Genomic DNA, 115,343 nt, shown 5'->3' with positions numbered 1-115,343 from the left:
CCTGGGCGCCCGAGTTCTTCGTGGACACGAACGGCAGCGTCAACGTCATCGTGTCGCTGGACACCACGTCCACCTCCGGCCAGACGTTCCGGCCGCATCTGCTGACCGCCACCAACGCGGCGCTGTCCTCGTGGACCACGCCGAAGCCGCTCGCCGGCCTGGACACCGCCAACTACATCGACACCTTCGTGGTCCGCTACGCCGGTCAGTACCACGCCTTCACCAAGCAGGAGACGACGAAGTACATCGAGTACGCGACGGCCACCAGCCTCGGCGGGCCGTACACCTTCCGCGGCACCGGCAACTGGGCGGGCTGGGGCAGCTGGCGCGAGGGGCCCGCGCTGGTCCATCTGGACAACGGCGCCTGGCGCATCTACTTCGACGGCTACGCGGACCACAAGTACTACTACAGCGACAGCCTCGACGGATTCCGGACCTGGACCCCGATCAGGGAACTGCCCGGTCTCTCCGGATTCGCCCGCCACTTCACCGTCCTGAAGGAGAGCGTGTGATGCCCGCCCCGAAGACGGGGCGCCCCCGCCTGTGGACACTCGTGGTCGCCCTGTGCGCGGCTCTGCTGGCCCCGCTGACGGTCGCGTCGCCCGCCCAGGCCGCCCCCGTGACCGTCCTCAACGGGACGCAGTACGCCACCACCTCGGGCGATCCGGTGCACGCCCATGGCGGGGGAGTCATCAAGGTCGGTGCGTACTACTACTGGTTCGGCGAGAACCGCAACGCGGACAACACCTTCCGCTATGTGTCCGCCTACCGCTCGAAGGACCTCAGGAGCTGGGAGTTCCGCGGACACGTCCTGACCCAGGCGACGGACCCCGAACTGGCGCAGGCCAACATCGAACGGCCCAAGGTCCTCTACAACCAGCGGACCAAGCAGTTCGTCATGTGGATGCACAAGGAGAACGGCACCGACTACAGCGAGGCGCGCGCCGCGGTCGCCACCTCTGCGACCGTCGACGGCGACTACACCTGGCGGGGCAGCTTCCGGCCGCTGGGTCAGCACATGTCGCGGGACATCACGCTGTTCCAGGACAACGACGGCACCGGCTACATGGTCTCGGCGGCCCGGGAGAACTACGACCTGCAGATCTACCGGCTGACCGACGACTACACGGGCGTGGCGAGCCTGGTGGCCAACCCCTGGCCCGGCGGCCACCGCGAGGCGCCCGCCCTCTTCAAGCGCGGCAACGTCTACTTCATGCTGACCTCCGGCGCCACCGGCTGGAACCCCAACCAGCAGAAGTACGCCACCGCGACCGACCTGGCGGGGCCCTGGACCGAGATGAGGGACATCGGCGACGCGACCGCGTACGGCTCCCAGACCGCGTACGTCCTGCCGGTGCAGGGCGACGGGGCGACATCCTATCTATACCTGGGCGACCGCTGGGGCAATTCCTTCGGCGGCAAGGTCAACGACTCCCGCTATGTGTGGCTGCCGCTGTCCTTCCCGACCTCCCGCACGATGACGATGGACTGGTTCCCGCAGCTGACCATCGACACCGAGGCGGGCACCGTGACCGGCTCCGGCGGGCCGTACCGCACGCTGGTGGCCCGGCACAGCGGCAAATGCGCCGACATCACCTCCGCCGCGCAGGCCGAGGGCACCGCGGCCGTGCAGTACACCTGCAACGGCGGCGGCAACCAGCTGTTCTGGTCCAAGGACGCCGGCGGCGGCTACGTCCAGCTGGTCGCCCGGCACAGCTCCCAGTGTCTGACCGTCAGTGGCGGCTCCGCCGACAACGGCGCGAAGGTCGTCCAGTCGGCCTGCGGCGCGGGGACGAACCAGCAGTGGCAGGCCACGGACACCGGCGACGGGTATGTGCGGCTGACCTCCCGGAGCAGCGGCAGGTGCCTGGACGTCGCGGACGGGTCCACCGCTGACAAGGCCGCGATCGTGCAGTGGACCTGCACGGGCGGTGCCAATCAGCAGTGGCGGCGCGGCTGAGCGGGCTGACCGGTCCAGTGCCCCGCTACCGCTGAGGCCGTTGACTTCCCGGGAAGTGCCGGCCATGGCGGCCGCCCCCGCGCCTGCCACCGCCCCGGCCGCAGCCCGCGGCCGGGCGCGGGCGCTCGCCGGCGTCCGGCCCTTCCCGCTCGGCGCCGTCACCCTGCTGCCGAGCCCCTTACATGCTCAAGCTCACCCGGCTGATCCACTTCCCCCGGACGTCCAGGCCGTGCTGTACGGGTCGGTCGTGCTCGCCGGCGCGTACGGCAACCGGCCATGTCCGCGCCGCCTACCTCGGCAGGTCCCCGTACCCCGACCCGAACCTCAAGGGCGCGATCGACGACTTCCGCGTCTACGGCAGGACGCCGACCGCGGCGGAGGTCACGGCCCTGGCACAATGACCTCGATTGACACCGAGGCCGGAACAGATACGAGAACGACACGGGAACGAGGACGACGCACATGGTCTATCTCGCCGCCGATGGCCGCTACGACTCCATGCACTACCAGCGCTGCGGCCGCAGTGGCGTGCTGCTGCCGAAGGTCTCCCTCGGCCTGTGGCACAACTTCGGCGACACCCACCCGGTCGAGACCCAGCGCGCGGTGCTGCGCCGCGCCTTCGACCTCGGAGTCACCCACATCGACCTGGCCAACAACTACGGCCCGCCGCCCGGCAGCGCCGAGTCCAACTTCGGCACGGTCTTCGCCCAGGACTTCCGCCCGTACCGCGACGAGCTGTTCATCGCGAGCAAGGCCGGATATCTGATGTGGCCGGGCCCGTACGGCGAATTCGGCTCGCGCAAGTACCTCCTCGCCAGCCTCGACCAGTCCCTGACCCGGATGGGCCTGGACTACGTCGATGTCTTCTACTCCCACCGCTTCGACCCGGACACGCCCCTCGAAGAGACCATGGGCGCGCTGGACACCGCGGTGCGGCAGGGCAAGGCGCTCTACGCGGGCCTGTCCAACTACCCGCCCGAGGCCATCGAGCGGGCCACCGCCATCCTCAAGGAACTGCGCACCCCGTACCTGATCAACCAGCACCCGTACTCCATCCTGCAGCGCGGGGTGGAGGGCGGGGTGCTGGAGGCCTCCGCGCAGGCGGGCGTCGGCGTGATCGCCTTCTCGCCGCTCGCCCAGGGACAGCTCACCGACCGCTACCTCAACGGGGTGCCCGCCGACTCCCGCATGGCGGTCGGCCACTTCCTCAGGCGCGAGGTGCTGACCGAGCAGCGGCTCACCCTGCTGCACGCCCTCAACAAGCTCGCGCAGGGCCGTGGCCAGACCCTCGCCCAGATGGCCCTGGCCTGGGTGCTGCGCGATCCGCGCGTGGTGTCCGTGCTGATCGGCGCGAGCAGCGTCGCCCAGCTGGAGCAGAACGTGGCGGTGCTCGACTCGCCCGCCTTCACCGACGCCGAACTGGCCGAGATCGACCGGCTCTCGGCCGAGAGCGGCATCGAGATCCCCTGACGGCCCCGGCCGGCGTCCTCAGCCGGCCGGCCGTCCCAGGCAGGTGGCGCCGGGCTCGCCGAGCCCGGCGGTCCACTCCTCGACCAGCTCGACCAGCGCCTCCCGCCGGTCCTCGTGCAGATAGTGGCCGCACTCCGGCCACGCCTCGACGCGGGAGTACGGGTGGGCGAGCGCGGCGCGCTCCCAGTCGGCCGCCGCCCCGCTCGAGTACACGCCCAGCACCGGGCAGCGGCGGCGCGCCAGATACGCCCGCGCCGCCGCCCGCGCCCCGAAGGCGTCCGGCGCCAGATACATTCCGTCGCGGCACCGGGCGAGCACCCGCGGGTCCATCGCCGCCATCAGCCGCTCATGGCGCGCCCGCACCTCGGGCGGGGTGTGCGGACCGAAGGCCCCGCGGACGAACCGCACCGCCCACGCGGCTCCCTCGGCGCGCAGCGCCTCCTGTTCGGCGGGCAGCCGGGCCATCTCCGCCTCGTCCGCGCCGTACGCCGGGTCCAGCACCACCACGGCCCGCACGAGGGCGGGGTGCTCGACGGCCAGCGCGGTGACGGCCTGCCCGCCCATCGAGTGGCCGACGGCGACGACGGGGCCGGTGTCCAGGCGGTGCAGCAGGGCCGCGAGATCGGCGGCGAAGTCACGCGGTCCGAAATCCCCGCCGGCGGGCGCGGGGGAGCGGCCGTGGCCGCGCAGGTCCGGGGCGAGCACCCGGTGCCGGCGGGACCACGCGGCCAGGTGCGGCGCCCACTCCCCGGCGTCGCCGCCCCAGCCGTGCACCAGCAGCAGCGGGGGAGCGCCCGTACCGCCCTGATCGCAGTGGAGCGGCACGGCGGGCGGGCGCGTGGTCATGCTCGGTTCCTTCCGGTCGTGGACTGCTGGGGCAGATCCTTCCAGAAAGCGCTTTCCCCCGCGTCGCCGGTCGCCGGTTCAGTGGCCGGTGAAGTGCGGGGCACGCTTGTCGAGGAACGCCCGCATCCCCTCGGACTGGTCCTCGGTGGCGAACAGCGCGTGGAACGTCCGCCGCTCGAACAACAGCCCCTCGCGCAACCCCACCTCCAGGGCCCGCTCCACCGCCTCCCGCGCGGCCCTGACCGCGGTCCTGCCGTACGACGCGATGGCGGCTGCCGCCTCCACCGCCTCCGCCATGAGCCGGTCGTCCGGTACGACGCGGGAGACCAGACCGCAGCGCTCGGCCTCCTCGGCGTCCATGGTCCGGCCGGTGAGGATCAGATCCATCGCCTTGGCCTTGCCCACCAGCCCGGTCAGCCGCTGGGTGCCGCCGATGCCCGGGATCACGCCCAGCTTGATCTCCGGCTGCCCGAACACCGCGGACTCGCCCGCGAGGATCAGATCGCACATCATGGCCAGTTCGCAGCCGCCGCCGAGCGCATAGCCGCGGACCGCGGCGAGCTTCGGGGTGCGCAGCGCGGCGAACCCCTCCCAGCCCGCGAAGAAATCCTCCTCGGACACCTCGGCGAAGGACTTGCCCGCCATCTCCTTGATGTCGGCGCCCGCCGCGAAGGCCCGCTCGGACCCGGTGATGACGAAGCAGCCGACGTCCGGGTCGAGGTCAAGCGGCGACAGGGCCGCGACCAGTTCGGCCATCAGCTCGCTGTTCAGCGCGTTGAGCACGCTGGGGCGGTGCAGCCGTGCGATGACCACGCGCTCATGTTGCTCGATCTTGATGAGATCCATCGTGTCTCCTCGGAGGGGCTGGATGTGGGCCACGGCGGCGGGCTACGAGTCCCAGATGGCGCCGTACGCGGGGATCCCGCGGCGCTCCAGCCCGTGGACGACTTGCCAGGTCAGCTTCTTGTTGGAGATGCAGATCACGGCCTCCGCCCCGAAGTCGGCGTACGCGGCGTAGGCCAGCTCGACCATGTCGGGCTTGCGGTGCTCGGAGGTGTCCCAGATGAGCGCGTCGGGCTGGACCGCGAGGATCTCCTCGACCAGCCGGTCGCCATAGGTCCTGCGCGGATCGCGGGTCGCCCAGACCAGGCGGGCCGGGACCTCGCGGGCCAGCAGATGGGGCAGACAGGGGCCGATGCCGCTGCCGGTGGCCACATAGACCACCTTGGTGAACAGGGTCTCGATATTGGCCACGCCCGCCGTGGTGATGCCCTTGACCCAGACATGGGAGGGCGCGTCGTCGATGAACTTCCCCGTCCAGTCCCCGGCGCGGGAGACGGTGAGCCGGAACCCCGACTCGCCGGGGGCGGGCACATTGGCGAACGAGTGCCACTCCAGCAGCGGGTTGCGGCTGATGGCCGTGGACGATCCGGCGAACGGTGTCACGCCGTGGTCGAAGCGGACCAGCGCCACATGCGAGGAGGGGCGCTCGATGGCCACCGCCACCCGGCGCAGCCGCAGCCACGGCAGGGCGACGCTGAAGGTCAGCACGGCCACGGTCCACAGCTCGGGAGCCGTCAGCAGGGCGGTCGCGGCGGAGCCGGCACCCCGCTCGTCGAGCGTGGTCAGCACGGTCTGCGCCCACAGCAGCCCGAGCGCCGCCCAGCCGCCGAAGCGGTGTGCCTTCTCGAAGTGGTCGTGGAACCGGGCCCGGAAGGGCGGCAGCGCGGTGGCCACGATGGCCATCAGCAGCCCCAGCAGCGCGTACGAGACGGCGAGCGTGGCGGCCGGAGCCCCGTGCCGGGTGAGCGAGCCGACCAGGGCCACGAACCACAGCGCGCCCGCGGTGGCGCCGCCGACGTGCAGTCCGCCGAAGTGGTAGACCTTGGCCAGGGTCCAGCGGATCCGCAGCGGCCAGCTGGTGGGCGCCGCGGTGGCGAGCCGGAACAGCAGATTGATGACGTACTGCTGGCGCACCACGATCGCCAGCAGGAAGTTCGCGAGTGCGGCGTGGGAGAGGGTGCGCGGCCCGAGCCCCCCGTCCGCGCGGCAGACGAGGAAGACCAGGTTGACCGCCCACACCAGCGCGATCAGCCGGTTGTAGTGCATCAGCCGGGGATGCTTGAGGAGCCGCCGCGGCAGCGATGCCGGCGGCGGCAGCGCCACCTTCGTCCGGGGCGCCGGAGCCATGGTGCGGGCGGGGGTCACGACGCCACCTCTCCACCGGCCCTGAGCTCCGCTGCCAGCCGCAGCAGGGCCGCCTTGTCGACCTTTCCACGGCTGGTGAGCGGCAGCGCCGCCATCGGGTGCACCGCCCGCGGCACGCAGTAGTAGGGGAGCGCGGCGGCCACGGCCCGCCGCGCCGCCTCGGGGTCCAGATGGGCGGGCGAGACGAAGGACACCAGGCCGGTGTCGTCCGGCTTCAGCGTCACCGCGCGGGCGCAGCCGGGCAGGGACTCCAGCACCGCCGACACCGAGTCCAGCTCCACGCGGAACCCGCGCACCTTCACCTGGTCATCGGTGCGGCCCAGGTGTTCCAGCTCCCCGTCGGGTGTCCAGCGGCCCAGGTCGCGGGTGCGGAACATCATCCGGCCCCCGCCCAGGAAGGGGTCGGGCACATAGCGCTCGGCGTTCAGTGCGGGGTTGTGCAGGTATCCGGCCGACACCCCGTCACCGCCGGCCCACATCTCACCCGTCTCGCCGATGGCGCAGGGCCGCAGGTCCGCGTCCAGGACGTACACGGTGTTGTTGGGGGTCGGCCGGCCGATGGTCAGGCGCAGCGCGGCGGGGTGGTGGCGCTGCATGGTGTTCACGATGGTGGTCTCGGTCGGCCCGCAGGCGTTGTAGAAGGCGCAGAAGCGGGCCCACCGGTCGGCGAGCCGGCGTGGGCACGGCTCCCCGGCCACGGCCGCCACCTTCACCCGGCGGCACTGGTCGGGGTCGATCCGGCTGAGCACGGTCGGGGTCGCGATGACCACGTCCACCCGGCTCACGGTCTCGGCGATGTCCTTGCCGCGGATGACCAGCGTGGCGCCGTGGCTCAGGCAGCCCAGGATCTCCCACGCGGCCATGTCGAACGCCACATTGAGGATCTGGCTCACCCGTGTCCCGGGGCGCATGCCGAGGCCGCCTGGTTCGGTCAGCAGGATGTTGCAGACGTTCCGGTGGGTGACGGTGACCCCGTTGGGGCGCCCGGTGGTGCCGGAGGTGAAGAGCACATAGCAGCCGTCGTCGCCCCGGACGGGCCGGGCGGGCCGGAACCCCGGCGTGTCCCGGCCGTCTGCCAAGGGCCCCCAGGGCTCCGGGAACTCCGGGGACTCCGGGTGCTCAGGGTGCTCCAGGGGCTCGGCCATCACGGTGTCGATCGCGACGAGGACATGGCCGTCGGGCACCGGGATCCGGTCCGCGAAGCCGGACGTCGTGAGGATGACACGGCTCCGGGCGGTGCGGATGACGTGGTCCAGCTGGGCGCGGGGGGTCAGCCCGGCGTCCTGGGGCACATACGCGGCTCCGGCCTTCAGCGTGGCCAGCAGCCCGACCAGCATGGGGATGGAACGCCGTACGCATAACGCGACGTTGTCGCCGGGGCGCACACCGAGCCGGGCCAGGCGCGCGGCCAGCCGGTTCGCCTGCCGGTCCAGGTCTCCGTACGTGATGGTCGCGCCGAGGTGTTCGGCCGCGACGGCCAGCGGATCGGTGGTGGCGTGCCACTCGAAGGCGTGGTGGACACCGGCCCAGGGCACGTCCGCCACCGGCCCCCTGCCGAACCGCTGGAACAGATGGCGGTCCTCCTCGGACAGCCCGCGCAGCGGATGTGCGGGCCAGGCCGGTGCCGTGGCCCGTTCGCTCGGTTCCTGGTGTGTGGTTTCCGGGTGCATGGTGTCGATTCCCTCCGCGGTGACGGGCCCCGACCGCCGGTGTGCGCGACCGTGGCGGGGCATGGGGGCACGCCGAACGGCGCGCCGAGCTGAATGTTCGGTATTTCGATCAGTGTTCGACTGTACGTGCCGAGGCGTACCAGGACTGGCGGGTGTTGGGGGAGGAGCGCGATGAGCCGCGTGTGTCGAGGAGTCGGCGCTCCGGCGCTGAGCGGTTTGCGCGGGGCGCGGCCCGGGTCACACGGACATCGTGTGGCACAGCTGCATCAGCCGTCTCTCTTGTTGAGAGCTTAAGGACCTGGCGGGTGGCTGCGGAAGACGGCTGACAGGCGCAAGTCGGCCAGGATCCCACTAGAGTCGGGTGGCGCCAAATGGTATGGCTTGTGACGTTGATGCCGACCTGGCGGCCGCGCGAGCGCGGGTGGGGACGAGGGGCGCGTCGATGACCGGGGTCGGCGCGCGTGGCCGAGACTGGTCACCGCCCGGGCAAGGGTTACGGTTGCCTCCCATGAGCGGCGAGACGGGCTTGCGGGAGCGCAAGAGGCAGCGGATGTACCGGACGATCTCCGAAACGGCGATCGCACTGTTTCTGGAGCGGGGCTTCGACCAGGTATCCGTCGCCGATGTGGCCGCCGCGGCGGAAGTGTCCAAGCCCACCTTGTTCCGGTACTTCCCGACCAAGGAGGACCTGGTGCTGCACCGCTTCGCCGACCACGAGGACGAGGCGGCCCGGGTGGTGCGTGGCCGCCCGGCGGGGCAGTCGCCGCTGGCCGCGCTGCACCAGCACTTCCTGGCGGGGCTGGAGCGGCGCGATCCGATCACCGGTCTGAACGATGAGGCGGGCGTGCTGGCGTACCAACGGCTGCTGTACGGCACGCCCAGTCTGGTGGCCCGCCTGTTCGAGTACATCAGCAGATCGGAGGAAGCGCTGACCATGGCGCTGACCACCGCGCCGCGCGAGGCCGGGGAGGACGGCGAGGATGGCGCGGGCGGCGGGCCGGGCGGCCTCACGGCGCCGGACGACCTCGCGCCACGCCTCGCGGCGGGCCAGATCAGCGCGGTCCAGCGGATCCTCGGCCAGGACAACTGGCGCCGCATCGAGGGCGGTGCGAGCGCCGACGAGGTCCACCCGAGCGCGGTGGCCGCCGCCAACCGAGCGTTCGCCATGCTGCGTACAGGGCTCGCCCCGTACGCCGGATAGGATGAGCGTTCCCAGCCGCGCACCCATGAGTCGCCGCACACGCAGCACCGAGACGCACAACACTGCAACGGAGTCGCAACCTTGGCCACCAGGCGGATCCCGGTCGTACTCGTCACTGGTTTCCTGGGCTCCGGAAAGACCACCATGCTCAACCACCTGCTGCGCGGCAGCGTGGACACCCGCATCGGCGTCATCGTCAACGACTTCGGAAGCATCAACATCGACGCCATGGCCGTCGCCGGCCAGGTCGATTCCATGATCCCGATCGAGAACGGCTGTCTGTGCTGTGCCGCGGACTCCTCCGAGATGGACGGGATGCTGGCCCGGCTCACCGACCCGTCGCTGGGCATCGACGTCATCGTGATCGAGGCGAGCGGTCTCGCCGAGCCGCAGAGCATGATCCGTACGCTGCTCTCCAGCGAGAACGAGCGCATCCTCTACGGCGGACTGGTCGAGGTCGTCGACGCCGTGGAGTTCGAGAACACCCGCGAGCGCCACCCGGAGCTCGACCGGCATGTGCGGGCCGCCGACGCGGTGGTGCTCAACAAGGCCGACCGGGTCCGGGAGCCTGAGCGCACCCGGGTGCTGGAGACACTTGCCCGTATCGCCCCGGGCATCCCCGTCGTCACCGCGGAACACGGCCGCGTCGACCCCGACTTCCTCTTCGACCGCGGCGCCGGCACGCCGAGCGAGGAACGGTTCCACCAGCTCTCCTTCGCCGAGGTGTGCGCGGACGAGCACGACTGGCACGAACACCTCCACGCCGCGTACCAGAGCGCGGAGTTCACTGCCGACCGGCCGCTGGACCCGCGCCGTTTCATGGAATTCCTCGACGGCCGGCCCGCCGGGCTCTACCGGATGAAGGGGTTCATCCACTTCGCCGCGCCCGGACACGGCCAGAAGTTCGCCCTGCACGCGGTCGGCTCCTACCTCCGCTTCCAGCCGTCGGACTGGGCGGGCGGAGCGGCGCGGACGACCCAGCTGGTGATGATCGGCGCTGGAATCGACGCCGACGCCCTCACCAAGGAGCTGGCGGACTGCGTGGCCGCCGGCCCGGACACCGTCGGCGACCACCACATGATGGGTGTCCTGCGCTACGTCCGGGACCGCACGGACCAGACGGATCAGACGGATCAGATGGACCCGGCGGACGGGGTGATCTTCGAGGAGACCGGCCCGCCCCGCGATTGACGCCTTTGGGGATGCCCCTATAAATCGCGCCGAGCGCACAACCGTCATCGCCGATCATCGGTCCTTGAAGGTGTACGCGAGGTAAACCCTGTACCAACTCGCAGGAGGATTTGTGCGTCATCGTTCCATCTCCACCGTCGTGCGCTGCGCGACGGTGGCCGCACTCCTGACCGCCCCCGCCTTACTGGAGGCCCCGGCCGCCGGCGCCGCCGAGCCGAAGGCCGCGAGCGGCTCCTCCCTCGCCGGTGTCGCACCGCGGGCGGACTTCGACAAGGACGGTTACCCGGACCTCGTCGTCGCGGCCCCGGCCGCCACGGTGAACGGCAAGACCAAGGCCGGTTACGTCGCGGTCGTCTACGGCTCGGCCGCCGGCGTGAACACCGCCCACAGGCAGGTCATCAGCCAGGCCACCGAGGGTGTCCCGGGCGACCCGGAGGCGGGCGGCTGGTTCGGCTATCACACGGTGGCCCGCGACCTGGACGGCGACGGCTACACCGACCTCGCCGTGGACGGCGCCGGTACCTCGTCCGTCACCGTCCTGTGGGGCTCGGCGAGCGGGCTGACCGGCGCCACCGAGCTGCCCGCCTCGGCCGCCACCAACGGCGCCAACCTGACCGGCGGCGACTTCAACGGTGACGGCCACGCCGACCTGGTCGCGCACAGCACGGACGACACCAACCTGCGCGTCCTGTATGGCCCGTTCACCCGCGACGGCGCCTCGGCCACCGCGAACACCCTGAACACGGACCGTACCTTCGGCCCGGTCGACCTGATCGCGGGCGACATCAACGGCGACGGCCGCGACGACCTGGTGTCCACCCACGCCTTCGAGGAGATGTCCGAGGCGAGCCTGTACTGGAAGGGCGGTGCGAACGGCCTGGGCGCGGCGCCGACCCGGATCGACCACGCCGCCGCCGGCACCATCGGCGACGTCGACAAGGACGGTTACGGCGACCTGATCATCCGTACTGTCCCCGGCAATGTGGTGGAGAACCTGCCGTACGACCACGGCACGATCAAGGTCCTCTACGGCTCCGCGGGCGGCCCTGGCGTCACCCGCACCAAGGTCATCGACCAGAACACCGCGGGCGTGCCGGGGGTGAACGAGGACGGCGACCAGTTCGGCTACTCGCTGAGCGCCGGTGACGTCAACGGCGACGGGTACGCGGATGTCGCGGTCGGCATCCCGTACGAGGACCTGGACGGCGGTGCGGACGCGGGCAGCACCGTGCAGCTCTACGGCGGCGCGGGCGGCCTGAGCGGCACCGGCGCGCAGGCGTTCACCCAGGACACCGCGGGCGTCCCGGGTGCCGCGGAGGCCGGGGACCACTTCGGCGCGGCCGTGCGGCTCGGGGACACCGACGGCGACGGCAAGGACGACCTGGCCGTCGGCGCCCCCGAGGAGGACGGCACGTACACCTCAAGCGGCGCCGCCTGGGTGCTGCGCGGCGGCACGGGCGGTTTGACCACCACCGGGGTCGTCTCCTTCGGGCCGAACGCGCTGGGCGCGCCCGAGGCCGGCGCCGAATTGGGCAGGGACTTCGCGCGGTAGCTGGGCGCCACACCGCCGCGCGGCGGCCGGGGTGCGGGCGCCGCGACAGACGCGGCGCCCGTGCCTCAGGGCGTCAGGGCGTCAGAGCCTCAGGCCGATTCCCGGATCACGAGTTCGGTGGGGAGGATCACCCCGGACGGCTTCTCGCCGCCGATCTGCGCGAGCAGCACCCGCACCATCTCGGCGGTGATCCGCTCCCACGGCTGGCGGATCGTGGTCAGGCCTGGGCTGGTGGCCAGCGCGGCGGGGGAGTCGTCGAACCCGCCCACGGCGACGTCCTGCGGCACCCGCCGCCCGGCCCGCCGCAGCGCGGCCAGCACGCCCTGGGCCATCAGGTCCGAGGCGACGAAGACGGCGTCCAGGTCCGGGGCCCGCTCCAGCAGCTCGGCCGCCGCCCGTTCGCCGCCGGCGCGGCTGTAGTCGCCCGGGACCATCAGCTCCTCGTCCGCCGTCAGGCCCGCCTGCGCGAGTTCCTCCCGGTATCCGGCGAGCCGGTCGACGCCGCCGGGGGTGTCCAGCGGGCCGGTGACGGTCGCTATGCGACGGCGGCCGCTGTCCAGCAGATGGCGCACCATGTCCCGGGCCCCGGCCCGGTCGTCGGCGGCGACGTAGGCGATTTCCGGGCTCGGCACCAGCGGTTTGCCGCAGGCCACCAGCGGCACCCCGGCCTTCCGCAGCCGCGTGGCGAGCGGGTCGCCGGAGTGGCTGGAGACCAGCAGCACCCCGTCCACATGGCCGCCGGTGAGGAAGCGCGTGATCCGCCGCCGCTCCGGCTCGTCGCTCGCGCTCATCAGCAGCAGCGTGATGTCGTGTGCGGCCAGCGCCTGGGTGCAGCCGCGCAGCAGCACACTGAAGTTGGGGTCCTCGAAGAACCGCTCCTGCGGCTCGGTGAGCAGGAAGGCCACCGAGTCCGACCGGCCGGTGATCAACGAGCGGGCGTGCCGGTTGACGACATAGCCGGTCTTGCGGATGGCGGCGTTGACCGCCTCCAGCGCCGCCGGGCTCACATAGTGCCCGCCGTTGAGGACGCGCGAGACGGTGCCGCGCGAGACCCCGGCCTCGCGCGCCACGTCATGGATGGTCGGCGGCCGTCGTCGGCCGGGGGTGCTGTTGCCGGTGCGGCTCATGCGCGTTCTTATCTCTCCAGACATCGCTTCGTCCCTCAGGACTTTACGGCCCCGGAGAGCAGATCCAGACTCCAGAACCGCTGGATGACCAGGAACAGCGCGATGAGCGGGATGATCGCCAGCAGGGCTCCGGTGATGACGAGGGTGTACAGGGCCGGGGTGGCGGAGCCCTGCCGCAGCAGGGTGAACAGCCCCAGGGTGATCGGGAACTTTTCGTCGTCGCCCAGCATGATGTACGGCAGCAGGAAGTTGTTCCAGATGGTCACGAACTGGAAGAGGAAGACGGTGACCAGGCCGGGCCGCATCATCGGCAGCGCCACCGAGCGGAAGATCCGCCACTCTCCCGCCCCGTCCATCCGTCCCGCCTCGACCATCTCGGCGGGGACGGCCGCCGACGCGTAGATCCGCGCGAGATAGATCCCGTACGGCGACAGGACGTTCGGCAGCAGCACCGACAGATAGGTGTCGGCCATGTCGGCCTTGGCCAGCAGCAGGTACTGCGGCACGGCGAGGATCACCGGGGGCATCAGCACCCCCGTCAGCAGGACGTTGAAGATGGCCTCGCGGCCGCGGAAGCGGTAGCGCGCCAGGGCATAGCCGGACAGGGCGGAGACGCCGCAGGACAGCAGCGCGCCGAGCCCCGCGTACAGCAGCGAGTTGGCCATCCACGTCCAGTACACGCCGTCGCGGTACGCCGACAGGTCGGCGATGTTGTCCGCGAATCCGGTGCCCGGCAGGAAGGTGAAGGTGGAGAAGAGCTCGTGTCCGCTCTTGGTGGAGGCGATCACCACCCAGGCGACCGGCAGCAGGCAGTAGGCGGCGCCGAGCAGCAGCACGGCGGTGGGGATCCAGGAGGCGCGGCCTCGGACGGCGGTCGTGGCGGTGCTCATCGGGCGTCTCCCTGGCCGGTGCGGGCGCCCGCGATCCTCAGGAATCCGAAGGACAGGACCAGGGTGACGACGGCGATGATCAGCGAGGTCGCGGCCGCCGCGTACACATCGCCCTCGACGAAGGCCTTCTGATGGACATCCATCAGGGGGCTCCAGGTGGTGGAGACCGAGTTGGTGAGCGGCTTGAGGGTGGTCGGCTCGCTGAACACCTGCATGGTGGCGATGATCGAGAAGAAGAAGGTGAGCACCAGGGAGGGGGTCACCATGGGGATCTTGATGCGCAGGGCGATCTGCAGCTGGGAGCATCCGTCGAGCCGCGCCGCCTCGTAGACCTCCGCGGGTATGGACCGCAGCGAGGTGTAGATCACGATCATGTTGAAGCCGGTGCCGCCCCACACCGCGATATTGGACAGGGACGCATAGAGCCCGCCGCCGTCCAGCAGCTCGGGCCGCGGCAGCCCCGCCTTGTCGAGCAGATAGTGGAACGGGCTGACATCGGGCAGGTAGAGGAACCCCCACAGCAGCGCGGCGACCACGCCGGGGATCGCGTACGGAAGGAAGATCGCCAGCCGTGCGAAGCCGCGCAGCAGGGTGTCCTTGCGGCCCCGCCGGTCGGCGTCGAGCAGCAGCGCGAACAGCAGGGCCAGGCCCAGCATCGTGGGCACGACGATCAGGCCGTATCCGAGGACGCGCCGGGCGCCGTCCAGCAGCTCCGGGTCGTGCAGCGCGTCGGTGTAGTTGGACAGGCCGGCCCACACCTCCTCGCGGGCGCCCTTGCCGAGGCCGAGCCCCTTGACGTCGATCTTGTGGAGGCTGAGGTAGAGCGCGTAGCCGATGGGCAGCGCGAACAGACCGGCGAACAGGAGGATCGCGGGAAGGAGGAAGACATAGGGGGCGCGGCGCGGACCGTGCCCCATACGGCGCAGGGTCACTCGGCGACCTCGAAGCCGTGCTTCTTCAGATCGGCGACGGTGGCCCGCTGCATGGCCGTCAGCGCGGCGCCGAAGTCGGACTTGTTCTTGGCGGCCTTGCCGAAGTTGTCGTTGAAGGACGCGTACGCGACGTTGACGTTGGGCCCCCAGGCGGCGGGCGCGATGCCCTCGGTGATCTTGGCGACCTCGGTGTAGAAGTCGGGCTGGCTGGAGAAGAAGTCGGGCGCCTTCTTCAGCGCGTCGCCATTGTGCGCGGTGGTGGCGGCCGGGTAGACGTTGCTCACCTTCACCAGCGCGGCGACCGCCTTCGGGTCGGTGTTGAGCCACTTCGCGAACTTCGCGGCGGCGTCCTTGTGCGCGCTGTCATTGGTGACGGCGGTCGAGGAGCCGCCCCAACTGCCGGTCCAGTTCGAGCCCTTGCTCCACTGGGGGAGGGGCGCCATCGCCCATGTGCCCTGGGTGTCGGGGGCCGCGGTCTTGAGGGTGCCCGGGGCCCACACCGCGCTCACCCAGGCGATCTGCTTGCCGGTGTTCAGGGCCTTGTTCCAGGCCGGGGTGTACATTGGCTGGTTGTCGATGGCCCCCTCCTTGACCAGGCCGCCCCAGAAGTCGGCGACCTTGCGGGTGGCGGCGCCGTCGATGGCCACCTTCCACTTGTCGCCCCGGGTGGTCCACCAGCTGGCGCCGGCCTGCTGGGCCAGGCCCGCGAAGAGCCCGGAGTCATTGGCGGAGAAGGTGGTGAGCGCCTTGTCCGGGGCCTTCTCCTTGAGCTTGCGGGCGGTGTCCGCGAACTCCTCCCAGGTCGTGGGGACCGTGAGGCCGTACTGCTGGAACAGGTCCTTGCGGTAGTACAGCATCATCGGCCCGGAGTCCTGGGGCAGGGCGTAGACCGCGTCCGAACCGAGGGTGACCTGGCGCCAGATGCCGGCGGCGAACTCGCCCTCGGCGTCGCCCACCTGACCGGATATGTCGGCCAGGACGTCGTTGCTGACCAGGGTGGGCAGCGCCTGGTACTCGGCCTGCACCAGGTCCGGGGCCTTGTGCGCCTTCGCGGCCGTAATGATCTTGGTGACGAGGTCGTCGCCGGACGCCTGCTTCTTGACGGTCACGTTGATGTCCGGGTGCTCCTTGTTCCAGATCGCCGCGACCTTGTCGAGGTCGGGTGCCCAGGCCCAGTAGGTCAGCTCGACCGGACCGTCCGAGTCCGCTGAGCCGTCGGACGAACCGCAGCCGGTGAGCAGGGCGGTGGCCGACAAGGCGGCCGCGACCGATACCGCGAGGACGCGGAGGTTGACGGGGCGATGGTTCACGAATGCCTCCCTGGGCGATCTGTGATCGTTCACAGTAGAGAGAACAGTAGAGAAACCCGGTTGACGCTTGTCAATGCTCGTGGCCATGCGGTTATCTGGGGGCGGCCGCTGCTCTGTGGTCTGTGCACGTTCCCAGTGATTCCCAGGAGTTGCGATGGCTGGCCTCGCCTATGGTGGCGACTACAACCCCGAGCAGTGGCCCGAATCCCTCTGGCCCGAGGACATCCGGCTGATGCGCGAGGCCGGGGTCACCATGGTCAGCGTCGGCATCTTCTCCTGGGCGCTGCTGGAACCCGAGCCCGGCCGCTACGACTTCGGCTGGCTGGACCGGCTGCTCGCCCTGCTCCACGAGGCCGGTATCGCCGCCGACCTGGGCACCCCCACCGTGGCCCCGCCCGCCTGGTTCTACCGCGCCCACCGCGAGGCCCTGCCGGTCAACCGGGAGGGCGTGCGCTACGAGTTCGGCTCACGCGGCGCCATCTGCCACAGCTCGCCCGCCTACCGCCGGGCCGCGGCCGCCATCACCGAACAGCTCGCCCGGCGCTACCACGACCACCCCGCGCTCGCCCTGTGGCATGTGCACAATGAGTACGGAGTGCCGGTCAACGCCTGCTACTGCGACACCTGCGCGAACGGCTTCCGCCACTGGCTGTGCGAGCGCTACGGCACCCTGGACGCGGTCAACGACGCCTGGGGCACCGCCTTCTGGGGCCAGCGCTACGGCGCCTTCGAGCAGATCAACCCGCCGCGCGCCACCCCCACCGTCGCCAACCCCGCCCAGCGTCTTGACTACGCCCGCTTCGCCGACGCCACCATGCGCGCCAACTTCACCGCCGAGCGCGACATCCTGCACCGGCTGTCCCCCGGCATCCCGGTCACCACCAACTTCATGACCGCGCTCAGCCAGTGCGACTCGGTCGACTACTGGGCCTGGGGCCGCGAGGTCGACCTGGTCACCAACGACCACTATCTGATCACCGACGGCCGCCGCACCCATGTCAACCTCGCCATGGCCGCCGATCTGACCCGCTCCGTCGCCGGCGGCGCGCCCTGGCTGCTGCTCGAACACTCCACCAGCGGCGTCAGCTGGCAGCCGCGCAACCCCGCCAAGCGGCCCGGGGAGATGGCCCGCAACAGCCTGGGGCATGTGGCCCGCGGCTCCGAGGGCGCCCTGTTCTTCCAGTGGCGCCAGTCACGGCACGGCGCGGAGAAGTTCCACTCGGCGATGGTGCCGCACGCCGGCACCGACAGCCGCGTATGGCGCGAGGTCGTGGCGCTCGGGGGCGACCTGGCGAAGCTGGGGGAGGTGCGGGGCAGCCGTACGGTGGCCGACGCGGCGCTGGTCTGGGACTGGCAGTCCTGGTGGGCGCAGCGGCTGGAATGGCGGCCGAGCGAGGACCTGGACGCGCGGGAACGCGCCGACAGCTTCTACGAGGTCCTCTACGACCACCACCTGACCGTCGACTTCGCCCACCCCGAGGCCGACCTGAGCCACTATCCGCTCGTGGTCGTGCCCGCCCTCTACCTCGCCACCGCACGCGCCGGGGAGAATCTGCGCGCGTACGTCGAGGGCGGCGGCACCCTCGTCGTCTCGTGTTTCTCCGGCATCGTCGACGAACACGACGCCGTTCACCCCGGCCCCTACCCCGGCGCGCTGCGCGACGTGCTCGGCCTGGTGGTCGAGGAGTTCTCCCCGCTCCCCGAGGGCGGCCGGGTGCGCCTGACCGGTCCGGGCGGGGCCGGGCTCACCGGCGACGTCTGGTCCGAGATCGTGGTGCCCCGCGGCGCCGAGACCGTATGGACCTACGCCGACGGCCTCGCCGCCGGGCACCCCGCCGTCACCCGCCACCGGCTCGGCGAGGGCACCGCCTGGTATGTCTCCACCCGGCTCGCCCCCCACGACCTGGCGACCCTGCTCGCCCCGATCTGCGCCGACGCGGGCCTCGGAGACCGCCCGGACCTGCCCCGCGACGTGGAGGTGGTGCACCGCACCGGCGAGTGCGGCAGCTACCTCTTCGTGATCAACCACGGCGACACCGACGCCAAGGTGCCCCACCCCACGCCCGGCACCGAACTGCTCACCGGCGAGCGCAGCGCCGGACACCTCGCGGTGCCCGCGGGCGCCGTCCGCGTGCTGCGCCTGGACGGCTGAACGACCACAACTCCGCTCATTGTCGAAGGGACTCGACGATGCATGACATACGGAGCACCACCCGCACCCTGCTGCGAGCCGCAGCGCTCCCCGCCCTCGGCGCGCTGCTGCTGACCGCGCTCCCCGCGCCGGCCGCACACGCCGCGAGCACCCTGGCCAACACCGGATTCGAGGCCGACGGCACCGGCACCGCCACCCCCTCCGGCTGGAGCACCTACTCCGCCACCGGCAACAACAACGCCTCCTACACCGAGGCCGGCGGCCACAGCGGCGGCTACCGGCTGTCCCACTGGTCCTCCTCGGCGTACAAGGTGCAGACCTACCAGTACCTGTCCGGCCTCGCGAACGGCACCTACACCCTCAGCGCCTGGGTGCGCTCGAGCGGCGGACAGAACGCGGCGTACCTCGCCCTGCGTGACTGCGGCGGCGCCGAGCAGCGCACCGATCTGCCGCCCACTCCGAACGGCGCGTGGATCCGCCTGGTCACCTCGGTCACGGTCACCGCCGGACAGTGCACCATCAGCCTCAACTCCGACGCCCACGCGGGGGAGTGGGCCAACCTGGACGACCTCACCTTCACCAAAGGCAGCACCGGCCTTGCGGTCAAGGGCGGCGACGTGTCCACCCTCGCCAAGAACGAGGCCTTCGGCGCCACCTACCGCTCCGCGAACGGCACCGGCGGCGACGCCCTGGCCATCCTGCGCGCCTCCGGTATGAACTACGCGCGGCTGAAGGTGTGGGTGAACCCGGCCGACGGCTACAACACCAAGGCCCGGGTGCTGACCATGGCCAAGCGCGCCAAGGCCCAGGGCATGAAGCTGCTGATCGACTTCCACTACTCCGACAGCTGGGCCGATCCCGGCAAGCAGACCAAGCCCGCCGCCTGGGCCGGGCACGACTACAGCCGGCTCAAGCAGGACGTGTACGACCACACCTACGACGTCCTCAGCTCGCTCAAGGCGCAGGGCACCACGGCCGACATGGTCCAGATCGGCAATGAGATCAACGGCGGCATGCTCTGGCCCGAGGGTTCCACCAGCAACTTCTCCCAGCTCGCCGGGTTGCTCACCTCCGGTGCCAACGCCGCCAAGGCCGTCTCCGCCGACACCAGGGTCGCGCTGCACCTGGCCAAGGGCGGGGACAACGCGGGCACGAGGTGGTGGTTCGACCAGGCGGTCGCGCAGAAGGTGCCGTTCGACGTCATCGCCCTGTCGTACTACGGCTACTGGCACGGCCCGCTGTCCGGTCTGCAGGCCAACCTGGACGATGTGGCGGCCCGCTACGGCAAGCCGGTGCTGGTCGCCGAGACCGCCTACGCCCACACCCTCGCGAACGACGACGGCCTGGCGAACAACGTCGCCACCGCCGACCAGCTCGTCGACGGCTACCCCGCCACCCCCGCCGGGCAGGCCGCCAACCTCCGCGATGTGATGAACGTCGTGGAGGCGGTCCCGGGCGGCCGGGGGCTGGGCGTCGTCTACTGGGAGCCGGCCTGGACCGCGGTCAAGGGCAGCGGCTGGGACCCCGCCGACCCAGGCTCCGGCAACGCCTGGGAGAACCAGGCCCTGTTCGACTACGGCGACAAGGCCCTGCCCGCGATGAGCTGGTTCGGCCACCGCTGACATACCGCCGACATGTTGACGGACGCTCATGTTTACCCGACGGTAGGTTCATGGCGACCACAGTGACGCACGGGATGAGGGTCCGGCTTCGCACGGGCCGCATACGACTGCTCGGGGCGGCCGCCCTGCTGCTCATGGCGGCGGTCGCCGCCCCGGGCGGCACCGCGGCCGCCGCCGAGCCGCCCTGGTCCGACGGCCCGGCCGCGGACCGGATCTCCGTGGCGGGCGGCCGGTTCACCGACGGCCACGGGCGCGAGGTCGTGCTGCGCGGATTCAATGTCTCGGGCGAGGTGAAGCTCGCGGAGAACGGCGGACTGCCCTTCGCCGACACCGCCGACGCCCGGAAGTCCGCCCAGGCCATGCGCCGCCTCACCGGCGCCAACTCCGTCCGCTTCCTGCTGTCCTGGGCCCACGCCGAGCCCGAGCCCGGCACGGTGGACGAGGAGTATCTGCGCAAGGCCACCGAGCAGATGAGGGCCTTCCTGGACGCCGGGATACGGATCTACCCCGACTTCCACCAGGACCTCTACTCCCGCCACCTGTTCGACAAGGACAGCTGGTACTCCGGCGACGGCGCGCCCGAATGGGTCGTCAAGTCCGGCGGATACCTGAAGGAGTCCTGCGGCATCTGCGTCCACTGGGGCCAGAACATCACCCAGAACCCGGCCGTCCAGGACGCCACCCGCGACTTCTGGAAGAACCGGGCCCTTGAGACCTCCGCCGGGACGGTCCGGGTCCAGGACGCCTTCCTGGCCACCGCCGAGAAGACCATGACCTACCTCGCCCGCCACCTGACCGCCGACGAGTTCGCCCGTGTCGTCGGCTTCGACCCGTACAACGAGCCGTACGCGGGGCGCTATGCCAGCGGCCAGTCCAGCCGCGCCTGGGAGAAGGACGTCCTGTGGCCGTTCTACGAGAAGTTCCGGGCGCGGATGGACGCCGCGGGCTGGGACGGCAAACCCGCCTTCGTCGAGCCCAATCTGTTCTGGAACTCCAACATCGACTTCCAGCGTCAGGAGGGCGGACTGCTCGACGCCGGCGCCATCGGCTCCCGTTATGTGTTCAACACCCACTTCTACGACCAGAAGGCCATCTCCGGTGTCTTCATGCCCGGCAAGGCCCAGGACGGCCAGTACGCCACCGACTTCGCCACCGTGCGCGACCGGGCCCAGGCGCTCGGCACCACGGCCGTCGTCAGCGAGTACGGACACCCGCTGACCGGCTTCACCTCCGACAAGGCGCCGACCGTGGTCAAGGGCCTGTACCAGGCGCTGGACTCCCGGCTCAGCGGCGCCACCTGGTGGAGCAAGGCCGCCGCCTCGGGCCCCGTGCTGTCCGCCAACCAGTGGCAGTGGGACCTGTACAACGGGCGCCACCACGAGGCGATGAACGGGAACCCCGACAAGGTACTCACCGCCGGTGACGCCTGGAACGACGAGGACCTCTCGGCCGTCCGCCTCGACGACACCGGGGCGGCCGTGCTCCGCCAGGACGCCCGGCTCCTGGACCGCCTCTACCCCAGCGCGGTGGCGGGCCGCACCCTCGCCTTCACCTTCGAGGACCGCTCGCGCGACGGCTCCACCACCCTGAGCTGGGACCGCCTCCCCAGCAGCCTGCCAGGCGTCGCCCGGCTGGTCGGCTCCGGCCGCTACGGGATGCTGGTGTGGCGCCAGAGCGGCGCCACCGAGGCCCCCACCGAACTGCACCTGCCACGCGACTTCGACCCCGCCACCACCACCGTCGTCTCCGACCTGGGCACCGTCACCGGCCCGCCCGCCTACACCGCGCACGGACACACCGCCGACCACCCCGTGGCCACCGCGGCGGAGCGCGGCGGCACCGACGCCCGGCGGCTGCTGCTGTCCGCACCGCCCGGCGCCGGAACCCTCCACTACGCACTGGTCGCCGACGGCACCTCGGCCCCCTCGGCCGAGCTGCGCGCCGCGGCACAGCGCGAGCTCAGCGCGTGGGCGCAGGCCGCCGGATTCCCGAACTGACCGCCGACCGCCGGAGCTACCAGCGGTGGTGCACCTGGGCGCGGATCCGCCGGTCGTACAGCTCGCGGACCGCGTCCAGCGTGCCCTGCTCCAGCGCGGGCAGCGCTGCCGCCGCGGCGTTCGCCCGCGCCTGCTCGGGCGAGCGCGCCCCCGGGATGACCGAGGTCACCCCGGGCTGCTGGACGACCCACCGCAGCGCGGTCTGCGCGGGCGTCGCCCCCTCGGGGGCCAGCTCCCCGAACTCCACCGCCGCCTCGACGCCCTCCGCGAAGTCCACCCCCGAGAAGGTCTCGCCCTGGTCGAACATCTCGCCGTGGCGGTTGTACGTGCGGTGGTCGTCCTCGGAGAACACCGTGTCCTTGGTGTACCGGCCGGACAGCAGACCGGACGCCAGCGGCACCCGGGCGATGATCCCCACTCCGGCCGCGGCGGCCGCGGGCAGCACCCGCTCCAGCGGCTTGAGCCGGAACGGGTTGAGGATGATCTGCACGCTCGCCGTCCCCGGGTGCTCGATCGCCGCCAGCGCCTCCTCGCAGGTCTCCACGCTCACCCCGTAGGCCGCGACACGTCCCCGGTCCACCAGCGTGTCCAGCGCCTCGAAGACGGCGGCGGAGGAGTGCACCGACGACGGCGGGCAGTGCAGCTGCACCAGGTCCAGCGTGTCCACCCCGAGGTTGGCGCGCGAACGGTCCGTCCAGGCCAGGAAGTTGTCCAGCGTGTAGTTCTCCGCGACCTGCGGCAGCCGCCGCCCCATCTTGGTCGCCACGAAGATCCGCGCGTCCGGGCGGCTGCGCAGATAGCGTCCGATGAGCTGCTCGCTGCGCCCGTCCCCGTACACATCGGCGGTGTCGAAGAAGGTCACCCCGGACTCGACGGCCGCGTCCAGCACCGCCAGCGCGTCGTCCTCGCCGACCGCGCCCCAGTCCGCGCCCAGCTGCCAGGTCCCCAGCCCGACGACGGAGACCTTCCGGCCGATCCGGGCGAACTCACGCTGCTCCATGATCCCTCTCTCTCCTGTGGTGCGGATCACCGTACCCGCAGGTGTTCGAAGGCCGGTGGCCCGCGCGCTGGAAAACTTGTCAAGTACCTACAAAAACAATATTTGACCTGCGGCGATTGCTGTCGCGGTACCTGGCAAGTAGGGTGGGGGCATGTCAGCTCTCAACGTGGAATTCAGCGATCGGGAACTTGAGGACCTCCGCCAGATCGCCAAGGAGCGCGGCACCACGATGAAGGCCCTCGTCCGGGAGGCGACGGTCGCCGACATCGCCCGCCACCGCGCGCTGCAGGAGGGCGCCGAGGTCTTCCGGCGCTTCTTCGCGGACAACGAGCAGGCGTTCGCCGACGCGTTCCCCGACGACGAACATCGCCCCCACGACCCGGGACAGGCCGCCTGACCATGGCCCCGCTACTGCATATCGACGTCCCCTGGCTGCTGCAGCGCCATGAGGAGGTCATGCCGGAACAGCCCTCCATCTCCGACTTCTCGGGACTGGTCGCCGCCGTGGCCCGGCATCGCGTCGACCCGCCGCGCCTGGGCGTCGACCCGGACCCCGCGTGGCGCGCCGCGGCGCTGCTGCACACCATCGCGCTGCTCAGGCCACTTCCGGCGAGCAACGCGCGATTCGCCAGCGCCACGGCCGTCGCCTATATGCACGCCTCGGGCGAGGGCATCGACCCGCCGTACGGCGCGCTGATCGACCTGGTCCGCGACATCCTGTCCGGCAAGGCCGATGTCTACGACGCGGCGGGCCGCATCCGCTCCTGGCGGATCTGAGCCGCCCCGGCCATGCCTTTGTGTGTCAGCCGAGGTCGAACGCGTTGGGCAGCCCCAGCCGGTAGCGGGTCTCGTCGACGCGGCGCAGCGGCTCCAGCTCCGGCGGCTGGTACAGCGTCCAGATGGCGCACCGCGGGGCGCTCGAGCCCTCCGCCTCCAGGAGCGCGTTGACGGCCCGGCGCGCCGACTCGTTGGCGCCCTCCATCGTCGCCAGGCCGAGCGCGGTGTCCAGGACCCCGATGAGGAGTTGCAGCAGCGCGTCGGGGGTGAGGGAGCCGGGGTCGAGCGGCGCGGTGAGCGTGCGGAACGGCAGCCGAAGATCCGGGGTGCCGCCGTTGCGGGCGAACAGCTCCTCGGTCGCGGCGACCAGGTTGTCCCGGCAGCCGCCGGCGTTGCCGGGAAAGGGAATCCGGCGCAGCGTGTCGGGAAGATTCCGGTAGAAACCTGGAAAAAAGCGGAATCCGTGCTCACCCGGTAAGGCCCTGCGCCCGCCGCTTCCGGTGCCGGGGACGTCCATGCTGCGGGCCTTGCCTCCGAGGGTGCGGTTGCGCTCGTACACCGTGACCGCGAACCCCCGCTCGGCCAGCTCCTGTGCGGCGCTCAGCCCCGAGACGCCGCCGCCGAGCACGGCGACGGTGCGGGCCGACCTCGGCGCGGCCGAGGCGGGGCGGGCCGTCGCGGTGCCCAGCGCGAGGGTTCCGCCGGTGGTTCCCGCCGCGGCCAGGAACTGACGTCGTGTCCTGCTGCCGTTCTCCATCGCGAGTCGCGACTCCTCCCCTTGACGCCCTCGTTAGGCATGTCCACGTCACGCTACGCGGGGGTGGTCGGAGGGGGAAGACGGCCTTCTCCCCGTCATCGGCCCGCTCGACCCGGCCGAACGGCTCAGCGGAAGACGCCGGTGTGGCCCAGGGAGTAGCGGCCGGGCTGGGGGAAGACGGCCAGCCCGTGCGGGCCGCCGCCCACCGGGATCCGGGCCAGCAGCCGGCCGTCGCGGGTGGCGATCGCGTACACCTCGGAGTTGTAGCGGCCGGAGAGCCACAACACCTTCCCGTCGGCGGAGACCCCGCCCATGTCGGGACTGCCACCGCCGGGCAGCCGCCAGCGCTCCACCAGCTTGCCGGTGGCGAACGACAGGACCGAGATGCTGCCCTCGCCGCGGTTGGTGATGTACATGCTGCGGGAGTCCCGGCTGACGTACAGGCCGTGGGCGCCCCGGCCGGTGGGCAGCAGCCGGGGGCGGGTGAAGGTGTCCCCGTTCAGCACCCACACCCCGTCGGCCACCATGTCGGCGACGTACCAGGTCCGGCCGTCCGGTGAGATCTTCACATCCTGCGGCATGGCGCCCACGAGCGGCAGCCGCTGCTGCCCGATCACCTTCATCCGCGCCGTGTCCACCTTCAGCAGTTCGCCGGAGAACTCGCAGGACACGATGAAGTAGCGGCCGTCGGGGGAGAAGTCCGCGTGGTTGACGCCGTAGCACGAGACCGGCACCGACTTCACCACGCGCATGGTGTGCGCGTCCCGGAACACCAGGGCCCGGTCAGCTGAGGCCATCACCACCGCGTGCTTGCCGTTGGGGGTGAAGTAGAGGTTGTACGGGTCGTGGACGGCCACCGGGCGGCCGGCCTTCCCGGTGGCCGGGTCGATCGGGGTAAGGCTGTTGCCGAGGTCGTTGTTGACCCACAGCGTCTTCAGGTCCCAGGAGGGCACGACGTGCTGCGGCTGGTTGCCGACCTGGAGGGTGCGGATCACCTTGTACGTCTTCGGGTCGATGACGCTGACCGTGTTGGACAGCGTGTTGGGCACGTACACCCGCGACGGGATCCCCTTGACCACCGGGGACAGCCTGCCCGGCCGGTCGCCCGCGTACAGGTCGTGCGGGTCCAGTGGCGGCGGCATCCCGGGCAGCAGCCGGGCGGCGGCCTTCGAGGCGGCGGCCGACGACGGCGCGCCGGTCGCCCGCGAAGGCTTCTCGCGCGCCGGCCGCGCCTGCTCGTGGGAGGCGGCACAGGCCGAAGCCGCGGCGCACGCCAGCAGCAGCGCCCCGGCCATCCGCAGCCGCGCGGCCCGCCGCCGGGCGGGGGAGGGACGCGCCGCGGTGAGCGGCAGGGCGCGCGGGCCGACGGCGCGCGGGGCGCTCGCCCTGCCTTCCGGGCGATACGGGCGGATCGGGCCACGGGCCACGGGATTCCTCCGGCGGTGGTGCGGGCGATGACGCGGTGGGGGGACGCGGCCGTGCCACGGGACGCGGTCCCCGCCGCCCGGTACGGCCGCGGTGGCCGCTGCCCGGACCGGCGGAGCCGAGCCTCACACTGCCACCGCCGCGGCCGGGCGGCGCGCCCCCGCACCCGACCGGGTGGCGGGCCTCCTCCGCGCGGGGGCACCGCCGGCCTCCCGGCCCTCTTCCGTCGGCCCGCGCCGCGCGGCGTAGGATCGCGCCCGGCGGCGGACAGGGCATCAAGAGACCAAGGGGGCGGCATTGCGGTTCGGACTGCTGGGCACGGGCCACTGGGCGGCCGAGACCCAGGGGGCGGCCCTCGCCGCGCACCCCGAGACGGAGTTGGCGGGCGTCTGGGGCCGTGACCCGGCCAAGGCGCGGGCGCTGGCCGAGCGGTGCGGCACCCGGGCCTACGACCGGGCCGACGAGCTGATCGCCGACGTCGAGGCGGTCGCCGTGGCCCTTCCGCCGGACATCCAGAGCGACCTGGCGCTGCGCGCCGCGCGCGCCGGGCGCCATCTGCTGCTCGACAAGCCGCTCGCCTTCACCACCGAGGACGCCGATCGCGTGGTGGACGCCGTCGAGGAGCGCGGACTGGCCTCCGTGGTGTTCTTCACCCGCCGCTTCGCCCGGCCCGTGGAGGACTTCCTCACCCGGGCCGCGGCCGACGGAGGCTGGGACGGCGGCCGGGCGACGGCCTTCGCCTCCATCTTCCGGCCCGGCAACCCCTACGGGGGCTCCCCGTGGCGGCGGGAGCGCGGCGGCCTGTGGGACGTCGGCCCGCACGCCCTGTCCGTCCTGCTGCCGGTGCTGGGCCCGGTCGCGGAGGTCACGGCGGTCGGCGGACCGCGCGGGGCGGCGCATGTGCTGCTGCGCCACCACTCGGGCGCGGTCGGCACGCTCGCGCTCACCCTGGACGCCCGGCCCGCCGCCGTCGAGCACACCTGCGACTTCTACGGCGAACAGGGCGTGGTCGCCGTCCCCGACGCGGGGATCAGCCCCGTCGAGGCGTTCACCGCGGCCACCGACCGGCTGCTGCGAGCCGCCCGCACCGGCACCGGCGACCCCTGCGACGTGCGGTTCGGCCGCGAGGTGGTGGCCATCCTGGAGGCCGCCGACGCCTCCCGCCGCATCGGCCGCACCGTCGCCCCACGCTGAGCCTGCCCCGTCCGTCGCCCCCTCACCGTCAGTCGTCGCTCAGTTCGCCGCATAGTCCGGCGACTGCTGGGGAACCGGGAGCCATGACCAAGCTCCGCCTCCCGGAGTCCGTCCGGGCTTGCCTGTTCGATCTCGACGGTGTGCTGACGCGCACCGCGGTGATTCACGCGGCGGCGTGGAAGGAGATGTTCGACGACTTCCTGCGGCGCCGCGAGGGCCCCGCCTTCCACCCCTTCGACAAGGTCGACGACTACGACGAATACGTGGACGGGCGGCCCCGCGCCGACGGGGTGCGCACCTTCCTGGCGTCCCGGGGGATCGAGCTGCCCGAGGGGACGGACCGGGACCCGCCAGGCCTGGACACGGTGCACGGCCTCGGCACCCGTAAGAACGCCCTGGTCCTGGAGAAGATCCGGGAAGAGGGGGTCGAGGCGTATCCGGGGTCGGTGCGCTTCGCCGAGGCGGTCCGCGCCGCGGGCCTGCGCACCGCGGTCGTCTCCTCGAGCGCCAACTGCCGCGATGTCCTGATCTCTGCGAAAATAGAACATCTCTTCGAGGTCCGTATTGACGGCGTGGTCGCCGCCGAGCGTGGGCTGGCGGGCAAGCCACACCCGGACACCTTCCTGGAAGCCGCCCGCGACCTGGGCGTCGCCCCCGCGGCCGCCGCGGTGTTCGAGGACGCCCTGGCGGGCATGGAGGCCGGCCGCGCCGGACGCTTCGGCCATGTCGTGGGCGTCGACCGGGTCGGCCAGGCCGACGCGCTGCGCACCCACGGCGCGGACGTCGTGGTGCGGGACCTCGCCGAGCTGCTGGAGGAGGACGCCTCGTGATCACCGATTCCTCGTACGCCGTCGACCCCTGGATGCTGCGCGAAACCGAGCTCCACCTCGATGTGCTGCCGCAGAGCGAGTCCCTCTTCGCGCTCTCCAACGGCCATGTCGGCTGGCGCGGCAATCTGGACGAAGGCGAGCCGCACGGCTGGCCCGGCTCCTACCTCAACGGCGTGCACGAGCTGCGCCCCCTGCCGTACGCCGAGGCCGGCTACGGCTACCCCGAGTCCGGCCAGACCATGATCAACGTCACCAATGGAAAGATCATCAGGCTGCTGGTGGACGACGAGCCCTTCGATCTGCGCTACGGGCGGCTGCGCTCCCACGAGCGCGCCCTCGATCTGCGCGGCGGGCTGCTGCACCGCACCTGCGAGTGGACCTCCCCCTCCGGCACCACCGTGAAGCTGCGCTCCACCCGGCTGGTCTCCCTCACCCAGCGGGCCATCGCCGCCGTCGCCTACGAGGTGGAGGCCGTGGACGCGGAGGTCAGGATCGTCGTCCAGTCCGAGCTGGTCGCCAACGAGCAGCTGCCGCACCGCGCCGGCGACCCCCGGGTCGCCGCCGCCCTGGAGTCCCCCCTGCAGCCCGAGGAGCACGCCGCCAACGACATGCGGCTGCGTCTGATCCACTGCACCGAGGCCAGCCGGCTGCGGGTCGCCTCCGCCGCCGACCACTTCATCAGCGGACCGTCACCCACCCGCACCTCGAGCGAGAGCAGCGAGGACGTCGCCCGCCTGACCATCACCTCGGTGCTCCAGCCGGGCGAGGTGCTGCGGCTGGAGAAGCTGGTCGCCTACGGCTGGTCCGGCGCCCGCTCGCTGCCCGCCGTCCGGGACCAGGTGGAGGCCGCGCTGGCCGGTGCCGCGAGCACCGGCTGGAAGGGGCTGGTGGACCAGCAGCGGGACTGGCTCGAGGACTTCTGGAGCCGCGCGGACGTCGAGGTCGAGGGCGACGCCGAGATCCAGCAGGCCGTGCGCTTCGCCCTCTTCCACGTACTGCAGGCCGGGGCCCGCGCCGAGGAGCGGGCCATCCCCGCCAAGGGCCTCACCGGGGCGGGCTACGACGGACACTCCTTCTGGGACACCGACACCTTCGTGCTGCCGCTGCTCACCTACACCTTCCCCGAGTCCGTCGCCGAGGCGCTGCGCTGGCGGCAGTCCACCCTGCCCGCCGCCCGGGAGCGGGCCCGCCAGCTCGGCCACCACGGCGCCGCCTTCCCCTGGCGCACCATCGACGGGTCCGAGTGCTCCGGGTACTGGCCGGCCGGTACGGCGGCCTTCCATGTCAACGCGGACGTGGCCGACGCCGTGGTGCGCTATGTCTCGGCCACCGGCGACGACGACTTCGAGCGCGAGAGCGCGGTGGAACTGCTGGTGGAGACGGCCCGGCTGTGGCGCTCGCTGGGCCACCACGACCACCACGGCCGCTTCCACCTCGACGGGGTGACCGGCCCCGACGAGTACAGCGCGCTCGGCGACGACAACGTCTACACCAACCTCATGGCCCAGTCGAACCTGCGCGCCGCCGCGGCCGTCGTCGAGCGCCACCCGGCCAAGGGCGCCGCGCTGGGGGTGGACGACGAGGAGGCCGCGGCCTGGCGGGACGCCGCCGAGGCCATGACGATCCCGTACAACAAGACCCTTGGCGTCCATGAGCAGTCGGCCGACTTCACCGACCACCAGATGTGGGACTTCGAGGGCACGCACCCCGATCAGTACCCGCTGATGCTCCACTTCCCCTACTTCGACCTGTACCGCAAGCAGGTCGTCAAACAGGCCGACCTGGTGCTGGCGATGTATCTGCGCGGCGATGCCTTCACCGCGGAGCAGAAGGCGCGTAACTTCGCCTACTACGAGGCCCTGACCGTCCGCGACTCCTCCCTGTCCGCCTGCGCCCAGGCCGTCATGGCCGCCGAGGTCGGCCATCTGCGCCTGGCCTACGACTACTTGGGGGAGGCGGCCCTGATGGACCTCAGGGACCTGGAGCACAACACGCGCGACGGACTGCACATCGCCTCACTGGCCGGCACCTGGATCGCGCTGGTCGCCGGATTCGGCGGTATGCGCCACGCCGACGGCACCTTCGACTTCTCGCCCAAGCTGCCGGAGAAGCTGGCCCGGCTGGCCTTCACCGTCCAGGTGCTGGGCAGGTGTCTCCGGGTGGAGATCACCGACGCCACCACCACCTACACCATGGTGCGCGGCGCCCCGATGGAGATCCGCCACTACGGGCGGCCGCTCACCGTCACCGAGAAGTCGCCGCAGACCCGCAAGGTCCCCGAGCCCACCGCCCGCCCCGAGCCGCGTCAGCCCCCCGGCCGCCGCCCCGACCGCCGCGCCTGAGGCCTGAGGGCGGCCGCCCCGAATGGGCCCTGAGGATGGGGCCCTTGCTCTTCCGGGCGGGTGGCATGGGGTGCCAGACTTCTCGGGTGCCCGACTTTGACATGCTCGTGATCGGATCCGGCCCGGGCGGCCAGAAAGCGGCCATCGCGGCGGCCAAGCTCGGCCGCCGGGTGGCCGTCGTCGACCGCCCGGACATGGTCGGCGGAGTCTCCATACACACCGGGACCGTCCCCTCCAAGACCCTGCGGGAGGCGGTGCTCTACCTCACCGGGCTGACGCAGCGCGACCTGTACGGCCAGAGCTACCGCCTCAAGGACGAGATCACCGTCGCCGATCTGACGGCCCGCACCCAGCATGTGGTCAGCCGTGAAGTCGACGTCATCCGCAGTCAGCTGGCCCGCAACCGGGTCGCGCTGTTCGCCGGCACCGGACGCTTCGTGGACGATCACACCGTCGCCGTGCGCGGCGCCGACGGCCACGAGCAGCTGCTGACCGCCGGCCATGTCGTGATCGCCACCGGAACCCGCCCCGCGCGCCCGGCGTCCGTGGAGTTCGACGAGCGGACGATCATGGACTCGGACAGCGTCCTGAACATGGAGCGGGTGCCGCGCTCCATGGTCATCGTGGGCGCTGGAGTGATCGGCATCGAATACGCCTCCATGTTCGCGGCCCTGGGCAGCAAGGTCACGGTGGTCGAGCAGCGCGAGGGCATGCTGGACTTCTGTGATGTCGAAGTGGTCGAGGCGCTGAAGTACCGGCTGCGGGACCTGGCCGTCACCTTCCGCTTCGGCGAGACGGTCGCGGCGGTCGAGCGCCACGCCCGCGGCGCCCTGACCGTGCTGGAGAGCGGGAAGAAGATCCCCGCCGACGCGGTGATGTACTCCGCCGGACGCCAGGGGCTGACCGACGACCTCGACCTCGCCAAGGCGGGCCTCACGGCCGACCGGCGGGGCCGGATCGCGGTGGACGAGCACTACCGCACGGCCGTCCCGCACATCTACGCGGTCGGCGACGTCATCGGGTTCCCCGCCCTCGCCGCCACCTCGATGGAGCAGGGCCGCAGCGCCGCCTACCACGCCTGCGACGAGCCGGTGAACCCGATCCACGACCTGCAGCCCATCGGCATCTACACCATCCCCGAGATCAGCTTCATCGGCCGCACCGAGGACCAGCTCACCGACGCGTGCGTGCCCTTCGAGGTCGGTGTCTCGCGCTACCGCGAGCTGGCCCGCGGCCAGATCGTCGGCGACTCGCACGGCATGCTGAAGCTGCTGGTGTCCCCGGGGGACCGGCGGCTGCTGGGGGTGCACTGCTTCGGCACCGGCGCGACCGAGCTGATCCACATCGGCCAGGCGGTGATGGGCTGCGGCGGCACCGTCGACTACCTGGTCGACGCGGTGTTCAACTATCCGACCTTCGCCGAGTCCTACAAGGTCGCCGCCCTGGACGCGACGAACAAGATGCGGGAGATCGACCACCTCGGCGACTGAAGCCCCTGTTGTCACTGCCGGGGCGCACACTGGAGGCATGTGCCGCAGCATCAAGACGCTCCGCCCGCCCATGACGCCCGAGCTCCACGACGAGGACATCCGGGCGGCCGCCCTGCAGTACGTCCGCAAGGTGTCCGGGTTCCGCGCGCCCGCCGCCCACAACCGCGAGGCCTTCGACCAGGCCGTGGAGGCGGTGGCCGAGGCCACCCGCAGGCTCCTCGACGGACTCGAAGTGCGCGGAGGCGGTGGTCGCGCGAGCTGAGCCCGGTCAACCGTTGACGCACCCCACCCGCCGCGCCGGTGTGATCCGGCCCGGCGGGTGGGGTGTGTGGTCCGGGCTCCCGGCTCAGCCGGCCGTCCGCTCGCAGCTGGTGCGGCCGGGCAGCCGGCGGCAGGCGATGGCCGCGAAGCCGCCGTCCGCGACGACCGGTACGGACAGGGTGTCCCCGCCGCGCACCACGCGCGACTCATGAACCAAGCCGCCCAGGCCCTCCGGGCCGTCGAGGACCAGATCGACCAGCCAGGTGCCCGGCCCCAGCCGCAGCGGCACCTCGGCGGTGCGGGCGGCGCCGGCGAAGGCGCCGCCGATGAACCACCGGCCGCCGCTCGCCCGGGCCAGCACCGCGCTCTCACCGGGCCGCCCCGCGAGCAGCCGGGTGCGGTCCCAGGCCGCCGGGAGCTGTTCGAGGAAGCCCCGCGCGAGCGGGCGCGCGTCATACGACTCGGGGGTGCCCGCGAGGTTCTGGATGCCCGACTCGTACAGCACGGACAGACCCAGTTCCCCCGCGTCCGAGGCCGCGTTCGGGCGCTGTGGGCGGTGGAAGGCGCCCGGGGTGAAGTCCATGGAGCCGATGACGTTGCGGGTGAAGGGGAGGGTGGTCAGGTGTTGCGCGGTGTTGACGCGCTTCTCCTCGCCGTTGACCCCTTCCATCGTCATCACATGCGGCCAGGTGCGCTGGATGCCCTTGGGGATCGTCGAGCCGTGGAAGTTGACCAGCAGATGGTGCGCGGCGGTGGCCGGGAGGATCTCGTCGTACCAGCGCAGCGTGTCCTGCGACTCGGAGTCCATGAAGTCGATCTTCACCCCCTTCACGCCCCACCTCTCCAGGGTGGGCAGCCACTGTTCGCGCTCCTCGGCCGTGTCCAGATCGCGGTGGTGGATCCAGACCTGGATGCCGACGCCGCGCTCCCGCGCGTAGCTCACGAGCTCGGGGATCCAGCTGTTCTTCTGCCAGTTCGGGTCGGTGACGTCCCACTGGTCCGGGTCGAAGTACCAGCCGGCGTCGACCACCACATACGGCCAGCCGCGCCGGGCCGCGTAGTCCACGTACCCCTTCTGCATCGACAGGCTCTGCCCGGCCGGGCGCCCTCCGGCCAGCCAGGTCCACAGGGCGGGCCCCGGCCGGATCCACGAGGTGTCCGCGACCCGCGAGGCGGGCGCGAGGTCATCGGTGAAGGTGGACTCCGTGACGGTCGCGAGATCGCCCACGACCAGCGCCCGCCACGGTGTGCTCAGCGCGCCGTCGGAGGCGACCCGCTCGTCCCACAGCCCGATGCGATAGGTGGGCAGGCCCGCCTCGTGCACCAGGCGGGCGGCGGAGTAGCGGCCGCTGAGGTCCGACTCGGCGATCAGGGCGTAGGTGCCCCGCGTCTTGAACAGGGCCTGTGCCATGTACTCGCCGGCCGGCGCGGTGGCGGCCGGATACTGGTTGAACAGGTTCTCGTTGTCCCGCCGGTAGGCGCCGAGCCATGCGGTCGCGTCCGTGGGCAGGGTGAAGGCGGAGGTCTCGCCGAGGACGTCCCCGCTGCCCCTCGGCAGGACATAGCGGTAGGCGACGCCGTCGTCCGAGACCCGGACCACGAGGTCGAGCCGGGCGCCCCCCTCGCCACGGAAGCGGAACCTCGCCTCGGTCATGCGTACGTGGCGGGAGCGTTGTTTGCCGACGGTGGTGCGGTAGCGCTCCTCGACCACATGGCGCTCGCGCCCCAACAGCCGCAGCCCCCGCGAGAGATCCGCACCCTCGGTGCGGATGCCGACGGGCGAGGGTTCGAGCACCGTACGGCCGCCGCGCGACACCTGGAGGGTCAGCGCGCCCGTGGTCGCGTCGAGTTGCAGTCGGGCCTGCGGGCCGGAGCGCGCCGAGGGGCCGCTCACGGTCCACGCGGAGGCCCGGGCATGTGCGGGTGCCGTGACGAACAGCGTCATCGCGAGCACGCCGCTGAGCAGAAGGGCCAGGGTGGTGCGTCTGACAGATCTCGCCATGTTTGCCTCCCGAGGCGGATACGTTACCCAGTCATCCGATAACTGGGGAGGGGGGAGGCGTGATTGAGGGAAAAGGGAGGGGTGGGTGGCGGTAAAGATCGGATCTATTATGGGATGTCGGCGTGCCGCTGCGGCGTTGGCGACCGCTCTGCAATCGTTCCCGCACCGTTCCGGCCACCGGACGCCTCTCACGTCCCGTCACATCCCCACGGCCATTGACGCGTCTGCAAACGAATGCAACTCTTCCGTGCAGCTTCAGCCAGCCCAGCAGCGGAAGAGGAATCGCATGGCCGCCACCACCACAGCCAGGCGCGTCGCCATCGTCGGCACCGGCCACCGAGCGCAGACCTTCACCGAGGCCTTCTCCCGCCGCCCGCAACTGCACGTCGCCGCCCTGTGCGACCCCAACCCGGTGCGGATCGCCCACCACAACGACCTGCTCGCCGCCGCGGGCCGCCCGGCGGCCACGGCGTACGGGGCGGAGGACTTCGAGCGGCTGCTGCGGACCGAAGACATCGACGAAGTGCTGGTCACCACCGTGGACGCGCTCCATGACCGCTACATCGTCCCGGCCCTGGAACACGGCGCGCGCGTCGTCACCGAGAAGCCCATGACGGTCGACGCCTACGCTTGCGCCCGCATCCTGGACACGGTGCGCCGCACCGGCAACAGCCTCTCCGTGGCCTTCAACTACCGCTTCAACCCGGTCCATGAGCGGGTGCGCCGGCTCCTGGCCGAGGGCGCCATCGGCGATGTGCTGTCCGTGCACTTCGAGTGGCTGCTCGACGTGCGCCACGGCGCCGACTACTTCCGCCGCTGGCACCGCGAGAAGGCCAATAGCGGCGGTCTGATGGTGCACAAGTCCAGCCACCACTTCGACCTGGTCAACTGGTGGCTCGGCGCCCGCCCCGAGCAGGTCTTCGGCTACGGGCGGCTCGCCTTCTACGGCCGGGAGGCGGGGGAGCGCACCGGCTACCGGCGGGAGTACGACCGGGCCCACGGGGCACAGGCCGCGGCCGACGACCCCTTCGCCGTCCACCTGGAGGACAACGAGGCGCTGCGCTCCCTGTATCTGCGGGCCGAGGGCGAGGACGGCTATCTGCGCGACCGCAACGTGTTCGATGACAACATCACCATCGAGGACGACATGGCCCTCCTGGTGCGCTACTCCACCGGCGCCACCATGACGTACCACCTCACCGCCTACTCCCCGTGGGAGGGCTACCGGGTGATGTTCAACGGGACGCGTGGCCGCCTCGAGCTGCAGGTCGAGGAGAGCCTGTGGCAGCCGCCCCAAGCCCGTCTCTCCTCCGCCAAGGGCGCGGTCCACGGCGACACCGCGCTCGCCAACGCGGGCGGCCACCGCATCACCGTCCACCCGCTGTGGGAGCCCCCGCACGAGGTGGCCGTCAGCGACTACGACCACGCCGGCCACGGCGGCGGCGACGCCCGCATGCTGGCCGCCCTCTACGGACCCGCCGACCTCGACGCGGCGCCCGACACGGGCGACGCGGCGGGGCTGCGGGCGAACGAGGTCGACGGGGCGCTCGCCCTGGCCGCGGGCCTTGCGGCCAACCAGTCCTTCGCCACCGGCCGCCCCGTGGACATCGCGGACGTGGTGCGGGTGTGATCCGGTAGTCGGCAGCAGGGAGGCGGCCCCGGCGAGGCCGCCTCCCACGCCTGTCCTTAGGCCGTGCGGGCCTCAGGCGGTGTGCAGCCGCAGTCCGTACACCGACAGGATCTCGTTCACCGGCTGGAACCAGGTCTCCCCGCCGCTGCTGCAGTTGCCCCAGCCGCCGGAGGTCACGCCCTGGGCCTGGTCGCCGCTGATGAACGAACCGCCCGAGTCACCGCCCTCGGCGCACACATTGGTCTTGGTCATCTGGTACACCGCGCCCTGGCTGTAGTTCACCGTCTCGTTCTTGGCCAGCACCGTGCCGCAGTGCCAGTGGGTGGTGGAGCCGGAGCGGCAGATCGAGGCGCCCACCGGGGCCTCGGCGGAGCCGCGGACCAGCGCGTCGGGCACCGTGCCCCAGCCGAGCACCACCGGGACGGTCCACCAGCCGTTGCCGACGCTGACCCACGCGTAGTCGTTGCCGGGGAAGGACGAGCCCCGGAAGTTGCCGACGTACGAGCCGTCCCAGCCGTTGACGGAGGCGCCGGCCCCGCTGCAGTGTCCGGCCGTGACGAAGCCGCCCTGCACCGAGAAGCCGATGGAGCAGCGGACGTTGCCGGTGTAGTACGGATCGCCGCCGACGGTGCCCGCGGCCAAGGTGGCCGGCGCCTGCGCGGCGGCCTTCTCGACCGTGACCGGGATCGAGCCCGCCCGCTCGGCCTGGCCCTTCGCCGTGTCGACGAACGCGCGTACGGCGGCGTCCCCCTCGAACCCGCGGCGGACGGAGACCACCACGCTGCCCGCCTTCGGGTCGACGCGCCAGCTGCTCACCCCTGCCGGGGCCGCCTTCTTCCCGGCCTTCTCGTCGAGTCTCGCCTTCACCGCGTCGAGCTCCTTCGCGGTGTGCCGGACGGTCCTGGCGGTGGCGCCGGTCGCCCGCACGGCCTCGGCCCGCTGGTCGTCGGTGACGCCGACGACCAGCTTTCCGGTATCCGCGTCGAACCACGATCCGCCGTACGCCTTGCCCGCGGCGCGCTCGGCCTTGGGTGCCAGCTTCATGGCCGCCGCCTCCTGGCGCAGCCGGGTCTTCGCCTGTCCCTCCGTCAGGCCCAGGTCGCGGCCGAGGGCGCTGACGAGCTTCGCGGAAAGCGCCGGCGAGTCGGGGCCGGGGGTCGCGGCGGCGGAGAGCGCTGTACCGGCGCCCGACAGGGAGCCGAGGACGAGTAGGGCGGACAGGCCGACACGGACGGCGGTCTTGCGTCGCATGGCAGTTCTCCTTCTGTTGCGCTGCGGAACGAGGGCAGAACAGGGGAGACCTGAGAGCGCTCTCATGGCCGATCGCGGAGGAGCCTAGAGCGGGCAGACTTGATATGTCCATACCAATGGAAGCGTGGGTGCCGCTCGACGGAACCTCTAGGGGTTCCCTCAGGTGCCGTGCGGTCCGGTCCGCCCCGCTCTGCCCGGTACGTTCGCGGCTCAGCGGCCACCGGGGACGACGAGGCCGGACTCATAGGCCAGGATGACGGCCTGGGTGCGGTTCTGGGCGCCCAGCTTGGTCAGCAGATTGCTCACATGGGTCTTGACGGTCTCCAGACTGACCGTCAGATGGCCCGCGATGTCCGGGTTGGACAGACCGGTGGCCATGAGCCTGAGGATCTCGGTCTCACGGGCGGTCAGCTGCGCGTGGCCGGCGGCCGGGCCCGCCGGGGGCAACGGGCGGGCCGCCGCCAGCCTGCGCACGGCGTCGGGGAAGAGCACCGAGTCGCCCGTGACCACCAGCCGTATGGCGTGGGCGATCGCCTGCGACGGCGTCCGCTTGAGGATGAAGCCGTCTGCGCCCGCGCGCAGCGCGTCATACACGTGTTCGTCGCTCTCGAAGGTCGTGATCACCACGACCTTCGGCGGGTCCTCCAGGGCCGACCGCAGCTGCCGGGTCGCCTCGATGCCGTCCATCCCCGGCATCCGCACATCCATCAGCACCACGTCCGGGCGGGTGGCCAGGACCAGCGGCAGCACCTCGGCGCCGTCCGCCGCCTCACCCACCACCTCCAGGTCCGGCTTGGCCGACAGCAGGGCCCGCAGTCCGGTGCGGGTCAACTCCTCGTCGTCGGCGATGAGTACGGTCACGGGTGCGGTGTTCATGGCGCCGACCTTAAGCGGTCCTGGGCAAGTCCGGGCGGCGTCCCCCCGGACTCACCCAAGACCGCTCAGCGGTATCCTGGCCAGCAGCCGCCACCGGCCGTCCGCCACCTGACCGGCGCTGACCTCGCCGCGCAGCAGCCGCACCCGTTCGGCGATCCCGGCCAGGCCCTGCCCGCGCCGCCCGGGCCGGGTGAGGCCGAGAGCGCGGCCGCCCGCCACCGGGTTGCTGAGCTCGGCCTCCAGCCAGTCGCCCGTCACCGCCACGCGCAGCGTCACCGGCGCCCGGTGGGCATGGCGCAGGGCGTTGGTCAGCCCCTCCTGGACGATGCGGTAGGCCTCGCGGGACACGGCCGCCGGCACCCGTGCCCAGTCGCCGTCGAGGTCGGCGTGCACCTCGGTGCCGGTCTGCCGCACCCGCTCCAGCAGGGCGCGCAGATCGCCGAGCGTGTGCTGCGGGGCCGTCGGGGCCTTGCCCTCCCGCAGTACGCCGAGCACATGGTCCAGGTCGTCCATCGCGCTCCGGGAGGACTCCTCGATGCTGCTGAGCGCGCGCCGGGCCGCCTCCGGCTCCCGCTCCATCAGCTCCGCCGCCACGGCGGCCTGGATGGTGGCGGCCGTGAGGGTGTGTCCGATGGAGTCGTGCAACTCCTGCGCCAGCCGGTTGCGCCCGGCCAGCAGGCGCGTCCGCTCCTCGAGCGCGGCCAGCCGCTCGGCCGGGCGGGGACCGAGCAGGGCCGGGGCCGCCCACCGCAGGACGGCGAGTGCGCCCGCGCAGACGCATGCCGCCGCCGCGAGGCAGCCGACGCCGGCGAGCGGGGCCCACCCGCCCCGCCAGCCGCCCGCCACCCGCACCGACAGGCCGAGCAGAGCGATCCGCTCGCCACCGCCGAGCCAGACCGCGGGCAGCACCGCCGCCGCCATCCCCAGCAGACCCGTCACGGCCACCACCGCCCAGCCCACCGCCATGTGCAGCCCCAGCCACGCCGGGGTGCGGACGAGGCCGGGCGCACCGGAGCCGGGGGGCCCGAGAGGGGCGGGCAGCCGGGTGCGCAGCAGCCGGTTGGCCAGGCGCACACAGCGCGCCCGCACCCCACGCGGGCGGCCGCCGACCGCGAGCAGCACCGCGAACACGGCCCCGAAACACAGCCAGCGAAGCCCCGCAGGCCACGAGCGGGCCACCGCCGCCGTCACGGTGAGGGCCACCGCCGCCGGCGGCAGGCTCCAGGCCGCGCCGGCCAGCGCGTACACCCAGCCACGCACGGCGTCCGCACAGCCGGTCGACGTCCACACAGGCGGCTTCAGCACAGGCGGTCTCCACACGGGCGGTCTCCAGACGGGCGCTCTCCACACGGGCGCAAGTATGGTGGCCACGCCACGCCACCCGCCTCCCCCCTGAGAGCCAGAGGCACCTTCCCCCGGCCGGGGGAAGCGGAAATCCCTCCCCGCCGCGAAGCGCCCGCGCACCCCGCCCCGCGACAGTGGCACCATGCTCGAACTGATCGATGTCAGCAAGGTCTACCGGGGCGGGAAACAGGCCGTCGACCACATCACGCTCCGGCTGGGCCCCGGCCTGCTGGGTCTGCTGGGCCCCAACGGCGCCGGAAAGTCCTCACTGATGCGGATGGCCGCCACCATCACCCGCCCCACCGGGGGAAGGGTCCTGTACGACGGAGCGGACGCGGTGGCGCGGCCGGACGTCCTGCGGCAGGCGCTCGGCTATCTGCCGCAGGACTTCGGCGTCTACCCCCACCTGACCGCGCGGGAGTTCCTCGCCTACCTCGCCGCGGCGAAGGGCATCTCGGCCCGCGCCGCGCGCGCCCGCATCGACGAACTGCTCGAACTCGTCAATCTCACCGAGGCGGCCGGACGGCCGCTGGGCGGATACTCCGGAGGGATGCTGCGCCGGGTGGGCATCGCGCAGACCCTGCTCGCCGACCCGCGGGTCCTGGTCGTCGACGAACCGACCGCCGGTCTCGACCCGCAGGAGCGGGTGCGGTTCCGCAACCTGCTCAGCGAACTGGCCGCCGACCGGGTGGTGATGCTGTCCACTCACATCGTCTCCGACGTCGAATCGGTGGCGTCCGACATCGCGGTGGTCGCCCACGGGCGGCTGCGTCGCCGCGGCACCCCCGAGGACCTGCTGGCCGAGGTCGCCGGGCAGGTGTGGGAGGCGGTGGTCGGCCCCGAGCAGGCCGCCGACGCGCAGGCGCGCTACCCGGTCAGCCGCGCCGTACGCACGGCCGCCGGGGTACGGCTGCGGCTGCTGGCCCCCGAGGCGCCGTACCCGGACGCGGAACCGGTGGCCCCGGATCTGGAGGACGCCTATCTCGCCGTCATCCACCAACCGGACACCCCCCTCGCCGACCCGCGGCGGGAGGCGCGGCGATGACGGCCGGCCGACTCGGCAGGCTCGCCCTCGCCGACTTCCGCGAGCGGGCGCGGCGCCCCGCCTACGCCCTGACCCTGGCGGCGGCCGTCGCCCTCGGCTATCTGGCCGTGCCGGACCCCGGCACCCGCTGGGTCATCATGCAGCTCGGCGACTACCGCGGCGTCTACAACAGCGCCTACACCGGTACGGCGACCGCGCTCGCCGGCGCGCTGTGGCTGACGCTCGGCGGCTTCTACGTCGTACGCGGCACCGTCGCCCGGGACGAAGCCACCGGCGTGGGCCGGCTCCTCGCCGCGACACCGCTGCGCGGCACCGGCTACCTCGCGGCGAAATTCCTCAGCAACGCGATGGTGCTCGGCTCCATGGCGGGGCTGCTCGCGCTCACCGCGCCGGTGATGCAGCTGGCCCGCGGCGAGAGCCACACCATCGACCCCGGCGCGCTGCTGCTGCCCTTCGCGGTGATCGCCCTGCCCCTGGTGGCGGTGACGGCCGCCGCCGCGCTGCTGTTCGACGCCACGCCCTTGCTGCGCAAGGGGCTGGGAAACGTGATCTGGTTCTTCGTATGGCTGGCCATCGCGCTCGGCGGCCAGGGGCCCGGCGCACCGCTGGGCGGCATCGGAGTGCACGGCGTCGTCGCCTCCATGCGCGCCGACATGACGGCCCGCCACCTCGATCTGTCCGGCCAGGAATTCAGCCTGGGCCTGACCTACATCGACCGGCCGCTGCGGACCTTCGTCTGGGACGGGTTCACCCCGAGCGCGGACTTCATGGCCACACGGCTGGCCCTGGTCCTGGCGGCGGCCGGGGCGGCGCTGCTCCCCGCGCTGTGGTTCGGCCGGTTCGACCCCGCCCGGGCCGGTGCGACACCGCCGCCCCGGCAGGCCCGGCCGGGCGGCACACCCCCGCCCGCGCCCACGGCGGACCCCACGGCCCCGGTGTTCACCGGACCGCCGCGCACCCCGGTGCGGCCGGGCCGCACCTTCGGGCGGCTGTCGGCGGGCGAGCTCCGCATCCTCCTTCAGGGCACCCCGCGGTGGTGGTGGGCGGTCGCGGCGGCCATCACGGTCACCGGTCTCGTGGCGCCGCTGTCGGCGGTGTCCCGGATCGTCCTGCCGGCGGCCTGGATCTGGCCGGTCCTCATCTGGTCCCGCCTGGGCACCCAGCGCCACGAGTGCGGCGTGGAGTCGCTGCTCGGCGCCTACCCGGCACGGCACCGCAGAACGCTCGCCGAATGGCTGTCCGGACTCGCGGTCACGGCACTGGCCGCCCTCGCCCCGCTGGTCCGGTTCGTCGCGGCGGCCGACTGGGCCGGGGTCGGCGCCTGGGCCGGCGGCGCGCTCTTCGTCCCGTCGCTGGCGCTGGCCCTGGGCACGCTCGGCCGCAGCCACCGGCTCTTCCAGGCCGTCTACCTCCCGCTGTGGTACACGACCGCCAACGGTCTGCCGCTGCTCGACTTCATGGGCGCGGTCCGGGCCGGCGGCCATCCGGCCGGCCCGCCCGCCCCGGCCGTCGCCGCCGTGTCCGCGCTGCTGCTCGGGGCCGTCTTCGCGGCCGGTGCGGTACGGCGCGGCAAGGGCTGAGCCGCCGTCAGGGACCGGCGCGCAGCGTGCGCACCACCGACCAGACGACCGACACCATCGGCACGGCCACGATCGCGCCGACCACCCCGGCGACGAGGCTGCCGGCGATGACCGAGATCGCGACCACCACCGGGTGCAGCCGCACGGCCCAGCTCATCACCAGCGGATGGAGCACATGGCCCTCGATCTGGCCGATGACGACGATGAGCACCAGCACGGCGGCGGCGATGACCGGGCCCCGCCCGGCCAGCGCCACCACGGTCGCCACGGCCAGCGCGATGGGCGCGCCGATCAGGGGGATGAAGGTGGCGAAGAACACCAGCACCGTCAGCGGCAGCGCCAGCGGCACCCGCAGCAGGAACAGGGCGATGCCCACCATCGTCGCGTTGGAGGCCGCCACGATGATGATGCCGCGCGTATAGCCCGCGAACGTGGACCACGCCGCCCGGGCCGCCCTGTCCCATGCCGACCGGGCGGTCTCGGGCAGCTGGGCGTGGAACCACAGCCACATCCGGTCGCCGCCGTAGATGAAGAACACCGAGCAGAACAGGGCCAGGGCCGCGCCGGTGAGCACTTCCACGGCCCGGTTGGCGCCGCTGACCGCCCGGCTGATCAGCGCCCCCCGGTGGGTCGAGACGAAGGTGCTGATCCGTTCGTGCAGCCCCTGAAGCGTGCCGCGCCTGATCCGGAACGGCGGCTGCTCCAGCCAGCGGCTGATCCGGCCCACCCCGCCGCGGAACTCGCCCACCAGCCTGCCCGCCTCCGCGGCCGCCACGCTGCCCACCAGCGCCAGCAGGCCGAGCACCACGACGATGCTGCCGATCAGCGCCACCGCCACCGCCAGCGACCGCGGGACCAGCCGCTCCAACTGGTCGGCCAGCGGCCGCAGCAGCGCGGTCACCACCAGCCCCAGGAACACCGCCACCGCGACGAGCTCGAAGCGCCCCAGCACCTTGAACGCCGTGTACACGAGCGCCCCGACCACCAGCAGCCGCCACGCGTACGCGGCCGCCACGCGCAGCCCGGGGTGCACGAGGTCGGCCCCGCCCCGCCGCGCCGCCACGCGCAGTGACGCGGCCGCGCGGGCCCGGCGGCCGGGGCGGCCGGCCCGGGCCACGCGCCTCCCGCGTCGGCCGTCCGGGGGGCGAGATGTGCTGCTCACGTGGGCGCCACCGCCTCCTGCGTCCCGGGCCCGCGCGGCCGACACGGAATGTGAATCGTCCCCGTACAGGCCGATTCAACCAGGGACGTACCGCCACGCCACGGCAATCGGCCGCGGCGTGGCGGAGCGGGCGCGCTCGGCTACCCCTCGGTCCTGCGCAGGACCAGAGTGACGAAGCCGAAGGAGTCCCGGTAGTGGCGCAGCCACCCCGAGCGGTGGTCGGCGGCCGTCTCGAGGGCCTGGGCGCTGCCGGGGTCGTCGGGGTGGTCCAGGGCCCAGGAGGCCAGCGACCCCGTCCAGGCCCATTCGTACGCGTCCAGCTCCCCGCGTGTGCTGACGTGCCCCTGGACGGGGGTCCATCCGTCGGCGGCGATCCGGTCCACGGTGGTCGCCAGGTCGTCGAACTCGCCCAGCATCTCGACGGCCTCCGGGGACGGCTCGCGCTCCCAGAACCCGTCCCCGACCAGGACCCGTCCGCCCGGGGCCAGATGGCGGCGCGCCGCCGCGAGGGTGGGCAGCAGACCGCCGAAGGCGTGGGCGGCCCCGACGCTGAGCACCAGGTCGAAGGGGTGCGGGGAGGAGAACCCGCCGGCGTCCTGGCGGTGGAGGGCGAGCCGGTCCGAGGCACCGAGGCTCTCGGCCGCCGCCCGGGCGTCCGCCAGGGCGGCCTCGGAGACGTCGACGCCCTCGGCCCGCACCCCGGGACATACGGCCAGGGCGCGCAGCAACCACTCCCCGCCGCCGCAGCCGAGGTCCAGTATCCGCTCGTCGCCCCGGGGCAGGCCCGCTTCGAGCAGCCGGCGCACCGCGTCGTCGCAGAGCGGGGCGGCTATCGGATGGTCGGCGTGGGCGAGTCTGGAGATCAATTCACGATTCACCGCGGCAGCGTGGCAGCCCCCCGCCGCGCCCGCACCTGGTTTTTCCGGCGGGCGCGGCGTTCTTCCCCGGCGGGCGCGGCGCCGGTGAGCTGCTAGCCCGGGATCATCCGGGTGCTGATCGCGATGCGGTTGTACGCGTTGATGACGACGGCGGCCCAGATGATCGCGGCCACCTGCCGCTCCTCCCACACCTCGCGCGCGGCCAGGTAGACGTCATCGGGCACATGCCCGTCCTGAACCGAGGTGACCGCCTCGGTCAGCGCGAGGGCGGCCCGCTCCCGCTCGGTGAAGAACGGCGTCTCCCGCCAGGCGCTCAGCGTGTGGAGCCGCTGATCGCTCTCGCCGCGGGCGCGGGCGTTCTTGGTGTGCAGGTCCAGACAGAAGGCGCAGCCGTTGAGCTGCGACGCGCGGACCCTGATCAGCTCCAGCAGCCCGGGTTCGATCCCCGCCTCGGAGGCGCCGCCGCCGCGTGCAGTTCGCCCATCGCCGCCGAGACCTTGGGCGTCAGCTGCTTGAGATTCATCCGGGGAGTCGGTGAGGCACCGGGGGCCATGGTCATCGGGAAGCTCCGTTCGTCTCGTCCAGTGGTTCGGCTGCCGTGTCCAGCCAGGCCTGCCAGGAGGCCGCGCGCCGGGCCGGCCCCGCGCGCAGCGGGCTGCCGAGCCATTCGGTCACCGGCCGGATGCCGTGCAGGGCGTTGACGAACCACACCTCACGGCCCTCCAGGTCCGCCACGGTGGGCCGGCGGTGCTCCACGGGCACGCCCAGCCGCGCGGCGCGCTCCTCGATCAGGGCCGACGTCACGCCCGCGAGCAGCGGCAGCTCGGGGGAGGGGCGGCACAGGACGTCCCCCTCCCACCACAGGACACTCGCCGTCGCCCCCTCGAGCACCAGCCCGTCCGCCGTGGTGAGCAGCAGCTCCTGCGCCCCCCGCTCGGTGGCCCGCCCGCGCAGTGCGGCCAGGAGGGACAGATCGGGGCCCTTACGGCGGGGAAGGACCCGCGGGTCGGCCTCCTCGGTCACCCACACGGCCACGCTCTCGGTGCGCGGCGGCGCGGGTCGTATCCGCAGGAACAGCCGGGCCGGTTCCGGGCCGGCGAGTTCCACCCGCGGAAACCACGCGCCGGCGCGCGGCAGCACGTCGACCGCCTCCCGCCAGAACTTCTCGATCCGCGCCGGGGAGTCGCCCGCCGCCTCCGCGCAGGCGGCCACGAACCGGCGGCGGTGCCGGTCCAGGCCCCGCACCCGCCCCTCGTCGACCAGCCAGGAATCGGCGGCCAGCAGCGCCGAGTCCGGGACCGGGCGGCACGGCGTCAGACCACGGTCCTCGCACCACATCAGCGCCTGGATGTCCGGCTCCCTTCCCACGTCCTGGCCGACCTGCCACACAGCGGCCATCTCCATCCTTAACAGCTCCTTCATGTCCGAACCGGGTTCAGTATCCATCGGGCGAGGGGCCGCCGGGCGCCGCGCCCGGCGGTCCGTGGCGCGGCCCATAGGGCGCGCGCTCCAGCCACGCCCCGCACCGGGGCACCACGGGCGCCAGCGTCGCCGCGGCCCGCTGTGTGACCCGCCCCCAGCGCCTGGGCCGCAGATGTGCCAGCGCCGCCCCGGCGGCCGCGCTGTTGAACACCGCCGCGGCCCGCCGCACCGCGGCGAACTCGCCGACCGCGGCCGGCGCCCGCGCCGGATCGCGGCGCGCCACCGCCTCGGCCGCCGCCTCCGCGTCCGCCATCCCGCTGTTCATCCCCCGGGCCCCGAAGGGCGGAAAAGATGCGCCGCCTCGCCGACCAGCAGCACCCGGCCTCCCGGGTCGGTGAACGACGCGGCCACCTTGCGCAGGAAGTGATACCGCGACACCCACAGGACCTGGTCCGCGTACCGCTCGCCGACCAGCGGAGGCAGCCATCGGCGCACCGCCTCCTTGCCGGCGCGCCGTGGCCAGGAACGCGCTCACCCAGGGGACCCCGTCGGGCAGGGCGATCAGGATCCGGTCGCCCGCCCTCACCCCCCGCCGTGCCAGCACGGTGGCGACGCGCGCCGCCAGGTCGTGGATCTCGCCGTGGGCCCATACGCGGTGGCCCTCCACAAGGGCGGGCCGGGCGGACCACCCCTCCTGCCCCGCACGCACCGCGAGGTGTTCGGCCAGATTGGCCGGCGCGGGCGCGGCGGTCACCGGTCCGCCTCCTCGGCCGGCACGGAGGCGGTCACCAGCGCGACTGCGGGCTCGAGGGGTTCCGCGGGCGGCAGGGCGCCGACGGCGTGGTAGGCGCGCATGGTCGCGGCCGTCTTCAGCAGCATCTCCTGGTACTCCTCCTCCGGGTCGGACGCCAGGACGATGGCCCCGCCCGCGCCGATGTGCATGCGGCCGCCGGTGAACACGGCGGTGCGGATGACGATGTTGAGGTCCGCCGCGCCGTTGCAGCTGAGGAAGCCGAGCGCCCCTGAGTAGACGCCGCGCGCCTCGGTCTCCAGCGTGTCGATGATCTCCAGGGTCCGCTCCTTGGGCGCGCCGGTCATCGACCCGCCGGGGAAGCAGGCCCGTACGCAGTCGACGGCGTCCCTGCCCTCGTGGAGCCGGCCGCGCACGGTGGACACCAACTGGTGCACGGTGGCGTAGGTCTCGGTGTGCATCAGGTCGGGGACGCGTACGGTCCCCGGCGCGCAGACCCGCCCCAGGTCGTTGCGGAGCAGATCGACGATCATCAGGTTCTCGGCGCGGGTCTTGGGGCTGGTGGCCAAGGTGGCCCGGGCCCGGGCGTCCTCGTCGGCGTTACGGCCGCGCGGCGCCGTGCCCTTGATCGGCCTGGCCTCGGCCGTTCTGTCGGGACTGACCCGCAGAAAGCGCTCGGGGGAGGCACACGCCACATCCGCCTCCCCGAACCGCAGGAAGGCCGCGTAGGGCGCGGGGTTGAGGCGGCGCAGCGCGCGGTAGAAGGCGTACGAGTCGTCCGGCGCGGGCAGCCAGGCCGAGTCGGTGAGACAGATTTCGTAGCTGGTGCCGGCCCGCAGCTCCCGTTGGCAGGCCTCGATATCGGCCAGGTACCGCTCCCGGTCCCGCACCAGCCAGGGCTCGACGGCGGCCGTGGTGGCCTCGGATAGCGGCGGGGGCGGGGCGGGCTCGCCGCCCACCGGGAGGCCGGTGAGCGTGGTGATGGTGTCGTCCAGCCACTCGGCGGCCTCCCGGTGGCCGTCCGGGGTGTCCTCGCTCAGACACAGGACGTAGGTGACGCGCTCTTGGTGGTCGACCGCGAGAAACCGGTCAGCGAACAGCCAGCAGGCGTCGGGGGTCTTCGCCTCGTGCCGGTTGGCGGAGCCGCAGTCGGCCTTGAGCTCGTAGCCGAAGTAGCCGATGTAGCCGCCGGTGAAGTCGAACGGGAGGGTCGGGGCGTTGACGCGGCGGCGCGCCAGCTCCTTCTTGAGGTAGTCGAAGACGCTGCCGGGGACGTGGCTGACGGGTTGCCCGGCCCGCTCGACCTCGCATGCGCCCCGGCCCACGTCGTAGCGGACGAACTCGGCCAGCGGGCCCCGGCCGTCGCCCAGGAAGGAGAAGCGTGCCTCACCGGAACCGGTCCGCGCGCTGTCCAGCCAGAACGCGCGCGGCGCGTCCGCGTACAGGCGGGTGAAGGCCGCTTCCGTGTCGATCGGGACGGCGAGCCACCGGGAGTGCAGCCGGTAGCCGACCCGGTCCTCGGCGGCCGCCGCCCGTTCCACCGGCGGGGGCGTGGCCTCGGCAGCGCCTGAGGTGGCCGGGTGTTTCACCGGGCCGGCCGCGGGGCGGGCCGCCGCACGCGGGGGCGAGGACGGCTCGTCCGAGGTCATGGCCGCGTGTTCGCGGGTCAGATCGCGGAAGTTGGCCAGGATCCGGTGGCCGTATCCGGTGAGGACGGACTCCGGATGGAACTGCACCCCCCACAGCGGCCGGGTGCGGTGGCGCAGCGCCATCAGCACACCGTCCTCGGACCAGGCGATGGCCTGCAGGGGCAGGGGCAGCGGTTCCGCCACGCACAGCGAGTGGTAGCGGACCGCCGTGAAGTCCTGGGGGAGCCCGCGGAACAGCCCGCGCTCACCGTGCCGGATCCGGGAGAGATGTCCGTGGCGGGGCTCGGGGGCGGGCACCACGCGGGCCTGGGCGCCGAGGGCGATGCCCTGGTGGCCCAGACACACCCCGAGGACGGGTATGGGGGACCGCTCGATCAGCTGGGCGGTGGCCCCGAAGTCACGGGGGTCGGCCGGGTGGCCGGGGCCGGGCGACACCACGATGTTGTCAAACCCCGAGAGACCCGACGGGGCCAGCAGATCCGGATCCAGGCACTCGGGCGAGTCGTGGAGGACCACCACCGGCTCCTCGCCGTTGACCTCCGTGAGCAGTTGGAAAAGGTTGTACGTGTAGGAGTCGTGATGGTCGATCAGGAGCGTTTTCAGCGCTTCCATCTGTATTGCCTCCTCGCTTTACGAACCGGCCGGGTCCATCGCCTCGGCCAGGGCCCGCTCGGGTCGCGCGCTTTACCGGCGCGAACGCGGGCCGTTCGCCGCCACCCGCTTGTGACGCCCTCGAATCGACTGAAGCGGCGGGTAGAGCCACTTCTTCAAGAGCATTTGCAGGCGCGGCATGACAAGCCAGGTCACCATCGCGGTCACGCCAAGGCAGAGAGCCAGGGTCCGCAGCAGGAAATTTGTGTCTCCCAGAAATGGGATCACCAGCACATTGAAAATGAGAACGGGAGAGAAAACCGCACTCAAATTCACCAGCCAGAGCTTCCATTTGGGGGTGGTGGCAGTGGTCGTACCGGCCCTTCGAACCAGTTCTTCAGACCGGCCGTGCGCTGCACCCCGGTCTCCTGTACGAAGGGCCCGGCCCGGGTCGCCCAGCGGGCGCGTTCGAGCGAGTACTCCCAGGCCTGGGCGGATTCTTCTCTGTCGAATCGGTAGATGACATGCCACTGCGGGCTGCCCTGTCCGGAGCCCAGCACACCGCCTCCCAGATATCCCGGAAGGCGGGCCGTGACATTCAGCATCGCGATGGCCCAGGCGTAGAACTCGCTCTCCTGGCCGGGGTCCACCCGATATGCGGCAGTCACCGTGACCGGTTCACTGTCCACTCCAGCCGCAACTCCTTTCCGGGCAGCGCACGGCCCGCGTGCGGGCCGTCCCCGAAGGGCCGTGCCGACGGCCGCTCCCGTCGTGCGAATCGAAGTGTCGCACATCGGGCACACTTTGCGAGCGGAATGCTCACAAGACATACAAATATCCGAAGGAAAGCCCGTGACCTGGGTGTTGCCCGGGGTTTGCGGATATCGCCGCTCATGGAAAAGGGATTCACCGGACGGCGGAGCCGTGTGCGGTGTATATTTCAATTGCACGCGCCGCGCGGCGATACAGCCGCGCAAAGAAGACGCGGTGTGCCCGCCGGCGCCATGCGTCGGCGGGCACACTTGGGTTTCGGCCGAGGGGTCGTCAGGACCGTTCGGCCACGCTGTCCAAGTGCGGCAGGTGATGATCGAGGCGGTCCGCCTTGGCCCGCAGATAGGCGAAGTTCTCCTCGCGCGGCGGTATCAGCAGGGGCACCTGCTCGGCGACCTTGATGCCGTGCCGCAGCAGCGCCTCGCGTTTGCGCGGGTTGTTCGACAGCAGTCGCACCGATCGCACGCCGAGGTCGTGCAGGATGTCCGCCGCCACCCGGTAGTCACGGGCGTCCACCGGGAGCCCCAGGGCGAGGTTCGCCTCCACGGTGTCCAGCCCCTCCGCCTGGAGTTGCATCGCCCGGAGCTTGGCCAGCAGTCCGATGCCGCGCCCCTCGTGACCCTGCAGGTAGACGAGGACGCCGCACCCCTCGCTCGCGATGGCGCGCAGCGCCGCGGACAGCTGATCGCCGCATTCGCAGTGCCGGGACCCGAACGCGTCCCCGGTCAGACACTCCGAATGCAGACGAGTAAGCGCTCGGTCGCCCTTGACATCGCCGTAGACCAGCGCTATTTGTTCATCCCCGCGAAGGGTGTCCAAGTAGCCGACCGCCAGAAAAACGCCGTACTCGGTGGACAGTTGGACCTGTGCCACTCGCTGGACGCCTGACGGTCGGGCGTTCTCACCGAACGGGCCATCGCTTTCTGTCATGTTCTGATCCTAACTGGAAATCCGCAGATTACTCGCGGGGTGCGTGAAAAATGACAAAGGAAACCAACCCCGCTGTCCGGTACATCACGTTCGGTCGGTGGAAGTGCGCCCGACCGCGTAGCCTGTCATCGCGCACACAACACGGAACGCAGAGCGAAAGGCCTGAGAGACATGACCGGTTCGGAAACACGGCAGCAGGCCCCGAGTCTGCTGCCGCCGGACACCACCGAGGACATACGGGCCCGGAAGGCCGGCGTCGCCATCCTCCCCATCGGCAGCTTCGAACAACACGGCGCATTTCTGCCCCTGGTGACCGACACGGTCATCGCCTGCACCATAGCCCGGGAGATCGCCGCCGCATATCCGGTTCATCTCCTCCCTCCGCTCACCATCTCGTGTTCGCATGAGCACGAGGCATGGCCGGGGACCGTCAGCATTTCCGCCGCGACCCTCCATGCCGTTGTGCGGGACATCGCCGAATCGCTCCGCCGGTCCGGTACCGACTCCCTGATTCTGGTCAACGGACACGGCGGAAATTACGTACTGCGCAATGTGGTTCAGGAATCCGGCTCCACCGGCACCCGCATGGCGCTTTTCCCGGGATCGGCGGACTGGGACGCCGCGCGCACCCGAGCCGGAGTCCAGACCCCGTCGGCAAGCGATATGCACGCGGGGGAAGTCGAGACATCCATCCTCCTGCACGCCCACCCGGAACTCGTCCGACCCGGCTATGAAACATCCGATTTCCTCGCCGACGATCGCAGACATCTCCTCACCCTCGGTATGCCGGCCTACACCGAATCCGGCGTCATCGGTCGCCCGTCCCTGGCATCCGCCGGGAAAGGAGAGGAAATACTCACCGCACTCGTCGATTCCTTCGCCGAGTACTTCTCCCTGCTGACCCCCAAGGAGCCCCAATGACCGTGCTCGACGAGACGGCGGCCTGGGAGAGGCTGCGCGCCATCCGGTCCGAGGCGGACGCCGAGACCGCCGGGCTGATCCGCGGCCCCGACGGCGGTCTGCGGTGGCGGCAGGAGGTCTCGCCCGAGGCGCGCGTCCTCACCGACCGCTATCTGCCGCTGTGCCTGGCCGGCCCACGCCTCACCTTCGCGCAACTCGGACAGAGCCTCGACGGTTTCATCGCCACCCGCACCGGCGACGCCGACTATGTCACCGGCGAGGAGGACCGCGCTCATCTGCACCACCTCCGCGCCCTCGCCGACGCGGTGGTCGTCGGAGCCGGCACCGCCATCGCCGACGACCCCCAGCTGACGGTGCGCGCGTGCACGGGGGCCAACCCGGTGCGCGTCGTCCTCGATCCGCACGGCCGGGTGCCGTCGCAACGCCGGGTGTTCACCGATGGCTCAGCTCCCACCCTGTGGGTGGTGGCCGCGGACAGCGGCCGCGGCCGGCACGGGTCGGTCGGCGTCGGCGGCAGCGGCGGCCACGGCAGCCACGTTGACGTGCTGACCCTTCCGGACCGCGAGGCCTTCGCACCCCGCCGCCTGAGCGAGGCCCTTGCGCGACGCGGCCTGGGCCGGGTGCTGATCGAGGGCGGCGGCGTCACCGTGTCGCGCTTCCTCCACGAGAAGGCGCTGGACCGGCTTTACGTCACCGTGGCCCCCGTGCTGCTCGGCGACGGCGTCCCCGGGCTCCGCTTCGCCGGCACCCCGGTCATGCGGGACGCCCTCCGCCCGCCCATGCGCCGCGCCCACCTCGGCGAGGACACCCTCTTCGAGATCGACCTGCGGACGTCGCAACCCGGCGAACCACTGCCCCACGAGGACGGCGAAACCGGGCAGGCTCGCGGCGAAGGTGAGCACTCCGTAGACCACGGCGACGGTCAGCCCCTGGGCCGCGCCCAGGCCGGCGGCCCCGAAGGCCCACGCGGTGACGCCCTCCCGGGGGCCCCAGCCGCCGACGTTCAGCGGCAGCGCCATGGCGAGCAGCGCCAGCACCATCAGGGGCAGCAACTCGGTGAGCGGCGCCTCTGATCCAGCGGCCCGGGCGGCCAGCAGGAACGTTCCCAGATGCCCGGCCAGCACCGCCACGGAGGAGACCGCCACCCCCGGCCAGCTCCCCGGGGCCAGCAGTCCGCGCCGCGCCTCGCCCAGCGCGGCGCGGACCGCGCGGCGCCACCGCGACGTACGGGGCCCGCCGCGCAGCCGTACGGCGACCACGACGGCCAGGACCATCAGCGCGCACACCGCGGCGAGGACCGCCATGGCGACCGGCGCCGCGGCCAGACCGCCGGCGAGGCGGCGGATCTCCGCCACGGCCAGGGACGGCCGGGTCAGCACCATCGCCACGCCGACCGCGGCCAGCACCACCTGGCCCGCCGCCCGCTCCAGCACCACCGCGCGCACGCCCCGGCCCACGTCCCCGGCGTCGCGCCCGTGCCGCACCGCGCGGTGCACATCGCCGAGGACGCCGCCGGGCAGCGCCGCGTTCAGGAACAGGGCCCGGTAGTAGTCGGCCAAGGCCGCCCCCAGCGGCAGCCGGATCTCCAGAGCCCGGGCCACCAGACACCAGCGCCAGGCGCTGAAGACCGTGGTGAACAGCCCCAGAGCGAGCGCCGCCAGAAGGGTCACGGCGTCGATCCGGCGCACGCCGTCCAGGAAGGCGCCCGTGCCCACGCGCCACACCACCACGGCGAGGATGAGCCCACCGGCGAGGGTGCCGAGCCGCGCCCTGAGCGCCCCCGCGTTCACGACGCCCCGCCCGTCGCCTGGGGCAGCGCCAGCAGATCGCTGTGGTGCACCACCACCCGCAACTCGCCCGCGGCACACGCCGCCAGGCGGCGCCGCAGATACGCCTCGGCGCGCGGCGCCAGAACCGGCCGCTGTTCGCAGGCCGCCCCGACCCAGCCCCGCAGCCACTGGGCCGTCAGCGCGGGCTCATCCGCGCCGAGCCGCCACGGGCTGCTGTGCGCCCGCACCGTCGCGCCCCGCATCACGAAGGCCTCGGAGGCCACCATGACCGCGTCCGGCCCCAGCAGACCACCGCGGCGCTGATGGGCGTTGAACGCCTCGGCGATCTCGCCGTCCAACGGGTCGGCCGGGGAGAGGTCGACCCGCCCCACCACCGACAGCGCCAGCAGCGCCGGACAACCGGCCCCGGCGCAGGCGGCGACCAGCGCGTCCACCTCGTCCCGGCTCAGCACGTCCAGCAGCGCGGACGCCGTCACCAGCGAAGCCCCGGCCAGATCCGCCGCGGACAGCTCGCCGAGGGCCCCACGCCGGGTCAGGACCGTGACACCGCCGCCGTCGGCGGTCTCGGCGGGCGGCCGCGCGGCGGCCCGGCCCAGCAGCGCCGGATCGCGGTCGTACAGCACCCAGTGCTGGGGGCCGGGCAGCCGGGGTGCGAGCCAGCGGCCCATGGAACCGGTGCCGCAGCCCAGGTCGTGGATCACCAGCCCCTCGGGCCGCCCGGCCTCCGCCAGCCACCCGCGCAGCGGGTCGAGGAGTTCCACGGCGCGGGCCGCCGCGTCGGCGCCCTCCCGCAACTCCAGCCACTCCGGCTGGTACAGCGGCACGTCGGTGGTGTTCATGCGGCCCTCCCTGGTTCACATCGAAGCTGTTCCAGCACGCCGGCCATGCGCCGCGCCGTCGTCTCCCACCCGTCCAGAGCGGCGCGCCGCCCCCGCGCGGCGGCCCTCAACCGCCCCCGCACACCCGGCTCGACGAGCCAGCCGCGCAGCGCCTCCACGAGCGCCGCGGGGTCCCCCGGGGGGACGAGGACGCCCGGCAGCCCGCCGTCGGGAGCCCGCCCCAGCGCCTCCGGGACCCCGCCCACGGCCGTCGCCAGCACCGGAACGCCCCGCGCCAGGGCCTCGGTCACCACCATGCCGTACGTCTCGGCGTGGGAGGGAAGCACCAGCAGGTCGGCCGCCGCATAGCTCGCGTCCAGCTCCGCACCGGCCCGCGGTCCCGCGATCCGCACCCGGCCGCCGAGGCCGTGCTCGTCGATCAGTTCGCGCAGCCGGGTCACATAGCCTGGGTCCTGGCCCAGGCCGCCGACGCACAGCAGGCTCCAGGGCAGGTCGGCCATCTCGGCCAGGGCCTCGACCAGCAGGTGCTGCCCCTTGCGCGGGGTCACCGAGGCGACGCACAGCAGCCGTGAGGCGCCGTCGGTGCCGGGCGCCGGTGCAGCGGGGTCCGCGCCGGGCGCGGCGATGTGCACCCGGCCGGGGGCGAGCCCGTGGTGGGTCACCAGCCTGCGGGCCGCCCAGCCACTGGTCGCCACCACGGCCGGGACGGCGCGCAGCGTCTTGCGCTCCAGCGCGTCCAGGTCCGCCGCCCGGCCGGGGGCGAGCCCCGTCTCGTCGCCCAGCGGCAGATGCACCAGCACCGCCAGGCGCAGCCGCCGCGCCTCGGGTACGACGAGGTACGGCACGGCGCAGGCCACCAGCCCGTCGAGGAGCACGACGCCGCCGTCCGGCAGCTCGCCGAGAACACGGGCCAGCTCCGCGCGGGCGTCGGGGCCGGGCTGCGGCCAGGTGCCCGCGACGGCGTGCTCGTGGACCTGCCAGCCGACACCCGGCAGGTCCCGGCAGACCCGGCGGTCATAGGTGTTGCCGCCGCTCGGCGCGGCCGGATCGGCCACGCCACCGGGCATGACGACGTGCACGGAGCGCAGGTCGGGCGCGGTGGCGTCGGCGCGGTTCATCGGGCGCGCCCTCACAGATCCCGCTCGTAACTCGCCCAGGCGATGTGCGACTCGTGCAGGGTGACCGTCAGCCCAGAAAGCCCCCGCGCGCCCTCGCCCAGCTCCCCGGCGGCCACCCGGTCGGCGAGCCGGTCCGCGATGACCTTCGCCAGGAACTCCGTACTGGTGTTGGTGTTCGCGAAGGCGGGCTCCTCGTCGAGATTGCGGTAGTTCAGCTCGCCGACCACCGCGTTCAGCTGCTGGGTGGCGAGGCCGATGTCGACCACGATGTTGTCGGCGTCCAGTTCGGCGCGCCGGAATGTGGCATCCACCAGGAATGTCGCCCCGTGCAGGCGCTGCGCGGGCCCGAAGACCTCTCCTCGGAAGCTGTGAGCGATCATCAGGTGGTCACGGACGGTGATGCTGAACAACGAACGACCCTCCAGGTGCGGCACGTCAGGCGGCCCTCGACCGGGCCACGTCATGGAGTACGGCCGACCCGCCCGCCTGGTTCAGAGCCGCGCAGGATTGTCCCGGATCATCCCGATAGTTGAGACGGTTCAGACCGTTCAGACCGCTCAGCCGGCTCCTGGGACCGCTCAGGCCGGCCCGTACCGCACGCGGTGGCACAACCCCGGAAGCTCCCCGGACGCGAGACGGGGCAGCACCTCCGGCAGCTCCTCGAAGGCGCACTCCCCGGTCACCAGCGCGTCGAAGGCGGGGTCGGCGAGCAGTTCCAGCGCCAGCGCCAGCCGGTCGGCGAAGGTGCGGCGCGAGCCACGGGCCGGGGACACCGTCCCCACCTGACTGCCGCGCACGACCAGGCGGCGGGAGTGGAAGGCCTCGCCCAGCGGCAGACTGACCCGCCGGTCGCCGTACCAGCTCAGCTCCAGGACCGTCCCTTCCGGCGCGAGGAGTTCGAGGGCGCGTGCGAGCCCCGCCTCGGTCGCGCTCGCATGGACGACGAGATCGCAGTCGCCCGCGGCCTCCTCGGGGAGCGCGAAGTCGACCCCCAGGGCCTTCGCGACCCCGGCGCGCGCGGGGTCCGCGTCGACCAGCTGGACGCGTACGGCCGGATACCGGGCGAGCAGGGCGGCCACGCTCGCGCCGACCATCCCGGCCCCGATCACCGCGATCCGGTCCCCGATCATCGGCGCGGCGTCCCACAGGGCGTTCACCGCCGTCTCCACCGTTCCGGCCAGCACGGCCCGCGCCGCCGGCACCGCCTCCGGCACCGGGGTGACGGCGCTCGCCGGGACGACATACCGCGTCTGGTGCGGATACAGGCTGAAGACCGTACGGCCCAGCAGCGCGGCCGGGCCTTCCTCCACCACGCCGACGCTGAGGTATCCGTACTTGACCGGCCCGGGGAACCCGCCCTCCTGGAACGGCGCCCGCATCGCGGCGTACTGGCTCTCCGGCACCCCGCCGCGGAAGACCAGGGTCTCCGTCCCCCGGCTCACCCCGGAGAACAGGGCGCGCACCACGACGTCGTCGGCGCCGGGCTCGGGCAGCGGGACCTGCCGTACCTCACCGTGGCCGGGCGAGCGGAGCCAGAAGGCGCGGGCGACGCGCTCCATCGACGTCCTCCAGAAAGATCGGGCCCGAAGGCGGGCTGAACACATTGCCCGTGACGTGCGTACTGAGCATTACCAAGCCGCGAACACGGTACGCGGCACTCAACGACTCCGCCACAACAGCCGGAGGGTGCACGGTGGCTGCCCTGAACAACACATACGACACGACGCTGTTGCGGCAGGAGACCGCTGTGGGAGCGGTCGCGCAGATAGTCCTGCTGGCACTCCTGGGCACCGCGCTCGGCCTGGGGCCCGCGGGATGGCTGACGGGCCTGGCGTTCGCGTTCGCCACCTGGGCCGTCCTGACCCGCGCCGTGTGCCGCTCCTGGCTCAGGACCTTCGGCGCCGCCAACCGCGTCACCCTGGCCCGCGCCACGCTGGTGGGGGGCGTGACCGCGCTGGTCGCCGACTCCTTCCAGAGCCCGCCCCGCGTCCCGGCCCTCGTCGCCCTCACCACGGTGGCTCTGATCCTCGACGCCGTCGACGGCAAGGTCGCCCGGCGCACCGGAACGGTGTCCCCCCTGGGGGCACGCTTCGACATGGAGGTCGACGCCTTCCTCATCCTGGTGCTCAGCGTCTACGTCGCCACCGCGCTGGGCCCGTGGGTGCTCACCATCGGCGCCATGCGCTACGCCTTCGTGGCGGCCGCCCGTGCCCTGCCCTGGCTGAACGAGCCGCTGCCCGTGAACACCGCCCGCAAGGCGGTCGCCGCGCTGCAGGGAATCGCCCTCCTGGCGGCCGCCTCCGCGCTGCTTCCGCATCCGGTGTCGCTCGCGGTGGTCCTGGCGGCGCTGGCGCTGCTCATCTGGTCCTTCGCACGTGACATCAGGTGGCTGTGGCGGACCAGGGCCCGCCACGCCGCCACCGGCCGGCCCGCCACCGTGGTCCGGCACATCACCCGCGCGGACGCCTGACGCGTGCGGCCACGCCGCGGACCCCGGTGGTCCACTGGCCGGTTGGTGCCGTCCGCCGAGAAGGCATGCGGCAGGATGGCAGACCGCGTCAGGGCCCTGCCACACGAGCCTCGGCGCAGCCCGACATCCCAGGCACGAGCAGGTGACACGGTGACAAGACAGCACTCCGAACTCCCCGGCAGACCCCGCCACGAGCGCGTACCCCGACCGCGGTCCACCACCCTGTGCGGTCGGATCTGCCGCACCTCGCGGCACACTTCGCGGCGTACGGAGAGCGGCCGGTGACCCGCGCGCTCACCCTGCACGACCTCATCGTCGTCTGCGCCGCGCTGGCCGCGGCGGTGGCGATGGGGCTGTTGTCCCGAATGGCGCTGCGCTGGCTGGCGGAGCGGGCGCGCAGGACCCGGTGGACCGGCGACGACATCATCGTCGACGCGCTGCGCACCATCGCCCCCTGGGCGGCCCTCGTCGCCGGTGTGTCCGGGGCGGCCGCGGCCCTGCCGCTGACCGCGGCCATCGACCACAGCGTCCACCAGGTGATGACGGCCGTGCTCATCCTGGCCACCACCATCGCCGTGGCCCGCGTGGTCGCCGACCTGGTGCGCGCTCAGGCGCTGTCCCGGTCCGGAGTGGCGGGCAGCGCCACCATCTTCGTCAACATCACCCGCATCGCGGTGCTGGCGATGGGCGTCCTCATCCTGCTGGAGACGCTCGGCATCTCGATCGCCCCGCTGCTCACCGCGCTCGGCGTGGGTGGCCTCGCGGTCGCCCTGGCGCTCCAGGACACGCTGGCCAACCTGTTCGCGGGCGTCCACATCCTCGCCTCCAAGACGGTGCAGCCCGGCCACTACATCCGGCTCGGCAGCGGGGAGGAGGGTTACGTCGTCGACATCAACTGGCGTAACACCACCGTGCGTCAGCTCCCGGACAACCTGGTGATCATCCCGAACGCCAAGCTCGCCGGTGCCATCACCACCAACTACCACCAGCCGCAAGAGCAGATGTCGATCATGATCCAGGCGAGGGTCGACTACGACAGCGACCTCGAACAGGTCGAGCGGGTGAGCATCGAGGTCGCCGAAGAGGTGATGGCCGAGGTGTCCGGCGGCGTCCCGGACCACGAACCGGCCGTCCGATTCCACACCTTCGGGGAAGCCGGCATCGACTTCTCGGTGATCCTGCGTGTCCAGGAATTCAGCGACCAGTACCTGATCAAACATGAATTCCTCAAGCGGCTCCACCAGCGCTACCGGACGGAGGGCATCGACATCCCCCTGCCGGTGCGCACGGTCGTTCTGCAGCAGCCGGGCCAGATCCCGCTCCCCGGCCCCCGAACCCCGGAGGCCGCCCCGGTCCCCGGGGCGAAGCCATCGGTGCCGATGTCGAAAGCCGGCCACTGAACGGCGCCGCCGGATCGTCCCGCCGAGCCGGGTGCCGGGTCCGAAGCTGCTTCGGACCCGGCGGGCCCGCTGTGGCCGCAGCGCCCCCGGGTACGGACGCTTCTTCCGCGCCTACTCCTCGAACCAGATCGCCCGAGCGGTACACCAGCTCCAGCGAGCCGTCCGGCTGCCGCCGGTAACGTGCGATGTCCGTCGCGCGGGGGAGCGCCGGCTCATCCCAGTCGATGGCAAGGACCTCGTCCCAGCCCAGCCACGTGGCCCCGAACGCCGCCTCGCCCCACTCCGCGAACGCGGCCTCGGTGGCCTTTGACACATCGGCCGGCAGGCCGCGGTCCGCCGCCACCGGTCGCCACCGGCCGCCGAAGTCGCGGACCCCGAAGAGACATGCGAAGGCGTCGTAGTCCCTGGTCACCCCGAGCATCGACAACTCGATGGCCGCATACCAGGCCGTCTCCCCGACGTCGAGGGCCGGGCCCCAGGTGCGGCACTCCACGAACCCCCTGATGTCTGTTCCCACGCACCGATTCTGCCGCGGCGCGACTGGCCGCAGCCATCGGCGGCCGGCACGCGCGGCCGCGGCCCGTCGGCCATGTCTCGAGGTGGCACTCCGCGGCGCTGTCGGGCCTGATCAGGGCGGGGTGAACAGAGTGGGGAAGCGGGGGGCCAGCCAGGGCTTGCGGCCCCAGGCCACGACACGTCCGCGGGCGAGGGCGCCCCAAGGGCCGAGACGGCCCAGCGCGACCAGGAGAAAAGCGACCGGCTCCATGAGGATCGTGCAGTCCGGCCGGCCCGGCGGCCGCGGATCGACGGCCACCGCGCCGTCGGTGAACGTGGCGCCGAAGCGGGCACCGCCCCCGAGCCGGATCGTGTAGCGGGCCGTGTGCCCGGCGGCGGCGGGGCCCACGACCCGGTCCATCGCCACCATCAGGAACGGCAGGCACAGCGCGGCCCGCTCCCCGCTGACCATATGCGGACGGCGCAGCGCACGGGCGAGGTCATAGCCGTGGCCGAGCATATGTGTCAGCAGATACGACCCCAGGACATCCATGCTCATCGGGCCCATCGGGCTGACCAGTTCGCCGCGCGGCGCGGGCCGCCGGGCCGCCGCGTCCAGGAACGCGTCGGCCTGCTCCACGATCATGGCGGCCAGCGGCCCGGCCCCGCGCTCGGTGAACGCGGCGAGCGCGACCTCGTTGGCCTCGGCCAGTCCGGCCGGTGTGCCATCCCCGTAGGGGCGCGCCTTCCCGGCCGCGACGTCCGCCATCAGCTCGTTGGCCTGCGCCAGATGCGCCGCCACCTCTCCGACCGACCACCGCGACCCGGGCACCGGAGCCCCCGTGTCCGTCGCGCCGCGCAACAGCACAGCGATGTCCCCGGCGGTGGCGCGTATCGCCTCACCCAGCCCCGCGGCCCGCAAGCCCCCGATGTCCTGCCCACTCACGGCTCCCACCCATCTCCGTCACACAGCCGGACCGCTCCCCGGCACGTACCCACTCCTCCCACACGCGGGCCAGGACCGCCACCGGCTGGACGTGTGAACTTCACCGGTTTCACCCCCGAGGCGGACCACCAGCGCTGCGTCGGCCAGTACGCGTTGCCCGCGTTCATGCTGATCGCCGACCTGATCGCGGGGCAGCACCGCCGTATGGCTCTTACGCGGTTTCCACCTGGCCGTCCCGCGCCTCCCGCGGCCTTTCCGGGCCTTCCTGGAGGTTCTGCGATCCCGCTCCCCGGATACGCAGCCCCACGACACTCACGGCGAACCCGACGAGGGCCAGTGCCGCGGTCCAGAGCGTGGCGACGTACATCGCGTCGAGGAAGGCCTGGTCGGCCGTCTCCGCCAGTTCCGGCAACCGCAGCGAATGCGCCAGCGCGCGTGCCGCCTCGGCCGAGGTCCGGGCCTGCTCCTCGGCACCGGGCGGCAGCCCCCGCGGGCCACCGGGCAGCGCGGCATCGGCCATCTGCTCCCGGTACACCCCGGTCAGGACCGAGCCGGCCATCGCCACCCCGAGTGTCCCGCCCACCTGCCGCGTGACGCTGTTGACGGCGGATCCGGCGCCCGCGAGACGCTGCGGCACCCCGCTCATCATCACCGCCGTGACCGGCGTGCCGATCAGACCCATGCCGAAACCCTGCACCCACAGCAGCGCGACGATGACCGGGACCGGGGTCTGCTCGTCGAACCACAGATAGGCGAGGTACGTGGCCGCGGTGGTCAGTATTCCGGCCGCGACCGTCCACCGGGCCGACAGCCGCCGACTCAGCGCCGGGGACGCCTGACTGCCCAGGACGATGCCGACCGCGGCGGCGATCATCACGGTCCCGGCGCGTGCGGGGGAGAGCCCGCAGGGCCCCTGGAGATAGAAGGCCGCGTAGAACAGATGCCCGGCCAGCGCCATGAACGCGAGCAGCAGCACCACGCTCCCGGCCGTGAACCCGGGCTGCCGGAACAGCCGCACATCCAGGCTGGGCGCCGGGGACCTGCGCTGACCGGCCACGAAAGCGACGAGCATCGCCCCGCCGAGCAGGAGCGGAAGCAGCACGTGCGGCCCGTACCAGGCCTGCCGGTTGCCCAGCTCGATGACCCCGTAGACGACGCCGCCGAGACCGAGCACCGACAGGGCCATCCCCGGCAGATCGAGCACCTGGCGCCGTGCACCGCCCAGCTCTGGAACGACGGCGACCACTCCGGCCAGACACAGGGCGACAATCGGCACATTGACCAGGAACACCGACCCCCACCAGAAGTGGCTGAGCAACGCCCCGCCCGCGACCGGGCCGACGGCCACGCCGAGCCCGCTGGACGAGCTCCAGATCGCGATGGCACGGGTGCGCTTCTCCTCCGGGGTGCTCCGCACGATGATCGACAGCGTCGCGGGCATCAGCAGCGCACTGCCCGCCCCCATGAAGGCGCGCGCCACGATGAGCCAGGCCGGATTTCCGGCGAACGCACCGGCCCCGGAGGCGGCACCGAACAGCGCCAGACCGGCGAGCAGGGTGGTACGGGGACCGAAACGGTCGGCCAGCGCGCCGCCGGCGAAGAGGGTGCCGGCGAAGACCAGGGTGTAGGCGCTGGCCACCCACTCCAGTTCGGCGGGGGTCGCGCCCAGGCCCCGGTCCGGGTCGGCCAGGGTGGTGACGGCGACATTGAGGATCGAGGTGTCCAGCCAGATCAGCATCTGGGCGCAGACCACGACCAGGACGACGGCCCACGACCGGGACGGGGCGGCCTTGGTCATTCCGCGCCCAGCCCGTCGCGCCAGCTCGCCCGCAGCGGCTTCCAGCCCAGCGCCGTGCGCGCCCGGTCATTCGCCGCCCCGCGCGCCGCGGTGAGCTGATGGGCCATGAACCAGCCGAGCATCCGGGGCGCGAGCGCGGCCGGGATCGTGCGCGGAGGCGGGCCGCCCAGCGCACGGGCGTAGGCCGGAAGCCACTGGGCGGCCGGGGCCGGCTCGTCGTCCGTCACATGGAAGACGCCGGAGGCGTCCGATTCGACGGCCGCCACCGCGGCCCCCACCGCGTCTTCCACATGCAGGAACGAGGTGACCCCCGACGCGCTCTCGGGGAACGGGAGCCGGCCCGCCAGCACCGCCTGCCCGGTCCCGCCGGTACGGGCGTACGCGGTTCCGGCGCCGTACAGCGTGCCGTACCGCAGCACCACGCCCGCCAGGCCAGGAGCGTCCAGGACCAGCCGCTCCAGCTCGGCGACGGCCCGTACGGTGGCGGCCCAGCCCGGGTCCGGGGCCTCCACGTACAGCGGCGCGTCCTCGTCGAGGACCGGGCCGCCGGCCGGCGCGGCGGCGAAGGCGATGCTCTGCGCGACCAGCCGCCGCGCCCCGGCCGCGCGGGCCGCCGCGACCAGATTCGCGGTGCCCTCGGTGCGCAGCCGCGCGGTCAGCGCGAAGGCCTCCGCCGGGTCGTCGCGCAACAGCCGCAGCGCCGTCATCTGGTGGACGACCACCTCGGGCCTGGCGGCCGAGACAGCCGAGAGCACGGCCTCACGGTCGAGGGCGTCGGCGAACACCACCGAGTCGGCGTCTTCGTTCAGGGCCTTTGCCCGGGACGCCTCCCGCACCAGCGCGCTCACCCGGTGGCCCCGCGCCCGCAACGCGCCCACCAGCGGGTGTCCGACCACTCCGGTCGCCCCGGCGACAAGTATCCGCACGGCTCAGCCCTCCGCACCGAAAGAGTGGGGTGCGCGCACCCGCATCAGCAGGTGGCACGCCGCATCGCCCTCCCGCAGACAGCTGGTGGCCCGGTTCTCCGACAGGGTCACGCCGAGCCCTTCCGACCAGCCCGCGTGGACGTCGGTGCACGGGCACTGGTAGCCCTCCAGCGAACCGGCCATCCGCACCATGGTGATGGCGAAGTTCCGCCGCAGCGTGAGAACGATCAGATCGTCACCGGCCACCTCGGTGGAGGCATTGCGCAACTCCCGCGGGAACATCCGGTCGCCGCACTCGTCGTACCGGCGGCGCAGCTCCTCCAGGTCCTTGCCGCTGTCACCGCTGTCGGGCAGCGCGCCGCACCGGCGGGCGACCTGCTGCCCGACCTTGAGGGCGATCTTGCGCATCGCCTCGGCGTTGATCTCGTTCGCGACCTGCTGCCCGAACCGCTTGGCCACCCCCTGGTACCAGTGGGCGTCGTGCTGCCACCACAGCCGGTACGCCTCCAGTGTCCGGGCGCGGTGGTTGACCCCGTCTTCACCCGTTGCCGTGCTCATGTGTGCTCCCTGGTGGCGAACCTGTCGCGTATCACTCGTTTGAGAACCTTGCCTGTGGCGCCCTTGGCCACGTCGTCGGGCTTCATCCGCAGGGCTCGGGCCACCGGGGGGAATCCGGCACCCGCGAGGGCGGCGTTGACCCGCCGGGTCCACGTCTCGTCGCGCTTGCTGTCGTCGTCGCTGCCGTCGCCGTCGCTGTCGTCCGCGAGCTGGAGCAGCGCGTACGCCTCGGCCTCCCCGTCACCGCTCCAGTCCGCCCGTACCCCCTCCGGGGCGACCCCGACGAGCGTGCAGTCGGCCAGCTCGGGCAGCTCCCGCAGCAGCAACTCCTCGGTGCGGGTGCTGAACAGGATCCCGTCGCGGGTACGGATGGCGTCCGGCGCCCGGTCGAGGTGGTAGAAGTTGCCCTCCTCGTCCTGGTAGGCGAGGTCCCCGGTGAGCCAGTAGCCGCCCAGCCGCAGCCGGTGGAAGGTCAGCGAGTCGTTCCAGTACCCAGGGGTGAGCGTCGGCGACTTCAGCCCCAGGCGGCCGACCTGTCCGGGCGGCAGCGGGGTGCCGTCCTCGGCGAGTACGGCGGCCTGGGCGAAGCTGATCGGCTTGCCGACGCAGCGGGAGTAGGCCGAGGTGTCCTTGGTGTGCCGGTTGTGGAAGACCGAGTAGCCGGCCTCCGAGGAGCCGAGCCCGTCCACGAAGACCGAGCCCTCGACCCGGGTACGGCGCAGGTCCCTGCCGATCCGCTCGTGGCTGCCGTGCCGCACCAGGGCCCGGATGTGCGCCTCGTGCGCCGCGTCCCCGGTGTTGAACCACACCTGCACACTGGACAGGTCCCGGGCGGCCAGGTCCGCGGCGGCCAGCTCGCTGAAGGTCGAGGCGAAGGCCAGCACCGTGGTCGGCCGGAACTCCTCGATGGCGTCCAGTACATCGGTGCCGCGCTGGCTGGAGAGCAGCTTGATGTCCGCGCGCAGCAGCAGGCAGTACAGCAGTGTCGCCACCGAGGCGTTGTGCGCGCCCGGCAGCCCCACCAGCGTGCGCTCCATGTCGGTCCCGGTGGAGTAGCGGAGCCGGTGCACCTGCGCGTACATCAGCGTCCGGTGGGTGTGCGGGACGCCCTTGGGCATACCGGTGGTGCCCGAGGAGTGGGAGATGATCACGGGGTCGGTCGCATCGTGCCGGTACGGGTAGGACGGCGGCAGCAGCTCGCGGTGCGCCGGCCGGATCTCGGCGGCGGTCACGCAGAAGCCCAGCCCGGACCCGGACAGCACGGCATGGTGGTCGCGGTCCGTGAAGGCGCCCACCGCGCCCTGTCCGCGTACGTACTCCCGGGCGGTTTCCGGGGGCAGGTTGCCGTTGACGAACGACGGGATGGCGCCGAGGGCCGTCAGCGCCAGGAAGTTCACCGCGAACTCGGTGCTGGAGGAGGTGTGCACGGCGACCGGGTCGCGGGGCCGTACGCCCTGGGCGGCGTACCAGCCCGCGTAGGCGTCGACCGCCTCGTCCAGCCGGCCGAGCGTCAGCACCTGGGGACGGCTGCCGTCCGGCGCCTGCCAGCTGCAGTCCGTCCACAGCACGGGCTCGTCGAGCGGGCGGCCGTATGCCTTCAGGCGGTGCAGGACATTGCCGGCACCGAGTTCGGTGTCGGAGCAGATCCGCGCCCGCTCCTGCCTAGTGATGAGCATGGGTCTCCCTGTCGTCCCTTACGGCGGGCGCGTCCGTCGGCGCGCCCGGGGGAGTGTCCGTGCCGGCGGTGAGCAGGAACGCGGTGGGGCCGCACCGCGCCCCCGGCTCCGTCACCAGCAGGTGACTGCCGCCGTCCCGCAGCAGCCGCCGATGGGCGGCGGCCAGGTCGAACAGGCCCAGGATGTTTCCGGGATGTCCGGCCGCCGCGGTGCCGACGGCCTCGGCGTGGGGGGCGTGGTCGGCGTCATGCGCCTCGGCCGACCGGACCGAGACCGCTGCCTCGCCGCCCGGGCGGCCGAGCAGCACCGCCGCCGCCAGGCCGGCGGGCGTCGACGGGGGCGGGACCGGGCGGCCGCTGCCGATGGCCAGTTCCCGGTACGCGTCGGCCACCCTTGCCCAGCCGTCGGCCGCGGGGACCCCCGCCTCGCTTCGCTCCCCTTCCCCAGCTACCGCTGTGAGGTGCCCCCTGCCCAACTCCACGCCCAGCACCAGGACCCGGTCCAGCTCCGGGTCCTCCAGCAGCAGATCCGCCATGGCCAGCAGTTCGGTCACCGGATCGTCGAGGGTGGAGAGGCTGAACGTCTGCCCGGTGATCCCGAACTCCCGGCTGGTGTAGCCCAGTACGGAGTTGGCGGTGGCCTGCATGAACAGCAGCGGGTTGTGGACCTGCCCGGCGACCATGCGCCGACTGGCCAGATCCGCGGTGGTGGTGTCCCCCATCAGACTGGCCAGCGCCACGGCGGTGCGTGAGCCGTCCCCCGGCCGTTCGGTGAGGCACTGCCTGCTGACCTCGTACGCCAGCGGGCTGAAGGCCGACTCCACGAAGCCGGGCAGCCTCGGCAGCGGGAGGTCGTCCTCCCGCCCGGTGCCCAGGGTCGCGGTGGCGGTGGCGAGGATGCTCAAGGGCGAGCGGAGTACCGTCTTCTCCGTCTTCACGGCCGCTCCAGCACGAGTGCGGTGTTGGCGCCCCCGAAGGCGGCGTTGATGGTGAGGGCCCGCCGCAGGTCGGCCGCACGGGGCTGGTTCGGCACACAGTCCAGGTCGCACTCCGGGGCCGGCCGGGTGAACCCGGCGGTCGGCGGCAGCACACCGTCCAGCAGGGCCAGCATCGTGATCACGAACTCCACCACGCCCGCGGCCTCCAGCAGATGGCCGGTGGTGCTCTTGGTGGAGCTCGTGGGTATGGCCTCGGCCCGCCCGGGGAAGGCGGCCCGCAGCCCGCGGGTCTCCGCCCCGTCGTTGTACTTGGTGCCGGTCCCGTGGGCGTTGACATAGCCGAGGCCCGCCCCGTCCGGGTCCCCGGCGAGCCGCATCGCCTGCCGTGCCGCGCGCGCCAGCCCGACACCCTCCGGGTGCGGCTGGGCGATGTGGTGGGTGTCCGTGGCCGCGCCCCAGCCCACCACGGTCGCCAGCGGCCGGGCACCGCGGCGCCGGGCGCGTTCGGCGGACTCCAGCACGACGGCCGCCACTCCGTCGCCCAGCAGCAGTCCACTGCGGTCGGCGCTGAACGCGCGCACCATTCCGTCGCGGGACAGCGCCCGGCCGGAGTCGAACTTGGCGAAGGTCTCCTCCTCCACCAGGTATCCACCCGCGCAGACCGCCGTGTCGATCCGGCCCGAGGAGATCAGCCGGCAGGCGTGGATGATCGCCGCGGCGGAGGCGACGCAGGCATTGGTGAAGGTGAGCCGTGGACCGGTCAGCGCGAGCCGCCCGGCCAGCAGCTCGGTGAGGTGCGCGGGCACGGCATCGGCGGCCCGTTCCGCCGCCACGCCCGCGGTGTGCCGGGCCGCTTCCCCGCCCGGACTGTCGGGGACGGACGGGGAGCCGGCGACGGCTCGCCAGTGGCGGGTGATGCTGGTGTGGTCGCCGGCGACGCCGAGCAGCACGGCGGCCTCCGTACCCGGACCGAGGCCCGCCATGTCGAGGGCTTCCGTGCCGCACTGCGCGAGCGCGTGGCGCAGCGCCCAGTCCTCGACGGCCTCGGGTCCGTCCGGGGCGACGCCCGCCATCGGCGTACGGTACGGACCGGTGTCGAACCTCGTGGTGGCCCTGAACGAGGGGATTCCCGCGAACACCCCGCGCCGGAGGGCGTCTGCGCCCGTGCCGAACGCGGTGCGCACGCCGAATCCGGTCACCGTCACCTCACCGCTCATCGCGGCCACCCTCGTGCGCCCCGTCCCTCTGGACGGCGCGCAGATACTCGGTGAGCCGCCGCAGCGAGGTCAGCCCGACGACGTCCTCGTCGGTGGGCTCCACCACCAGGCCGTAGCGCTCCTCCACCACGTGCAGCAGCCACACCAACCCAAGTGAGTCCAGGACCAGTTCGGCGTCCTCGTCGAGCTCGGCGGGCACCGCGGGGAAGACCCTGCGGTCCGACAGCAGCTCCCTCACGGTGTCGGTGGTGATGGGTGACAGGGCGAGACCGCCGTCGCTCGCCGTGTCTCCCGCGCTCATGCCTTCGCACCGCGTCGGGCGACCTCGGCGACGAGTTGGCCGAGGTTCAGGGAGGCCAGGGGCTCGATGTCGGCGTCCGGGATCTCCACGCCGAACCGCGACTCCAGCCGCAGGGTGAGCTCGATCAGGCTCAGCGAGTCCAGCTCCAGCCCGTCGACGGTCACCGGGCTCTCGTCCGTGATGCCCTCACGACTCGTCAGGAGACTCATCTCGTTGATGACCGTGGCCAGGACGAACTCGCGGATCTCGCCTTCCAGGGTTGGCGTGTCCATGAATGAAATCCTCACATGAAAGAAGAGTCGTACGAAGGTGTGAACAGCTCCGGCCGGCTACCCCGCGACCGTCCGGGCCGCCTGCAGCGTGGCGGCCTGACGCACCAGCTTCCCGTTGGACGTGCGGGGCAGGGCGTCCAGCAGCCGGATCACCCGCGGCAGCTTGTAGTCGGCAAGCCGCTCCCGGCACCAGCGCAGCAGCTCCTCGGCCGACGGCCGGTCGTCCCCGGCGGTCAGTGCGACATAGGCCTCGGTCACGCCCTCGTGGACCAGGACCGCCTGCTCGACCGCCGGGTGCAGACGGAGCACGTTCTCGACCTCGGTGAGATCCACTTTGAGGCCGCCGATCACCACGAGGGAGTCGGCGCGGCCGTGCACCCGGACCGCCCCGGTGGCGTCCACCGTGGCCCGGTCCCTGGTGTGCAGCCAGCCGTCCGCGAACTGGGTGCCGCCCGAGTCGAAGAGATACGGCGAGTCCTCGAGCGCGACATCAAGTTCGCCCCCGTGCTCCCGTACCACCACACCCGGCGCCGTCCGGCCGACCGACGGCCGCAGCGCGCCGCTGACGTCCATGGCGACCACACCGGTCTCCGTGGTCCCGTAGGACTCGCCGACCGTGACGCCGTACCGTTCGGCGAACCGCGCCGCGACCTCGGGGGGCATCATCTCGCCGCCCGACACCGCGACCCGCAGTTCGGGCAGTTCGGGGGGATCGATGGCGGCGGCGAGCAGTTCGTAGTGCATCGGCACCCCGAACAGCGCGGTGATCCGGTGGTCGACCGCGGTCCGCAGGATGTCGCGGGCCGAGACCCGGGGCGCGAAGACCACGGAGACACCGGCCGCCAGCGAGTGCAGCAGCCCGCCGATCAGACCGAAGCTGTGCGCCGTCGAACTGAGCAGCAGCAGCCGGTCGCCCTCGCCCGGCATACCCGGCATCGAGGCGAACCGGGCCACCTCGGCCTCGATCGACCGGGCCGTTCTGCCGATCACCTTCGGCCGTCCGGTGGAGCCCGAGCTGAACTGGACCAGCCGGTGGCCGGTGGCGGCCGGCCGGCCGGTTCGCCGGCACTCGGTGACGATCTCGTACTCGGGCCGGAAGCCGGACGTCCCCTGGACGTTGGAACCTGCCCGGACCATGAACTGCGGTCGGCAGGAGGCGCACAGAGCCTCCACCTCGGCCGGTTTGAGCCGGAAGTCGAAGAGCATCACCTGGGCGCCGAGCCGCCACAGCGTGAGCAACACCTCGACCTGGGTGAAACTGGGCGGTGTCCGCAGGCCCACGGTGCTGCCCGGCCCGATGCCGTATCCGGCGAACACGTCGGCCTGCTTGGCCACCCGCTCCCGTAACTCACCTCGGGATATGGTCTGCTGCCTGTGCGACAGATAGGGCAGGTCGTCACTCCGCCTGTCGAACAGCTCCTGGACCACGGGTCCCATCCCGCCGTCCGCCCGGCCGTCGGACAAGCCGTCGCGCGCGTCGTCCGTCTTCCCCACGCTGTCCGCGTTGCCTGTGGTGTCCATCAGCATTCCTTGCAGAACTCGCCGATCGGCAGGCCTACATGGCGCTTGTCCGTGGCCAGATAGCCGAGGAGTTCATCGCCGGTCCGCAGCTCGGTGACGTTGAGGACCTTTCCGCCCGGGCCGAGCACCCGTACATGCCAGTCGTCCTGCACGGTCAGGCTGACCAGCGCTCCGTCCTCGGCGTGGGCGCGGATCTCCAGCAGCGGCCGGGACTCCAGCTTGGCGCGGCCGACCACGACCCGCCGGGTGCGGCCGTCGGCGCCGACCGCGAGCAGGGCGGTGCCCGAGCCCACCTCGCTCAGATAGCTGGTGCGGTTGTCGGGCCCGAGCGTGTACGAGTGCAGGGCGCCGGCGTTGACCCGGAACGGCCGGGTCGGCATGTACGGCAGCGGGTGGGTTTCGCTGCAGCACAGGATGAACCCGGAGGAGTACGAGCCGACGAGGATGCCCTCGTCCTCCTCGAAGTGCGAGCAGGTGTCCACACAGACCCGGTCGCCGAGCCCGACGTGCTGGATGCGCTCCACGGTCAGCGTGGTCAGCTCCAGCTGCGGTGTGGTGGCCTCCAGCAGCCGTGCCAGCGCGAACACCTCGTCGGCGGTGTGGGGCGCGTAGACGATGCCGTCCGAGCCGCGCTCCAGCACATCGAAGACGATGGCCGCCTCTTCCAGGTCGGCGACGGTGGTGAGCAGCTTGCCGTCGGCGGACTCGGCCGCGGCGAGCACGATCTCCAGCGGGATCTTGGTCGGGTCGGCGAAGTGGATGACGGTGTACGGCAGCGCCATGGCGCCCGCGCACGACAGCCGCAGGGTGCGGTCGTCGCGTACGTCGATGAAGCCGGCGGTGGGTGTGCCCCCGGCGGCCCGGTTGTCCGCGGCGAGGGCGTCGAGCTCGTCCTGGGTGGCGAACTTCCGCAAGCGGACGTCCCAGCCGGCTCCGGCCGGGGACGTGGCGCCGGCCGTGGCCTTCGCCGCTTTGGCATCCTCGGCGCCCCTGGTGTCCTTCGTCTCTTTGGCACCGGGCTTCTTCGCGGTGTCCGCGGCCGGATCGCCGGGGATCAGCACCCGGGTGACGGTCGGGGGGAGCGTCGCCAGCAGTTCGGCATCGGTGGCCAGCACCCCGGCCATCCGGGTGTGGACGGCCGCGTCCACCACCGCCTGGAGCTGTGGCCGGGGGACTTCACGCAGATCGATCCATGCAAACCTCATGAGACACCTGCCACCATCGTCGAGTACTGGGCCATGTCATCGGTCAGTCCGTCGGGACGCGTCGCCGGTTCGGTGCCGTCGCCGCCGCGGCCACCGCCGCTGCCGCCGTGTACGACCGCGGAGAGGCGGGACACCAGCGCGGCGGGGGAGGGGGAGGTGAAGACCCGGCGGCCGATGGCCAGCCCCCGGCAGCCGGAGGCCATGACGGCGGTGCCGTATTCGATGAGGTCGGAGCCGTCCGGTGGGCCTCCGGCCGCCAGGACGGGGATGGGGCTGTTGGCCACCACCTCGGCCATCCGGTCGAGCGGGAGGGCGACGGAGGTCTTCACCATGTCGGCGCCCAGATCGGCGGCGACATTGACCAGATGCGCGAGCAGGGCGGGATCGTGGGGGTTCTCGATCCGCGGGCCCCGAGGGTAGACCATCGCGATCAGCGGCATGCCCCACGCGTCGCAGGAGCGGGCCACCGCCCCCAGATCGGCGAGCTGCTGCCCTTCCGTGTCCGACCCGAGGTTCACATGGACGCTGACCGCGTCCGCGCCGAGCCGCAACGCCTCCTCGACATCGCCGACCAGCACCTTGGCGTTGACATCGGCGGAGCAGGCGGTGCTGGCGCTCAAGTGCACCACCAGCGCGCAGCTTTTGAGGATGTCCGGCGCGAGGGCGCGGGCGCGCCCCTTGTGGACGACGATCCCGTCCACCCCGCCGGCCACCAGCGCCCGCAGCAGATCGGCCCATTGGCCGGCGGGGACGATCGGGCCGTCCGACACGCTGTGGTCGAGTGGAACGAGCAGGTGTTTGTCGTCACCCGCCAGCGACAGCCGTCTTAGGCGAAATAACTTGCCGTTTTTCATCATGGGTAATGCGCCTTCCATACCCAGAGGCCGCATGGCAAGGTCTGGCAGCGGCTTCGAGTGAAAATCCTGGAAAAGCGGAACTACGGCATCCCGTTGGGGCCTCCATGGCCGAAAAGGAGCGGTCATGAAACTTTCAAGTTCTTGCCGCAGTCAGCATTCACCGGGTGATCGCCCGTTGGCAAGGTGTGACTGAGGGGGAATTTTTACACCGATCTCCGCATACCTATCACCCTGCGACCGGGTCGATGAGGGTCGGGTCGCGGTCGCGACGGGTCGTTATGCGGTAAGTGATGGGGCTGGTGCCGCATGGTGCGCTCTGCGTGAATTTTGGAGATGTGTCCATCCGTAGCGGCAACGGACGCTTTATGGCTGTTGAGATGTGTAAAGAGGCGCTTATTCGTCCCCGGACCCAGCTCCATCCCCCGGTTAAATCGGCTGAGCTGCCTTCCTTGTCGAAATCGAATTTACGGGTTTAGAGTGACAGCCCGCTCCGATTCGTGTTGCATGCGAGGCCGTCCCCATCTGGACCCGGACCGCTTGGATCCGGGCATACCGGAAGTGAACCCCCATGCCCGATTCCCTGCCCAGGGCCGCGCTCGAGACCGCCTGGCCCAAACCGGCCGCCGAGCCACCGCTGGAACCGAAGAGCAAGGCGTCGCGGATCGCCGTCGCGAGCCTGATCGGCACCACGATCGAGTACTACGACTTCGCCGTGTACGGCACCGCCGCCGCGCTCGTGCTCGGCCCCGCCTTCTTCCCCTCCGGCAACGACACCGTCTCCTCCCTGGCCGCGTTCCTCACCTTCGCCGCCGCCTTCCTGGCCCGCCCCCTCGGCGTCGTACTGTTCGGGACGATCGGCGACCGGCTGGGCCGCCGAAGGGCCCTGGTCACCTCCCTGCTGCTGATGGGCGTGGCGACGGTGGGCGTCGGACTGTTGCCGACGTACGAGACCGCGGGACTCCTCGCGCCCGTCCTGCTGGTGACGCTCCGGCTGCTGCAGGGCGTGAGCATGGGAGGCGAGTGGGGCGGCGCGGTGCTGCTCTCCGCGGAACACGCGCCACCCGGACGCCGCGCGCTGTACGCGTCCATCCCACAGGCCGGCCCCTCGCTCGGTTTCCTGCTGTCCAGCGCCGTCATCCTGCCCACCCTCCACATCGCGGGCCGGGACGGCTTCAAGGACGGCGCCTGGCGGATTCCCTTCCTGCTCAGCACCGTCCTCGTGGTCATCGGCCTGTGGGTGCGCACCACGGTCTCCGAGTCACCCGTGTTCAGCTCGGAGACCATCCGTACGACACCGGCGCCGACGCCGAGACCGGGGCCGGGGCCAACACCGGCATCGTCGCCGGAGCCCGCCTCCCGCTTTCCGCTCGGTGTGCTTCTCAAGCGGCATCCGGGCCGGCTGCTCCTCGGCGTCGGCGCGGCGCTCGGCGGCTCGGCCGTCTACTACCTGACGATCGTCTACAGCATCTCGTACGGGCCGAAGGCGCTCGACATCCCCCAGAACACGATGCTCACCGCCGCGAGCGTCGGCGCCGCGGCCGGAATCGCCATCACCCTCCCGGCCGCCAGGCTGGCCGACCGGATCGGCCGCCGCCCGGTGATGCTGACCGGAGCCGTCGGCTGTGTGCTGTGGGCCGTGCCCATGTACGCCTCCCTGAGCTCGCGCGACGCCCTGACGATCACCGGCGCCTACACGCTCGGACTTGTGCTGCTCGCGCTGATGTTCTCTCCGGTGGCGGCGTTCCTCGCCGAACTCTTCCCCGCCCGACTGCGCTACACCGGCGCCTCCGCGGCCTTCATCCTCGCCAACACCCTCGGTGGCGGCTTCGCCCCGCCCATCGCCACCTGGCTGAACAGCCAGTGGGAATCACCGCTCGTGCTCGGCTTCTACACCGGCGGGCTCTGCCTGCTGAGCCTCCTTTGTCTGCTGGCCCTGCCGGAGACCCGCGACTGCGCGTTCGACACCTAGACGGACTGTCTCTCAGGGCGCATCCCCTGTGCCGCCACGCGACCACGATCGAGGCCCAACTGGCGAGCCCACCGCCCTGCAGGCGGCCATTACCGCAGGTGCTAGCGTGAAACGGATCCGGCCGGTCCGCCCGGCGAACCTGTGTCCTGACGGGGAACCCTCCACATGCGCCACCTGCCTCGCGTCGCCCAGTTCGGCGCCCTCGCCGCCTCCGCCCTCCTGGCCCTCTCGGCCTGCTCCAGCGGCGGCTCGGACGACACCTCGTCCGCCACCGAGGGGAAGAAGGGGAAGGAGAGCGCGAGCAGCAGCGGCACACCGAATGCCAAGGCCACGTCGTCGCCGTCCGCCGCGGCGAGTGGTGCGGCCGGCGGAACCGGCCCCGCCCAGCCCGTCACGTCCAAGGCCGAGGTCAGCATCAAGTCGTGCCAGCTGCGCGACGCGTCGAAGTTGTTCGCGATCGTCCAGCTCGACAATGTGCACGGCTCGGCGGACTACGCCTACACCGTCAAGGTCCGCTTCCTGAACTCCGCGCACCCCGACAAGGCGGTCTACGCCACCATGGCCAACCAGCCCGTCCAGGCCGGAGCCCGTAAGAGCGCACTCGCGTCCGCCGCCTGGAAGGGCGACTCCGCCGCGATGCCGCAGACCTGTGAGGTGGCCAAGGCGACGAAGGTGAAGTTGGCCGGCTGACCCGGGCCGGGTAGCGGTCCGTGACCGGGACCCGTCCCGGAAGCGGCGGCGGACAATGGCGAGCGGCCATGCCCACTCCTCGCCAGGGGGAGAACGGTACGGACTCTCCACGACTCAGAGGAATCGACGGTCGTGCTGACCCCCGCTCAGGAAGGAAAACCGCCATGCCGCGCATACGCGCCATCGTCTTCGCCGGCATCACGGCGGCCGCCTCGACGGCCGCCCTCGCGCTCCCCGCACAGGCCGACACGCCCGCCCGCCACGACGCCACCGCCGCCCGCTGCACGTACCCCGCCGACGTCCTCGACCTCACCAACTGGAAGCTGACCCTCCCCACCGGCGACGACGAGGACCCGACCGAGATCACACAGCCCGATCTCGCCACCTTCTCCGCCAAGCCCTGGTTCCGCGTCAACGGGGCGTGTGACGCGGTCCGGTTCCGCGCCGCCGTCGACGGCGTGACGACGGGAGGCTCCAGCTACCCGCGCGCCGAGCTGCGGGAGATGACGGACGGTGGGCAGGAGAAGGCCAGTTGGTCGACCACCGAGGGCACCCATACGCTCGTGGTCAGGGAGGCGTTCCTCGCTCTGCCCCACGACAAGCCGCATCTGGTCGGCGCCCAGGTCCACGGCGGCGACGACGATGTCACGGTCTTCCGCCTCGAGGGCAGCAAGCTCTACATCACCGACGGCGACGACTCCCGCCACCACCTCGTCACCGACGACTACGAGCTGGGCACCGAGTTCGAGGCCAAGTTCGTGGCGAAGCGCGGAAAGATCGACGTGTACTACAACGGGGAGCGCGAGACCACGATCTCCCACGACGGCGACACCAACTACTTCAAGGCAGGCGCCTACACGCAGGCCAACTGCGGGAACTCGGACCCGTGCGACAGTGGCAACTACGGCGAGGTCCAGATATCCCGTATCAAGGTCACCCACTCCTAGCCAGAGGATCACCGTGCCGGGCGTCACAATCTTCACAGAGTGATGGTTTGTGGAGTGGTGCGTGAACCCCCTTCTCAACCGGCCGGGCCCGGGGTCATTCTCGGGAGCGCCGGAAACGGTGTGTGTCCCTTCCCTCACCCAGTAAATTCGATCCGCGCGCCTGGTAACAGCTGCGTCTGGTCTTGTGCGAGGGGAGAGTCGTTGTGCGCCGGGGGGAGAAAGTGGGCAAGTACCGGCTCACGAAGGGACCCGTCGAGGGAGGAAGGGGAGCGGTCTGGTTCGCCGTCGACACGGAGCTGGGCCGGCCCGTCGTCCTCAAGCGGGCCTTGCTCGAGGACAACAGCCAGGCCGACTTCGACCAACTGCTGGCCGAGGCACGCGCTCTGGCGAAGTTCAGCCACCCGCATGTGGTCACCCTCTACGACGCGGTCCGCGCGGGCAAGGGCAAGAAGGCCACGTTCTGGCTGGTGATGGAGCATGTGACCGGCGGGAGCCTGGACGTCCCGGTGAAGATGGCCCCGCGGCTCGCGGCGCACATCGGCGCGCAGATCGCCGCCGCGCTGGCCGCCCTGCACGCCAAGGGGATCGTGCACTGCGACGTCAAGCCCGGCAATATCGTGATCACTCACGACCGAGTGGCCAAGCTGGCCGACTTCGGTGCCGCGTACCGGGTGGACGGCAGTGAGACGATCACGCCCAACGGACCGATCAGCCTCACCCCGGCCTACGCCGCCCCCGAGGCGTTCCGGGCGGCGCCCGAGCGGGCATCCGACGTCTTCTCCCTCGGCGCCACCCTGCACTGGCTGGTCACGGGGACGCCGCCGCTGCGCGGCCCCGGACGCGCGGTCCGGCTGGAGGCCATCAGCCCTCAGGCCGGGCCGCTCGGCGGGGTGCTCACCGCGATGCTCCAGCACGACCCCCGGGCGCGCCCCACCGCCGCCGACTCACTCGCCGCGCTCGCGGGCATCGCGGGATCGCCGGACCAGCTCCCGACCCTCCCGCTGACCTCGGCGACCACGCCCTATACGGACACCGTTGCCGGCGTCGAGGACCCGACGGCACAGCAGCGGAGCCGGGCGACGCCGACCCTTGTCCGGCGCCGCCCGCTGCTCACGGCCGGCGTCGCCGTCGTCACGGCACTGGCCGTCGCCGTTCCGCTCGTCGTCATGCGCCTGGGTGGTGAGTCCGACGCGGACGAATCCGCCCCGCCGGCGGGCAGCGGCAAGCGGGCCGGCGCGTCGGGGTTCATCGGCGACCCCCGTACCGCCGACCCCTGCGCCTTGTTGGACGCCACCGCGTTCCCTCGCTACGAGGAGGCCGAACTGGACGGTGACGAGGGCAACTTCAACCGATGCGACGTCGTCCTGAAGGAGGGGGGCGAGGACGTCGTGGACGTGAGGGTGGAGCTCGACGCCGATCCGCTGCCGGAGGGGGTGGCGAGGAAGACCACGGGCCGGGTGACCGTCGTGGAGGTCGCCGCCGAGGAGAAGGAGTGCAAGCGGGCCATGGCGGTGACCGGCGCGCGCGGCAACAGCCTTCGGGTCACCGCGGTGGCGAGAGACTCCAAGGTCAAGGAGCCGCTGTGCCGCACCGCCGATGTCGCCACGGGCGTCGCGGTCAAGGTGCTCAACGGCGGGGAGATCCCCCGGCGTCCGGCCTTCGCGTCCGATTCGCTGGCGCACCAGGACGCATGCACGCTGCTCGACGCCAAGGCGCTGGAGGAGGTGCCCGGTATCGACGCCAAGGATCCGGACGTCGGATTCGGCCGCTGGGACTGCCAGTGGAAGAGCACCACCAACGACTTGGAGGTGGACCTGCGGTTCGACCAGGGCGGCATGACGAGCGGCAAGAACGCCCGGCGGACCAGTCTCGGCGGTCATCAGGTCATCGTTCTGGAGGGCTACGAGGGCGCGGGCAGCTGCCGTGTCGAAGTGGTCTACCGATCCTATGTCGGAGTGGACCGGGTGGAGGGGACCGAGCGGGTGGTCGTCGTCGTCAAGGGGGCGGGCCGCAAGGGCCGGCCCTGCGGGCCGGCCACCGATCTCGCCGGTTCGGCCGCCGCCGCGCTGCCGCCCGTCTGACCGCTGCCACCCGTCTGACCGCCGTCGTGCGGTGAGGGAGCCGGCCGCACCGGCCGACCGAAAGCCACTCTCCAAGGCCATCTGCCGTTACGGACACCCTCCCGGCTAGCTTGCTAGGATGCTAGCATCGCCCTCGTGGGTGATGAGGAAGTCAAGCAGTTCAACGTGTATCTGCCGATCGGACTGATCAAGCAGGTCAAGTACCGCGCCATCGAGTCGGGCTCGTCGTTGTCGGCGCTGGTCGCTGACGCGCTGCGCGCCTACCTCGACGACGCCCATGGGCGACAAGAGCCATCGAGTGACAAGGAGGTCTGATATGGCGACCGAAGGAATCGAGGCCGTGTTCCTGGAGACGCACAACTGGGGCAAGGCGGCGAAGTTCTTCCAGGCGTTGGGGTTCGAACTGGAGTTCGCGACCGATCACAACTCCGGCCAGTTCCGCAATGGCGACGGCCCGTACGTCTTCATTGCCGAGGTCCCCGAGGACCGGGAACCCGACACGCGGATCGTGCTGAAGGTGCCGGACGCGGCTGGGTTCCGCCCCGACCCCGCGGTCGAGGTGGTCACGTCGTTCGAGGACACCCATTACGGGACCAAGGAGATGACCGTCCGCGATCCCGACGGGCGCCTGTGGAGCCTCCAAGCCCCCGCGAAGAACTGACTGCGACGAGAGGAGCACCATGACGGACGAGCAGACCGAGGGGCCGGAGAGCAGCGCGGTGCGGGTCGCCCTCTGGCGGGCGATGCACGTTCAGGTCGACCCGCCGCCCCATGTACTCGAGGACGAGATCGGCCGGCGGATGGTGGCCCCCGACGACGAATGGCGCCGCCGCCCCGATATGGACCCGCAGACCACCAGCGGGTTCCGCGCGGCCATGGTGGCCCGCGCTCGATTCATCGAGGACCTGGTCACCGAGCAGGCCGACCGCGGCGTCGCGCAGTACGTCATCCTGGGCGCCGGTCTGGACACCTTCGCCCAGCGCAAACCGGAGATCGCCTCCCGGCTGCGGATCTTCGAGGTCGACCAGCCCGGCCCCCAGGCCTGGAAGCGACGCCGCCTGGCCGAACTCGGCTACGGCATACCCGACTGGCTGCGCCTGGTACCGGTCGACTTCGAGGCGAACGAGTCCTGGCTGGAGCAGCTGACCGCTGCCGGCTTCGATCCCGGACAGCCGACGGTCGTGGTCTCCACCGGCGTCACCATGTACCTCACCGAAGAAGCGACCGCGGCCACCCTGCGCCAGATCGCCGGGCTCGCACCCGGCTCGACGCTCGCCATGACCTTCCTGCTGCCGATCGAACTCGTCGACGACGCCGATCGCCCGGGCCTGCGGGCGAGCGAGGAAGGCGCGCGGGCTTCCGGAACTCCGTTCCTCAGCTTCTACACCCCGCAGGACATGCTGACACTGGCCCGCGAAGCCGGTTTTGAGGACGTCCGGCACGTGTCCGGAGCCTTGCTGGCCGAGCGCTACTTCGCCGGTCGTGCCGACGGCCTCCGCCCGTCCAGCGGAGAGGACCTGCTGCTGGCCACCACCTGACCACCCCTCCCGGTCAGCGGCGCGGTGCGAACGTGAGGTGATGTGGTGTCCGCTCGTGTGAGCGCAGCCAGATTTCACAGCCCACCGTGGACATCAGCGGCGCCAGGTCGGCGATCCGGGCGTGCGAGTGCGTGACGCCGCGCAGGTGGTCGGGGTCGATCAGGCCGGCCTCGGCCAGCAGTGAACCGTCCAGAAGGGTGAGGATCTCGCCCCGCTGCCGCTCCAGGGCACGAGAGAAGTCCGCACCGTGGTGGCCCCTCGTGGTGCGCCACAGGACCTGCTCGGGAACGATGTCGGCCATCGCGGTGGTCAGCAGCGGTTTGAAGCATCCCGGGGCCGCGGCCTCCCACGGGTGGACGGACGTGGCGGCGGCCACCACGGCGTCGTCGGTGTAGGGCAGCGCGAGATCGGGGCCGGGCAGGGACTTGTTGATCAGGCGCACGGTGTTGCCGGCCTCCCGTATCCCGTGCAGTACGCCGTGGACACCGCGGTGCGGAGCCAGCGGCTCCGGGCAGTGTTCGGCAGCCTCCCGCAGCACGTCCCGCGCCGACCGGGCGGCTTGCGGCAGGGCCCACGCGGGCATGCGGGGCGCCGGCTGCCAACCGAGGTGATCCACCGGCTCATGGGCGCGCGGGGCGGTCAGGTGGTCGGTTGCCTCCAGCAGCCACCGGTGGTAGCCCCGCCGGTCCGTCAGCGCCCGCAGCATGGCCCAGCGGCTGACGCGGCGGTCGAGGCGTTGACGACGGGCCCGTTGGAGCACCATCCCGGGGCGCTGTGCCAAGGCGTCGATCCAGTGGGAGGGGGAGGGGGTGAACAGCTCGTCGCCCCCTCCGCCGCCCAGATGCAGACGGGATCCGTGCGCCCGGACGCGGCGCAGCAGGTCGTCCAGGGTCGCGACGTCCCGCGTCCAGGGGCCCGGCTCCTGCGCGGCCAGGCACAGCGACCCTGCGCCCGCGAACCAGTCGGGCGTCTCATGCCGCCCGATCACCAGATGGGTGGCCTCGGGCAGTGCCCGTGCGGCCTCGTCGGCCCGTGCGGCCTCGTCATCGCGCGCGTCCGCACCCTCCCGGCGCGCCGTCACCAACGCGGCGCCACCGCGGGCGGCCAGGAAGCACAGGCTCGTCGAATCCAGCCCGCCGGACAGGTCGGCGCTGACCGTTCCCCCGCCCGCCGTACACGTGTCCACGGCCTCCACCAGCGCGGTGCGCACCGCCTGTGCCGCCTCGGCCAGCGGGAGGACCGGTTCGGAGGGGCGCCACCAGCGCACCACGCGTCCGCTGCCGTCGCGGTGCCACATCAGCGCCTCGTCCGGCCGTACGGCACGCACTCCCTGCCACATCGTGCGCCCGCCCAACGCCGCCCATGACACCCCGGGCTCCAGCAGCCGCGCCGCCAGCATCTCCATGTCCGGCGCCGAACCGACCAGCTCGGCCAGCACATCAGCGTCCGAGGCCGCCACCGGCACGCCGTCGACGCGCGCGGTGAAGACGCGACACGCCGCCGAAGCCGTCCCCCGTGCCCATACGCTTCCGTCCACCGAGGCCAGTACGTGAAAGCTGCCCGCCAGCCCGGCGACCGCCTGCTCCACCTCCTGCGCGCCGCGGACCCGCGCGACCCTCCGCCGCAACACCTTCGGGGGGACGGCGAACCGGCCCGCCAGGGCGAGCCGCGTGGCCCCCGCCTCGACGACGAGCATGCGTCCGCCGGCCCGCCGGCCGAGGAGCCACGGCCTGCCCGACGCGTGCCGCAGACACTCCGATGCCCCCTCGTCGAGTTCGCCGTGGAGCAGCCGCTCCGCCAACGCGGCGGCGGCCTCGGTATCCGGCAACACCACCCACCACCCGTTCACCGCAACGCTCCTCCCCCTCGACCGACACCGCGACCCGGAACGGTCCGTCGCCGCCGCGGTCGCGGCCGGCCCGTCCGCTCCAGGTCTAGCGGCTCGGGCGTTGTTCGGGCTCGGGCTCTGGTGCCGAACAATCAAGTCCTGAAAAATGTGACGGCGCCGCGCAGACCAGGACGTGCGCGAACAAGGGGGAGGTGCGGCGATGCCGCGCAGAGAGCGACCGCTGGAGCCGGGGGACGGCCCGTTAGTGGAGTTCGCCGCGGGCCTGAGGCAATTGCGGCAGAAGGCAGGCAATCCGCCGTACCGGAAACTGGCGGAGCAGGCGCACTATTCGATCTCCACCTTGTCCTCCGCGGCCTCCGGACAGCGGCTGCCGACGCTGGCGGTGACGCTGGCGTACGTGCGCGCGTGCGAGGGGGACGTGGGCGAGTGGGAGCAGCGGTGGCGGGAGGCGGCGGAACGCCTCGGTGAAGGGCCTTCCGCCCTCGACCCGGCGGAAGAGTCCGACTCGGCCTCGCCGTACGCGGGACTGCGGTCCTTCCGGGAGCAGGACGCGGAGTGGTTCTTCGGCCGGGAACAACTGGTGGACGAGCTGACCGGGCGACTGGAGCGGCAGCGGTTCGTGGTGGTGATCGGGGCCTCGGGTTCGGGCAAGTCGTCGCTGCTGCGGGCGGGGCTGGTGCCGCGCCTGGCGGACGCGGCGACGACGGTGGTGCTGACGCCGGGGCCGCGGCCGCTGGAGGAGTGCGCGGTGCGGCTGGGCGCGCTGGCGGGAGTCATGCCGGGCGGCCTGTACGAGGAGCTGAAGGAGGATCCGGAGAACCTGGGCCGCATGGTGCGGCAGATCACCGCCGGCGCCGATGGGGCCGCCGGTGATGTGGTGCTGGTCGTCGACCAGTTCGAGGAGGCCTTCACCCTGTGCCGGGACGATTTCGAGCGGGACTGTTTCATCGAGTCACTGGTCGCCGCCGCTTCGGCCGAGGCCGGCCGGTGCCGGGTGGTGCTGGGGGTACGGGCCGACTTCTACCCGTACTGCACCCACAACGCCCCGCTGGTGGAGGCGATGCGCGATGCGCAGGTGCCGGTCGGGCCCATGAGTCTGGACGAGCTGCGCCGGGCGGTGGTGAAGCCGGCCCACCGGGCCGGGCTCAGCGTCGAGGGGGCGCTGCTGGCGACGCTCACGGCCCAGGCGCACGCCCAGCCAGGGATGCTGCCGTTGCTGTCCCACGCGCTGCTCCAGACCTGGCGCCGGCGGCGTGGCAACGCGTTGACGCTGGAGGCGTTCGAGAGGGCGGGCGGGCTCGAGGGCGCCCTGGTGCGCACCGCGGAGGACTTCTACCGGCGACTGGACGGGGAGCACCGGAAGCTGGCCCGGCGGGTGTTCGTGCGGCTGACCGCCCTGGGAGACGGTACGCAGGACACCGGGCGGCCGGCCCGCCTGGAGGAGCTGGAGGGACTGGCCGGGGCCGGCGGCGGTGACCTCGACGCCGTCCTGCACCGTGCGGCCGCCGCGCGGCTGCTGACGCTGGACCGCGACCGGGTGGAACTGGCCCACGAGGCTCTGATCCGGTGCTGGCCCCGGCTGCGCAGATGGCTGACCGAGGACCGAGACGCCACCCGCACCCTGCGCCGGCTCACCGACGCGGCACAGGTCTGGGAGGCGCTGGGGCGGGACCCCGGCGCGCTGTACCGGGGCACCCGGCTCACCATGGCCACCGGACTCGACCGCACGTCCCTGTCCGCGCCGGAGCGGGAGTTCCTGGACGCGAGCTCTGCCGCCCGGGCGGCAGAGCAGGCGGCGGCGCGGCGGCGCGTCCGGCTGGGGCACCTGGCGGTGGCGCTGCTGAGCGTCCTGCTCGTGCTGGCGACCACGACCGCGGTCCTCGCCGTCGTGGCGCAGCGGTCGGCGGATCGGCAGCGTGACGCCGCCGACGCACAGCGCGACGCCGCGAGTTCGCAGCGGGCCGCCGAAAAGGCCGCGGCGGTACGGGCGGCCAACCCCGCCCTGGCCGCCCAGGTGAGCCTGGCCGCCTACCGACTGTCGCCCACCCCGGAGGCGCGCGGCGCGCTGCTCAGCACGTTCGCCACTCCGTACGCCACACAGCTGACGGGTCGGCGGATCGTGGTCACCGCGGTGGCGTTCAGCCCCGACGGCCGGGTGCTGGCCACCGGCGACACCGACGGGACCGTGCGCCTGTGGCGGGTCTCGAATCCTCACCGGCCGCGTGAGCTCGGCGCGCTGCCCCGCCTGGCCGGCCCCGTCCGTACGCTCGCCGTCAGCCCCGACGGCCGTCTGGTGGCCGCGGGGGACGAGGACGGCGCGGTGGCGGTGTGGGACGTCGGCGATGTGCGGCAGCCCCGGCTCTCGGCGCGCCTGTCGGTCGGCGAAGGCCCGGTCGTCGGGCTGGGGTTCGGCCCCGGCGGGAGAACGCTGGCGACGGTCGCCCGCAAGGCGATCCGGCTGTGGCGGCTGTCGCCTGACCACCGGCCGCGCCGCCTCGCCGCGTCGCAGGCGCGTACCGCCGTGACCGCGGTGGCGTTCAGCCCGGACGGGCGGAAGCTGGCCACGGGCCATGCCGACCGCACCGTGCGGCTGTGGGCGGTGACCGCCTCGGGCGGGCGTCCGCGGCAGCTGTCGGCCGACGCGGGACCGGGCGGCGCGGTGACCGCGATGGCGTTCGCCCCGGACGGCCGCAGGCTGGCCACCGGCGGCGCCGACTTCAAGGTGCGGCTGTGGGACGTGGCCACGCCGCGCCACGCCCGTCCGGTGGACGTGCTCAGCGGGCACACCGACGTGGTCAACGCCGTCGCCTTCAGCCCCGACGGCCGCACCCTGGTCAGCGGCAGCACCGACGCCACCGTGCGCCGGTGGGCGGTGACCGCTTCCGGGCCCGCCCGTGAACTGGGGGTTCTCTCGGGCCACACCAGCGTTGTCGGATCGCTCGCCGTCAGCCCCGACGGCCGCACCCTGGTCACCGGCAGCGCGGACCAGACCGCACGTCTGTGGGATCTCCCGGGACCGGCCCTGGCCGGCCACAGCAGCTCGGTCTACTCGGTCGCCTTCAGCCCTGACGGACATCTGCTGGCCAGCGGCAGCTACGACCGAGGCGTCCGCGTGTGGAGTCTCACGAACCTGCGCCGCCCCCGCGAGCTGCCCCCGCTCACCGGCCACACCGGCCCGGTCAACTCCGTGGCCTTCCGGCCGGACGGCCGCACCCTGGCCAGTGGCAGTGCCGACGGCACGGTACGGCTGTGGGACACGGCGGCAGCCCACCGTCTCCGCCCGCTGGGTGTCCTGCCATCCGGCGTCGGCCACGTCAACACGGTGGCGTTCAGCCCCGACGGCCGCACCCTGGCCACCGGCGGTGAGCGGGGCGTGGTGCGCCTGTGGGACGTGACGGACATCCGGCATCCCCGTCCTGTTTCCGCGCTGCACAGAGCGGGCGCGGTGGACTCCGTGACGTTCTCCCGCGACGGCGGCACCCTGGCCGTGGGGGACCGCAGCCGCACGGCCGGCGTGTGGAATGTGACCGACCGACGCCACCCCAGGCGCCTGGCCGTCCTCGTCGGCCACACCGACGTGGTGAAATCGGTCGCGTTCAGCCCCGACGGCCGCACCCTGGCCACCGGCAGCGAAGACCGCACCGTACGGCTGTGGGATCTCGCCGACCCCCGTCGTCCGGTGCTGCGGAGCCGGCTTTCCGGCTACACCGACGGCGTCATGTCCGTCGCGTTCGCCCCGGACGGGCGGACGCTGGCCACCGCGAGCTCGGACCGCACCGTGCGGCTGTACGACGTCGTCGGCCACGGTGACGCCCAGGAGGTGGCCCTTCTGACCGGCCACACCAAGCCGGTCGACACGCTCGCCTTCAGCCCCGACGGCCGAACCCTCGCCACCGGCGGCGAGGACTGGACCGCACTCCTGTGGGACCCCAGCGCCGAGCGTGTCGCCTCTCGAATCTGCGACACGGCCTTCCCCGCCATGCCCCGGGCCGAATGGCGCCAGTACTTTCCCCAGCACACATACCGGCCGCCTTGCTGAGGGACGAGGTCGCGCGGTCGGGACGCCGTAGCGGATCCGCGGACGTGTGAACTGGTGCGGCCAGGCGCGTCAGTTCGCGCGGAGCACGGTCGGCCCCTCTTCCGCGATGCGGTCGGCCACTGCGGAGGGCAGCCCCGCGTCGGTCACGATGGTGTCGAGCCTGTCGAGGGCGGTCACGTTGAACCGCTCGACGGTGCCCCACTTCGTGCTGTCGGCGAGCAGGGCGACCGAGGAAGCCGCCTCCATGACCGCGTGTTTGAGCAGCACTTTCTCGGTCGAGTGGCTGGTCACGCCGTGGGACAGATCCCAGGAGCCGGCGCTCAGGAAGCACAGGTCGATGTTCAGCGCGCCGATCGCCTTGGCGGCGAGCGGCCCGCTGCTCGAACCGCTCGACACATCGACCTCGCCACCCGTGTGGATGGTGTGCACGGACGGAAGGTCGCAGAGCGCCAGTACGGCGTGGAAGTCATTGGTGACGACGGTGAGGTCGCGGCGGGCGGCCAGGGACGGCACGACCGACTGGCATGTCGTGCCCGCGTCGAGAAACACGACCATGCCGTCCTCCACGAGGCGCGCGGCCCGGTCGGCGATGGCGCGCTTGCGGGGCATCTCCAGCGCCGCCCGCGACGCCCGCTCGCGGGGCGGCGCGTGGCCGGTCCAGTCCGCCAGCCTGACCCCGCCCTGTACCGAGACCACCTGACCGCTCTTCTCCAGGGCGGCGATGTCCCGGCGCACCGTCATGTGGGAGACGTTCAGCCGAGCGGTCAGGTCACGGATGCTGAGCAGTCCGCTGCTCCTCAGCAAGCGGAGGAGTTCCTGATGGCGTTGCTCGGGGATCAGGGGTGCCCTGCTCAATGCGTCTCCTCGTTCACTGCGTCTGCCCGATACCTCGGGGACGGGGCCCGGCGGTGATCAGCCTAACTTCACCTCACTCAGGGCGTGACAAATTGTGAAACCATGTTCTAGCGTGTGCCGCCATGGTAACAAAGTTTAAAGATCTGGAATCGATCACCCATACGGGTGCCCTTCTGATCGTCCGCCTGGACAGCGCCCAGGAAGCCCTGGCCGTCTCGGAAGCGGCGATCGAGGGCGGCATACGGGCGCTGGAGATCACCCTGTCGGTGCCGGGCGCCCTGGACGTGATCTCGAAACTCTCCGACCGCTACGCGGCCCACGGGGTCGTCGTCGGTGCCGGCACGGTGCTGGACGAGCACGCGGCACACACCTGTGTCTCGGCCGGCGCACGGCTGCTGGTCAGCCCCAACCTGAACCCCGCGATGATCGCCACGGCCAACCGCTACCAGGCCGTCACGGTCAGCGGCGCCTTCTCCCCGTCGGAGATCGTGGACACGATGCAGGCGGGCGCCGACATCGTGAAACTCTTCCCGGCCGAGTTCCTGGGCCCGCAGTACGTCCGGACCGTCAGGGCCCCGCTCCCGCAGGCACCGCTGATGCCCACGGGCGGCGTCACCCCGGACAACGTCAAGGACTGGTTCGACGCGGGCGTCGTCGCGGTGGGGGTCGGCAGCTTCGTCACGAAGGCCGCCCGTCCCGACGGCGACTACCGGCGCGTCACCGAGGCCGCCTCGAGCATCCTGCGCGCCATCGAAGACGCACGGGCGTAACGCCGACGAGCAGCGCCGACGAGCCGGTCCCTCTCCCCACTTCCCGGCCGCGTCCCCTCCGTATCCCCGTCCCCGCACCCCCGTCCCCAACCCCGCAAGGCCGTTCTCCCAGGAGCTCCCCATGGCCCAGCAGTCCCTCACGCCCGAATCTCTCGACACGGGCGGCACACACCTGAGAAAAGCGATCCGCATCCGCTGGGTCCTGGTGGCGCTCCTGGTGATCGGCGGTGTCGTCAACTACCTCGACCGCGCCACCCTGAGCGTCGCCAACACCACCATCTCCAAGGAGTTCGGCCTGAACTCCACCGAGATGGGGCTGCTGCTCGCGGCCTTCGCCTGGCCGTACGCCATCGCCAACCTCCCGGCCGGCTACCTCGTCGACCGCTTCGGCGCCAAGCGGATGTACGCCTGGGCGGCCGGCCTCTGGTCGCTGATGGGAATGGTCACGGCGGCCGCGAACTCCTTCGGCCTGCTCTACGCGGCCCGCGTGGCCCTCGGTGTGGCCGAGTCCCCCTTCTTCACGGCCAGCCTGAAGGTGAACGAAACCTGGTTCGCCAAGGACGAGCGCGCCCTGCCGATCTCGATCGTCAACACGGGATCGCAGATCGCGAACGCCATCGCTCCGCCGCTCCTCACCGTCCTCATGCTGAGCTTCGGATGGCGCGGCATGTTCATCATCGTGGGCGCGCTGGGCATCCTCGTCATGCTGGTGTGGCTGCGCGTCCACCGGGACCCCACCCTGCGCGAGATGGCGCTGATCAAGGGCGAGCAGGCGGCGGCCGAGGCCCGCGAAGCAGGGCGAGCCGGCGCCGCCCGCGAAGGCACGGACCAGAAGAAGGCGAGCTGGGGACAGCTGTTCCGGCAGCGGAACACCGTCTTCATGATCCTCGGTGCCTTCGGCATCTTCTACACGGTGTGGGTCTACCTGACCTGGCTGCCCAGCTATCTGCAGACCTCCCGCGGCTTCAGCCTCTCGGAGACCGGCTGGCTGTCCTCCCTGCCCTACCTCTGCGGCATCGCCGGTGTCCTCTTCGGCGGCCTCCTCTCCGGGCGCCTGATCCGCCGGGGCTTCACCGCGGTCGCCTCCCGCAAGGTCCCCATCGTCGGCGGCGCGGTGCTGGCGGCCGCCGCGGTCCTTCCCGTGGCGTACGTCGAGAGCACTCCGTTCGCGATCGCCCTGCTGTCCGTCGGCTACTTCGCCGCCCAGGTACCGATGGGTTGCCTGTGGACCCTGGCCTCCGACATAGCGGAGCCGCACCAGGTGGCCTCCTTGGGCGCGATCCAGAACTTCGGCGGTTTCCTCGGGGCCGCGATGGCCCCCATCGCCACCGGTGCCATCCTTGACGCCACGGGCGACAACTACACCTTCGTCTTCCTCGTCGGCGGAGTGCTTCTGCTCGTCGGCGCCGTCTCCTACCTGTTCTTCGTCAAGGACCGCCGGGCCGCCGTCACCGCCTGACACGGCGCGGGGCGGGCCGATGCGGCCCGCCCCGCTCCCTTCACCCATGAGAGCCGCATATGACCACCCCACGGGCCTTCTTCGTGATCGGGCCGGCCGGGTCCGGAAAGTCCAGCGTGGCCCGGCTGCTCGCCGAGCTGTCCGGTGCCGCCTACATCGACAAGGACACCGCCTGCAACCGCTTCACCGAAGCACTTCTCGAACTCGCCGGTACGGACAGGACGGAGCGTGACCTCAACCCGTACTACCAGTCCGTGGTGATGGACCTCGAGTATCTGACGATCCTCGATCTGGCCAGGGACAACCTGGCCACGGGCCGACCGGTCGTGCTGGACGCTCCGTTCGGCCGCTACTTCTCCCGGCCCGACTACCTCGACGAGGTCGCCGAGCGGCACTCCTGGCCGCGCCATGCCGAGCCCGTGGTGGTGCGGGTCCAGGTGGACTCGGACACCGCCCGCGAACGCGTCCGCGCACGTGGCTACGGAAGGGACCGGTCGAAGCTCGCCGACTGGGACAGCTTCTGGCAGAAGGCGCAGAACAACGTGTGCCGCTGGGCGGGCGGCCGTCGGCTGGTGTTCGACAACCGGGCCGAGGGCATCACCGCGGCCGCGGTCGCCCGCGCGCTGGACGGTCTGGTCTGACTCCCCCGAGCCGCCGGCCAACCAAGATCACATCCAGCCCTCCGGGCAGCGACGACGTCAGCGCCGGGGCTCGGTGACCGCTGTGCGGCGGATCACCACCTCGCCCTCGTCCGTGGCCACGGCGACCGCGTACAGACCGGGACGTCCGCCGTTGTACCTCAGGGGAAGGTCGGCGGCGCCGTCGCCCAGCCACGCACGCATGTCCGCCTCGGTGCCGCCGACCTCCATCCAGGTGATCCCCTGGGGTGTGTCGCGCTGCCCGTCGCGCGGCTGCGCCCCCGGGTGCTCGGAGAGGTCCTCGATCAGGAACACGTTGGGTACTCCCCGCTGCCAGCAGGGAATCGTCTCGGGGACACGGATCGCGTTGCGCTGCACGCCGTCCGTCCGCTTGCGCAGTGGCGTGTCGATGATGTCGGTGCCGAAGTGCTCGGCCAGCTTCTGCAGTTCGTCGCGCGTGTCGACCCGCAGGCACCAGCCGATGAACACGTCGCCGCCCTCGATCTGGTCGTAGAACCAGCGGGCGCTGGGGTTGGTCCGCGGTGCGTAGGCGTCGATGACGCTCTCGACTTCGATGTACTGGTCAGGGCCGAGCGGGACGATGCGGTTGGCGATGCCGAGGTGCGGGAACCAGCCCCCCTCGTACTGCCCGAACCCGGTTTCCGCGCAGAGCTGTTCGGTGCCCGCGTAGATGTTGCGGGACCCGAGCGAGATGTGGTCGATCGTGAGCAAGGTGTTTCGTCCTTCGTCAGGGGGCGGTGACTTCTTCGAGGTCGCCGTGGTGCGGGGCGGAGGTGTGGGAGGTGGCGGTGTGTGCCCGTATCCGGTTGCCGGCCACGGTGACGACGGCGCAGCCGACGAGCGAGGCGGCGATGAAGTACAGGCCGCTGTTGTAGTTCCCGGTCGCGTCGCGCAGCCATCCCACGATGTAAGGGGCCAGGAAGCTGCCGATGTTGCCGAGCATCGTGGTCAGGGCGATCCCGACGGACATGGCGACGGGTCCGCGCAGGTGTCCGACCGGGATCTGCCACATCAGGAAGAGGGCGGCATAGATACCGGACGTGAGCAGGACCGTACCGAGCAGGGTGAGCCACAGACCGGTGGTGTTGGCGGCCAGTACGGTACCGCCGGCGGCCAGCAGCGCGCCGCAGGCCACATGCCACACCCGCTCGTCGCGCCGGTCCGAGCTGGACACCCATACCAGGGCGACGAGCGTCGCGGGGATGTAGACGGACCCGGACAGCAGGCCCGTCTGGACCACGCTCAGCTCGGTGTGGGCCTGCTCGGCGAAGCCGGTGATGATCAGCGGAAGGAACGAGGTGATGGCGACGAAGCCGACCCACAGGAGGCTCACCCCCACGGAGAGGGTGACCAGGCGGAGGTCGCGCAGGCGCTCGAGGACATCACTGAACCGGATCTTCGGCTTCTCCGTGGCCGTCTCCGCCGTGGTGACCCCCAGCAGGGCCTCCCGTTCCGGCTCGGTGAGCCAGGTGGCGGTCGCCGGGGAGTCGGTCAGGAAGCGGAGCAGGACCAGGCCGAGGATGATCGTCGGCACTCCCTCCAGGATGAACATCCACCGCCACCCGGCCACTCCCAGCAGGCCGTGCGCGTACTGGATGATGGCCGCGGACAGCGGCGTACCCAGGATCGCGTAGAACGGCAGACACACCAGAGCGGTGACCCGGCCGCGCATCCGCGGCGGGAACCAGATCGTGAGGTACATGAACATCCCGGGAAGCATTCCTGCCTCGACGGCGCCCAGGGCGATTCTGCTCGCGATGAGGCTGCCCTCGCCCTGGATCAGGCTCGACAGCACGGCGACGACACCCCAGGACATGGTGAGCAGCCCGAGCCAGCGCCGCGGGCCCAGCCGGCCCAGCGCCAGATTGCCGGGGAGCTGCAGGGCGATGTAGCCCGCCGAGAAGATCCCGGTGGCGAAGCCGAAGGCGGAGGTGGTGATGCCGAGGTCGGCGTTCATCGTCAGCGCGGCGGTCCCGAGGTTGACGCGGTCGAGATAGCCGGCCGTGTACAGGAGCAGGACCAGCGGGCCCAGCCGTCTGAGGGCCTTTCCGACCGCCTGGCGCTCGGCCAGGGAGATGTCTGACACGGTGGGTTCCCTTCTCGGAACGGTTTGGAACGGCTGGAGCGGTCTGTCCGCTGGTCTCGGCGCCGGGCCCGTCACAGCCCGAGGAACGCCCGCGCGTTGGCGGTGAGCGTCCCGGCGTCGGGCCCGTGGTCGGTGGCGAAGCGGACGGGGTCGGGCTGGGCCATGTCGAACGGGTAGTCGCTCCCGCAGACGACGCCGCCCTTGGAGGCCTGCGCGGCCAGCAGCCCCAGTGGTCCGGGGTCGTGGGTGACGCTGTCGAAGAAGAGCTCGCCGAACACCTCCGCCGGCGGCCGGGTCGAGTGGCGGCGCACATCGGCCCGGGTCTGCCAGCCGTGGGTCCACCGGCCGAGCAGCCAGGGTGCGCAGCCACCGCCGTGCACGAAGCAGATCCGCAGCCGTGGCAACTGCTCCTTGACTCCGCCCAGGATGAGCGCGGCGACGGCGGTGGCGCTCTCGACGGGGTTGCCGACGAGGTTGGAGAGGTAGTGCTCCGACCACTCGGGCCGGGGCAGTTGCATGGGGTGGACGAGCACGGCGAGACCGAGATCCGCGGCGTCGGTGAGGATGTGGCGCAGCGCGCCCCGGTCCAGCGAGCGGCCGGCGAGCAGCGGCGGGATCGCGATCCCGGCGATGCCGTCGGTCCGGGCCAGCTGCTCCATCTGGGCCCGGGCCTCGTCGGCGTCGTCGAGGCCGACCAGGCCGAGCCCCACGAGCCTGCCGCCGGAGTCGGAGACCACGGCGGACAGCGCGTCGTTGAACGCCGTCACATAGGCACCGGCCCCCGGCACGCCGCCCACGGGGAACGCGAAGGGCGGCGCGGACAGGACCCGTACCCCCACGCCCTTGGCGCGCATGTCCTCGAGGATCGCGGGGACGTCGCTCATCGCCCGGGTCGGAATGGACAGCGGGACCTCGCCGAGGTGCAGTTCGCCGTCGCGGTCGTGCATGCCCCCGTACGGAGCGCCCGGGGGGAGGTGGAACAGCTCGGCGGGCAGCCAGTGGGCGTGGACGTCGATGACGCCCTCGGCGAGTGGGGTGCTGATCACGCCTGTCCCTCCTGCCGGGCGTCCGACGCATCGCCGTGGATGTCCAGTGGCGCGTTGGCGCTGTCGAGGTGCTCGACGGTGGTGAAGACCAGCTCGGTGTCGCCGACGTTCTCGATGTCGTGCAGCAGGTATTCGCCCGGGCCGAAGGTGAAGTGACGGGTCTCCCCGGCGTGGTAGGAGACCTCCCGGGTCGTACCGTCGTGCGTGTGCTGGCGACTGCGGCCGGCGTTCACCGCGGTCCAGAAGTAGTCGAGGACGTGCCGGTGGGCGTGCCAGCGCTCGCCGGGGGCGAGCCGGATCTCCCAGACCCGCACCCGCGGTGTCTCGCTCAGCAGCCGGGAGCCGACCCGGCCGTCGTGGGAGTGCGCTTCGAACTCCGCGCGCAGTTCCTGCGGCCATCCGTCGAATCCAGTGGCGACGAGGTCGCCTGCCAGAGGCAGGTCCGCGAGAAAGTTGTCACTGGTCATCGTTTTCTCCTTGGGTGTGATCCGTGGTGGGTCGAGGGCGGGCGGGGCCGGTGTCAGCGCCCGGGGCCGTAGAGACCGAAGCGCAGGCTCGGGTCGCCGGGCTTCCAGGTGTTCGAGAACTGGGACCGCTCGCCCATGGCCACGACCCGCTCCAGCAGCCTGGCGCTGAGTTCGAGCTGGACCGGCTCCCACGTGCGCAGGGCGGCGCCGATGTCGCCCTCCGCTTCCTGGAGGGCACCGACCAGGGCCCAGGCGTCGGCCGCCGCTTTCGCGGTGCCGGCCGCGGCGTGCGGCCGGGCGGCACACGCGGCGTCGCCGATCAGGGCCACCCGGCCCTCGGCCATCCGGGACGCGCGCACATCGGAGACGACCTGGATGTACGGCGTGGTCGTGGACGTCACCACCTCGGCTGCCGCGGGGGACAGCATCCGCCGCGCCGCGTCCCGCATCTCGTCCACGTAGCGGTCCTGGACCTGGGAGGGGTGGATCGACACCGTGCCGGCGAAGCCGCGCTTGTCGATCAGCATCTCGGCCAGCTCGGGGCCCTCGGGCACGTTCCGGTACCAGACGTAGTTCATGAGCCGGTCCTGCGGCCCGGTCCCGCCTTCGCCGGGGATCGGGTAGAGCGTGATGTGCGAGTGGGGCACCACGGTGTAGCTGATGGAGTCCTTCAGCAGCTCACGGGTGCCCTCGGACAGGTCCTTCTCCGGGACCGTGCCGCGCCAGCCGATGTATCCCGAGTAGGTGAGATCCGCGGCCGGGTCGAGGCGCCGGCGCCCGACGGAGGTGATTCCATCGGCAAAGACCACCAGGTCAGCCGTCACCTCACGCCCGCTCACGAACCGCACCGTGACGGATCGCTCGTCCTGGTCGAAACCGCAGGCGTACTCGCCCAGGTGGTAGCGATCGGTTCCGAAGTCGCCGAGCAGGGCGCGGTAGAACGTGCCCCAGGAGGTGTAGCTCCAGGTCCGGCGCTCGCGGTGCAGGATCTGGTTGTCGGTGTCCAGGTACTGCACCCAGTCCGTGGAGGTGCTGAGGTTTTCCGGATGCTGCTCACTGCGCTCGGTGAACCAGCGCAGGGTGTCCGGCTGGAGCACGATGCCGCTTCCGCGTCCGTCGAGTGCGGTGGGGGTCCGCTCGAAGACGTCGACGGTGAAGCCCAGGTCGCGCAGGAGGAGCGCGGTGGTGAGCCCGCCGATCGATCCGCCGATGACCACGGCGGTGGCGCCGTCGTACGCGTTCATGTGTACATCTCCTTGCTGGTGGTCGACCCGGTCGGTGGCTGTGCCTGATCCGGGCCGAGGTCGATGGGGTCGCTGGGGAGCTCGGCGCCGCGGGTCTCCGGCGCGAAGGCGAGTCCGGCCACGGCGATCAGACCGACCGCGGCGACACAGGTGGTCGCCAGGCCCAGGTCGCCGCCGAACCACGAGGTGGCGATGACACCGGCCACCAGCGGGCCGGCCGCGGTGATGGACCGGCCGATGCTGTTGCACAGGGCCATGCCGGTGGCGCGCACGCTGGGCGGGAAGAGTTCGGGGCCGTAGACGAAGGTGCCCGACAGGGCCCCGAACAGGCCGAACCCGACGACCGGCAGGGCGAGAAGGAACTCGCCGTAGCCGTGGTGGAAGGGGAAGAGAAAGCCGACGCTCGCGGCGGAGACGGCGAAGCTGATGGCGAAGGCCTTGCGCCGCCCGAACGCGTCGGCGAGGAAGCCCCATGAGGCATAGCCGAGGACGCCGCCCGCGTTGAACAGCATCGAGGCGACCGCGACGCGGCTGTTGGCGGTCTTGGGGGACATCGCGCTGGCCGCGGTCATCTGGCGGATGATCTGGGGATACCAGGTCGACACGCTCCAGAAGGCGATCAGCGAGCCGGTGGCCAGCGTCGTGCAGATCGCCGTCCTGCCCAGCAACGGCGCGGCGAGCAGCCGGCGCAGGACGAACTGGTCCGCGGCGGCCACCTGCCCCTGCGACTTCCGTGTCCGGCGTGCCGCGATGGCGCCCTGGATCTCCGGGGGCTCGGGAACGTAGCGGCGGATGAACCACACGAGGAGGGCGGGTGCCACCGCGATGCCCATCATCAGCCGCCAGCCGTGGTCGCCCAGCAACTGGTAGGCGAGCGCGGCGATGAAGAAACCGGCGGCGTAGCCGGACATCATCACGCCACAGGCCCGCGCCCGGTAGCGGTTGCGCCACACCTCGGCCACCAGCGCGGCCCCGACCGGGGCCTCGACGCCCGAGCCGAGCCCGGCGACGAACCGCAGGACACCGAGTTGCCACCAGGTGTCGGCGAACGCCGCCAGCGCGGTGAACACCGCATAGGTGACGATGCCGGCGGACAGCACCCGGACCCGCCCGAAGTAGTCGGCGAGGATGCCGAAGAGGAGCCCGCCGACCGCCCAGCCGGCGAGGAACAGGGCCACGGTCAGCCCGCCGTAGAACCCGATGGCGTCGGGGTCCACCGCGACGCCGCTGTGCGGCAACAGCTCGGTCATGGCCGGGCCGAGGACCAGTGCGTACAGGCTTCCGGCGAAGCCGTCCAGGGCCCAGCCCATCGTCGTCCCCAGCAGGACGAGCCATTGCATTCGGGTGATCTCCGCGCGCCAGCCGCGAGCGGGCCGGGCGACCTGTGTGTTCGACATGGGCGGGTCCTTCGCTGGACGTTGCCGGACAGGAGTCGTCGTGGGAACCAGGGGGAATCCGGTGGGGGTGGGGAAGCGCCGTGGGACAGCCGGTCGGCTCAGACGGGCGGGCCGGTCGGCTCAGACGGGCGGGCCGGTCGGCTCGGACGAGTCAGTTGAGACGGCCGGGCTCGGCGTTCCCGTACCAGTCGACGTCGTCCGCGGCGGTCCGCACCACGACGGTCTTGATCCAGGTGAAATCGTCGAAGGACTCCTGACCGGCATCCCGCCCGGTACCGGACTCCTTGACCCCGCCCCACGGGAGCGACGGCTCCAGCCGGTGATGGTCGTTGACCCACACCATTCCCGCGGTGACGCGGTCCGCGACCCGGTGACCACGAGCGATGTCACGGGTCCACACCCCGGCCCCGAGACCGAACCGGTTGTCGTTGGCCATCGCGACCGCGTCGTCCTCCCAGTCGAAGGGCACGACGACCGCGACCGGTCCGAAGATCTCCTCACGTGCGACGGTCATGGACATCGTGGCATCGGCCAGCACGGTCGGCTGCACGTAGTAGCCCGATGCGAGCTCGGCCGGCAGCTCGGGAACGCCCCCGCCGGCGGCGACGCGGACACCCTCCTCGACACCGGTCGAGATCAGGCGCAGGACCTTGTCCCGCTGGACACCGCTGATCAGCGGCCCCAGCTGGGTCTCCGGCCGCACCGGGTCCCCGATCCGGATCGCCGAGGCCCGCGCGCTCAGCGCCTCGACGAAGTCGTCGTAGATCCCGCGCTGGACGAGGAACCGCGAACCGGCCACACAGGACTGCCCGGCCGCCACGAAGGCGGCGAACGCCGCTCCTTCGGCGGCGACGCGCGGGTCGATGTCGTCGAACACGACGATCGGGGTCTTGCCGCCGAGCTCCGCGGTGACGCGGGCGAACCGGGCAGCCGTGGCGACCGCCGCGGCCCGCCCGGCCTCGGTGCCACCGGTGAGCGTGATCTTGGCGATGTCGGGGTGTCCGGTGAGCCGTTCCCCCACCTCGCGTCCGCCGGTCACGACACGGACCACGCCCTCCGGCAGCCCGGCCTCGCGCAGGATGTCGACCAGCGCCAGCGTGGTCAGCGGTGTCATCTCGGAGGGCTTGACCACCACGGTGTTCCCGGTGGCCAGCGCCGCGGACAGGCTGCGCGCGAGGATCAGCAGGGGGTGGTTGAACGGCGTGATGATGCCGCACACGCCGAGCGGTGACCGCCGCTGATAGGTCAGATAGGGGCCGTCGCCGGGCAGAACGGCGTCCCTCTGGGTGGCCAGCAGACCCGCGTTGTAGCGGAACCACTCCGGAACGCGGGAGAGCTGCGCCCTGGTCTCGGTGATGGGGCGGCCGTTGTTCCGCGTCTCCAGCTGGAACAGCGACTCGGTGTGCGCCTCGATCGCGTCGGCGAACCGCAGCAGGTACCTGGCTCGCTCACTGCGGGGCATACGCGGCCACGGACCGGATTCGAAGGCCGCCCTCGCCGCCCGCACCGCCTCGTCCACCTCAGCCGCCGTGCTGTCCGCGACGGTGCGGATGACCTCGCCGGTGGACGGGTTGACGATCGCCCGATCGCGGTGCGCGGTGTCGTCGTCCGCCGTCGCCGCCGTCGTGCTGGTGGCGTCGCTGAGCAGGGAGGTGTTCTCGTTCATGGGCTGTCCTCACGAAGGGCACAGGGCCGCGGATGCGGATGCGGGTGTGGGAGGGGGATGAGCGGTGTCCACGCCTCGGCGCGGCAGCGTGCGGTCGAGTATTCAGACAGTCCCCGGGCATCTCCATGTCTGTGCCGACACAATCCATCCGGATCTGTGTCTTCGCTGACACACCGCCGCGTGCCATGCTGGGTGTATGCCGACGAGGTCACTGGAGGACGCGGACTCCGCGGGGTCGGACGGAGCCGAGTCGCACGCCGAACTGCGCCGCTGGCTGGAGGCCGTACAGGCGCTGAGCGCGGCCGTGAGCGCCGGACGCGGCCTGCGAGAGGTCCTCGGCCTCGTCGCGGACACGGCGCGATCCCTCCTCGGGTTCGACTTCTGCGGAGTCCTGATCCCCGACAGCTCCGGGCGGAACCTCGTCATCGAGGGGTGGAGCGGGCTGTCGGCCGAGTACGTGGCACGCGTCAACTCCGACCGTCCGGTGTCCCTGCACGGGGACGGTGTCCACCACGCGCCGTCGAGCCAGGCATACCGGTCCGGTCTGCCCGTCGCGGTGCGGGACATCGACCGCGAGCCGCAGTTCACGCCGTGGGGCGGGGTCGCGAAGGAGCAGGGCTACCGGTCGATGCTCTCGGTGCCGCTCATCGCCGGCGGCGACGTGGTCGGCACGCTCAACAGCTACCACTCAGCCGTCCACGACTTCACCGACCACGAGGTCGAGCGGCTCACCCTGCTGGCCAACCACGCCGCGATCGCGCTCACCTCGGCGCGGATGGTCGAGGAACTCCAGCAGCTGAACATCTCGCTGCGCCGCCAGCGCGACCTGCTGACCAAATCGGAGCGGATACACCAACGCCTCCTGGCGGTCGCCCTGCGGGCCGGCGGCCTGGACGGCATCGTCCAGGCTCTTTCGGAACTCGTGTCGCGGCCCGTGCTCGTCGAGGACGCCCGCGGCGCCGTGCTCGCGCGGACCGGCTCCGCCTCGGAGCTGCCGGGCAGCGACGTCAGGGCCGCGCTGCCACTGGAGGAGGATCCATCGGTGCCGCACCCGCCCGGCACCGGCATCGTCCGAGAAGAAGGCGGATATGTCGCCGCCACGGTGAGGCTGGCGGGGGAGGTGGTCGCCCGCGTGTGGCTGCCGCGCGGCGCCGCGGGGTTCTCACTCCTCGACGAACGGGCTCTTGAACACGCCTCGCTCGTGATCTCGCTCGAGCTGTTCCGGCTGCGCACCGGCACCGAGGTCGAGCACCGGCTCCGCGGCGAACTGCTCGCCGACATCCTGAGCGGCGCCGCCGTCGATTCACCCCCGGTCGCGGAGCGGGCGCGTCGACTGGGCCACGACTTGTCCCGCCCCCATGTCGCCGTCGTCGGGCAGCTCGACGTGGCGACCGAATCCCGAAGGTCCCTCATCTACCAGCGCGCACTCGCTCTGGTCTCCGAACTCGCCGCCGCCTACACGCCGAGACCCCTCGTCGCCATGCACCAGGGAGCCGTGGTCGCGCTGTGGCCCCTGGACAGCGTTCGTACGCGAGCGCCGACTCCCCCGGCCGACGGGAAGGCACGCATGGACGCCGTCGCCACCTCGATACGGCGTGCGATGGCCTCGCTGCCGGACGCGGAGGGAGCCACCGTCGCGGTGTCCGGTGCCGAGCTGCGGACCTTCGCGCAGGCGTACCGGACCGCTCGCGGAGCGCTCGATGTGGCGCTGCGCACCGGGCGTTCGGACACCGTGGTGACCCCGGACGATCTCGGCGTGGCCGGCCTGCTCCTGCAACTGGGCGACGCCCGGCAACTGGTCGCCTTCGCCGACCGCACACTGGCGGCGGTCCGGCAGCACGATCTGCTGCGCGGCACCCATCTGCTGCACACCCTCCGCGTCTATCTGGACAGCGGGCTCAGCAGGACGGAGGCCGCGCAGCGGCTCAGTGTCCACCCCAACACGGTGAGCCAGCGCCTGCGGCGGATCGAGGCGGTGGCCGACCTCGACCTCTCCGTTCCGGCGACCGTGGTGGAGGTCAGCGCGGCCCTGCTGCTCCTGGACGTGGCCGAGGGCGGACACCCGGCCTGACGGGTCTCGCCTCGTCACCTCCGCCAGAACAGGTGGTGCGTCACGCCACTCGGGCTGGGCACGACGTCGAGGTGGAATCGGTCGAGCAGTTCATCGGGTGACTCCCAGAGCCGTAGCCCGGATCCGAGCCGCACGGGTGAGACCGCCACATGCATGGTGTCGACGAGGTCGGCGTCGAGGAACTGCCGGATGGTGGTGACCCCGCCGCCGAGCCGGACGTCCTTGCCCTGCGCCGCCTGCCGCGCCTGCTCGAGGACCGTGGCCGGGTCGCCTTCGACGAAGTGGAACGTGGTGTCGGAGAGCGTGAACGAAGGACGCTTGTGGTGGGTCATGACGAACACCGGGGTGCGGAAGGGGGGCTCGTCACCCCACCAGCCGCGCCACTCGTGGTCGTGCCAGGGCCCGCGCTGGGGCCCGAACTTGTTACGGCCCATGATCTCGGCGCCGATGTTGCGTGCGTAGTCCCGGGTGAGGTAGTCGTCGAGGCCGCGGCTCCCGCCGGGATCGGTGCGCATGGGCCAGCTCGCCGTGGCGCCGGCCCAGGCGAACAGCCTTCCGGGATCGACATGGCCGAACGGATGCTCGAGGCTCTGGTCCTCACCGGCGCCGATTCCGTCACTCGAGATGTTGAAGTTCTGGACTCTCAGCAGCTGAGTCACGTGTTCCTCCCGTGTTGTCGACAACGGTGATGAGACTCTTCGGGCCGAGAAAACTCATCGCTGCGTCAGCGGCTCGCCCCCGGCGGGCGCACCATGAAGACGTCGATCGGGTCCTCGGCCTCCACGGTGAAACCGTGGCGCTCGTAGAGCCGACGGGCGGCACTGCCCTGCAGGACGTTCAGACCCACGCCCACACCCTGTGCGTCGGTCCCCTTCAGCACCGTGCGCAGGACAGCGGATCCGAGCCCCTGGCCTTGCCAGTGCGGAGCGAGGTAGAAGTGTTCCAGCCACCGCATCCCTTCGGCGGGCAGGCTGCCTTCGGAGGGCCGGACCGTGACGCATCCCGCGAGTTCACGGCCGACCATGATGATCGACGTGTGCTGAGTGGAGAAGGAATCCCGCAGCCGCTGCCGCACCCGGTGCTCGTCGTAGCGCCCGAGACGTTCCAAGTCCGCGCGCATGACCGTGGCCCGCAACTCCGCGACGGCCTCGATGTCCGCGGCCGCCCCCGAACGCAGCATCCAGCCCGTGACGTGCCTCGACGTGGTCCGTGCGGGCGCCGCTATGTCAGGTCGCGCCGTGTTCCCCATGATCCCTGCGTCCATGACCGGAGTATCTCAGTCCCCCTGCTCCGGGACCCTCGCACCCGCCGACAGCAGCCTCTCCGCCAGTGTCCGGCAGCGCCTCGCGAGCTCGGGAGGGTCGAGCACCTCGAAGCCGTGCCCCAGCAGGAGCACCTGCATGAGCACGAAGTCGAGGCTGGGGGCGCCGGTGAGCACCTCGCAGAGCCCGCTTCCTCGCGACCGTACGACGGCCGCTGATGCCGGAATCTGCGCGCGCACCGTGTCGGCCGACGCGTGCACGAGGAAGCGCGCCTGGTGCGGGTAGACCCGACTCGCCACGCTCTCCTGCACATACGTCGCCGCGTCGGGCGCCGTGCGCGGGCAGAAGCGCCAGGTCCGCGCCGACACAGCGGTCATCCGGTCGACGCGGAAGTTGCGCCAGTCGTCCCGGTCGAGGTCGTAGGAGAGGAGGTACCAGCGCCGATCCGAGGCGACCAGGCGGTAGGGCTCGACCCGCCGCCGCCGTACCTCGCCCCCGGACGGGTAGTCGAAGTCGGCCTCGACCTCGTCGCGGCAGGCTCTGGCCAGCGTCATGAGCACCACGGGGTCGACCGGTGTGGTGCCTCCGCCGAAGGACTCCACCGAGCCGGAGAGCGCGCGCACCTCGTGCCGCAGCCGGGTGGGCAGCACCCGGTCGAGCTTGGTCAGCGCCCGGAGTGCGGCGTCCCTGGCGCCGACGACCGCGCCACCCGCGCCCGCGAGCAGCGAGACCGCCGTGGCGATCGCCTCCTCGTCGTCGAGAAGCAGCGGCGGCAGGTCCTGTCCCGGGCCGAGCTGGTAGCCGCCGCCCACCCCCTGGGTGGCCTGCACCGGGTAGCCGAGCGTGCGCAGCCGATCGACATCACGCCGTACCGTGCGCGGCGTGACCCCGAGCCGGTCGGCGAGCTCGGGTCCGGTCCAGACCCGGCGCTGCTGGAGGAGCCCGAGCAGGGTGAGCACCCGCTCCGTCGTACCGCGTTCGTCACCGCTTGCCACGCCCATGTGGCCCACCCTGCCAGATAGCGGACCGATACGGTCCGCTAGGGGTGTCAGGGTGGCTCCATGGACGCAGACGAACACGACTGGAACCGGACACTGCGTGAGCAGTGGGAGTTCCACTGGAACCATCAGCTCCGGCCCCGGCTCGACGGCCTGACCGACGACGAGTACTTCTGGTCGCCGACGCCGGACGCCTGGAGTGTGTGGCCGCGCGGCAGCTCGACCGCCCCCGTGCAGGCCGGCGTCGGGGACTTCACGATCGACTATGCCTTCCCCGAGCCGGTCCCCGAGCCCTTCACCACCATCGCTTGGCGACTCGGCCACGTCATCGTCGGCGTGCTCGCCGCGCACAGCGCGGCGCACTTCGGCGCGCCGGCGGCGTCGTACCAGACCTGGGAGTACGCCGGCAGCGCGGCCACCGCGCTCGACCAACTCGAGACCCAGCTCGACGTCTGGCTGACCGGGGTGCGCGGCCTCGGCGAGGCCGGGCTCCGGGCCCCGGTCGGTGAGAAGGAGCCCTACCCCGAGTCGGCCCTCGAGCTGTCCATGGCCGGTCTGGTGCTGCACATCCACCGTGAGCTGATTCACCACCTTTCCGAGGTCTGCCTGCTGCGCGACCTCTACCTGCACACAAATGCCGCTGCGAAAGGCGCAACCCGATGAGCCGCCACATCCAGGTCACGTTCGACGCCCACGACCCGCAGGCCCTGTCGTCCTTCTGGCGGGACGTGCTGGGCTATGTCCATCCCGGCCCGCCCGGAGTCGACCTGCCTGAGGGCGCCGATCCGCTGGCCGCCTGGGACGACTTCCTCGCGCGGGTCGGCGTACCGGAGGAGGAGCGCAATACGCGCTCGGCCATCGAGGACCCGGACGGACACGGCCCACGGCTGTTCTTCCAGCAGGTGCCGGAGGACAAGGCCGCCAAGAACCGCGTCCACCTCGACGTCCGTGCGGCGCCCGGGCTGCGGGGAGAGGAGCGGATGGCGGCGCTGGAGGTCGAGTGCGACCGGCTCGTCGCGCTGGGAGCGACGCGTGTGCGTCGCCACGAGCCGGCCCCTCCGATGAGCGCCGGCTTCATCGTGATGGTCGACCCCGAGGGCAACGAGTTCTGCCTGGACTGACGCGGCTTCAGCTGTGGTCGACGATCGCAGCCGTGGGGGAAATCTCCCGCGTCGACCGTCTGCCGACTCACCCCACCGGCGGGGAGGCAGGCTCGACCTCGAGGTAACGGCGGCCGCGTGGCCCTCGGTATTCCAAGGCTTCCCAGCCCAGCCGGCGCAACGCGGCCACGCAGCCCCTCAACTCGTCCTGAGCCGCGTACGCGGCACCGCTGCCCGGCGGGCCCAGCCACTCGACCCGCACGATGCCGGGCTGGTCGGTCGCGCTGACGCAGTATCCGGTCGCGACGCGGCGCCCCTTCGCGTCGGTGGCGGACGGCGGAACGCCGGCGGCCTCGAGGGCGAGGGCCACAGCGCGCACCGGCCGGCGCCGTTCCCATTCCGCGGGCGCACGCTCAGGGGGAGCGGTGTTCATCAGCCGCCGGATCTGCAGCAGTCCCTCGAACGCCGCCTGAACCGCGGCTTCCCGCCCTGGGCCGCTCCCCGCGGGGAGCGGCCCGGCGCCGGTAGCCACCTCGAACCCGGCAGACGCCCGGCCGGCGTCGTCCTCACCCGACATCCGCTGCTCCCTTGCCGTCCCGTGGCCGATGCTGTCCTTACGTGGGTTCGCGTTGAGCGATGTCTGCCGGGGACGTGGGCATGGCGCCAAGGGGCAAAAGCTGCGGGCGCTTCGCGGTGCGGCCGTCGCCTGAGGACTGACCGCGCAGCCGGCGCCCGACCCAGGGACCGAGGAACGCCGCTGCCCAGCGCAGTTCGGCCGCTGCGGCGTGCAGGCCCCTGGGGACCGCCTGTGGCGGCAGGGGGCGCGTCCAAGCGTCGTCGCTTCCGGGCAGGTGGATGGCTTCGGCCAGGGCAGCGGCGATCCGCTCGTGGCCCAAGGGGCTCGCGTGGAGTCGGTCCGCGCTCCACAGCCGTGGGTCGGTGGCGATGGCGTGCCGGGCGGTTTCGGCGACCGTGACCCCGTGTCGGGCGGCCGCGGCACGGATGCGGGTATTGAGGTGGAACACCCGGGACCTGATGGGCCGGGCCAGGGGCGCGATCTTTCCCACGTCGGGGAAGGTCAGTGTCACCACCTGGGCCCCCGCCGCCGTGAGCGCGGCGAACATCTCCTCCAGGTGCCCGGCCACCTCCGCGGCGTCGAACCGGGGCCGGAGCAGGTCGTTGACCCCGGCGACCACGGTGGCCAGATCGGGGCGCAGGGCGAGGGCAGGCTCCAGCTGTTCAGCGTGGACCTGGGCGGCGACACGCCCTCGTACGGCCAGATTGGCGTAACGGAGCCCGGGGCTGACGGCTGCGAGGTGCTCGGCGAACCGGTCGGCGAAGCCGCGCAGGCCGCCGAGGTCGTCCCCGTCGCCCAGCCCCTCGGTCTGGCTGTCGCCCAGGGCGACGTAGCGCACATATTCACCGCTCGGCATGAGTCGTCTTCCTCTCCCGCAGGACAGTCGCGATCCGCAGGCACCAGTCCCGGTGGCCCTGCTCAAATGCCAAGCCGCGCAGGCACGTGAGATACGGACCGATCCGCGTGCCTCGGCGCAGGAAATCCTCTTCGTCCGCGTCGCCACGCATCTGCCGCAGCAGATTGCCCAGAAGTTCGATCTTGGCGTCGGCCGCGGATGCCCGCTCTTCGAGCTGCCCGATCACCGACGCGGTGCCGATCCGGTCGGCGACCTGGACCTTGACCAGTAGATCGTCGCGGATGAACGAGGGCTTCGACACGGCCGCGGTGAACTCTTCCAGCTCGGCGCGACCGGCGTCGGTGACGTGGAACAGGCGCTTGTTGGGCCGGGTCTCCTGGACCACCTCCCGACCGGCGACCAGCCCTTCCCTCTCCAGCTTGGTCAGCTCGGCGTACAGCTGCTGGGGCAGGGCGTGCCAGAAGTTCGCGACGCCGACATCGAACGCCTTCGACAGCTGGTATCCGCTGTATTCGCCGTCCAGCAGCGCCGCCAGAACGGCATGTCGCAAGGCCATCGAAGCAGCTCCTTCCCTCTCCTCGTCCGCCACCGCATCATACTCAAGAAAATGACTAATCATATCCTTGAGTACACAGATTGCTGGGGTTCCGCCGAAGTGAGGGCACGCCTGTGCGTTACCTCAACGGTTCCTGCGCCGGATCAGCAGCAGCATGCAGGCGACGACGCCGAGGGCCACGGTGGCGAGTCCCGAGCCGCCGAGCGTCGCTCGTGGGCCCAGCGCCGCGGTGAGCGGTCCGCCGATCGCGGTGCCGAGTGGCGATGCGGTGAGCAGGGCCGCGCTGCGGGCCGCGAGCATCGCGGCCAGGTGGTGCGGTGGCGACTTCGCCTGCATGAGTGTCACCGAGAGCGCCACGAACGGTCCGTAGATCGCACCGCCGAGCGTGAACGCCGCGACGGTGACGGCCGTCGGTACGTCGAACCCGAACGGCAGCAGCGAGAGCCCCCAGCCGACCACGATGCCCACCGTCACGGGCCACAGTGGCAGCCGCCGCAGCGCACCGGCCGCGAGTCCGCCGAGCAGCGCGCCGATGCCGAACAGCATCCAGTACAGGCCGAGCAGCGTGCCCGGTGCGTGCAGGTCGTCGGTCACGTGGAGCGGCAGGGCGACCTCGACCGGACCGTACAGCAGGTTGAAGAACCAGGTGAGCGTCAGAAGTCCGAGCAGTTCGGGATGGGATCGCAGCAACGCGAGACCGCCGCGGGCGGCCGCCTGGTCGACGGCGTCGACTTCTCCCGACTCCGGCAGGCGGGTACGCACGACGAGCACGGCGAGGAAGAGGTAGGTGAGCGCGTCCAGGCCGAGCACCAGCGCGGAGCTGACGTACGTCACCAGAACACCGGCGACCGCGGGCCCGGCGATCGTGGCAGCGAAGTTGAGCGAGCTGACGAGGGTGTTCGCAGCGAGCCGCTGCTCGTCGGGCAGCAACTCGGCCAGCAGGGTGTACTTGCCCGCGCTGCCCCACGCGTGCAGCAGGGAGGAGACCGCGAGCAGCACGACGTACAGCGACGGCGTGAGCAACCCCGCGAACCAGGCGAGCGGTACGGCGCCGAGAAACACGGCGCGCACCACGTTGTCGGCGAGCAGCAGCCGTCCGGCCGGCACCCGGCGCAGGCGGCGGCTGAACACCAGCGCGCCGACCACGCCCGGCAACGTGTAGGCGGCCACCGCGCCGCCGACCCACAGTCCCGTGGCCGCTTGCGGTGCGAGCTCGATGGCCAGCCATGCCACCGCGACGAAGCTCATCCCGTCCCCGAGGTACGAGACCGCGAAGCCGAGGATCAGTCGCCGGAACACCGGATTGGCGAGCACCGGCCGGTAGGCGGGGGGAACAAGGCGTCGGAACATCGAGAGGACCTCGTGAAGATGCACCTGGGATCGGTCTCGTCTCAGCTGTCCGCCACTCCTGCGATACGGCGCTCGTCGTCGGTGGCCCCAAGGACGCCGGGGCCACGGTGCGGGAGGACCCTCGTGTGATTGGTGATGTCCATGGCAGCCACGCTAACTGCGGGGCAGGGAGCGGCGCTTCTTGATTCCTGATCCGCCTGGCCATCCTTTTCGCCACGCCCCCACGGCTCGTCGATGGAAGTGTGGCTATGGGCCGTCGTCGTGGCTCCCCTGGCCGAGGGCCGTGAGTTTGACCTGGAGTTCGTCGGCGGCCGGGTGGCAAATCTCGTCAGCGATCTCGAGGGCCTTCCGCCAGACAGGCCCGGCCGTATCAGGCCTGCCGGCGGCGACATGGGTATCGCCGAGATGGTTCAGGATCTCCGTTTCGTTATATCGGTCGCCGAACCGGCGGACCAGGCCGAGGGCCCGCTCGTAGCAGTCCGTGGCGTCGTCGTAGGCGGCGAGGTGATGATGTGCGAAGCCGAGGCTGTCCCATGCCCCCGCCTCGGCGTGCTGGTCGCCGATCTCCTGGTTGAGGGCCACGGCCCGGGCACAGTAGTCGAGAGTCTGCCGGTAGTTGCCGAGCATCGCGTGCAGCCACCCGGCGTTGTTCAGTGCCATGGCCTGCCCGGTCCGGTGGCCGACCCGCTGGTAGAGCCTCAGCGCCCGTTCGTTGTGGTCGAGCGCGTCCTGCCGACGGCCTTGCTGATCGCACACCCACCCCAGGCCGCGGTGGGTGTGCGCTTGGCCCAAGTGGTCCCCGACGTGGTCGTAGATGGCCAAGGCGCGCTGGAAGTGGGTGTATCCGTCGTCGAGACGGCCCATCTGGGTGTTGAGGACGCCGAGGCTGCGGTGTGCGCCTGCCTGTGCCAACCGGTCCCCGAGCCGTTGCGCGGTCTCGAGGGCGGACTGCTGGCTGGCCGCCCAGTCATGCCAGTGGCCCCGGTAGTCGAAGTACGTCTCGAGGGCCCAGGCCAGCTGCCAGACGTAGGTGTCGAAGCCGGCGCTGATCGCCAGGTCGACGGCGGCGAGCAGCACCGGGTGCTCAGCGGTGAACCAGTCCAGTGCCGCGCCGTGGTCGGCCAGACCCTCGGGGGTGACCCCCTCCCGGGGGGTTGTCAGCTGGAGCACGTCGCGGTGCGGGTCCAGCAACCCGTCGGCAAGGCGGGCCGTGTGGAGATAGAAGTCCATCAGCCTGTGCAGTGCTGCCCTGCGGACGGCGGTGGGCCGGCTGAGGCCGCGCTCTGTGGCGTACAGGCGGATGAGGTCGTGCATCCGGTAGCGGCCGGGGGTGTGCTCTTGGACCAGATGTGCGGCCTGCAGCCTGCGCAGGAGTGCGCGTACCCGTGGGATGGGAAGGGCGGTGAGGGCCGCGATGGCGGACAGGCTGATGTCGGGGCCCGGTGCCAGGCCGATGAGTCCGAAGGTTTGCGCCGTGTCCGGGTCGAGGGCGTGGTACGAGGAGGAGAACACGGCACGCAGGTCGGCAATGATGTCGCCGGTGTCCAGGGCGTCGAGCCGCGTGCCGACGTCATGGAGTTCCTCGGCCAGCGTGGCGAGCGGGAAGTCGGGCCGGGTGTCGGCCAGCGCCGCCACGATGCTGACTGCCAAAGGCAAACCCGCACAGTGTTTCAGCAGCGCTTCAGCGGCCTGGGGTTCTGCGGCGATCCGGTGCGGGCCGAGGCGTCGGGTGAGCAGTCGACGGGCCTCCGCATCGGTGAGGACGTCCAAGGTGAGGGGCTGAGCGCCGTGGGCGGTGGCGAGGCCGGTGAGCTGGTTCCGGCTGGTGATGACGACGGTGCACGTCGGGCTGCCGGGCAGCAGCGGGGCGACCTGGGCGGTGTCGCGGGCGTTGTCGAGGACGATGAGCATGTGTTTGTCGGCGGTCAGGCTGCGGAACAACCCGGCCATGGCATCCGAGTCGGCGGGGATTGTCGCGGGGTCGGTGCAGAGCGTTTCGAGGAATCCGCGCAGCACGACCGCCGGTGACACCGGTTTCCCTGAAGGTGAGAAGCCGCGCAGGTCCGCGTACAGCTGCCCGTCCGGGAACCGCATCTGCTGATCGTGAGCCCAGCGCAGGGCCAGCCAGGTCTTACCGATGCCGCCGGGGCCGCCGATGGCTGAGATCACCACCGTACCCCCCTCCCGCGCCTCGGCGTCCAGCATGGAGTCGAGCTGGGCGAGTTCGCGGGAGCGGCCGGTGAATGCCGCGGGGGGTGCGGGTAACTGGTGTGGCACCGGACTGTGCACCGCCGCCGTGGCAGGGACGGCGGAGGCGGGCTCTGTCAGGGTTGGATCGGCGGCGAGCATCCGCTGGTGGAGATGTTGTAACGCGGGGCCGGGGTCGATACCCAGCTCTTTCGCCAATCGCCCCTGGACGCCCCGGTAATGGGTCAGCGCGTCCGCGGCCCGTCCGCTGCGGTACAGCGCCAGCATCACCTGGCCGGCCACCCGGTCGTTCATCGGACAGGTTTCCGCCAGGGCGAGGAGTTCGGGCAGGATCTCGCAGTGCTGTCCCAGCCGCAGCTGCATGTCGGCCAGGTCCAGCCGCGCAGCCATCCGCTCACCGTCCAGAAGCTCGCGCTGCGAGTTGAACCAGGGGGTGTCGGCCTCAGCGAACGCCTTCCCCCGCCACAGGCTCAGGGCCTCCGCCCACAGTGCGGCAGCCTGCTCCCCGTCGGCCAAGGAGCGAGCCCGGCTGACCAGGTCGCGGAAGCGGTGCACATCCACTGCGGCTGGATCCGCTGTCAGCCGGTAGCCGCCGTGCTCTCGTGTGATGTCCGCCGCGACCCGTGCCAGCACCTGCCGTAGCCGGGAGATATAGCCGTACAACGCGTCCGGGCCGTGCCGCGCGGCGGCCTCCCCCCACACCCGGTCCACCAGCACATCCGTTGGCACTGCTTTCCCGGTGTCGACGAGCAACGCTGCCAGCACGTGTCGTTGTCGTGCGTGTCCGATGGACACTGCCGCATCGTTCCGCCATACCGTAATGGGGCCCAGGACCCCGAACCGTACCGCCATCCCCGTCCTCATACGGTTGATCACTTGAGCAGTGGTTCTACCCGTCGCTGAACCAACGGGTCCAGCTCGATTCCAGATTTTCCGAAGGTTTCCACAAGGCGGCCTCGACACGGTGGGACACCAGTTCAGTACAGCAGGAGCAGCAGGCCGACCTCCCGTCGGCGGGGGCATGCGGCGGACTTGTCGCGAGCCGCGCGCAGCGGGGCGAGTGGGCCGAATGGGGGAGGCCGTCTCGTGGCAGACTTGTTCGATGGAACCCAGGTTCGGGAACCGGACGACGGAAGGGAGGCCGCGCCTGCCTCCATCGCCGAAGTCCGGCCCGCTTCCGTGCCGATCGAGGCCCTACGACTCGGGGAGTCACCGAGGTTGCTCGAGCCCGACCGGCAGCACATCGAGGCTCTGGCCCAGATGGATGAGCCGCTGCCACCGATTCTGGTCCACTGGCCATCGATGACGGTCGTGGATGGAACCCACCGCTTCCTCGCCGCCCGTCTGCGCGACCAACAGGCCGTTGAGGTCTGTTACATGGAGGGCGACCGGGAATCGGTCTTCGTCGCGGCGGTCAAGGCCAACAGCGCACATGGCCTGCCACTGACACTCGCGGACCGCACGGCGGCAGCCGCTCGCATTCTCCGCTCGTACCCCGCTTGGTCGAACCGGGTGATCGCGGGTATCACCGCGCTCGCCGCGTCCACGGTGGGCGCGATCCGCGAGCGGGAATCGGCGGGTGAGCAGCTCGACAGCCGGGTCGGCCGGGACGGGCGGGTGCGCCCGCTCAGCACGGCCGCGGCTCGTCAGCTGGCCGGAACGCTGCTGGCAGAGCGGCCAGGTGCCTCATTGCGCGAGATCGCCTCCGCGGTCGGGCTGGCACCGGCCACCGTGCGGGACGTTCGAGAACGGATGAAGCGTGGCCAAAGTCCCGTGCCCGCGAACGAGCAGGCGAAGGCGACGGGCGGCCGTGGGACCACGGTGGCCGTGACGGGGAGGGTTGAGGCAAGCGGCCGACTTCCCGGATGGGACGACCGGGACGCCGCCCAGCCGCTCCAGATCGTCGAACGGCTCCGCCGGGATCCGTCACTGCGATTCAACGAGGCTCGTCGGCAATTGCTGCGTTGGCTCGGCTCGCACGCCAACGGCATCGCCGAGTGGCACGGATTCGCGAAACAGGTACCGCCGCACGCGACGGTCGCGGTGGTGGCCTTCGCCCGAGCCTGCGCCCGGAACTGGATCTTGTTCGCGGAGGAGTTGGAACGACGCTCGGTCTGAGCCGGCTCGGAGGTGTTCAACTGCCCTCGGGGGTGTTCAACTGCTCGGAATGAACAGTTGAACACCAGCGCCCGGCAGGCATCCGACGGGGTTCAGGCAAGGCCGTCGGCAGCGGCGCGTTCGACGAGATCAGCGAGTTCCTGCTCCCGTGGGCAGGCACGAAAGGCATCGACCACCTTGGCCACCGTCCTGGGAGGCTGCTCCTGGCTGAGCTTGAACATGCTGTCGACGCCACGGACCTCCATCTGAAATCCGCCGATCCCGGGCAGCAACCGCTCGAAGTACTCCAGCGAGCCGTTCATGTCCCAGCCAGTTCCGACCTCCCGTTCGAAGATGCGCACGGTGGCCCGTACGAGCTGCCGCAGTTCCTCGGGGTCGTCGATCATCTCTATCGCGCCGTGGATGTGCACCGAGCTGAAGTCCCAGGTCGGCGCGGCGGGGGAGGTGCCGTAGACGGTCGGGGACACATAGGAGCCGGGACCCTGGAAGACCAGCAGCGCGTGCTCTGTCTCGGAAAGCGCCTTCCAGTGGGGGTTGAGCCGGTTCATATGGCCGCGGATGTGCCGGCCGATCAGGTCTTCGCCCAAGTGGTCGTTGTCGGCATCAGCGGCGAGGACCACCGGCAGGTGGGTGGCACGGGGCTGGTCAGGACCGTTGGTGACGAGCAGGGCCAGCGGATGTCGGCGGATCAGGTCGATCGTCCAGGACGGATTCGGTGCTCGGTACTGGTCAGGGACGTACATGGCGATGGCCTTTCCTGTCGTTCTGTCGCCCCGGCTCGGGTGCTCGGCATCGAGCCGGGACCGGCGAGAGATTCGACAATGGACCGGACTATTTCTCCCGATCGAACGGCGGCGGTGGACAGTAGTGAGGAGGACAGTCCGTGGGTGTGTTCGGTGCCGCCCTGAAGATAAATTCCGCATTCGGCCGATCCCACTGTGACCACCCGGTGGTCGCGCTGAACCCGCAGCCGGCCTGTGGCGTCGCGCTTGCACAGATCCGCCGTGGTGCCGAGCACCGTCAGGGGATCCATGGGCCGATAGCCGGTCGCGAAGACGACCAGGTCCGAATCGAGCTCGCGGTGCCCGCCAGTGGACAGGTGCTCCAGATGGAGCCGCACCCGGTCCGCCGATGTTTCCACCTGCCGCAGCGCGGTCATCCGGTGCATATGCAGCCGCCGGCGCCCGCGCACTGTCTCCCTGTAGAGGCGGCGGTACAGATCTTCGATGAGATCGGTGTCGACCACCGAGTAGTTGGTGTTCGCATGGTATTCGAAGAACTTCTGCTGAACCGGTGGGGGTGCGAAATAAAACTCGTCCACGGCCTCCGGATCGAATATCCGGTTGACGAATGGCGAGTCGTCGGCGGGACTGTAGCCATAGCGTGAGAGCACGACGTGGACAGCCGCATCGGGGAAGTTCTCGTGCAGATGGGCGGCGACTTCCGCGCCACTTTGGCCGGCCCCCACCACGGTGCACACCGATGGAGCCCCGTCGATGTGCCGGAGCCTGGTCAGGAACTCCGCACTGTGCCAGAGACGATCGGAGCGTTCGACGCCCGGCGGCAGCGAGGGGACGATCCCGCTGGCCACCACCAGATTGCGGGTCCGGCGGGTCACCAGGTCACCTGCCTCGTGGGAGACGACGTCGAGGTGACCGACCACGCCTTCCGTGTCCACCGGGCGGACGTCCACCACCTCGGAGCCGTACCGAACCAATTCGCCGAACTGGTCGGCCACCCACTCGAGATAGTCATGGAATTCGGTCCGCAACGGGAACAGTGTCTTGTGATTGATGAACGGGACCAGTCGGCCGCAAGCGGACAAGTACTCCAGGAAGGTGAACCGGCTGCGCGGATTGCGCATTGTCACCAGGTCCTTGAGGAAGCTGATCTGCATGGTCGCCGACTCGAGCAGCATGCCCTCGTGCCAGCCGAAGACCTCCTTGCGCTCGAGAAATCCAGCCCGCAATGGGCGCTCCGGCATCTGTGCGTTTTGCTCGTCGACCGCCACGGCGAGGGCGATGTTGGAGGGCCCGAAGCCGACTCCGAGAATGTCGTAGACCGCATCTTCGGAAATACCCGGTTCACTCGAAGTCGGTGAACCATCGTCTATTGGGTACGACTGCATTATTGTCAGGTCCCGTTCTTCCGGCCTTCCTGAGTGATGCGAAGAACAGCTATCACTGCACAGCCTCCGGCGCATCGTCAAGGATTGCCGACAGCATGGGTTGTTACTTGTGGACATGGCGTAATGGTGCTCTCACGACCGGCCTTGACAAGGTTGCAAGCGTTGGCAAGGATCCTCAAAAGCGACCACCTCCGAGATGACTCTCTCCCGCGAAAGGTCGCTGCCCCGTGTAATGACCGGCCACCCGATGACCGCCGGTCGGCAGGCCGCCCTTCCCCGCAGCCGGTCGCATCGGCCTGCTCCCGCCGACCCGTCCGTTCCTCTCGGGTTCAGACGAGAAGTCGACGTCAGCAAGCCACCGGCTGCCCGACTGGACACACGTCGCCTCTTTTGTGGAGTCCTCCTTGACCAGCAAAGACATGCCGCTCCCCGAGCCCTTCGACACAGGCGGCGAAGACCTCGCACAGGTGCCGCCCCCAGCCGCCTGGGGACGGAACGAACGGGGCGACGTCGAGGACGCCACCGTGCCCGCGCTGTTCGAGGCCCAGGTCGCGAAAACACCCCATCGCACCGCGTTGGAGGACGGCGAACGGGTCCTGAACTATGCGGAGTTGAACCGTAGAGCAAACGAGCTCGCGCACTGGCTGATCGACCGCGGTGCCGGCCCGGGCGACCTGGTTGGGGTGGCCCTGCCGCGCTGCGCCGAGCAGATCGTCGCCGTCCTCGGCATCATGAAGGCAGGCGCCGCCTACCTGCCGATCGACACCGCCTATCCGGCCGAACGGATCGGCTTCATGCTCGCCGACGCCGAACCGATGGTGCTGCTCACCACTGCAGAACTCACTCCCCGCCTTGCCGCTCCCGGCCGCGAGGTGCTCGCGGCCGAAGACCTCGCGGACACGGTGGCCGATCAGCCGTCCGACAACCCCACGGATACACAGCGGCGCACGACACTGCGGCCCGCGGACCTGGCCTACACCATCTACACCTCCGGCTCCACCGGCCGCCCCAAGGGAGTGGCGGTAAGCCACACCGGCCAGGCAAGTCTCACCACCGCGATGAGAGAGCGCTGTCGGGTCGCCCCGGACAGCCGGGTGCTGCAACTTGCCTCGCTCGGCTTCGACGCCTCGGTATCGGAGATCTTTGTCGCGCTGACCTCAGGCGCTGCCCTGATACTGACCAGCAGTGACGTGTTGAGCGGTCCGGAGCTGCGCCGGACGATTGAAGACCGGCGGATAAGCCATGCCTTCGTCACGGCCTCGGTGCTGGAGACACTGCCCCCGGCGAGCGAGACGGAGCTGACCGGGCTGCGCACCCTGACCATGATCGGCGAGGCATGCCCGCCCGAGCTGGTGCGGCGGTGGTCCCCGGGCCGTCTGATGATCAATGCCTATGGCCCGACCGAGTGCACGGTATACGCCACTGCCAGTGCCGCGCTCTCCGGTCGCCTGGTGCCGATCGGACGGCCACTTTTCAACGTGCGCGTTCACGTCCTGGACGAGACGCTCCGGCCCACGGGGGTGGACGTCGTCGGCGAACTGTACATCTCCGGGCGCGGGGTGGCCCGCGGCTACCTGAATCGGCCCGGGCTGACCGCCGAGCGCTTCGTCGCCGACCCCTTCGGCGAACCTGGCGACCGGATGTACCGCACCGGCGACCGGGGTCGCTGGAACCGCGACGGGGAGCTGGAGTACGTCGGCCGCAGTGACGACCAGGTCAAGATCCGCGGTGTCCGCGTCGAGCCCGGAGAGGTCGAGGCCGTGCTGCTGGAGCAGCACGCCATCGCGCAGGCCGTGGTGGTCGCCCGCAGTGACGAGTCCGTCGGAGGCACCCGGCTGGTGGCCTACGCTGTGCCGGCCACACCCGAGGGCTTCTCCTCGGAGGCGCTCCGCGAGCGGTTGCGGCAGCTGCTGCCCGGCCACATGGTCCCCGCCGTCGTGCTGCCACTCGACCGCATGCCGACGACACCCAACGGCAAGGTCGACCGGCGAGCCCTGCCCGCCCCCCATTTCGCCTCGCTCGTCACCGGGCACGCCCCTCGTACGGCCCAGGAGGAGCTGCTCTGCACCCTTTTCGGCGGGATCCTCGGACTGAACGGCGTGGGCGTCGACGACAACTTCTTCACCCTTGGCGGCCACTCCCTGCTCGCCACTCGCCTGCTGAGCCGCCTGCGCGCGGAATTGGACGTCGATGTCCCGCTGCGCGTCCTGTTCGAGGCACCCACTGTGGCCCAGCTCGCACGGCGGCTGGACGAACACCACGGTGCGGTTCGGCCCGCGCTCGCCCCCCGGCCCACCGCCGCCGTGCTTCCGCTCTCCTTCACACAGGAGAGGCTTTGGTTCCTCCACCAACTGGAGGGCCCCTCCGCCACGTACAACATCGCTCTCGCCGTACGCTTCGACGGCAGCCTGGATCAGAGCGCCCTGCAGTACGCACTGAATGCGGTGATCGCCCGCCATGAGCCGCTGCGCACGGTGTTCCGGGAGACCGGTGGTGAGCCGGTGCAGCACCTGCTCACCGCCGAAGAGGCACATGTCGAACTGACCGTCCGGCGGATCGCGGTGGACGAACTGACCGTCGCGTGCGACCGAGTGGCTCGGCGTACCTTCGACATTCGTACCGATGTGCCCTTCCATGCCGAGCTGTTCGTCGTCGACGAGGGCCAATCGGTCCTGATGCTGGTCATGCACCATATTGCCGCGGACGGCTGGTCGCTGGCTCCGCTGGCTCGCGACCTCATGGCCGCCTACACCGCCCGACGGAACGGCGATGAGCCCGACTGGCCCGCACTTCCGGTCCGTTATGCCGACTACACGCTGTGGCAGCGCGGCCTGCTCGGCCGGGAGAGCGACCCCGAGAGCATCTTCAGCCGGCAGTACGAATACTGGGCCGAGGCACTGTCGGACCTTCCTGAGCAGGTCACGATCCCCGCTGACCGCTCTCGCCCTGCCATCGCCACCTACAACGGTGACACTTTCGAATTCAGCCTGGGCGAGGATCTGCGACGCTCCCTGACAGAACTCGCCCACCGGACCGGTGCGACCCTCTTCATGGTGCTGCAGGCTTCGATGGCGGCGCTGCTGACACGACTGGGCGCCGGCACCGACATCCCGATCGGAAGTGGGGTGGCCGGGCGTACCAACGAGAGCCTGGACGACCTGGTGGGCTTCTTCGTCAACACCTTCGTGCTGCGCACCGATACCTCCGGCGACCCCTCCTTCACCGATCTCCTGGCGCGCGTGCGGCAGACGAGCCTGGCCGCGTATGCACACCAGGACGTGCCGTTCCAGTATCTGGTGGAGAAGCTCAACCCACAGCGCTCGGCCGCGCTGCATCCGCTCTTCCAGGTGGCACTGGTCCTGCAGAACAACGCGGAGGCCTCCTTCATCCTGCCGGATTTGCACGCCGACTCGAAGATCTGGCCCACCGGTTCCTCGCGTTTCGACGCCTTCATCAGCATGTCCGAGAAACGGGACCGCGAGGGGATGCCCGCCGGACTGGCCGGCACCATCGAGTACGCGACCGACCTCTACGATCGTGCCACCATCGAGGCCTTCACCACACGGTGGGAACGCTTGTTGCGGGCCGTGGCCGACGACCCGTCCCGGCCGATCAGCTCACTTGACATTCTGACGGAGGACGAACGAGAGCGGCTGGACACATGGTCGGTTAATGTGCGTTCTGATGTTGTTGATGTTTCGTTGGTGGGGTTGTTTGCGGCGCAGGTGGCGGTTGTTCCGGATGCGGTGGCTGTGGATTGGGGGGATGGGTGTTGGAGTTATGGGGAGCTTGATGTGTTGTCGAATCGGATTGCGCGTTGGTTGGTGGGGCGGGGTGTGGGGGTTGGGGATGTGGTGGGGGTGGTGTTGCCGCGTGGGGCTGTGTGGGTGGCGGTGGTTTTGGGTGTGGTGAAGGCGGGTGCGGGGTTTTTGTCGGTTGATCCGGAGTATCCGGTTGAGCGGATTGCTTTTGTGTTGGGTGATGCGGCGCCTGTGTTGGTGTTGGTGTCGGGTGATGTTGGTGG

93 protein-coding genes and 7 pseudogenes (1 of these 100 running past the window's edge) are annotated in these 115,343 nt (G+C 71.5%); 40 read left to right on the top strand and 60 right to left on the bottom strand.

The features are described from left to right. The 4 genes from ACFZDL_RS09020 to ACFZDL_RS09005 all read left to right on the top strand — a co-directional run. Positions 1-512, top strand: the end of a protein-coding gene (locus ACFZDL_RS09020) for a family 43 glycosylhydrolase (RefSeq protein WP_353589874.1). The gene continues 1,372 nt to the left of window position 1, outside the view; the window shows 512 of its 1,884 coding nt (coding positions 1,373-1,884); the start codon falls outside the window, past its left edge; the stop codon is at positions 510-512. Further along, positions 512-1,960, top strand: coding sequence for an RICIN domain-containing protein (locus ACFZDL_RS09015; protein ID WP_353589873.1), 1,449 nt, complete (start codon positions 512-514; stop codon positions 1,958-1,960). Before ACFZDL_RS09020 ends, ACFZDL_RS09015 begins: the two co-directional genes overlap by 1 nt. A 182-nt stretch (positions 1,961-2,142) precedes the next feature. Continuing rightward, the gene (locus tag ACFZDL_RS09010; protein ID WP_353589872.1) at positions 2,143-2,361 is read left to right on the top strand and encodes a LamG-like jellyroll fold domain-containing protein; all 219 of its coding nucleotides are present in this window, start codon (positions 2,143-2,145) and stop codon (positions 2,359-2,361) included. Between the two features lie 61 nt (positions 2,362-2,422). Next, on the top strand, positions 2,423-3,430 hold the full coding sequence (locus ACFZDL_RS09005; protein WP_353589871.1) for an aldo/keto reductase: 1,008 nt from the start codon (positions 2,423-2,425) through the stop codon (positions 3,428-3,430). An 18-nt stretch (positions 3,431-3,448) separates the two neighbouring features. Here the strand turns inward: ACFZDL_RS09005 and ACFZDL_RS09000 are convergent, their stop codons facing one another. The 4 genes from ACFZDL_RS09000 to ACFZDL_RS08985 form a co-directional block, all read right to left on the bottom strand. Then, positions 3,449-4,276: an alpha/beta hydrolase gene (locus ACFZDL_RS09000; RefSeq protein ID WP_353589870.1), complete on the bottom strand. Its 828-nt coding sequence runs from the start codon at positions 4,274-4,276 to the stop codon at positions 3,449-3,451. 78 nt (positions 4,277-4,354) lie between these two features. Then, a complete protein-coding gene (locus ACFZDL_RS08995) occupies positions 4,355-5,122 on the bottom strand; it encodes an enoyl-CoA hydratase-related protein (protein ID WP_353589869.1) in 768 nt (255 codons plus the stop codon). A gap of 42 nt (positions 5,123-5,164) precedes the next feature. Then, entirely contained in the window at positions 5,165-6,466 is a 1,302-nt protein-coding gene (locus tag ACFZDL_RS08990; protein ID WP_353590094.1) for a hypothetical protein, read from the bottom strand. Positions 6,467-6,480: 14 nt separating this feature from the next. After that, complete coding sequence (locus ACFZDL_RS08985; protein ID WP_353589868.1) at positions 6,481-8,154, bottom strand: amino acid adenylation domain-containing protein; 1,674 nt, start codon at positions 8,152-8,154, stop codon at positions 6,481-6,483. A 508-nt stretch (positions 8,155-8,662) separates the two neighbouring features. Here ACFZDL_RS08985 and ACFZDL_RS08980 point away from each other — a divergent pair. The 3 genes from ACFZDL_RS08980 (at position 8,663) to ACFZDL_RS08970 (ending at position 12,098) form a co-directional block, all read left to right on the top strand. Further along, positions 8,663-9,355: a TetR family transcriptional regulator gene (locus tag ACFZDL_RS08980; protein ID WP_353589867.1), complete on the top strand. Its 693-nt coding sequence runs from the start codon at positions 8,663-8,665 to the stop codon at positions 9,353-9,355. Positions 9,356-9,436: 81 nt separating this feature from the next. Then, positions 9,437-10,546 carry a GTP-binding protein gene (locus ACFZDL_RS08975; RefSeq protein WP_353589866.1) on the top strand — a complete coding sequence of 370 codons (1,110 nt, stop codon included), beginning with the start codon at positions 9,437-9,439 and terminating at the stop codon, positions 10,544-10,546. Between the two features lie 112 nt (positions 10,547-10,658). Beyond that, positions 10,659-12,098 carry an FG-GAP-like repeat-containing protein gene (locus tag ACFZDL_RS08970; protein WP_353589865.1) on the top strand — a complete coding sequence of 480 codons (1,440 nt, stop codon included), beginning with the start codon at positions 10,659-10,661 and terminating at the stop codon, positions 12,096-12,098. A gap of 89 nt (positions 12,099-12,187) precedes the next feature. On the opposite strand, the gene ACFZDL_RS08965 is transcribed toward ACFZDL_RS08970, so the two are convergent. The 4 genes from ACFZDL_RS08965 to ACFZDL_RS08950 are packed head-to-tail and all read right to left on the bottom strand — an operon-like array spanning position 12,188 to position 16,357. Beyond that, a complete protein-coding gene (locus tag ACFZDL_RS08965) occupies positions 12,188-13,225 on the bottom strand; it encodes a LacI family DNA-binding transcriptional regulator (RefSeq protein WP_353589864.1) in 1,038 nt (345 codons plus the stop codon). A 35-nt stretch (positions 13,226-13,260) separates the two neighbouring features. Then, positions 13,261-14,115 carry a carbohydrate ABC transporter permease gene (locus ACFZDL_RS08960; RefSeq protein ID WP_353589863.1) on the bottom strand — a complete coding sequence of 285 codons (855 nt, stop codon included), beginning with the start codon at positions 14,113-14,115 and terminating at the stop codon, positions 13,261-13,263. Then, complete coding sequence (locus ACFZDL_RS08955) at positions 14,112-15,032, bottom strand: sugar ABC transporter permease (RefSeq protein WP_353589862.1); 921 nt, start codon at positions 15,030-15,032, stop codon at positions 14,112-14,114. The genes ACFZDL_RS08960 and ACFZDL_RS08955 overlap by 4 nt, the downstream gene beginning before the upstream one ends. 11 nt (positions 15,033-15,043) lie before the next feature. After that, complete coding sequence (locus ACFZDL_RS08950; protein WP_353589861.1) at positions 15,044-16,357, bottom strand: extracellular solute-binding protein; 1,314 nt, start codon at positions 16,355-16,357, stop codon at positions 15,044-15,046. A gap of 154 nt (positions 16,358-16,511) precedes the next feature. Here ACFZDL_RS08950 and ACFZDL_RS08945 point away from each other — a divergent pair, with 154 nt between their 5' ends. Genes ACFZDL_RS08945 through ACFZDL_RS08935 form a run of 3 tightly spaced genes read left to right on the top strand, consistent with a single transcriptional unit; the run spans position 16,512 to position 22,128 of the window. Beyond that, positions 16,512-18,509: a beta-galactosidase gene (locus ACFZDL_RS08945; protein ID WP_353589860.1), complete on the top strand. Its 1,998-nt coding sequence runs from the start codon at positions 16,512-16,514 to the stop codon at positions 18,507-18,509. Positions 18,510-18,547: 38 nt separating this feature from the next. Next, complete coding sequence (locus ACFZDL_RS08940) at positions 18,548-20,131, top strand: glycosyl hydrolase 53 family protein (protein ID WP_353589859.1); 1,584 nt, start codon at positions 18,548-18,550, stop codon at positions 20,129-20,131. A 50-nt stretch (positions 20,132-20,181) separates the two neighbouring features. After that, positions 20,182-22,128 carry a cellulase family glycosylhydrolase gene (locus ACFZDL_RS08935; protein WP_353589858.1) on the top strand — a complete coding sequence of 649 codons (1,947 nt, stop codon included), beginning with the start codon at positions 20,182-20,184 and terminating at the stop codon, positions 22,126-22,128. A gap of 16 nt (positions 22,129-22,144) precedes the next feature. Here the strand turns inward: ACFZDL_RS08935 and ACFZDL_RS08930 are convergent, their stop codons facing one another. Further along, positions 22,145-23,128, bottom strand: a complete 984-nt coding sequence (locus ACFZDL_RS08930) for an aldo/keto reductase (RefSeq protein WP_353589857.1) — start codon at positions 23,126-23,128, stop codon at positions 22,145-22,147. A gap of 151 nt (positions 23,129-23,279) precedes the next feature. Between ACFZDL_RS08930 and ACFZDL_RS08925 the strand changes: the two genes are divergently transcribed. Together ACFZDL_RS08925 and ACFZDL_RS08920 are read left to right on the top strand one after the other, a co-directional pair. Then, complete coding sequence (locus ACFZDL_RS08925; protein WP_353589856.1) at positions 23,280-23,525, top strand: hypothetical protein; 246 nt, start codon at positions 23,280-23,282, stop codon at positions 23,523-23,525. Positions 23,526-23,527: 2 nt separating this feature from the next. Next, on the top strand, positions 23,528-23,905 hold the full coding sequence (locus tag ACFZDL_RS08920; RefSeq protein ID WP_353589855.1) for a toxin Doc: 378 nt from the start codon (positions 23,528-23,530) through the stop codon (positions 23,903-23,905). A 193-nt stretch (positions 23,906-24,098) separates the two neighbouring features. On the opposite strand, the pseudogene ACFZDL_RS08915 reads toward ACFZDL_RS08920, so the two are convergent. Both ACFZDL_RS08915 and ACFZDL_RS08910 read right to left on the bottom strand, forming a co-directional pair. Beyond that, a pseudogene (locus ACFZDL_RS08915) lies at positions 24,099-24,662 on the bottom strand (FAD-dependent oxidoreductase); the annotation flags it as partial. Between the two features lie 125 nt (positions 24,663-24,787). Continuing rightward, positions 24,788-26,074, bottom strand: coding sequence for a hypothetical protein (locus ACFZDL_RS08910; RefSeq protein ID WP_391190856.1), 1,287 nt, complete (start codon positions 26,072-26,074; stop codon positions 24,788-24,790). A 310-nt stretch (positions 26,075-26,384) separates the two neighbouring features. Between ACFZDL_RS08910 and ACFZDL_RS08905 the strand changes: the two genes are divergently transcribed. From ACFZDL_RS08905 to ACFZDL_RS08885, 5 genes are all read left to right on the top strand, one after another. Beyond that, entirely contained in the window at positions 26,385-27,281 is an 897-nt protein-coding gene (locus tag ACFZDL_RS08905; RefSeq protein WP_353589854.1) for a Gfo/Idh/MocA family oxidoreductase, read from the top strand. Positions 27,282-27,364: 83 nt separating this feature from the next. After that, positions 27,365-28,111, top strand: a complete 747-nt coding sequence (locus ACFZDL_RS08900) for a beta-phosphoglucomutase family hydrolase (RefSeq protein WP_353589853.1) — start codon at positions 27,365-27,367, stop codon at positions 28,109-28,111. Further along, on the top strand, positions 28,108-30,453 hold the full coding sequence (locus ACFZDL_RS08895; protein WP_353589852.1) for a glycosyl hydrolase family 65 protein: 2,346 nt from the start codon (positions 28,108-28,110) through the stop codon (positions 30,451-30,453). The genes ACFZDL_RS08900 and ACFZDL_RS08895 overlap by 4 nt, the downstream gene beginning before the upstream one ends. An 86-nt stretch (positions 30,454-30,539) precedes the next feature. Then, positions 30,540-31,943 carry a Si-specific NAD(P)(+) transhydrogenase gene (gene sthA, locus ACFZDL_RS08890; protein ID WP_353589851.1) on the top strand — a complete coding sequence of 468 codons (1,404 nt, stop codon included), beginning with the start codon at positions 30,540-30,542 and terminating at the stop codon, positions 31,941-31,943. A gap of 37 nt (positions 31,944-31,980) precedes the next feature. Beyond that, complete coding sequence (locus ACFZDL_RS08885) at positions 31,981-32,205, top strand: DUF2277 domain-containing protein (protein WP_353589850.1); 225 nt, start codon at positions 31,981-31,983, stop codon at positions 32,203-32,205. Between the two features lie 84 nt (positions 32,206-32,289). On the opposite strand, the gene ACFZDL_RS08880 is transcribed toward ACFZDL_RS08885, so the two are convergent. Continuing rightward, a complete protein-coding gene (locus ACFZDL_RS08880; RefSeq protein WP_353589849.1) occupies positions 32,290-34,206 on the bottom strand; it encodes a glycoside hydrolase family 97 catalytic domain-containing protein in 1,917 nt (638 codons plus the stop codon). 286 nt (positions 34,207-34,492) lie between these two features. Here ACFZDL_RS08880 and ACFZDL_RS08875 point away from each other — a divergent pair, with 286 nt between their 5' ends. Further along, complete coding sequence (locus tag ACFZDL_RS08875) at positions 34,493-35,836, top strand: Gfo/Idh/MocA family oxidoreductase (RefSeq protein WP_353589848.1); 1,344 nt, start codon at positions 34,493-34,495, stop codon at positions 35,834-35,836. Positions 35,837-35,908: 72 nt separating this feature from the next. On the opposite strand, the gene ACFZDL_RS08870 is transcribed toward ACFZDL_RS08875, so the two are convergent. From ACFZDL_RS08870 to ACFZDL_RS08860, 3 genes are all read right to left on the bottom strand, one after another. Continuing rightward, on the bottom strand, positions 35,909-37,087 hold the full coding sequence (locus tag ACFZDL_RS08870; protein ID WP_353589847.1) for a S1 family peptidase: 1,179 nt from the start codon (positions 37,085-37,087) through the stop codon (positions 35,909-35,911). Positions 37,088-37,297: 210 nt separating this feature from the next. After that, positions 37,298-37,963, bottom strand: a complete 666-nt coding sequence (locus ACFZDL_RS08865) for a response regulator transcription factor (RefSeq protein WP_353589846.1) — start codon at positions 37,961-37,963, stop codon at positions 37,298-37,300. Positions 37,964-38,014: 51 nt separating this feature from the next. After that, complete coding sequence (locus ACFZDL_RS08860) at positions 38,015-39,268, bottom strand: histidine kinase (protein ID WP_353589845.1); 1,254 nt, start codon at positions 39,266-39,268, stop codon at positions 38,015-38,017. Between the two features lie 181 nt (positions 39,269-39,449). On the opposite strand from ACFZDL_RS08860, the gene ACFZDL_RS08855 reads away from it, so the two are divergent. Together ACFZDL_RS08855 and ACFZDL_RS08850 are read left to right on the top strand one after the other, a co-directional pair. Then, on the top strand, positions 39,450-40,352 hold the full coding sequence (locus ACFZDL_RS08855; protein ID WP_353589844.1) for an ATP-binding cassette domain-containing protein: 903 nt from the start codon (positions 39,450-39,452) through the stop codon (positions 40,350-40,352). After that, positions 40,349-41,932, top strand: coding sequence for a hypothetical protein (locus tag ACFZDL_RS08850; protein ID WP_353589843.1), 1,584 nt, complete (start codon positions 40,349-40,351; stop codon positions 41,930-41,932). Before ACFZDL_RS08855 ends, ACFZDL_RS08850 begins: the two co-directional genes overlap by 4 nt. Positions 41,933-41,939: 7 nt before the next feature. On the opposite strand, the gene ACFZDL_RS08845 is transcribed toward ACFZDL_RS08850, so the two are convergent. The 9 genes and pseudogenes from ACFZDL_RS08845 to ribA form a co-directional block, all read right to left on the bottom strand. Continuing rightward, positions 41,940-43,094, bottom strand: a complete 1,155-nt coding sequence (locus ACFZDL_RS08845; protein WP_391190750.1) for an AI-2E family transporter — start codon at positions 43,092-43,094, stop codon at positions 41,940-41,942. Between the two features lie 140 nt (positions 43,095-43,234). Beyond that, complete coding sequence (locus ACFZDL_RS08840; RefSeq protein ID WP_353589842.1) at positions 43,235-43,972, bottom strand: class I SAM-dependent methyltransferase; 738 nt, start codon at positions 43,970-43,972, stop codon at positions 43,235-43,237. 92 nt (positions 43,973-44,064) lie between these two features. Next, positions 44,065-44,531, bottom strand: a pseudogene (locus ACFZDL_RS08835) (carboxymuconolactone decarboxylase family protein). Beyond that, a complete protein-coding gene (locus ACFZDL_RS08830; RefSeq protein ID WP_391190855.1) occupies positions 44,528-45,370 on the bottom strand; it encodes an aminotransferase class IV in 843 nt (280 codons plus the stop codon). Before ACFZDL_RS08830 ends, ACFZDL_RS08835 begins: the two are co-directional and overlap by 4 nt. A gap of 37 nt (positions 45,371-45,407) precedes the next feature. Then, positions 45,408-45,898, bottom strand: a pseudogene (locus ACFZDL_RS08825) (FAD-dependent monooxygenase); the annotation flags it as partial. 40 nt (positions 45,899-45,938) lie between these two features. Continuing rightward, a pseudogene (locus ACFZDL_RS08820) lies at positions 45,939-46,061 on the bottom strand (hypothetical protein); the annotation flags it as partial. An 83-nt stretch (positions 46,062-46,144) separates the two neighbouring features. Then, positions 46,145-48,406 (bottom strand): aminodeoxychorismate synthase component I, encoded by a 2,262-nt coding sequence (pabB, locus tag ACFZDL_RS08815; protein ID WP_353589840.1) that lies wholly within the window; start codon positions 48,404-48,406, stop codon positions 46,145-46,147. A 72-nt stretch (positions 48,407-48,478) separates the two neighbouring features. Next, positions 48,479-49,074 (bottom strand): annotated as a pseudogene (locus ACFZDL_RS08810) (hypothetical protein). A 355-nt stretch (positions 49,075-49,429) separates the two neighbouring features. Then, positions 49,430-50,086: a GTP cyclohydrolase II gene (gene ribA, locus ACFZDL_RS08805; RefSeq protein ID WP_353589839.1), complete on the bottom strand. Its 657-nt coding sequence runs from the start codon at positions 50,084-50,086 to the stop codon at positions 49,430-49,432. 171 nt (positions 50,087-50,257) lie between these two features. Between ribA and ACFZDL_RS08800 the strand changes: the two genes are divergently transcribed. Next, the gene (locus tag ACFZDL_RS08800) at positions 50,258-51,007 is read left to right on the top strand and encodes a creatininase family protein (RefSeq protein WP_353589838.1); all 750 of its coding nucleotides are present in this window, start codon (positions 50,258-50,260) and stop codon (positions 51,005-51,007) included. Next, positions 51,004-51,669, top strand: a pseudogene (locus ACFZDL_RS08795) (RibD family protein); the annotation flags it as partial. The gene ACFZDL_RS08800 and the pseudogene ACFZDL_RS08795, both read left to right, overlap by 4 nt. A 276-nt stretch (positions 51,670-51,945) precedes the next feature. On the opposite strand, the pseudogene ACFZDL_RS08790 reads toward ACFZDL_RS08795, so the two are convergent. From ACFZDL_RS08790 to ACFZDL_RS08770, 5 genes and pseudogenes are all read right to left on the bottom strand, one after another. Beyond that, positions 51,946-52,722: pseudogene (locus ACFZDL_RS08790) on the bottom strand (YbhN family protein); the annotation flags it as partial. A 71-nt stretch (positions 52,723-52,793) separates the two neighbouring features. Next, positions 52,794-53,636 (bottom strand): class I SAM-dependent methyltransferase, encoded by an 843-nt coding sequence (locus ACFZDL_RS08785; protein WP_353589837.1) that lies wholly within the window; start codon positions 53,634-53,636, stop codon positions 52,794-52,796. Further along, complete coding sequence (locus ACFZDL_RS08780; protein WP_353589836.1) at positions 53,633-54,754, bottom strand: glycosyltransferase family 4 protein; 1,122 nt, start codon at positions 54,752-54,754, stop codon at positions 53,633-53,635. The genes ACFZDL_RS08785 and ACFZDL_RS08780 overlap by 4 nt, the downstream gene beginning before the upstream one ends. 11 nt (positions 54,755-54,765) lie before the next feature. Further along, on the bottom strand, positions 54,766-55,164 hold the full coding sequence (locus ACFZDL_RS08775) for a 6-carboxytetrahydropterin synthase (protein WP_353589835.1): 399 nt from the start codon (positions 55,162-55,164) through the stop codon (positions 54,766-54,768). A 168-nt stretch (positions 55,165-55,332) separates the two neighbouring features. Next, the gene (locus ACFZDL_RS08770) at positions 55,333-56,313 is read right to left on the bottom strand and encodes a zinc-binding alcohol dehydrogenase (RefSeq protein WP_353589834.1); all 981 of its coding nucleotides are present in this window, start codon (positions 56,311-56,313) and stop codon (positions 55,333-55,335) included. Between the two features lie 134 nt (positions 56,314-56,447). On the opposite strand from ACFZDL_RS08770, the gene ACFZDL_RS08765 reads away from it, so the two are divergent. Both ACFZDL_RS08765 and ACFZDL_RS08760 read left to right on the top strand, forming a co-directional pair. Then, positions 56,448-57,224: a CDP-alcohol phosphatidyltransferase family protein gene (locus ACFZDL_RS08765; protein ID WP_353589833.1), complete on the top strand. Its 777-nt coding sequence runs from the start codon at positions 56,448-56,450 to the stop codon at positions 57,222-57,224. A 281-nt stretch (positions 57,225-57,505) separates the two neighbouring features. Further along, positions 57,506-58,624 carry a mechanosensitive ion channel family protein gene (locus ACFZDL_RS08760; RefSeq protein ID WP_353589832.1) on the top strand — a complete coding sequence of 373 codons (1,119 nt, stop codon included), beginning with the start codon at positions 57,506-57,508 and terminating at the stop codon, positions 58,622-58,624. A gap of 628 nt (positions 58,625-59,252) precedes the next feature. Here ACFZDL_RS08760 and ACFZDL_RS08755 read toward each other — a convergent pair. The 12 genes from ACFZDL_RS08755 to ACFZDL_RS08700 form a co-directional block, all read right to left on the bottom strand. After that, on the bottom strand, positions 59,253-60,074 hold the full coding sequence (locus tag ACFZDL_RS08755; protein ID WP_353589831.1) for a maleylpyruvate isomerase family mycothiol-dependent enzyme: 822 nt from the start codon (positions 60,072-60,074) through the stop codon (positions 59,253-59,255). Between the two features lie 202 nt (positions 60,075-60,276). Then, on the bottom strand, positions 60,277-61,863 hold the full coding sequence (locus tag ACFZDL_RS08750; RefSeq protein WP_353589830.1) for an MFS transporter: 1,587 nt from the start codon (positions 61,861-61,863) through the stop codon (positions 60,277-60,279). Then, the gene (locus tag ACFZDL_RS08745) at positions 61,860-62,789 is read right to left on the bottom strand and encodes an NAD(P)-dependent oxidoreductase (RefSeq protein ID WP_353589829.1); all 930 of its coding nucleotides are present in this window, start codon (positions 62,787-62,789) and stop codon (positions 61,860-61,862) included. Before ACFZDL_RS08745 ends, ACFZDL_RS08750 begins: the two co-directional genes overlap by 4 nt. A gap of 3 nt (positions 62,790-62,792) precedes the next feature. Further along, entirely contained in the window at positions 62,793-63,347 is a 555-nt protein-coding gene (locus tag ACFZDL_RS08740; RefSeq protein WP_353589828.1) for a hypothetical protein, read from the bottom strand. Continuing rightward, positions 63,344-65,023 (bottom strand): AMP-binding protein, encoded by a 1,680-nt coding sequence (locus ACFZDL_RS08735; RefSeq protein WP_353589827.1) that lies wholly within the window; start codon positions 65,021-65,023, stop codon positions 63,344-63,346. Before ACFZDL_RS08735 ends, ACFZDL_RS08740 begins: the two co-directional genes overlap by 4 nt. After that, positions 65,010-65,960: a hypothetical protein gene (locus ACFZDL_RS08730; protein ID WP_353589826.1), complete on the bottom strand. Its 951-nt coding sequence runs from the start codon at positions 65,958-65,960 to the stop codon at positions 65,010-65,012. The genes ACFZDL_RS08735 and ACFZDL_RS08730 overlap by 14 nt, the downstream gene beginning before the upstream one ends. Continuing rightward, entirely contained in the window at positions 65,957-67,177 is a 1,221-nt protein-coding gene (locus ACFZDL_RS08725) for a beta-ketoacyl-[acyl-carrier-protein] synthase family protein (protein ID WP_353589825.1), read from the bottom strand. Before ACFZDL_RS08725 ends, ACFZDL_RS08730 begins: the two co-directional genes overlap by 4 nt. Then, positions 67,167-67,478 carry an acyl carrier protein gene (locus ACFZDL_RS08720; RefSeq protein WP_353589824.1) on the bottom strand — a complete coding sequence of 104 codons (312 nt, stop codon included), beginning with the start codon at positions 67,476-67,478 and terminating at the stop codon, positions 67,167-67,169. The genes ACFZDL_RS08725 and ACFZDL_RS08720 overlap by 11 nt, the downstream gene beginning before the upstream one ends. Next, positions 67,475-67,750 carry an acyl carrier protein gene (locus ACFZDL_RS08715; RefSeq protein ID WP_353589823.1) on the bottom strand — a complete coding sequence of 92 codons (276 nt, stop codon included), beginning with the start codon at positions 67,748-67,750 and terminating at the stop codon, positions 67,475-67,477. The genes ACFZDL_RS08720 and ACFZDL_RS08715 overlap by 4 nt, the downstream gene beginning before the upstream one ends. Positions 67,751-67,807: 57 nt before the next feature. Continuing rightward, positions 67,808-69,187 carry a fatty acid--CoA ligase family protein gene (locus ACFZDL_RS08710; RefSeq protein ID WP_353590091.1) on the bottom strand — a complete coding sequence of 460 codons (1,380 nt, stop codon included), beginning with the start codon at positions 69,185-69,187 and terminating at the stop codon, positions 67,808-67,810. A gap of 83 nt (positions 69,188-69,270) precedes the next feature. After that, a complete protein-coding gene (locus tag ACFZDL_RS08705; RefSeq protein ID WP_353589822.1) occupies positions 69,271-70,476 on the bottom strand; it encodes a 3-dehydroquinate synthase II family protein in 1,206 nt (401 codons plus the stop codon). Further along, positions 70,473-71,333 (bottom strand): 2-amino-3,7-dideoxy-D-threo-hept-6-ulosonate synthase, encoded by an 861-nt coding sequence (locus tag ACFZDL_RS08700; protein ID WP_353589821.1) that lies wholly within the window; start codon positions 71,331-71,333, stop codon positions 70,473-70,475. The genes ACFZDL_RS08705 and ACFZDL_RS08700 overlap by 4 nt, the downstream gene beginning before the upstream one ends. A 568-nt stretch (positions 71,334-71,901) precedes the next feature. On the opposite strand from ACFZDL_RS08700, the gene ACFZDL_RS08695 reads away from it, so the two are divergent. From ACFZDL_RS08695 to ACFZDL_RS08665, 7 genes are all read left to right on the top strand, one after another. Further along, complete coding sequence (locus ACFZDL_RS08695) at positions 71,902-73,302, top strand: MFS transporter (protein WP_353589820.1); 1,401 nt, start codon at positions 71,902-71,904, stop codon at positions 73,300-73,302. Positions 73,303-73,467: 165 nt separating this feature from the next. Continuing rightward, the gene (locus tag ACFZDL_RS08690; protein ID WP_353589819.1) at positions 73,468-73,992 is read left to right on the top strand and encodes a hypothetical protein; all 525 of its coding nucleotides are present in this window, start codon (positions 73,468-73,470) and stop codon (positions 73,990-73,992) included. 164 nt (positions 73,993-74,156) lie between these two features. After that, a complete protein-coding gene (locus ACFZDL_RS08685) occupies positions 74,157-74,939 on the top strand; it encodes a polysaccharide lyase family 7 protein (protein WP_353589818.1) in 783 nt (260 codons plus the stop codon). Positions 74,940-75,142: 203 nt separating this feature from the next. Beyond that, positions 75,143-77,020 carry a serine/threonine-protein kinase gene (locus tag ACFZDL_RS08680; protein WP_353589817.1) on the top strand — a complete coding sequence of 626 codons (1,878 nt, stop codon included), beginning with the start codon at positions 75,143-75,145 and terminating at the stop codon, positions 77,018-77,020. A 135-nt stretch (positions 77,021-77,155) separates the two neighbouring features. Beyond that, positions 77,156-77,335: a CopG family transcriptional regulator gene (locus ACFZDL_RS08675; RefSeq protein ID WP_353589816.1), complete on the top strand. Its 180-nt coding sequence runs from the start codon at positions 77,156-77,158 to the stop codon at positions 77,333-77,335. A 1-nt stretch (position 77,336) separates the two neighbouring features. Continuing rightward, positions 77,337-77,681 carry a VOC family protein gene (locus ACFZDL_RS08670; RefSeq protein ID WP_353589815.1) on the top strand — a complete coding sequence of 115 codons (345 nt, stop codon included), beginning with the start codon at positions 77,337-77,339 and terminating at the stop codon, positions 77,679-77,681. Positions 77,682-77,700: 19 nt separating this feature from the next. Further along, positions 77,701-78,558 carry a class I SAM-dependent methyltransferase gene (locus ACFZDL_RS08665; RefSeq protein ID WP_353589813.1) on the top strand — a complete coding sequence of 286 codons (858 nt, stop codon included), beginning with the start codon at positions 77,701-77,703 and terminating at the stop codon, positions 78,556-78,558. A gap of 13 nt (positions 78,559-78,571) precedes the next feature. Here ACFZDL_RS08665 and ACFZDL_RS08660 read toward each other — a convergent pair whose 3' ends face one another. Then, entirely contained in the window at positions 78,572-80,407 is a 1,836-nt protein-coding gene (locus tag ACFZDL_RS08660) for an asparagine synthase-related protein (protein WP_353589812.1), read from the bottom strand. A 199-nt stretch (positions 80,408-80,606) separates the two neighbouring features. Here ACFZDL_RS08660 and ACFZDL_RS08655 point away from each other — a divergent pair, with 199 nt between their 5' ends. Further along, positions 80,607-84,446 carry an XRE family transcriptional regulator gene (locus ACFZDL_RS08655; protein ID WP_353589811.1) on the top strand — a complete coding sequence of 1,280 codons (3,840 nt, stop codon included), beginning with the start codon at positions 80,607-80,609 and terminating at the stop codon, positions 84,444-84,446. Positions 84,447-84,515: 69 nt separating this feature from the next. Here the strand turns inward: ACFZDL_RS08655 and ACFZDL_RS08650 are convergent, their stop codons facing one another. Continuing rightward, positions 84,516-85,301: a DeoR/GlpR family DNA-binding transcription regulator gene (locus ACFZDL_RS08650; protein ID WP_353589810.1), complete on the bottom strand. Its 786-nt coding sequence runs from the start codon at positions 85,299-85,301 to the stop codon at positions 84,516-84,518. Between the two features lie 122 nt (positions 85,302-85,423). Between ACFZDL_RS08650 and ACFZDL_RS08645 the strand changes: the two genes are divergently transcribed. The 3 genes from ACFZDL_RS08645 (at position 85,424) to ACFZDL_RS08635 (ending at position 88,171) form a co-directional block, all read left to right on the top strand. Continuing rightward, positions 85,424-86,071, top strand: coding sequence for a bifunctional 4-hydroxy-2-oxoglutarate aldolase/2-dehydro-3-deoxy-phosphogluconate aldolase (locus ACFZDL_RS08645; protein ID WP_353589809.1), 648 nt, complete (start codon positions 85,424-85,426; stop codon positions 86,069-86,071). A gap of 121 nt (positions 86,072-86,192) precedes the next feature. Then, the gene (locus tag ACFZDL_RS08640; RefSeq protein WP_353589808.1) at positions 86,193-87,530 is read left to right on the top strand and encodes an MFS transporter; all 1,338 of its coding nucleotides are present in this window, start codon (positions 86,193-86,195) and stop codon (positions 87,528-87,530) included. A gap of 59 nt (positions 87,531-87,589) precedes the next feature. After that, complete coding sequence (locus ACFZDL_RS08635; RefSeq protein ID WP_353589807.1) at positions 87,590-88,171, top strand: AAA family ATPase; 582 nt, start codon at positions 87,590-87,592, stop codon at positions 88,169-88,171. A 57-nt stretch (positions 88,172-88,228) separates the two neighbouring features. On the opposite strand, the gene ACFZDL_RS08630 is transcribed toward ACFZDL_RS08635, so the two are convergent. The 7 genes from ACFZDL_RS08630 to ACFZDL_RS08600 form a co-directional block, all read right to left on the bottom strand. Then, complete coding sequence (locus tag ACFZDL_RS08630; protein ID WP_353589806.1) at positions 88,229-88,900, bottom strand: VOC family protein; 672 nt, start codon at positions 88,898-88,900, stop codon at positions 88,229-88,231. 16 nt (positions 88,901-88,916) lie between these two features. Next, complete coding sequence (locus tag ACFZDL_RS08625) at positions 88,917-90,275, bottom strand: MFS transporter (RefSeq protein WP_353589805.1); 1,359 nt, start codon at positions 90,273-90,275, stop codon at positions 88,917-88,919. Positions 90,276-90,346: 71 nt separating this feature from the next. Then, positions 90,347-91,321, bottom strand: a complete 975-nt coding sequence (locus ACFZDL_RS08620) for an amidohydrolase family protein (RefSeq protein ID WP_353589804.1) — start codon at positions 91,319-91,321, stop codon at positions 90,347-90,349. Further along, positions 91,318-91,788 carry a hypothetical protein gene (locus ACFZDL_RS08615; protein WP_353589803.1) on the bottom strand — a complete coding sequence of 157 codons (471 nt, stop codon included), beginning with the start codon at positions 91,786-91,788 and terminating at the stop codon, positions 91,318-91,320. Before ACFZDL_RS08615 ends, ACFZDL_RS08620 begins: the two co-directional genes overlap by 4 nt. A 53-nt stretch (positions 91,789-91,841) precedes the next feature. Further along, the gene (locus ACFZDL_RS08610) at positions 91,842-93,032 is read right to left on the bottom strand and encodes an FAD binding domain-containing protein (RefSeq protein ID WP_353589802.1); all 1,191 of its coding nucleotides are present in this window, start codon (positions 93,030-93,032) and stop codon (positions 91,842-91,844) included. Next, positions 93,029-94,429: an MFS transporter gene (locus ACFZDL_RS08605; RefSeq protein ID WP_353589801.1), complete on the bottom strand. Its 1,401-nt coding sequence runs from the start codon at positions 94,427-94,429 to the stop codon at positions 93,029-93,031. The genes ACFZDL_RS08610 and ACFZDL_RS08605 overlap by 4 nt, the downstream gene beginning before the upstream one ends. Before the next feature lie 151 nt (positions 94,430-94,580). Further along, the gene (locus ACFZDL_RS08600) at positions 94,581-96,095 is read right to left on the bottom strand and encodes an aldehyde dehydrogenase (RefSeq protein ID WP_353589800.1); all 1,515 of its coding nucleotides are present in this window, start codon (positions 96,093-96,095) and stop codon (positions 94,581-94,583) included. Positions 96,096-96,291: 196 nt separating this feature from the next. Here ACFZDL_RS08600 and ACFZDL_RS08595 point away from each other — a divergent pair, with 196 nt between their 5' ends. Further along, a complete protein-coding gene (locus ACFZDL_RS08595) occupies positions 96,292-98,166 on the top strand; it encodes a GAF domain-containing protein (protein ID WP_353589799.1) in 1,875 nt (624 codons plus the stop codon). A gap of 14 nt (positions 98,167-98,180) precedes the next feature. On the opposite strand, the gene ACFZDL_RS08590 is transcribed toward ACFZDL_RS08595, so the two are convergent. The 3 genes from ACFZDL_RS08590 to ACFZDL_RS08580 form a co-directional block, all read right to left on the bottom strand. Next, positions 98,181-98,825, bottom strand: a complete 645-nt coding sequence (locus tag ACFZDL_RS08590; protein WP_353589798.1) for a dihydrofolate reductase family protein — start codon at positions 98,823-98,825, stop codon at positions 98,181-98,183. A 65-nt stretch (positions 98,826-98,890) separates the two neighbouring features. Continuing rightward, entirely contained in the window at positions 98,891-99,430 is a 540-nt protein-coding gene (locus ACFZDL_RS08585) for a GNAT family N-acetyltransferase (protein WP_391190735.1), read from the bottom strand. 12 nt (positions 99,431-99,442) lie between these two features. Then, entirely contained in the window at positions 99,443-100,429 is a 987-nt protein-coding gene (locus ACFZDL_RS08580; RefSeq protein WP_353589797.1) for a YafY family protein, read from the bottom strand. Between the two features lie 60 nt (positions 100,430-100,489). Here ACFZDL_RS08580 and ACFZDL_RS08575 point away from each other — a divergent pair, with 60 nt between their 5' ends. Together ACFZDL_RS08575 and ACFZDL_RS08570 are read left to right on the top strand one after the other, a co-directional pair. Further along, positions 100,490-101,089: a DinB family protein gene (locus tag ACFZDL_RS08575; protein ID WP_353589796.1), complete on the top strand. Its 600-nt coding sequence runs from the start codon at positions 100,490-100,492 to the stop codon at positions 101,087-101,089. Further along, positions 101,086-101,547 (top strand): VOC family protein, encoded by a 462-nt coding sequence (locus ACFZDL_RS08570; RefSeq protein ID WP_353589795.1) that lies wholly within the window; start codon positions 101,086-101,088, stop codon positions 101,545-101,547. Before ACFZDL_RS08575 ends, ACFZDL_RS08570 begins: the two co-directional genes overlap by 4 nt. 67 nt (positions 101,548-101,614) lie before the next feature. Here ACFZDL_RS08570 and ACFZDL_RS08565 read toward each other — a convergent pair whose 3' ends face one another. The 5 genes from ACFZDL_RS08565 to ACFZDL_RS08545 form a co-directional block, all read right to left on the bottom strand. Beyond that, a complete protein-coding gene (locus ACFZDL_RS08565; protein WP_353589794.1) occupies positions 101,615-102,103 on the bottom strand; it encodes a hypothetical protein in 489 nt (162 codons plus the stop codon). Positions 102,104-102,140: 37 nt separating this feature from the next. Next, the gene (locus tag ACFZDL_RS08560; protein ID WP_353589793.1) at positions 102,141-102,959 is read right to left on the bottom strand and encodes an SGNH/GDSL hydrolase family protein; all 819 of its coding nucleotides are present in this window, start codon (positions 102,957-102,959) and stop codon (positions 102,141-102,143) included. Next, positions 102,946-103,515 carry a PadR family transcriptional regulator gene (locus tag ACFZDL_RS08555; RefSeq protein WP_353590089.1) on the bottom strand — a complete coding sequence of 190 codons (570 nt, stop codon included), beginning with the start codon at positions 103,513-103,515 and terminating at the stop codon, positions 102,946-102,948. The genes ACFZDL_RS08560 and ACFZDL_RS08555 overlap by 14 nt, the downstream gene beginning before the upstream one ends. 123 nt (positions 103,516-103,638) lie before the next feature. Beyond that, positions 103,639-104,865 carry an MFS transporter gene (locus ACFZDL_RS08550; protein WP_353589792.1) on the bottom strand — a complete coding sequence of 409 codons (1,227 nt, stop codon included), beginning with the start codon at positions 104,863-104,865 and terminating at the stop codon, positions 103,639-103,641. Positions 104,866-105,111: 246 nt separating this feature from the next. Next, the gene (locus tag ACFZDL_RS08545) at positions 105,112-107,802 is read right to left on the bottom strand and encodes a BTAD domain-containing putative transcriptional regulator (RefSeq protein ID WP_391190730.1); all 2,691 of its coding nucleotides are present in this window, start codon (positions 107,800-107,802) and stop codon (positions 105,112-105,114) included. A gap of 357 nt (positions 107,803-108,159) precedes the next feature. Between ACFZDL_RS08545 and ACFZDL_RS08540 the strand changes: the two genes are divergently transcribed. Further along, complete coding sequence (locus ACFZDL_RS08540) at positions 108,160-109,191, top strand: hypothetical protein (RefSeq protein ID WP_353589790.1); 1,032 nt, start codon at positions 108,160-108,162, stop codon at positions 109,189-109,191. A gap of 92 nt (positions 109,192-109,283) precedes the next feature. Here the strand turns inward: ACFZDL_RS08540 and ACFZDL_RS08535 are convergent, their stop codons facing one another. Both ACFZDL_RS08535 and ACFZDL_RS08530 read right to left on the bottom strand, forming a co-directional pair. Beyond that, complete coding sequence (locus ACFZDL_RS08535) at positions 109,284-109,934, bottom strand: FMN-binding negative transcriptional regulator (RefSeq protein WP_353589789.1); 651 nt, start codon at positions 109,932-109,934, stop codon at positions 109,284-109,286. Continuing rightward, positions 109,880-111,319, bottom strand: a complete 1,440-nt coding sequence (locus tag ACFZDL_RS08530; RefSeq protein ID WP_353589788.1) for a SidA/IucD/PvdA family monooxygenase — start codon at positions 111,317-111,319, stop codon at positions 109,880-109,882. Before ACFZDL_RS08530 ends, ACFZDL_RS08535 begins: the two co-directional genes overlap by 55 nt. A 404-nt stretch (positions 111,320-111,723) precedes the next feature. On the opposite strand from ACFZDL_RS08530, the gene ACFZDL_RS08525 reads away from it, so the two are divergent. Next, positions 111,724-115,343, top strand: a 3,620-nt coding sequence (locus tag ACFZDL_RS08525; RefSeq protein ID WP_391190727.1) for an amino acid adenylation domain-containing protein, incomplete at its 3' end; no start/stop codon positions are given.

This window comes from Streptomyces sp. NPDC007917 (assembly GCF_042959105.1).
Classification (GTDB): Bacteria; Actinomycetota; Actinomycetes; order Streptomycetales; family Streptomycetaceae; genus Streptomyces.
The sequence above is the reverse complement of the archived record's forward strand: the minus strand, read 5'-3'. Positions and strand labels throughout refer to the sequence as shown.

Excerpts from the sequence above, each read along its gene's own strand:
- ACFZDL_RS09015 (WP_353589873.1), top strand. The coding sequence starts at position 512 with ATGCCCGCCCCGAAGACGGGGCGCCCCCGCCTGTGGACACTCGTGGTC.
- ACFZDL_RS09010 (WP_353589872.1), top strand. The coding sequence starts at position 2,143 with ATGCTCAAGCTCACCCGGCTGATCCACTTCCCCCGGACGTCCAGGCCG.
- ACFZDL_RS09005 (WP_353589871.1), top strand. The coding sequence starts at position 2,423 with ATGGTCTATCTCGCCGCCGATGGCCGCTACGACTCCATGCACTACCAG.
- ACFZDL_RS09000 (WP_353589870.1), bottom strand. The coding sequence starts at position 4,276 with ATGACCACGCGCCCGCCCGCCGTGCCGCTCCACTGCGATCAGGGCGGT.
- ACFZDL_RS08995 (WP_353589869.1), bottom strand. The coding sequence starts at position 5,122 with ATGGATCTCATCAAGATCGAGCAACATGAGCGCGTGGTCATCGCACGG.
- ACFZDL_RS08990 (WP_353590094.1), bottom strand. The coding sequence starts at position 6,466 with ATGGCTCCGGCGCCCCGGACGAAGGTGGCGCTGCCGCCGCCGGCATCG.
- ACFZDL_RS08985 (WP_353589868.1), bottom strand. The coding sequence starts at position 8,154 with ATGCACCCGGAAACCACACACCAGGAACCGAGCGAACGGGCCACGGCA.
- ACFZDL_RS08980 (WP_353589867.1), top strand. The coding sequence starts at position 8,663 with ATGAGCGGCGAGACGGGCTTGCGGGAGCGCAAGAGGCAGCGGATGTAC.
- ACFZDL_RS08965 (WP_353589864.1), bottom strand. The coding sequence starts at position 13,225 with ATGAGCCGCACCGGCAACAGCACCCCCGGCCGACGACGGCCGCCGACC.
- ACFZDL_RS08960 (WP_353589863.1), bottom strand. The coding sequence starts at position 14,115 with ATGAGCACCGCCACGACCGCCGTCCGAGGCCGCGCCTCCTGGATCCCC.
- ACFZDL_RS08955 (WP_353589862.1), bottom strand. The coding sequence starts at position 15,032 with ATGGGGCACGGTCCGCGCCGCGCCCCCTATGTCTTCCTCCTTCCCGCG.
- ACFZDL_RS08945 (WP_353589860.1), top strand. The coding sequence starts at position 16,512 with ATGGCTGGCCTCGCCTATGGTGGCGACTACAACCCCGAGCAGTGGCCC.
- ACFZDL_RS08940 (WP_353589859.1), top strand. The coding sequence starts at position 18,548 with ATGCATGACATACGGAGCACCACCCGCACCCTGCTGCGAGCCGCAGCG.
- ACFZDL_RS08935 (WP_353589858.1), top strand. The coding sequence starts at position 20,182 with ATGGCGACCACAGTGACGCACGGGATGAGGGTCCGGCTTCGCACGGGC.
- ACFZDL_RS08930 (WP_353589857.1), bottom strand. The coding sequence starts at position 23,128 with ATGGAGCAGCGTGAGTTCGCCCGGATCGGCCGGAAGGTCTCCGTCGTC.
- ACFZDL_RS08925 (WP_353589856.1), top strand. The coding sequence starts at position 23,280 with ATGTCAGCTCTCAACGTGGAATTCAGCGATCGGGAACTTGAGGACCTC.
- ACFZDL_RS08920 (WP_353589855.1), top strand. The coding sequence starts at position 23,528 with ATGGCCCCGCTACTGCATATCGACGTCCCCTGGCTGCTGCAGCGCCAT.
- ACFZDL_RS08900 (WP_353589853.1), top strand. The coding sequence starts at position 27,365 with ATGACCAAGCTCCGCCTCCCGGAGTCCGTCCGGGCTTGCCTGTTCGAT.
- ACFZDL_RS08885 (WP_353589850.1), top strand. The coding sequence starts at position 31,981 with ATGTGCCGCAGCATCAAGACGCTCCGCCCGCCCATGACGCCCGAGCTC.
- ACFZDL_RS08880 (WP_353589849.1), bottom strand. The coding sequence starts at position 34,206 with ATGGCGAGATCTGTCAGACGCACCACCCTGGCCCTTCTGCTCAGCGGC.
- ACFZDL_RS08875 (WP_353589848.1), top strand. The coding sequence starts at position 34,493 with ATGGCCGCCACCACCACAGCCAGGCGCGTCGCCATCGTCGGCACCGGC.
- ACFZDL_RS08870 (WP_353589847.1), bottom strand. The coding sequence starts at position 37,087 with ATGCGACGCAAGACCGCCGTCCGTGTCGGCCTGTCCGCCCTACTCGTC.
- ACFZDL_RS08865 (WP_353589846.1), bottom strand. The coding sequence starts at position 37,963 with ATGAACACCGCACCCGTGACCGTACTCATCGCCGACGACGAGGAGTTG.
- ACFZDL_RS08855 (WP_353589844.1), top strand. The coding sequence starts at position 39,450 with ATGCTCGAACTGATCGATGTCAGCAAGGTCTACCGGGGCGGGAAACAG.
- ACFZDL_RS08850 (WP_353589843.1), top strand. The coding sequence starts at position 40,349 with ATGACGGCCGGCCGACTCGGCAGGCTCGCCCTCGCCGACTTCCGCGAG.
- ACFZDL_RS08830 (WP_391190855.1), bottom strand. The coding sequence starts at position 45,370 with ATGGCCGCTGTGTGGCAGGTCGGCCAGGACGTGGGAAGGGAGCCGGAC.
- pabB (WP_353589840.1), bottom strand. The coding sequence starts at position 48,406 with ATGGAAGCGCTGAAAACGCTCCTGATCGACCATCACGACTCCTACACG.
- ribA (WP_353589839.1), bottom strand. The coding sequence starts at position 50,086 with ATGACAGAAAGCGATGGCCCGTTCGGTGAGAACGCCCGACCGTCAGGC.
- ACFZDL_RS08800 (WP_353589838.1), top strand. The coding sequence starts at position 50,258 with ATGACCGGTTCGGAAACACGGCAGCAGGCCCCGAGTCTGCTGCCGCCG.
- ACFZDL_RS08785 (WP_353589837.1), bottom strand. The coding sequence starts at position 53,636 with ATGAACACCACCGACGTGCCGCTGTACCAGCCGGAGTGGCTGGAGTTG.
- ACFZDL_RS08780 (WP_353589836.1), bottom strand. The coding sequence starts at position 54,754 with ATGAACCGCGCCGACGCCACCGCGCCCGACCTGCGCTCCGTGCACGTC.
- ACFZDL_RS08770 (WP_353589834.1), bottom strand. The coding sequence starts at position 56,313 with ATGGAGCGCGTCGCCCGCGCCTTCTGGCTCCGCTCGCCCGGCCACGGT.
- ACFZDL_RS08750 (WP_353589830.1), bottom strand. The coding sequence starts at position 61,863 with ATGACCAAGGCCGCCCCGTCCCGGTCGTGGGCCGTCGTCCTGGTCGTG.
- ACFZDL_RS08740 (WP_353589828.1), bottom strand. The coding sequence starts at position 63,347 with ATGAGCACGGCAACGGGTGAAGACGGGGTCAACCACCGCGCCCGGACA.
- ACFZDL_RS08735 (WP_353589827.1), bottom strand. The coding sequence starts at position 65,023 with ATGCTCATCACTAGGCAGGAGCGGGCGCGGATCTGCTCCGACACCGAA.
- ACFZDL_RS08725 (WP_353589825.1), bottom strand. The coding sequence starts at position 67,177 with ATGAGCGGTGAGGTGACGGTGACCGGATTCGGCGTGCGCACCGCGTTC.
- ACFZDL_RS08720 (WP_353589824.1), bottom strand. The coding sequence starts at position 67,478 with ATGAGCGCGGGAGACACGGCGAGCGACGGCGGTCTCGCCCTGTCACCC.
- ACFZDL_RS08715 (WP_353589823.1), bottom strand. The coding sequence starts at position 67,750 with ATGGACACGCCAACCCTGGAAGGCGAGATCCGCGAGTTCGTCCTGGCC.
- ACFZDL_RS08710 (WP_353590091.1), bottom strand. The coding sequence starts at position 69,187 with ATGGGACCCGTGGTCCAGGAGCTGTTCGACAGGCGGAGTGACGACCTG.
- ACFZDL_RS08705 (WP_353589822.1), bottom strand. The coding sequence starts at position 70,476 with ATGAGGTTTGCATGGATCGATCTGCGTGAAGTCCCCCGGCCACAGCTC.
- ACFZDL_RS08700 (WP_353589821.1), bottom strand. The coding sequence starts at position 71,333 with ATGATGAAAAACGGCAAGTTATTTCGCCTAAGACGGCTGTCGCTGGCG.
- ACFZDL_RS08695 (WP_353589820.1), top strand. The coding sequence starts at position 71,902 with ATGCCCGATTCCCTGCCCAGGGCCGCGCTCGAGACCGCCTGGCCCAAA.
- ACFZDL_RS08690 (WP_353589819.1), top strand. The coding sequence starts at position 73,468 with ATGCGCCACCTGCCTCGCGTCGCCCAGTTCGGCGCCCTCGCCGCCTCC.
- ACFZDL_RS08685 (WP_353589818.1), top strand. The coding sequence starts at position 74,157 with ATGCCGCGCATACGCGCCATCGTCTTCGCCGGCATCACGGCGGCCGCC.
- ACFZDL_RS08670 (WP_353589815.1), top strand. The coding sequence starts at position 77,337 with ATGGCGACCGAAGGAATCGAGGCCGTGTTCCTGGAGACGCACAACTGG.
- ACFZDL_RS08665 (WP_353589813.1), top strand. The coding sequence starts at position 77,701 with ATGACGGACGAGCAGACCGAGGGGCCGGAGAGCAGCGCGGTGCGGGTC.
- ACFZDL_RS08655 (WP_353589811.1), top strand. The coding sequence starts at position 80,607 with ATGCCGCGCAGAGAGCGACCGCTGGAGCCGGGGGACGGCCCGTTAGTG.
- ACFZDL_RS08645 (WP_353589809.1), top strand. The coding sequence starts at position 85,424 with ATGGTAACAAAGTTTAAAGATCTGGAATCGATCACCCATACGGGTGCC.
- ACFZDL_RS08640 (WP_353589808.1), top strand. The coding sequence starts at position 86,193 with ATGGCCCAGCAGTCCCTCACGCCCGAATCTCTCGACACGGGCGGCACA.
- ACFZDL_RS08635 (WP_353589807.1), top strand. The coding sequence starts at position 87,590 with ATGACCACCCCACGGGCCTTCTTCGTGATCGGGCCGGCCGGGTCCGGA.
- ACFZDL_RS08615 (WP_353589803.1), bottom strand. The coding sequence starts at position 91,788 with ATGACCAGTGACAACTTTCTCGCGGACCTGCCTCTGGCAGGCGACCTC.
- ACFZDL_RS08610 (WP_353589802.1), bottom strand. The coding sequence starts at position 93,032 with ATGAACGCGTACGACGGCGCCACCGCCGTGGTCATCGGCGGATCGATC.
- ACFZDL_RS08605 (WP_353589801.1), bottom strand. The coding sequence starts at position 94,429 with ATGTCGAACACACAGGTCGCCCGGCCCGCTCGCGGCTGGCGCGCGGAG.
- ACFZDL_RS08600 (WP_353589800.1), bottom strand. The coding sequence starts at position 96,095 with ATGAACGAGAACACCTCCCTGCTCAGCGACGCCACCAGCACGACGGCG.
- ACFZDL_RS08595 (WP_353589799.1), top strand. The coding sequence starts at position 96,292 with ATGCCGACGAGGTCACTGGAGGACGCGGACTCCGCGGGGTCGGACGGA.
- ACFZDL_RS08585 (WP_391190735.1), bottom strand. The coding sequence starts at position 99,430 with ATGGACGCAGGGATCATGGGGAACACGGCGCGACCTGACATAGCGGCG.
- ACFZDL_RS08580 (WP_353589797.1), bottom strand. The coding sequence starts at position 100,429 with ATGGGCGTGGCAAGCGGTGACGAACGCGGTACGACGGAGCGGGTGCTC.
- ACFZDL_RS08575 (WP_353589796.1), top strand. The coding sequence starts at position 100,490 with ATGGACGCAGACGAACACGACTGGAACCGGACACTGCGTGAGCAGTGG.
- ACFZDL_RS08570 (WP_353589795.1), top strand. The coding sequence starts at position 101,086 with ATGAGCCGCCACATCCAGGTCACGTTCGACGCCCACGACCCGCAGGCC.
- ACFZDL_RS08565 (WP_353589794.1), bottom strand. The coding sequence starts at position 102,103 with ATGTCGGGTGAGGACGACGCCGGCCGGGCGTCTGCCGGGTTCGAGGTG.
- ACFZDL_RS08560 (WP_353589793.1), bottom strand. The coding sequence starts at position 102,959 with ATGCCGAGCGGTGAATATGTGCGCTACGTCGCCCTGGGCGACAGCCAG.
- ACFZDL_RS08555 (WP_353590089.1), bottom strand. The coding sequence starts at position 103,515 with ATGGCCTTGCGACATGCCGTTCTGGCGGCGCTGCTGGACGGCGAATAC.
- ACFZDL_RS08550 (WP_353589792.1), bottom strand. The coding sequence starts at position 104,865 with ATGTTCCGACGCCTTGTTCCCCCCGCCTACCGGCCGGTGCTCGCCAAT.
- ACFZDL_RS08535 (WP_353589789.1), bottom strand. The coding sequence starts at position 109,934 with ATGTACGTCCCTGACCAGTACCGAGCACCGAATCCGTCCTGGACGATC.
- ACFZDL_RS08530 (WP_353589788.1), bottom strand. The coding sequence starts at position 111,319 with ATGCAGTCGTACCCAATAGACGATGGTTCACCGACTTCGAGTGAACCG.